The organism is Streptomyces sp. NRRL F-5122 (assembly GCF_001507435.1).
GTDB lineage: Bacteria > Actinomycetota > Actinomycetes > Streptomycetales > Streptomycetaceae > Streptomyces > Streptomyces lannensis.
Map to the genome: position 1 here is coordinate 1 of NZ_LMWH01000004.1, position 111,448 is coordinate 111,448.

Below are 111,448 nucleotides of genomic sequence, written 5' to 3' on the forward strand. Positions count from 1 at the left end.
CAACGCATCAACGTGCTGTTCGCCATGCTCCGCGACGGCACCTTCTACGAACCCAGAACCCCACGCCACGCTTGACGAAAGACATAGAGGCACCCCCCCGGCGGCCTGGCAGATTCCTCACCGCGGACACGCCGATGAGCGCTACGCGGCCGGCGGCGCCGTTGTTCCGCCGAGATCCTGGAGGAACGAGTTCCAGCCGCCGGTGGGTGCCTGTCCGACCCCGAGCGTACGGAGCTTGTCGAGGATCCTGGGGTCCTGGACGTCGAGCCAGTCGCAGAACTGACGGAACGACACCAGCCGAACGTCCTTCCCGCCCGCCATGACCTTCAGCGCCTCTTCCACGGCGTCCATGTAGATGCCGCCGTTCCACTGCTCGAAGTGGTTGCCGACGAAGAAGGGCGCGCGATTGGACTCGTACGCGCGCTGGAATCCACTGAGATAGGCCTCGGTGGCCTGATCGCGCCAGCCCGGGTAGCGGGACGACATTCCCTTCGTCGAATTTCCCGATTGGTTGGCCAGTATGTTGTAGTCCATCGAGAGCACCTCGAAGGAATGCCCGGGAAAGGGGACGGCCTGCAGCGGAAGGTCCCACACCCCTCCCCGCTTGACGGGCCAGATCTGACGGCCGCCGGGCGAACTCGCGTCATAGCGCCAGCCGAGCTTCCTCGCGGTCGGCAGCAGATTGTCCTGGCCGAGCAGGCACGGGGTGCGTGCACCGACGAGTTCCCTGCGGTAGTCGAAAGGCAGCGGGTCCATGTCGGTCCAGCCGCTGTTCGTTTTCCATTCGGTGACGAAGGACACCGCCTGGTCGATCTCGTTCTCCCACTGCGCGGGCGTCCAGTTCTTGACGGAGCCCGACCGTGTGCAGAAATGCCCGTTGAAATGGGTTCCTATCTCGTGGCCTTCGAGCCATGCCCGGCGCAGGTACGTCAACGTGTCTTTGATGTGGTCATCGCTGAGATACTCGATGTCGGACGCACCGACGGGGTTGTTCGGCGGCCGGTACTGCATCTTCTTCGACTCGGGGAGCACATAGATACCGGAGAGGAAGAAGGTCATCGCCGCGCCGTGGTTCTCGGCGAGTTCCAGAAAACGTGGGAAGAGTCCGTTGCCGACCTCGCCCGCGCCGTCCCACGAGAAGACCACGAACTGCGGCGGAGTGTCCCCCGGCTCCAGCGGCTCGGGATGCTCCGGCTGGTGCGGCTGCTTCCCGGTGTCGGCGGTCGAGCCGTCGCCTATGAGCCGGACCGGGGGCTCGATGGGGCGGGGTGTCCCACCGCTCTCGCCGCCCCCAGTGCTGCTGGGGCCAGGCTCCTGCCCCGGCGGGTCGGAACCGATGGTGAGACCCTCACCACAACCGGCGACGGCCACCGCAGCCGCGGCCCCGAGCCCCAGCAGGCTCCTTCGGCTGATGTCGCGCATGCCTGCCACCTCTCGTCGTCGTCGCCGCGTCTCTGCGCCGCAAAGAGGGAGACCGCATTCGGGGCGGATATGTGACAGGCATATCCGGCAAGGCCGCGCAGCGGACGGACGGCAGTGGGGCGGTGGACGGCACGGCCCGAGGTCGGGACGTGGGACGGCGCGTGTACGGCCGCCCGAGTCCGGCGGTGCGGACAGGAGGGTTCCTGCTTCACCACGGTCTGCCGTGCCGTTATTTCCCTGGGGGTCCGGCCCGGTGGCGTGGTACGTTGCAAAACTTTGTTCCATTCGGAAGGAATGCCATGGACATCCCCTCCCTGCACAGCCGGTTCCTCAGCAATGTGCTTCCTCGGATTCAGCAGGATCCGCGAGTGACTGGTGTTGCCATCGCGGGGTCGATCGCGGGAGGCAACCCCGACATCTACTCCGATGTCGACCTGATCGTGGTCATCGACGACGAGGCATTCGACTCGGTCATGAAGGAGCGGCTTGCGCTGATCAGCTCATGGGCCACCCTGGTGGCCGGATTCACCGGGGAGCACGTCGGTGAACGCCGCCTGATCATCACGCTCGTCGGGCCGCCCATCCTCCATGTCGACTTCAAGTTCGTGAAAGCCTCCGACTTCGCCGAGCGTGTCGAGGACCCGGACATCCTGTGGGACCGGGACGGAGGCCTGGCCGACTCACTTGCGGAACATCCGCCGCAGACCTCGTCGTTCGACCTTCAGTGGATCGAGGACCGCTTCTGGATCTGGGTGCATTACGGTGCGACGAAACTCGGCCGCGGTGAACTGTTCGAGGTCATCGGCTTTCTCAACTATCTGCGAGAAGCGGTGCTGGGCCCGCTGGCGGCCCTCCGAGCGGGTGCAACGCCCCGCGGCCTGCGCCACCTTGAAACCATCGCACCGGATGAGGCGCGCGACCTTCGGACAACTCTGTGCGGCTACGACCGACATGGCGCCGGTCAGGCACTCCTCGCCGCCGTCGAGCTCTACCGGCGGTGGCTCGATGACACAGGAGCCACGATCGAACGCCATCACCACGCCGAAAGGCTCGCCGTGCAGTACCTCCACGAGGTCATCGATGGAACGCCGCAACAGGCGTGAGAAATGCGGACCACAGGTCAGGCGTCCAGTAAGGCTCGTTCGGGACGAAGAGCAGTCGTGCTGGAGGTGTATCGGCGTGCACCGTCCCGGCGGATAGTGTTTGCCTTCGGCGCCAGCGGCAACGCGGAATCCATGAGTCAATCAAACAGCAGCACGAATCAAGATTCGGTATCCAAGCGGAGTGCATCCGCCAAGGCCCGGCGGGCCACGGCGAAGGCGACTGCTCCCGCTTCGCAGGCGGCGGACAAGGCGGCCGAGAAGTCCGGTGACGTGGCGTCAACAGCCGTGGACGCGGCCGAGCGCACGGCCGGGACGGGCGCCGCGGTCGTGCACAGCGCGGCCGAGCGTGTCCAAGCCGGCCGCCAGGCAGTCATAGCTGCCTCGGGCCAGGCCGTATCCCTTGCCAAGACGGGATGGACGTTGATCGCCCATCGAAAGATCCTCGCCGCCGGTGTGGGTGCGGGGTTGTCGGCGTTGGGTGCCACGTCCTACCTGGCGGGTCGCCGTGCGGGGCGCCGCACGCACGGTCCGATCACCCGTCTGACCGGCGGGCGGATCTGAGGCGGGAGGCCATCCCCGTCACCCGTAGCGGGGGCGCCGAGCGCTGTCACCTCGACGTGGCAGCCGCCGGTACGGCTGTGCCGGGGTAGGTGCAGCCGGCATTCGTACAGTGGTGCGCTCCACCTGGACACCAGGGACCATGCCCGCTCCACGGTGTGTGGGCCGACGGCGGACGGGAGGGGAGCCGGGGAACGCGGGGGCCGAGCAGTTGCGCGGAACGTGCCGCGACCTAGTACTGCAATCACAGTCGTCGTAACGGCGGACACCCTGAACCCCAACGGAGGCTCCCAATGAACCTCCACCCGCCCGCGGGCACCATCACCATTGTGGGAAAGAAGGTCTCACGACTCGGCTTTGGCACCATGCACCTCACCGGCCCAGGCACGTGGGGCGACCCCCACGACCGAGACAGAGCTATCTCCGTGCTACGTCAGGCCGTCCACACAGATCGGGCCTCGACCACGCTGTCCGCACCGTACGGACACGCCACGCCCGCCTGTTCGGCTTCTGCCCCATCTGCCACCGCGGAGCGCATCAGGCGATTCGGTCTACTCACTGTTCAAAGTTTTCGTTGACGGCATGTGCAATGAGGATGAGACCGGTCTACGCATTCGAGCGGTACGGGACCCGCTCCAGGAAGGAGGCGCATCCCTCCGGGCACGACGACAGCTTTAGAAGCTCTTCCTGGGTCATCCCTTCCGGGAACACGACGTTTTCGCAGCTAGGGCAGACGCCGTACGCGCCGACGGGGCACCCAAGTCCTCGAGGGTCCGGCGGTCGAAGAGGTTGCCGAGGCTGCGCCGCTGGCACGTATGGGTGGGGGCGTCGAGCCGCGAGAGGGCGTGGCTCATCTCCTGGGTGGCGGGGGCGTGCCGGCGTTCGAGATCCGGTTGGCGTTCCTGCCAGTTGATGTCGGGCACCAGCCAGGTCCTGCCGCGCAGGACCTGGCTGCAGGCCTCGTAGGAGGTGACGAAGTACCCGCCCCAGGGGGCGGGGACGACGTCCCCCATGGCGCGGAGTTCTTCCCAGAGGGGCAGGGGGTTGGTTTGTCCTTCGGGAGGACGTAGGCGACGGAGAACTGAGATGACGGCGCGACGGTCGGTGGTTATGCCGCCTATGTCACCACTGCGGTCACGCGGAGCTCCTTCGAGTGGGCAGAGCGTCACCGTTACCGGCGGAATCTACCCTTCCTCCCCCTCTGGTCATGCGGAGCGGAGGGTTGCTTCTGTCGCATGCCGTCCTCTGCACGCAGAAGATGCCGACGAAGGCGCTCCAGAATGCCCTTGCTGACCTGTCGGTTCCCCCCGGCACGGAGCAGTTGCCACGGGTGCGTGGAACTCGTCAGGCGTGGTCTGCCGGGACTGTGCGGGAGCACGGACTGCGCCAACCCAGGTTCCCGGTCCCGACGCGAAGCGGACGGAGAGCCAGAGCTCGGTGGGAGGGACCGGGCCGCCACTGCAGCTCCTCGACTGGGACATCGAGCGCCAGGTCGGGCAGCGCGTTGAGGACGGCCTCGAGCGCAGTCCGGGATATCGCCGTGGCCGGGGCGGACCCGCGGTGCCGGGGGGACCCAAAGCCACCGCGGTTGCTCACGGCCCGGCACATCCGCCCCAGTACGCCCACCGGGAGGGCAGCCCGCCCAGGCTAGGCGGGCGCCAACGCGACCACAGGCGACGGGGCGCGCAGCATTGGATGCTCGCCCATGAATCCTTCCAGGGCAGCGAATGCTTCGGTCAACTGCAGGCTGTACGGCACGAGTGCCTCGACCGCCGCTTCTTCCACGTCCGGTAGCTGCTGCACGTGGTCGGCTGTGAGGCGGCCGGCGGCAAGCAGGTCCCCGCTGTGTGCCTTCACCTGGCGCAGCGCGAACAGGGCGTGCAAGCACCGGAGAACCGCGCGGGCCTGCGGATCGGACGGCCGTCCAGCGGCGGTGAGGAGGGCCTGTGCCGCACGGCGGTGCACGTGCGCTTCGACCAGGTTCAACGCGGGTGTGACGGCTCCGTTCCAGCGGGCGAGGGGATCGCCGCGGCGACCGCCGCGCAGTCGGCTCCGGGCCCGGCTGTGCCAGATCCGTTCGACATCCGTCAGCAGGTCCTGGAGATAGGCGGGGTCGTCCAGAGTGCGACCGGCCGGCGGTGTCTCGGAGGGCGGTGCCGGGGTGAACCCGCCCAGGAGCATCTCGCCCGCGGCCTTGACCCAGATGACGCGGTTGTCGCCCTCTGCCGTGATCGTCCCTTCGTTCGCGGCCAGTTGGAAGGCGATGCCGTTCGAGAGCAGCAGGCCCTGTGCGCCGCACCGCTCCCGGCACTCCGTCATCACCGAACGGGCCTGCCAGGTGATCCACGCCTTGGCCACGGCGGCCAGGCGCTCGGTCTCCTCCTGCTCGGCCCCCGCCCCGCCTGTCCACTGCCGCACGACGTCGCGGTGCAGCAGCGTTGCGGCGTAAGTGGTGGCGACGGCCGCCATGAGGGGGGCGTGGTGACTGCGGTGCTCGATCAGCGAGACCTTGCGACCCGTCGTCATGCCCGAGGTGAGCCGGCGGTGGGAGTGCTGCATCGTGACGGCCAGGGCGTGCCGGGTCACACCGAGGCTGTACGCGGTCATGCACAGCTTGCCTGTATGGACGCGGCGTACCGACTGAAGGAACCGTTTGCGCGGGTTGCCCAGAGAGCTAGTGAACGTGCCGTCGCGCGACAGGCGGCCGTGCTCGCCCTGCAACAGCGCTTCGAACGGCAACCGCACCTGATGGAAGGACGTGGCGCAGTGGTCGACGGGCGCACTCGCCGTCTGCGGGAGGGGTCGTACCTCCACGCCGGGATAGTGGTGGCCCGCGCTGTCGGTTAGAGGAGTCAGGAAGAGGAACACGCCGTGATCGATATGGTCGACCACCAAGCGGGCCGCCACGACGGCGTTCTTGGCGCCACCCGTTGACGAGGTGTTGGGCATCCACTTGCAGGCGCCGGGCGTCGGTGTGTCAAGGATGAATCCGCTCGTCTCGCGATCGAACGTCGCCGTTGTCTCCAGCGATGCGGCGTCGTTGCCATGGTCCAATTCGGTGCAGAGGAACGTGCCGATGCGGTCCATGCGGGCGTACGCGGACAGGTCCCATCCATCCGTGTCATGGTCCACCAGACTGCCGATGTGGAGGTTCCAGTGGATGCTCGCGATGGTGGCCATGCCGGCGTCCACGACGCCGGCCCACTCGTGCATCGCGGTGAGGGATTCGATGTCGGAGGCGAGACCGATCGGGTCAGCCACAAATTCGTTGACCAGGCGCAGTCGCTCGTAGGACAGCGCCGTCCGTTCACGCGGGTTCAGGCCCTCCTGGAAGCTGAACCGCGGATCGCTGAACAGGGACTTCCAGGGCTCGTGGATCTGCTCTGCATGAGGCCCGAAGAGGATACGGGCAAGGTCCGCCGATATACCCCGAGGCCGGGGGAGTGGAGTGGCAGTCACGGCTTGAAAGTACTTGAAAGCAGCGGAGTTGATTGCTCCGCTCAGCGTGATGATCAACACGATTGGCTGTTCGAAGAACGTGGAAGATACCCAAAGTCTCCGCGTGGTGACCGTCGAGGGACCCTTGAACGTGGCCTGGCGCGGGCCGTCTTCATCGCCGAGTTGATGTCGGGCACGAGCCAGGTCCTGCGGGGCAGGACCTGGCTGCAGGCCTCGTAGTTCGGGGGCGAAGTACCCGCCCCAGAGGGCGCCGGCGACGTCGCCCATGGCGCGTAGAGCTTCGGGGCGACACCGCTACCGCCAGGACCTACCGTCCCGATCCACTGGGTCTGCGCTGCAGGGAGCGGTTCCCGTTGCTGGCCGACCTCTACACGCGGAAGATGTCGAGGAAGGTGCTCCAGAATCCCTTCCTCACCCTTTTGGCCTCAGAGTGGAGTGAGGGCGTCACGGGAGTGTGGGACGGGGCAGTCGTGGTCTGCGGGGTGGTTTGTGCGGGGGTGTGGAGTGCGGCCACCCGGGTTCCGGGGGTCGGTGTGAAGCGCACCGGCAGCGTCGCCAGGGCGCGGTGGAAGGGGCCGGGCCGCCACTGCAGCTCCTCGACCGAGACATCGAGCGCCAGGTCGGGCAGCGCGTTGAGTACGGCCTCGATCGCGGTCAGGGAAATCACCGTCGCCGGGGACTTTGCCGGGCAGGCGTGCGGCCCGGCGCCCCAGGCGAGGTGAGCCCCCTTGCTGAGGGACTCACGGGCTGCGCCAAGTGCGGGGTCGGAGTTGGCGCCCCCGAAACTGATCATGAGAGGCGTGCCGGCCTCCACTCGGACGCCGCCGAGGTCGACGTCACGCAGGGGGTAGTGCGTGGCGTAGTTTGCGATGGGCGAGTTGTTCCACAGGACGTGGTCGATGGCCTCTTCGGGCAGCATGCCCGCGCCTCGGCTCGAGGAGCCGGACAGCAGCAGGAGCAGGGCGTTGCCGATCAGGTTCCGCTCGGGCTCCACGCCGGCGCCCATCATCATGACGAGCTGGTCTTTGAGTTCCTCGTCGTTCAGGCCGGCGGGGTGCTGGATGAGCCAGGAGGTGACATCGTCGCCGGGCTCGCGCCGCTTGAGAGCGATCAGCTCCATGAGGCAGGCAGTGATGTTCTCGCTGGCCTTCAGGGCGTCCCTGCCGTCGAACATCGCCGACATGGAGGTGGTAAGGCGATCGCCGATCCCGGCCGGGCAGCCGAAAAGCCGATTGAAGAGCAGCAGCGGCAACAACTTCGCGTAGTCGTTCAGGAGATCGGCGCGGCCGCGTTCGCTGAACTGGTCGATCAGGAAGGCGGCAATGGGCTCGGCGTCCCGGCGGATCCGGCCGATGTTGAGTCGGTCGAGGCTGTCCGTGACGGCCTTGCGCAGTCGGAGATGGACAGCCCCGTCGGTGAACATGGCGTTGGGACGGAACGCCATCATGGGCACCACCGGACTGTCCGGAGCTATACGGCCCTCCATGAGGGCCTTCCAGTGCCGGGCGTCCTTGCTGAAATCGGTCGTGTTCTGCAGCACGCTCCGCGCCGTCTGGTAATCGACGACGAGAGTGGCATCCACCCCGGGGGCGAGCTCGACCGGCGCCGCCGGCCCCTCGGCGCGCATCTTGTCGTAGGCTGCATGCGGATCGGCGGCGAACTCCACCGTGTGCATCGGGCACCGTGCGGGGGCGCCCGGCACGGCTGGTTGCTGACTGTCCATGGGATCGGATCCTTTGTGGGCCCGGCGTCTTTGCGGTCCGGGCGAGTGGAGGAGCAGGGGGCGAGCGGCGGATCAGGCCGTGCGCACAAGGAGATGCTTCACGAGCGTGATCAGCGACCTTGCTGACGACGCACGGTCGCGGGCATCGCAGTACGAGACAGGGGTGTCGGGCAGCAAGTCGAGGGCCTCACGGATCTCGGCCTCGCCGTACAGGACATCGGTGAAGGAGTTGACCGCAATGGAGTACTCCAGGCCGTATTTCTCGACCAACTCGATCACCGGGAAGGAGTCGGCCAGCCGCACGGGGTCGACCAGGATCAGCGCTCCCAGCGCCCCGCGGGCCATGTCCTCCCACAGCTGGACGAACCGCTGCTGACCGGGCGTACCGAAGAGGTACAACACCACTTCGTCACCCAGGGTGAGCCGCCCGAAGTCCAGGGCGACCGTGGTCGTCACCTTGTCCGGTGCACCCGCCAGGTCGTCCACGTGAGCGGAAGCCTGAGTCATCCGCTCCTCGGTGCGCAGCGGGGGAATCTCGGACAGCGAGCCGATGAAGGTGGTCTTGCCCACGGCGAAGTGCCCCACCACGAGGATCTTTGCAGCTGTCGTCACCGAGCCCGAGACGTAACTCGGCTCAGGCATAGAGGCTTTGGAGTCCATGCAGCACCTTCTCGATGACGAGTCTCGATTCGGACTTGGCGGGCGGCGGCGCAGAGCGGCGCAGCAGATGGCCTTGGTCCGCTAAGTCCGTCAACAGCAGACGGGCAACCCCGACCGGCAGGCCCAAGTGCGCGGCCACTTCCGCCACGGCCAGGTAGCCCCCCGCACAGAGCTCCCAGATGGCGCGTACTTCCGGGCTGGCACCCAGCGGCAGTTCCCGGTCGGGCGCCAAGGTGACGAGCATGTGCAGGGAGAGGTCGTCGGCGGAAGGCAGGCGCCGGCCGCCTGTGATGACGTAGGAGCGGACGAGTTCGCTGGAGACCGGAGCTTCCTCGCCGGGCGCGCTCATGCCTCAGCACCAGCGCTCTGACGAGGTTGGGTGCTCAGTGCCCGACCCAGAGCAGCCACCTGCTGCTGCATACGCATCGACATGACCTCCATGTCGACGTCCAAGGCCGCGGAAACAGCCATGTAGGCTCCGCTGCCTGCCGCGATCAGGAAGATCCAGCCGCCGTCGTACTCCAGCAGGGTCTGCTTCCAGATGCCCTTACCGCCTGCCACGAACCCGGCGACGGCGCGGCTGAGGGACTGCATCGAGCTCATCGCCGCGGCGTTGGTCTCGGCCTCGTCTCGGGGGATTTCGCTGGAGCGCTCCAGGAGCAGGCCGTCAGCGGAGACGAGGATCGCATGCCGGGCACCACGGACGCTGATTACGTCGTCCAGCACCCAGGACAGGTCGGGCTTCACTGGTTCTCAGATCCTTCCGTGGTGGTCGTGTCCCGCCCGCGGACGGTTCCGCGTGCGAAGGCAGTGAGGCGTGTCGCGGTGGCGGTCACCTCACTGTGCTCCGGCACCGGCACCGGGTCCGGCTCGGCTGCCGGCGATGGTGCAGGCGGTACCACTGCGACCGCACGGCGACGCCTGGGCAGACCGCCTGCCGTCGTCCCAACGATTGCCACCGGCGCCGTGACGGGGCTGCTCGGCGACCCTTCACTCGCAGTGGTGGGGCTGTTCTCGGCTTCAGGCGCGGGGAGATCGTGGGTCAAGAGGCTCTCCGGAAGGAGGATGACCGCGCGGACGCCGCCGTACGGCGAGACGGAATCGACGGAGACTTTGAAGCCATACCTTGCAGCGAGCACACCTGCGACAGCGAAGCCGACGCGCGGCGGGCTGCCCAGGCTGGTGATCGACACAGGGCCCTGCGTGTTCAGCAGGGCGGAGGCGCGGTCCTTCTCCTCTGCGTTGATACCCAGACCGGCGTCGTCGACGATCAGGCACACACCGGTCGGAACGGCCTGGATGTTGATCTCGACGGGCGTGCCGGGCGCCGAGTAGTTCGTGGCATTGTCCAGGAGCTCGGCCAAGACGACCGCCACCGGTTCCACGGCGGTGCTGGCGACTGCGACGTTGACCTGGCTGTGGATCCTCACCCGGTCAAAGAGCTTGATGCGGCCCTGAGCGCTGCGCGCCACGTCAAGGACAGGGGCTGCGCGGTCACGTCGACCGAGCCAGCCGCCGCACAGAGCCGCGATGCCCTGAGCCCGCCGGCCGAACTGGCTGTTGGTGTGGTCGATCGTCATGAAGTCGGCAAGGATCTCGCTGTCGTTGCCGTACTTCACTCGGGCCAGATCGCTGATGACGCCCTGCTGCTCATCAGCGAGGACCTGCAGGCTGCGCATCCATGTACGGAGAGCGGCCTTAGTTTCCTCTTCGGCGTCGCTGCGGACCTGCGCCAGATCGCGATCGTGCTCGGAACGCAGGGTGGCGCTCTCGTTGGCAAGCCGTTGGCGCTCTGCTTCGAGACGGCCCTGGCTTGCCTGCAGATCGGCGTTCTGCTTCCGGAGCGCCAGATTGGTTCTCCGGGCGAGCATCACTGCGAGGACCGCAGCGATCAGTACTCCTAGCAAGATCCACAACAGTGGATCCTTCATCAATGAGGTCATCAGGCTCTCTTCACGTCGCATCGCGGGGGGGTAGTGCAGGACCGCGCGGCAGTGGCCGAAGTCGCGGACCTCACGCCGCGCTGCGGGCTCACTCGCGGACCAACGGCTACTCCTTCGCAGTAGGCAAAAGCTATCCCCCGTGACACGTGCATGACGCGACGTCAGCCTACTGAAAGCCAGATGATCTTAACAGCGGGGCTCGTATCAATCCCCGTACCACGGTGACGACTTGGGGAGGCAGCGTGAACCTTCGCCAGGAAGGGATGCTGACGAAAGGCTCACCGAGGGCCGAACAGCCCCCTGGCACTACTGATGCCCTACCGTGAACAGTCGTTGAGCTTGCACTCTAGAGCGGCCTACATCATCAAACGGTCAATCCCCACGTACCCGAGTTGGACACTTCCCGACCTGCGGATCAAGAGCCGTTTCGCCGTTTCGTGCCCGCTCGTGGAGGGTGGAGAGCGCCGGCGGATCGCTCCGCTGAGGTGGCACCGAGCCTGATGGGCCGGTGCCTTCCCGTTTCATTGCCTCATGCCGCTCGGCTCGTGGGCTCGGCGATCTTACGGAGGCTCCGCGGGCGTTTTGTGTATCCCCTCTACCAGGGGCGACGGGCTGGTCGACAGGGGCGGCGTGAGCTGCGATGTTGTGCGCGGCGTTGAGGCCTCGGTCGATCGTGAGGGTGCAGCTGGTGCAGTGGAACGTCCTGTCCGCGAGTGGGAGGCGTGGGTTTTGCCACCCGCAGGCGGAGCAGGTTTTGCCGGACGGCCACTGGCGGTCGAGGACCGCAACAGCGGAGCCATACCAGCGAGTCTTGTACGTAAGTTGGCGTCGCAGCTCGCCGGGCGACGTGTCGACGATGGCTCGGTTCAAGCCGGCCCTCTGCTTCACGTGTCGGCCGGGATCTTCATCTGTTCCATGCGTAGCGCGGTGCGCCCCCGCAACGCCTTGACGGCGACTACAGCGAAGCGGGTAGCGAGCTGCTTGGTCAGGGCGTGCAGCGCGGTGCTGCGGCGCACCGCCACCTCGTGGTGCAGCCGGCTCACTCGTTGCCGCGCCCTCTGACGCCGAGCCGAACCTTTCTGGGTACGGGCCAGAGCCCGCTGCGCCTTGGATAGCCGCAGACGTGGGTCGTTCGACATGTGGTCGGTCTTCCGCGCGCCCGACCGGACTCCTTCCCGATTCGCTGAGGTGCGTGGCTGCCGCACCGCTTCCAGGCCGTGCCGCGGGATGATCAAGGCTGCACATCGTCGGCCCCGACAGCAGACTGTCGATGGGCGGAGACGGCGCAAGCTGCGCAGCACTTCGTGCCGTGGCGACCGGTGACGTGCCGGTCAGGGGTGCCTCAGCCCGCCGTCGTGACGCGCTCGGGTGCGGTCACATGGACGGTGTGATCCCCGCCCGAGTGCACGAACCGCGTGGCGAGACCGGTCAGGAGCGCCAGGGCGAGGGCACCGCCGCCGATCAGGAACAGCACGCGGTGGTTCTGGCCCGTCAGGTCGAAGACGTACGAGTACAGGTACGCGGACACCGCCAGCGAGAGGGCACCGGCGACGGTGGCCTTCCCCCAGGCCGCCGACTGCTCCTCCGCGCGTGCGGGCACCAGTTCGTGGACGCGTCCCAGGACGACGGGCACGACGCCGGGCGGGAAGGACCCGATGACGGCGCTCAGCACCGCGACCTCGGGCAGGTCGTGCACGAAGGCGAGCGTGGTGAGCGCTCCCGTCTGCACCAGGATGATCAGCAGCAGCGCCCGGGCGAAACCGAGGCGGTCGCCGAGGAGTCCGTAGAGGGTGGGCCCGACGAGGGCGCCGAGGCCGTAGACGATCCACACCATGGCGCCGCTGCCGGAGCCCCTGTCCAGGCCGCGGCTGACGAAGTCGGCGAGGAAGGACATGGCGGGGACCAGGCCCATCGAGATCAGGGCGTACTGCACGAGGAGCAGCGCCAGTCGCGGCGACCCGGCCGACCCGCCTCCCCGGGGCGCGGCACCGGACGGCGTGGCCGCCGCGGACGCCCGGGGCGTGAACCAGCCGTTCCAGCTCAGGACCGTGAGCAGTGCGCACAGTGCCGCCAGGCCGATCCACGTGCTGCTCAGGCCCGCGGTCAGCAGGAGTGGCACCAGCGTTCCCGAAGCGGCGATGCCGAGTCCCAGGCCCGCGAAGATCGCGCCGCCCGCCAGTCCCCGGCGCTCACCGCGCAGGTGGGGCAGTACGGCCCCGGCGACCCGCACCATGATCACGCCGCCGGCCACGCCCGAGACCAGGCGCCAGGCGAAGAACCAGACCACCGAGACGGGGACGCTGCACGCCAGGAGGCCCACCGTGGCGAGCACCATCATCCAGCGCAGTGCCCGGCGGTCGCCGAGTCGCCGTGCGACACGACGGGCGGCGAGCGCGCCCAGAAGGTAGCCGGCGAGGTTCGCCGCGCCCAGGTAGGCGACGGCCGAGGGCGAGAACCAGTGGGCGTTGATGAGCTCCGGCAGCAGTGGCGTGTAGGCGAAGCGGGCCAGGCCGATGCCGACGAAACTCGCGCTCGCGCCCGCCGCGATGGCGCGCCAGGGAGCGGGTCCGGAAGGTGTGGCGTTCATATGCGTGTGTCCGCTTTCCGCCCGGGTGTGACGGGCCGGGGCACGGCCCGACCTGTCTGCCCGGGCCATCTTTGACAGTCCCGTCATGTTTGACAGAGTTGCAAACTTTGACGATGGCGTCAAAAATGAATTACCGTGGGGTCATGGCAGGACGGCGGCAGTTCGATGAGCAGCACACCTTGGGCCGGATCCTGGACGTCTTCTGGCACCAGGGCTACGGGGCGACCTCCATGCAGGACCTGGCGACGGCCACCGGCGTGCAGCGCGGCTCGCTCTACAACGCCTACCAGGACAAGGAATCGCTGTTCCTGCGCGTCTTCGCGGACTACGCGGACGCCTTCGTCGCCGACGCCGGCACCGCGCTGGACCAGCCGGACGTCCGGCGGGCGCTGGAGGACTTCTTCGACTTCACCATCAACTCAATGACCCGCGGCACCCCGGCCCGTGGCTGCCTGTCCACCAAGACCGCCACCGACACCCAGGCCGACGCGGAGCCCATCCGTGCCGCGATCCGCGGCATGCTCGACCGCCTCGAGGGCGCCATGATCGAGCGGCTGTCCCGGCCGGACGCTGCCGGCCGCCTCACCGTCCCGCCCGCCGAGGCGGCCCGGGTCCTGGTCACCATGACCCGCGGCACCGTCGTCATGGAACGCGTCTACCAGGACCCCGAACGGCTCCGGGCCACCGCCCGATCCATGATCACCATGCTCCTCGCCGGACACCGGGAACCCGCCGTCACATGATCACCCCGACCGGGTACCGGGGTAGGTTCTGATGAACGTCGCAGCACCTGACGTCCGGGCGGGCGATGAAGAGCCGTATGAGCACTGCTGGGGGGACGCCCGAACTGAGGGCGTCCCCCGAACTGAACCGGCGAACCTGGCCGGTGGAGGCGGGGGAGAGGTACCGCTCTCGCCCCCCTGAACCGTGTGCCGTGCGCTCACTGCACCCGAGTCGACGCCGCCTCGTTGGAAGACCGGTCATGGGAAGACCGGTCGTGCATGGTGAAGTCGGCCCGGACGGCGACGCCGGACTGCAGCAGCTTCTGATGGACCATCGGATTCCGGCCGGGGAACGAGGCCACGACGCTGATGTATCCCTCGGGCAGACCGGTCACGGCGTACTCGCCCTGGGCGTTCGTGGTGGTCCGCACCAACTGCCGCCCGCTGGTGTCCATGACGGTCACGGCGGCATGGTGGACGGGCTGCTGCTCGCCGTTGCGCACGGCGCCCTCCAGCATCGGCAAGGGCTCGCCGAAGTGGTGGCGGTGGACCGGTAGCGCGGTAGGCGTGGGTGCGTTCACGGACGGGTCCTCCACCGGCGGCTCCTCGATGTCCTCCTGCTCGTCCGCCGCGCCCCGTCGTGCGGCCTCCCGGTGGTGCCTCCATGCGTCGAGGCCCAGCAGGGCCGCACCCGCCGCGATCCACGCGCAGAGCACGAGAACCGGCTTGAGCACCCCCGCATCGTCGAAGTAGAGGATTCCCTTCATGGCGTCCACCGCGGTTCCCAGTGGCATGACGGCGTGCAGGCACTGGAAGAACGTCGGTAGCAACGGGACGGGCGACACACCGCTGCTGGGAACGCTCAGCACGATGTACAGACCCATGCCCACCAGAGGGAAGAAGTGCTTGGTGAAAGGCGCCACACCGGAGGCGAACGTGGCAACCGCCGTGGTGAGCAGGAACGCGATCGCCAGCACCCAGGGGTCGTTGGGCAGGTAGTCCAGCCCGACGCCGGCGTAGAAGCCCACGACGCTGAAGAGGGCGGCGACGGCCACGATCGTCATCAGTTTCCTGCGACGGTTGAAGGTCACCGCCCGCAGCAGCGTCGTCGCGAGTATGTAGCCGGGGATGCTCCAGGCGACGCCGAAGTAGACCAGGGTCGTGCCGTTCTGGTCCTTGGTGACGGTGGGAGCCACCTCCGTCACCGTGAGCTTCTGGTGGTTGTGCGCCGCGAGCTCGGTGAAGCCTTTGGTCAGCGCCTGCTCGAGGGACATCCCGTTGGCTCTGGCCACGTACAGCACACTCTGCCGGCGCCCGGCGACGTAGCCCGCCACGGCGTCCCGGTCGAGCACCGCTCGGCGGGCTTCCCGGGCGTCCGCCACGGCGGTGACGTCGAACCCGTCGGGATGTTGCTGCTGCAAGGCGGCGTCGACCTTGCGTTCCACCGCGGGGTCGGCTACCGCGACCTTCGCGTGGTGCGGCTGAGGCGCGTGCAGGGCCGGAGCCAAGCAGAACAGAAGCCCGAGGAACAGCAGCGTCGGAAACATCAGGGTCTCGGCCAGGGTTCTGGCCAGGGGTATGCCCTGAGGACGGTCGATCCGGTGTGTCACAGACCCACTCCTCGGGCGCCGTGGTGAGCCGGGCCGTGGTGCTCGCAGGAGGCGCAGCCGACCGGATGTGCGGCGATGCCATGGCCACCGCGACGTTGTCGATGGGGCAGTTCGTCCGCACCCGGGCCGCGCCCCGCCGCCGGGCCCGGTTCGCGGGCGGGCAGCACCAACACGGCGTCGGTCCTCGGTGCGTCCGCGGCTTGGGCGGAGGTCTCGGAGTGGTTGCCGGGCCTCGGCGGGCAGACCGCGGGACCTGGTCCTTCGACCCTGTGGATCGCGAACGTCAATCGCGGTGCGGCGAGCTCCATGGTGCCCCTCTCCGATACTCGCAAGTGGCCGTGGCCCTTGCGGCGTTCCGTTAATGTACCGATCGGCACATCTACGTCGGGTGGACCATACGCGTACCGATCGGTACAGTCAAAGTCGTGCCTCGCCCCGTCAACGCCGAAAAACGCGCCGAACTGCTGGAACAGGTTGTGTGCCACCTCCAGCACCACGGTCTTGCACAGATGTCGCTGAGCCCGCTCGCCGAGGCCATCGGCACCACCAAGCGCATGCTTCTGTACTACTTCGGCAGCCGCGAGAACCTGCTGGCCCAGGTGCTGGCCGCCAGTCGTCCCGACATCCACGCGATGTTCGACGACGTCCACGACCCCGCCGGTCTGGGCAAGGCGGTCCACGACCTGTGGGAGGCGATCACCGTCGGGGAGCAGTCCGGGGTGATCCGCATGCTGCTCCAGCTGCTCAGCCTGGCCGCCACCGATCCGGAGCAGTACGGGAGCTTCGGTGCCGACAGCATCGAGGCCATGTTGCGACCGATCGCCGCCGCTTACGTCCGGCTGGGGCATCCGCCGCAGCAGGCGCGGGCAGCCGCCACGCTGCTCGCCTCCGGTCTGCGCGGATTGTGCCAGGACCGTTTGGTGACCCATGACGTCGCGCGTACCGACGCGGCCGCTCGCCACCTCGCCGAGAGCGCAGTCGCGGTCGCCGCGACGGGCTGACGCCCGCCGCGTGTGCCCGGTCCGGAGACGGACGATGCCGAGACGCGGCCGAACGCGTCGTGACCGGGGCGGCCGGCTCCGGGGTTTCGTCCTTGTCGCGGGGGCCTTCTGAAGCCTCGGCACGCGCCACAAGAGGCGGTCTGTGTAGCAGACGCTCGATGCGACGGCATCACGCGTACGGAGCCCGTCGAATGACGGGAGCGTAAGTGCCGTCAGAGGCGTTGGATCAACGGCTGCGGTACACAACGGCCGGGCGGCCATGGGATCGGAGCACGGCAGGTTATGTCCGCCGGACTCGGCCCAAGTCGACAACCAGTAGCCGGCAGGTCAGTGCTATTCAGCCAGATGGTCAAGTCGGTGGTCTGTCGGCCGGGTTGTCACGGATCCAGAGTTGCTGCTCGTCGCACTACAGCCAGCCCCGGATGGAGACGAGAACGCCCATCTCCCTGCCCTCTCGTCGGACCGATGTCACCGGCAACCCTTGAGCGGCACCCGGTCACCGGATCAGGGCGACGACCGCCGCCTCGATGGGTTCGATGTCCGGTTCACGGTCATCCGAGGTGTCGACTTCGACGACGGCATCGGCTCCGCTCGGCGGGTCGAAGATCGACCGCTTCATTTCGCCCCGCTGGAACTGGGACAAAAGCTGTCGGTCGACTGCCCCGCCTGCGGCCGCCCGGATGCGGAGGCGCTCCGCGACGACCGATTCGCGGGCTACGACGTGAACGGCGAGCACTCGGGCGTCACATGCGAGTAGCGCATCCAGCAGCGTGTGCGACAACACGGAGGACTCCACGACGAAGCTCACCCCCGAGGAGGCGAGCAGTCGGGATGCGTCGACCATCACGGTCTCGGCGCGGAGGCTCAACGGACCGCCGGCGATGTGGAAATCCGGGTCGGGCCGAACCCCGCCGTCCTTGTCGACAGAAGCGGAGGACAACCCAAGGCCGGCCTTGATGTCGTCCCGCGTCAGGAACGGCACACAGAGGCGGCGCGCCGTCGCGCGGGCGACGGTGGTCTTTCCGGCTCCCGGCGATCCGCATACGGCGACGACCACCGGCCGTTCCCACCTCGACATCCGCCGATCCTGCCCGATCTTGACCGGGCTGTCCATGAGCCGATCGCGGTCAGCCGAGCAGCCGTCTGTGGTCACATCACCCTGCAGCTCGCACCGAGGGAGCCCGTCGGACGCGGTCCTGTGGCTGTGTCCTGTGGCTGTGCCCCGATTGCGCCAGGACGAACGGGGACTGACGAGGAGCGGGGTGCCGGAGGACCAGTTCACCCCCGCGCACCGCTTCCCGGTGCGTCACCGGTCCGTCGTGCGCCGTGGCACGTGACACGGAGGGCAGAACGCGGGCGCGGGATGCGATCACGCGCTCGGGCGGGTGCCGGACGATCGCAAGTGAAGCGCGCCCCTCCTGGGATACGGCCATGACTACGCCGGTGGGGCGTAGGGGTTCCCGTCGGGCGCCGGGGGGCCACCCCAGTGCACGGTCGGCGGCGGGACCGGTACCCAGTCCGGGCCGCGGTGATCCAGCCACCAACGGCCGATCGTGTGGAACTTCTCCTCGAATCTGCGATCCACGCTGGGGAATCCGGTGATCGGCGCCCGCAGGCGGGTGCGGCGGCCGCCCGCTTCGTAGAGCACGACGGTCCGGCTCCCGAAGAGCGAATCGACCTGGATGGCTTGGACGTTCGACCATGGGATGGTCCGGCGGCGGAGGTTGTGCACAACGGCCGCCGACGGAGTGAGAGTGATCCCGAAGGGCCGCGAGGTGATCAGAAGCAGGGGCACCAGGACACCCCAGGCGATCAGCATCGAGACGAGTACCGGATCGAGCGGTCCTCCGTCCAACCACATCAGGACCGGGGCGCCCATGATGACGAGGACGCCCGGCAGTACGGGCAGCAGACGCTGGAGCGGCGTCAGCCGGTAACGGATCCGCTCCGGCGGCACGGCTGCGACCTGCGATTGCCCCATCGATCCCCACCCCTGGCATCATGCGCTCGGCGGTGGCCCCCACCGCCGAGGCAGCATGACGGATCAAGGGCACGCTGTCCATGGAGTCGGGCCGCGGAGAAGAGCGGTCGCCGGATCCACGGCCGCCGCCGGCCGGTCGGAGCCCTGCCGCGCCGATCGCGGGCCATCAATTCGGGGCCCGCGCTGCGGATCCGATGAGGGGTCGTGGCGGCGATCACCGTCGCGCGGACGGCGGCGCGATCGGACGGGGAACGTGTGCGCTGCCGAGCAGCGTGTCAACGCCGTGATCCGGCCGGTGCGGCGGACGGCGATGGCCGAACTCGGTGCACCGGGCTCCGGCCACCGCCGTGGGTGGAGTTCAGTCCGTGTTCAGGGCCCGCCGCAGGACCGTGACGGCCTGGGTGATGGCGGCCTCGGCGGCGTGCGTCCCCCGCAGGGCGTTGAGCATGACGAAGTCGTGGATGATGCCCTGGTAGCGGACCGCGGTGACCGGGACACCGGCCTCGCGGAGCTTGTTCGCGTACGCCTCGCCCTCGTCGCGCAGGACGTCGGCCTCGCCGGTGATCACCAGGGCCGGCGGCAGTCCCCCGAGCTGCTCGACGGTCGCGCGCAGCGGCGAGGCGGTGATCTCGGCGCGCTGGGCCTCGTCCGTCGTGTACTGGTCCCAGAACCACTGCATGGCGTCGCGGCGCAGGAAGTAGCCCTCGGCGAACTGGTGGTAGGAAGCGGTGTCGAAGCTCGCGTCGGTCACCGGGTAGAACAGCACCTGCTGGAGCAGCGGGAGGCCGCCGCGCTCCTTCGCCATCAGGGTGAGGGCCGCGGTCATGTTGCCGCCGACGGAGTCACCGGCCACCGCGATCCGGGTGGCGTCCAGGTCCTTGGTCGCGCCCTGCTCCACGACCCACTTCGCGACGGTCCAGTTCTGCTCGATGGCGACCGGGTAGCGTGCCTCGGGCGAGAGGTCGTACTCGGGGAAGACCACGGCGGCCTTCGCGCCGACGGCGAGTTCACGGACCAGGCGGTCGTGGGTGTGGGCATTGCCGAAGACCCAGCCGGCACCGTGGATGTAGACGATGACCGGCAGCGTGCCCGTGGTGCCGGCCGGCTTGACGATGCGCGCCCGGACGGTGCCCGTGGGGCCGCCGGACACCGTGATCCACTCCTCGTCGACCACCGGCTTCTCGATCTCGCCGGACTGCACCTCGTCAACGGTCTTGCGGCCTTCGACGGGCCCAAGGTCGAACAGATAGGGCGGGTTGGCCGTGGCGGCGGCGAAGTCCGCGGCGGCCGGTTCCAGGACGGGAGCGGTCGGCGTGTTCTGCTCGGACATGCGTCTTCCCTGTTCTTCTCGGGTGACGATCCGTGCGATCGGGATCGCCTGAGGCCTCTGGCTGTATGCCGGGCCGCCGACCCCGGACGCCCCGGTGTCACCTGTGTGCTGACGACAACGACTCTCGCACCGGCGGCACGAAGATGGATGTCCTGTGTGCGCAGGCATGTGGTCCGGGCGTGCACGATGCAGGTCAGGGGTGCGCGCAGGAGCGTTGACGCCACTGGACGGGTGTGCATCCGAAGGCCTCGCGAAAGCGCCGTGCGAAGTGTGAGGGGCTGGTGAAACCGCAGGCGTGCGCGATCGCGGCGACGGGCAGGTGGGGTTGTGCCGTCAGGCGTCGCTGCCCGGCATCCAGCCGCAACTGCATGATCGTCTCGGCGAGCGGCACCGGTTGGGACTGCCACAACTGGAAGAGCTTCCGTACGGAAATAGCATGCTCTGTGGCGATCCGGGCGGCGCCGAGCCCGGGGTCGCACGCGTGCAGGCGCACGTACAGGCGGATCCTGTCCAGCAAGTGGTCCTGCATGGTCTCCCGGACCTGGCGCCCCTGTTCGGTGACGGCCGTCGTCAGCAACCCGCGGACGAGGTGCGCGGTGGCCTCGGCGAGGGCGGCGAGGGCGGCCCGGTCGGTGATGTCCGAGGCGCGGGAGGACAGGGACACCAGATGGTCGCGCATGATCCCGTACAGAGGGCTGCCGGCCAGCCGGTTGTCCGCACGGCGAACGGTTTCCACGGACACCCCGAGCCGTGCCCGGTCGATCTGGAGAAGGCGGGCCCCGCCGTATCGGGACCGATGCGTGCGGTACTGCCCGTTCGTGTCGATCAGGAACAGCTCGTTGCTGTGCAACGGCCGTACCGCGGCGGGGTGCTCGTACCAGCCGGAGCCGCCTTCGTGCAGACCCAGCAGGACGTAGTCGCGCCCCTCGGAGTGCAACTGCCGGCCCTCGCGCTTGTGCACGACGCCCGATGTCTCGTCCCGGAGCAGAGTGACGTCCGCATCCAGAACGACGGCGCTGATGCGTGCGCGAATCTGCTCGGCGGGTGTCAGGAACCGCACGGTGTGCGGAGCCGTCGCCGCGGAACAAGCCGCCTTGTATGCGACCGCGCGCTCGTTCGGAGCGAACGTCTCCGCGTCGAACAGCACATCCATCCCGCCGCCCTCCCTGGCCCGGTACGTCGTCATATGCCCCCGGAGTCAAGGTAAGCGTTTGCGTCCCGAGTGCCGTCGGATGGTGTCCGGAATGCCCGGACGGGGCCCCGCATCTTCGCCCGCAGCAGTGACCTCCCCCCCCAGAACGGCCGCGAGCAGGCCGAGAGCGACCACACCCCCGATGACCGCGACCACCAGGCCCACGGCCATCAGGAACACCAGAGAGATCACGGAAGCCTCCTCGCGGCGAACCCGGCCCATCAGCCGCAATGGACGCGAGCCGTCCGGGGCCGGTTGCGCTGTGAGCGGCGGAGCGCCAGACGGTGCGTCATCGCGGCGGACGGCGTTCGTCCGCCATGGCGGCCGGTGGGAGCGGGAAGGGCCTCTGGCAGACAGCGGCCCATGGGACTGTTCAAGCGGGCAAACAGGCCGGGGGGTGTCGGCCGGGACCTGGCTCAGGCCGAACTGGGCACACTGCTTCTGCAGGGCGAGGACATGATCGACCAACTGGCCGGGGCGCACAGGTCCTGGGGGCTCGGCTCGGCAGACCGCTGGGGACTCGACCAGACGACCGGCGTCATCACCTGGACGTTCCCGGACAGGACCGCGACGGCTCCGGCACAGATCCTCGGCAGCTTCAGCCCTTCCGCCGGGTCGTGGCTGTGGGCATGGGCCAACAAGAGCATCCTGCCCCACATGAGCAAGGACGCCCGTGGTGTCCGTGACTGGGCCGAGGCCCACGGCCACGCCGCTCTCACACAACCGGAGGTCGAGGCCGACGAGAAGGCGGCCGCGACCCTGGTGGCTCTGGCGGTCAGGATCTCGAAGGCGAAGGGCTTCTATCGAGGGCCGGGCGCCAACTCGATGGCGATCATCACCTTCGGGCCGGTCACCCTGACCGAGGAGGACGGAACCACCTCCACCTTCGAGGTCGACCTCGACTGACGGCCGTCACCGGTAGGCGCGCGGTCCGGGCCTTGTTGGTCAAGTCCATGTGACCGGCGTCGAGTTCTTCGGCACTTCCACCGTGAACCGGTTTCGTCGACGTGGCCCGGTCCCGGAAGCCTCCGTGTACAGGTGCGCGGCGGCGGCGAAGTGAGTGGCTGACGGGCGGTCGTGCGGATGCGCACGCTCGACGCGGAACGCGTGGCGCCCCGTTGGTGACGTTGGGGCCCGCGTGCCGATGCCGGGGTGGCCGCGGCTACGTCCCCGTCCCGTGGCTGCGCTGCCGGCGGGGACCCTCTCTCCGTCGAACGGCGGCCTTGCCAGGGCCGATCGACCGCTGGCGCCCGGTCCATGAGGCCGCCCGGGTGTCGTACGGGACCGGCATGGGTGCGGGTCCGCCGGGTGCGACGGGCCACCCTCGTGTCGGGTCGCCAGCACGGCGGCGTCGGTCGGTTCGCTCCATGCGAGGACCCCGGCCGCGCGCGGCCGGGGTCTCGGTGTCGGCGCGGTCAGGTCTCCCGTGACGGTTCAGCGTGCGCGTGCTTCAGCCGCATCCGCGCCTCCACCGTCTCCTCGGCGGTCACGTCCGCCCAGAAGCGGTGGCAGGAGACGAAGACCGCGAGTTCCCGCTCGCGCTGCCGGAGCTTCTCCACCTCGGCCTGCTCGTCCTCGGTCCAGCCCGGGGAAGCGGGGCGCTCCACCTTGCGCCAGCCGGTGTCGTCGCTGAATCCGTCCAGTGGCTCCACCGACCAGGGAAGTCGCTTGAGGAGGGCCAGGAGCTCCGCCCGGACCTGATGCAGCTCCTCCTGACCGGCGAGGAGGTCACTCGGAAAGTCATAGGTCGCAGCCACGCCGCAATGCTACGCCTGTTCGATTTTGGGATGCGAGTCGCTTCCTGCGGTTCACTCGAACGGTTGAGCCAGCGCGCTGACCTGCGATTACCCCCTCTTTGAGCGCCCCTCAGGCGCCTCGCGCCCCCTGTTCGGGTTCTCGTCCGGTACTCCTCAGGTCAGGCTGTTCAGGCGGAACTGGACAGTTCTGGCTGAGGGAATTAGCGTGAGGGCCCATGGAGCAGAACATCGAGGGCGTCTCCGCGTCCGCCGCTCGTGCGGCGCGTGACCTGCGGGTCGTGTTCAGCCGACTGCGCCGGCGCATGCGGGAGGTCGCAGGGGAGGAGGGCCTCACGCCCTCCCAGGTGTCCGCGCTCACCCTGATCAGCAAGGGCGGTGCCGCCACGGCCAGTGCCCTGGCGTCCGCCGAGGGCGTCCGTCCCCAGTCGATGGCCGCCACCCTCGCCGTCCTCGAACAGCTCGGCCTGATCCGCCGCAGCGCCGACCCCGACGACGGCCGCCGTCAGCTCGTCACCCTCAGCGATGCGGGCCGTGAGCGCGTCGAGGGCGACCGGCAGGCCCGTCAGGAATGGCTCGCCCGCACTCTTCAGGACCGTTACACGGAGGAGGAGCGCCAGACGGTCCTCGAGGCGCTCGCCTTGATGGAACGGCTCACCCGGCCGTGATACCGAAGCTCGTCCCCGTGGCCGCCGACTCCCGGCGTGCGGCCCGGGCAGGTCGCTGCGCCCGTCGCCCGGCCGCCCCGATGTTCGTGGATTCCGTACGGAACCCGATGTCCGCCGCCGAGTCGCCGCGGACCCTCATGTACCTCGGAGCCCCGGGCGCCGCCGCGGCGCTCCCCGTCCGGGGCGCCGAAACGGCAGGGCAGCCCGAACCGGCCCCGTCGACGGCGGCGAGACCCGTACCGCCTGTACGGCTCGCTCCGCCGGATCGTTCCCCCTCCTCTTCCACCCCCGGCTTCCGAAAGGCCTGAGCCATGGCTCTCACCACCCTCGACCCGCGTACCGCCCTGGTCGTGATCGACCTCCAGAACGGCATCGCGGCCATGCCCGTCCAGCCCCACAGCGGCCCCGAGGTGGTGGCCCGCACCGCCGAACTCGCCGACGCCTTCCGGGCTCGGGACCTTCCGGTCGTCCTCGTCCGGGTCTCCTTCGCCGCCGACGGCTCCGACGCCGTCCCCGGCCGCACCGAGCAGCAGCGCGGCGCGCGTTCCTTCCCCGAGGGCTGGGACCTGGTCGTCGACGAACTGTCCGGTCACCCGGGCGACATCCAGGTCACCAAGCGCAACTGGGGTGCCTTCCACGGCACCGGTCTCGACGTCCAGCTGCGCCGCCGCGGTGTCACCCAGATCGTGCTGACCGGCATCGCCACCAGCATCGGCGTCGAGTCCACCGCACGGGCCGCGTACGAGCACGGCTACCACGTCACGCTCGCCACCGACGCGATGGCCGACGCCGACCCCGAGGCCCACCGCGGCAGCGTCGAGCGGATCTTCCCGCGTCTCGGCGAGACGGGCACGACGGCCGAGATCCTGGAGCTGCTGGCCAAGACCCACGCGGTCTGACCTGGCGGCAGCCGCCCGGCGGTTGAGTCCGCCGGGCGGCTACCTTGATGCCCGTGACCCTCGATGATCTGCGTGTCTTCGTCGCCGTCTGCCGGGCCGGAAGCCTCAGCGCCGCGGCCCGGGAGCTGGGGTGCACCCAGTCCGCCGTCAGTCAGCACGTACGGCGGCTGGAGCGCGAGGTGGGGGTCGGCCTCGTGGAGCGGCAGTCGCGCGGAGTCGTGCCGACGCGCGCCGGACGTGTGCTCCGGCAGGCGGCCGAGGAGGGGATGTCCGGCCTCGATCTCGCGCTGCGCAGACTGGCGGAGATCGCCGGGGGCGACGGCGGCGTCGTACGGATAGCCACCGGCAGTGTCACCGTGCGGCACTTCATGGCGGCCGCCGTGGCCGAGTTCCGCGGGCTGCACCCCCGGGTCAGCCTGGAGTTCCGGACCGAGAGTTCGAGCCGCGGCTGCTTCGACGCGCTCCGCGAGCCCGGTCTCGACCTCGCCTGGGTGACCCTCGGATCGCCCGTGCGCGGCGTCGAGCAGCGGCCCGTGGTCCGGCTTCCCTGGGTGCTCGCGGTGCCGGTGGACGACGAACTCGCCGGTCGGGAGCGGGTGGAGGCGGTCGATCTGGCCGGGCTGCGGCTGATCGGGCTGCCCGAGGGGTCCACCTCCCGCGCACAGCTCGAGGCCTCCTGCGCCGAGTTGGGGATACCGGCGGCCTCCTCCGACACGAGCGTCGCCGACTGGGACACCGCCATCCTGCTCGCCGAACTCGGCGTCGGCCACGCGGTCGTGCCCGATCTGCCCGGCTGGCGCGCCGACGAGCGGCCGGGACTCAGGTTCGTCCCGGTGCCCGAACTGCCGCCCCTCACCGTCGGCTGGGCGGTCCGCCGGTGGGACACCCTGTCCCCGTCGGCCCATGCCTTCGCCGACACCGTCACCCGGCACAACACCGCGCTCTGACGGCACTTGGGACTGCGGGACGCCGACCCAGGCTCCCGGACGGGGACTTCGGTCGTGCCGCCCCGGCCCTCACGCGTCGAGGAAGGACCAGCGCAGCTCCCGCACCAGCCGGTTCGCCACCGGCGCCGCCACCCCGTGCCGTTCGGCCGCACGCAGCAATGCGCCGCCGATCGCGTCCAGTTCGAGTGCTCGTCCGGCCTCGGCGTCACGCTGCATCGACGACTTCATCTCCGCCGGGAGCAGGTCGTAGCGGGCCAGGGCGACCGCAGGGTCCGTGGCGGCGCCGGCGGCCAGGGCGACCGCGGTCGTCTCCTCCACCAGCGCTGCCAGCTCCTCGCGGTACCGGGTGCGGACCTCGCCCAGGGGCACCCCGTAACGCGTCGTCAGCAGCGCGAACGGCGCGAGGAAGACCATCTTCGCCCACAGGGCGGCCGCCTCACCGTCCAGGACGCGCACCCGCACCCCCGCCCATTCCAAAGCCCCGGTCAGCCGGTCGAGTCGTCCCCGGGCCACGCTCTCGCCGGTCAGATCGATCTCCACGAACGGGCTGTCGTGCTCGATCACCCCGGGCGCGATCCGCGTCGACTCGACGCGGATCACCGCGGGGGCCAGGCGCCCGGCCCCATAGCGCTCGCGCAGTACCGCCGGGTGTTCCACACCGTTCAACAGCGGTACGACCAGGGCGTCCTCGGCGAGCTCGTTCGCCGGCACACGCTCCAGCGCGGCGTCGAGCGCGGTGTGCTTCACCGTGACGAACACGACGTCGGCGGGCTCCCGCAGCCGGGTGTCCGCCTCCACCCGCGCGGTGAACGGGCCGTAGCGGCCACTGCTGACGCGGATGCCGTTCTCGCGCAGTGCCTGTACGGTCTTGTCGCCCGCAAGGCAGACCACCCGGTGGCCGGTGCGAGCCAGCAGTGCGGCCAGCAGCCCCCCGACACCGCCCGGGCCCAGGACCGCCACTGTGAGGTCGTCGTTCGCCATGTTCCGTCCCCGCTCCTCGCCCTGTGCCCCCGCGGCCGGGGCCCCTCGGCGAGGATCACAAGGGCCTGGAATCCAGTCAATCCTCGGGGAAACTTGCCCATCTCCAAGGAAATGCTTGGGGATCGCTCACAGCCGCACCGAGGAGCCCGGTACCAGCAGGTGCAGCCGGTCCGACAGGCCCGCGTCCGCGAACGCCTTGGTGAGTGTGGCGCCGCCCTCGGTGAAGTGGGCCCAGTGCTCGAAGTGCAGCGGAACCACCTGCCGGGCCCCGAGGATCCGGGTCGCCTCCACGGCCGCCTCGCTGGTCAGTGTGAGCGGCGCGTCCGGGACGAGCGGGGTGCGGGCGGCACCAGCGAACAGCACGGCCACGTCGAAAGGGCCGAAGCGGTCGGCGATGCCGCGGACGACGTCGAGGGAGGCGTTGTCCCCGCTGACGTACACCGTGGGCAGGCCCTCGCCGGACAGTACGAAGCCGGTGACCTCACCGACGACAGGCTCGCTGCCCTCGGGCCCGTGCAGCGCGGGCACGGCGGTCACACGCAGCACCCCGCCACCGGGGCGGGGGAGTTCCAGGCGCTCCCAGGAGGACAGGGCCCGCACCGGCGCGCCGACACGCTCGTACGCCGACGGCGTGGACAGCGTCAGCGGCGCCTCGGCCAGGTAACGCCGACCCGCGGCGTCCAGATTGTCCGGGTGCTGGTCGTGCGAGAGGAGGACGGCGTCGACCGGGCCGATCTCCGCGGCCCGGACTGCGGGACCGACCGTCTTCACCAGGCTGCGCGAGCCGATGGGGTACTCGCCCGGTGCGTCGAAGGTGGGATCGGTGAGCAGGCGTACACCGCCCAGTTCGACGACGGCGGTGGGACCGCCCACATAGAGGATGTCCACAGTGGTCACACGGTGCACAATCGGGCGGCCGACGAGGATATTCCCCCCTTGTGTCCGGGAGGGCGGGCCCGTGCCGCCCGATGGGGCCACACTGGACCCATGTGCCGCAGCATCAAGACGCTCCGCCCGCCCGCCATCCCCGAGGACGCCACGGAGGAGGAGATCCGCGCCGCAGCGCTCCAGTTCGTGCGCAAGATCTCCGGGTTCCGCGCCCCGGCCGCCCACAACCGCGAGGTCTTCGACCACGCGGTGGACGTGATCGCCGCCGCCACCGCGGAACTGCTCGCCGGACTGGAGGTGCGGGGCCGGTCCCGGGAGGCTACTTCCGAGGTGCCGGGCGGCGCATGAGACAGGCAGCGCCCGCGCCCGCGGCGAACAGGGCTCCCACGGAGACGGCCGTCGCAAGCCAGGTCGCGCCCAGCCACTGGCCGCCGAAGTAGCCGAGAGCCACGCTGTAGGCGGCCCAGGCGACACCGGCGAGCGCCGACCAGGGAACGAAGTCGCGGGCGCGGCGATGGGCCGCGCCCGCGCCGAGGGAGACGACCGAGCGGCCGGCGGGTGCGAACCGGGCGAGGATCACCAGCGCGCCGCCGCCGCGGGCGAGCGCCGTTCCGAGACGTTCCTGCGCGCGGGTCAGCCGGCGCGAGCGGGCGATGGCACGGTCCAGGCGTTCGCCGCCGCGCCAGGCCAGACGGTAGGCCACCAGGTCGCCGAGGACGGAGGCCGTCGCCGCGCACAGGACGAGACCGAGGATGTCGGGTGCGTGTCCCACGGCCGATCCGGCCGCGGCGGCGGTCGCCGCGGCGATGACCAGGACGCCGCTCGGCAGGAGGGGCACGAACACGTCCAGCAGGACCGACGCGGCCACCGCTGGATAGATCCAGGGGCTGTCGGCCAACGACCCCATACTCTCCAACACCCGAACTCCCCGTATGACTCCCCAGAGGCAACTGCGTGCCGCAGTCTCGCTGGGGAGCGGCAGGAAGCGGCCTTCGACAGCCGTACAGCGTACGCCTGGCTGTGACGGCCGATGCACCAGGGGCTGGTGAGGGCGGCCCACGGTCCGCCCGAGGCGACGGGGGGAGGAACTCGCGTCGCGGGAGAACCGTCCCGCCCGCGCCGAGCCGAACCTGCCGACCGGCCTATGCTCCCCGAAGCCGCAGGCGTCCGGTCATCGCCCGGCTCCCGGGGACACTGCACGGCGAGCGCCGAGAGGCACCGGTCGCCGCCACGAACCCGACGTCCGGGGAGACCCGGGCCGAAGCGGATCGGCATGCCGCCGCCCCGGCGCAATCGGCGCCGTCGGGCGGGGCGAGCGGGAGACTAGTCGACACGTGCGAGTCCGCCGTGCGGCCGGGCGGCTCGTGGACCCGTCCTCGGTGCCGTCGCGCGCAGGACCGCGCGCGCCACCGCGTCGGCGTCGGACAGGGTGACCGAATCCACCCCCGGGCGGGCGCCCGCCGCGGTCACCCAGTGCACGCCCTCGGTCGGCACCCCGAAGGCGAACCGCCTTGGGTGTGCGACGCCTTGACGGTCGATCAGGTGATAGGGGCGCGGTGTCACATCCACCCCCCCGGTCTCGTACCCGTCCACCGTGTGCGGACGGCATCCCCCCGCGCGGAAGAGCCCACCGAGGAGTTCGTCGGCGGTGTGCCGCAGGTCGGGCTCGGGCAGCCGCGCCTCGACGAGCGTACGGACGCATACGGTCGAACCGGGGACCGAGGCCGAGCGGGCGACCCAGGCACCGGGCTCGGCCCGCACCTCCAGACCCGGGCCCAGCACGTCCAGCACGCCCGCTTCCATCAGCGCCGCCATCTCCTCGATGCGCCGCCGGGGCGGACCGATGGACAGGAACGCGTTGAGGGGGGTGTACCAGCCGTCCAGATCGTCCCGGCGGGAGTCGCCGGACAGGCCGGCGTGGTCGACGATCAGCCGCAGTTCGTTGCGCAGGTCGCGCAGTACGTCCAGGGCGGCCTTGAGCGGGCCCTCGACATTGCCGAGCGCGGCTTGAGCCGCGTCCTCGCGGAGGTGGCCGAGCAGCCAGCCGCGCCAGGCGGCGGGGGAGCGGAAGGTCCGTCCCGTGTAGGGGCGGGAGACACGGTCCCAGCACCAGCGGTCGGCACGCGGTATGCCGAACTCGTCCAGGACACGGCTCTCCTCGGGCCCGTCGGGATCGGTGGCGAGGAAACGGTCCCGGAAACCGGCGCGTTCGGCCTGCCTGCGGCCCAACAGCGCCTCGTAGTAGACCGTTTCCACCTCCTTCGCCACCAACGGCCATATCTCCGCCCGGAAATCCGGTGCCTCCCCGGAGTCCGCCCGCTTACGGAACCTGGCTATCACCTCGTCGGTCAGCAGCAGCGGGGCATGGCGGCCGTGGGGCCCCTTCGCGTTGTCGCCGCGCGCCTGGTACGGGACACCCCGGCGGGAGCCGGCGTACAGGCGCGGCTCACGGCCCGAGGGCCGGTAGCGCAGCCCTCGGGGAGTAGGGACGAAGCGGCCGCCGCGGCCGGTCGTCAGCAGGGCGGCGTGGTCGAAGAAGTTGAGACCCAGACCGCGCAGCAGAACCGGTTCGCCGGGTGCGAGCGGGGAGAGGTCGACGTCCGCCGGGTTGGCGGGAGGGATGTGGCGCAGACCGTAGCGGGCCGCGTGCGCGGCGAGCCGGCGGCGGTCGGGACCGTCGATCGAGGGGAGGTGGCCCTGGGCGAGAACCACTGCGGACAGACCGGCGAGGGTGCGGCCGTCGGACAGGGCGAGGACCTGGTGGCCGTCGGGCGACTCGGTGAGACGTGACGCTCGGGCCGTGTGCACCTCGACCCGGAGCGAGTCCGGCGCCCCCTGAACCACCCGGGCGAACACCCACTCCAGGTAACGCCCGTACTGGGCGCGGGCCGGGTAGTCGTCCGGCCCCAACCCGCCCTCGGCCCACCCCGTTTCGCCGTCGCCCGGACGTCCGCGCCCGTCCGCGCCGTCCCGCGCCCACTCGTACAGGCTCGGCCCGGGCCGGATCGGTCCCGCGCACTCCACGCTCTCGTCGGTGAACAACGTCACCTGGCAGGCCACCGTGTTCATCAGCAGCTCCGGGGACTGCGCGGTGCGCCAGACCCGGCCCGGCCCCGGCGGCGCGGGGTCGACGACGTGCACGGTCAGCCGCGTGCCGGGCGGAAGGAGTTCCGGGGCGGAGGCGCAGAGGCGTTCCAGAATGCTCGTGCCCCGTGGTCCCGCGCCGACGACGGCGACGGAGACGGGCACGGATTCCACGGTCGCGGCAGACAAAACGGGTGACTCCCGGGCGTGTGGGGGGCGCAGGGCGACAGATCCGCCCGCGTGCGGCGGACGGTCCGCCTCATCATGCCTGCGTGGGCCGCGGAAGCCAACGCGCGTCCCACACGCCCCGGATGTCCTTCATGAGACGGTCAAGGACGACTCCTCCACGGTCGTGAGCCGCGCCTTTCCGGTCCTGTCCGGGCGTGCCCGGTCCACCCGCAGGGAGGCGGAACGGCCGCGCAGCGTCAGCGTCATGAGCTGGTTGCCGAACCACGGGCCGCCCGCGCGGCGCCAGTCGAGAGTGGGGCGCGCTCCCCGCCCGTGCCGGGCGACACGGCGGCCGAGGGCGCGTCCGAGCCCGCTCCAGCCGAAGCGGAAGCCGAGCTTCATGGACAGCGGGACGGAGTTGTGGACGGGGGAGCAGGTCAGTTGCAGGACCCGGGCGTCGGGTGCCGCACCCGGCCACTCCGGTTCGGCCACATACGCGTGATGCACGTCGCCGGACAGCACGTACACACTCGCCGGCGCGCCCTGCCCGCTGCCCGCCTCGGCGACGAGGGCGGCCAGTGCTTCGAACGACTCCGGGAACGCCGCCCAGTGCTCCAGGTCGGCGGTCCGGCGCAGCCGTTCACCGAAGCGGGCCCAGCGGGAACCGCGCTCGCCGCGACACAGAGCGGCGCTCCAGGCCTCGGCGTCGTGCACGAGGTGTGGGAGCAGCCAGGGCAGCGAGGTGCCGATCAGGAGGTGGTCGCAGGTGTCCCGGGTGCCGAGCACCTGCTCGCGCAGCCAGTCGGCCTCCGCGGGGTCCAGCATCGCCCGGCCGCCCTCGTCGAGGACGCGGGCCGCCCGGGTGTCCACCATCACCACGCGTATTCGGCCGAAGTCGCGGTGGTAGCTCCAGCGGACCGTGTCGGGACGGATGTCGGCCCGGGCGGCGTACGCGCGCAGGACGTCCGTGCCGTCGGGGGTCTCGCGGACGGCCGCGTAGACCGGGTCGGCGGCCAGTTCCGCCGGGGACAGATTGCCCAGGTGCTGGTGTACCCAGTACGCCATCAGGCCGCTCAGCAGCCGTTCGCGCCACCAGGCCGTGGCGCGCATGTCGGCCACCCAGGACGCGCTGGTGTTCCAGTCGTCGATGATGTCGTGGTCGTCGAAGATCATGCAGCTGGGCACGGTCGACAGCAGCCAGCGGATCTCCGGGTCCAGCCAGGACTCGTGGTAGAGCCAGGTGTACTCCTCGTAGTCCGCCACCTGGACGCCTGGGGGGTCGGTGAGGCCGCGACGCGAGTCGATCCGGCCACGGACCGCGCGGGACGTCTCGTCCGCGTACACCTGGTCGCCCAACAGCAGCAGCACATCGGGCCGTTCGGCGTCCGGATCGGCGGCGAGCCGCGCCGCCATCGTGTCGAGGGCGTCGGGGCCCACCGGGTCCCGACGGCCTTGGGGAGGTGCGGCCAGGCGGCAGGAGCCGAAGGTGACACGGACGACCTCGGGGTCGGACGTGCGGATGGTGGAGGGCGGGTAGGGCGACTCGGGCTGCGGCCACACGGGTGTGTCGTCCAGCAGCACCTCGTAGGTCTCCGTCGTGCCCGGCGTCAGCCCGGTGACCGGCACGATCGCGTAGTGGTGCCCGGCGACCTGGAAGGTGCGGGCCCTCCCGCCGGCACCCGACGGGCAGCGCACCTGCGCGGTGCACGGACGGCTGGCCTCGACCCAGACGGTCGCCGACGAGCCGTCCACGTACCTCAGCAGCGGTCCCAGACACAGTCTCACCACGGTGATCCCCTCCTCCGTCGCCCCGTACGGTACGGAACGACGGAGGGGGGCCGGGAGTGGCCCTGCGTCAGCAGCCCGAGAGGTAGCTCTGGAGCGCACTCTTCTCGGCGGAGTCGACGGAGAGGTTGTAGTAGTACTTCACCTGCACCCAGGCACGGACGTACGTGCAGCGGTACGCCGTGCGGGACGGCATCCAGGTGGCCGGGTCCTGGTCGCCCTTGGCCTGGTTGACGTTGTCGGTGACGGCGAGCAGCTGCGGACGGGTGACGTCGTTGGCGAAGGCCTGACGCTGGGCGGTCGTCCACTTGCTCGCGCCGGAGTCCCACGCCTCGGCGAGCGGGACCAGGTGGTCGATGTCGACGTCGGAGGCGGCGCTCCAGGTGGCGCCGTCGTACGGGGAGTACCAGCTGCCGCTGGTGGCGACGCAGGAGGAGTCGGTGACGACGTTGGAGCCGTCCCGCTTGAGGATGTACTCGCGGGTGTTGCAGGCACCGCTGATCGTGATCCACGTCGGGAACAGATCGCGGTTGTAGCCCGTGCGGTTCTCGGTCGCCACGGTGAGCGAGGAGAGGTAGCTGCGGGCGGTGGCGGCGCTGACGGGCGTGGGGAGGGCTGCGGAGGCGGTCGGACCGTTGAAGAGTCCGACGGAAGCTATGAGTCCGGTGAGGGCCGCGACTATGCCGAGGTGTCGACGCGCGTAGACCTTATGCATGCGAACTCCCTTGTGGGGTAGGGGCATTGAGGTGCGGGCGAAGGAATGCTCGTGGGGGGTCGTTGCGGGCAGGCGTGCGTTCGGTGAGAAGTTAGTGACGCGTGCATGACATATCAAGGCGTGTGACATGACTTACGGCCCCGGGGAGGATCCCCCGAGGTCGCGTACGATGGACGGCGCAGAAGGGGAGTAGCTCTTCGCCGGACCGTCGACATACTGCTCAGCCCGCCTGAGCCGGCGCCCGGAGGCGGATCCTTTCGTGGGATCGGCCAGCGAGACCTTCGGCATGCAGTGCACGTCCGTGCCCTACGGCACGGGTGATCCGTGTGCTGCCGTGCCGAGGTGTCCAGCAGTCACAGCACTCTCGGTGGGGCAGCCCCGACCGATTGAGGAATCTTGATCAGCATCACCGTCCTGGCGCTCGTCTTCGGCGTCGTCTTCCTGGCCGAACTGCCGGACAAGACGGCCCTTGCCGGGCTCGTCCTCGGCACCCGCTACCGCGCCTCGTACGTGTTCGCCGGTGTCGCCGCCGCCTTCCTGCTGCACGTCGTGCTGGCCGTGGCGGCGGGCAGCCTGCTGACCCTGCTGCCGCAGCAGATCGTGCACGGGATCACCGGTCTGCTCTTCCTCGGTGGCGCCGCCGTGCTGCTGCTGAAGAAGGACGACGGCGACGAGGAGATCCGCCGACCCGAGAACCAGAGCTTCTGGAAGGTGTCGACGGCGGGCTTCATGCTCATCCTGATCGCCGAGTTCGGTGATCTCACCCAGATCATGACGGCCAACCTCGCGGCCCGCTACGACGACCCGCTCTCGGTGGGCCTCGGTGCGGTCCTCGCCCTGTGGGCGGTCGCGGGCCTCGGCATCGTCGGCGGCAAGGCGCTGATGAAGAGGGTGCCGCTGAAGCTGATCACGAAGATCGCGGCGCTGTTGATGCTGGTCCTCGGGGCCTGGAGCCTGTACGAGGTCGTGGCGGCCTGACGGTCGCGGTGCGGGGACGTGTGTGTGGACGCGCGTCCGGGGCGTGCGGCCGTCCGGGTGCCCTTGCGGTGTCCGCCGGATGTCCTGTTGGTGTCCGTGCGGGTCGTGGAGCCTTCGGTGCAGGTCGGGCACGGTGGCGGGGCAGGGAGCTGTTTTGTATCGTGAAGGAACAAAGTGGCTCCCGTCCGCTTCCCCTGACCGGCGGGCGGGGCCGCCTTGTCCCCGGAGGTCGCCAGCCGGCCCCTTCCCCCCCGCGCACTGGAGACATGCCGATGACGGCCACGACCGTTCTCACCGCCCGCGCCCTGCTGCTCGACATGGACGGCACCCTCGTCAACTCCGACGCCGTCGTGGAGCGGTGCTGGCGGCGCTGGGCCGATCGGCACGGGCTCGACGGCGACGAGGTGCTGAAGGTCGTGCACGGGCGCCAGGGCCACGCCTCGATGGCCGTTCTGCTGCCGGACCGCCCCATGGAGCAGAACCTCGCCGACAACGCCCGCATGCTCGCGGAGGAGACCGCCGACCTGGACGGCGTGGTCGAGGTTCCGGGCGCGGCCGCGTTCCTCGCCTCCCTCGACGGACTGCCGCACGCCCTGGTGACGTCCGCGGACGTGGCGCTGTCCACCGGGCGCATGGGCGCCGCGGGCCTGAAGCTGCCCGATGTGCGGATCACCGCCGAGTGCGTGGGTGCCAGCAAGCCCGACCCCGAGGGTTTTCTGAAGGGCGCGGCCGAACTGGGGGTAGCCCCCGAGGACTGCCTCGTCTTCGAGGACTCCGGCGCGGGCATCGCCGCGGGGCGCGCCGCCGGGATGCGGGTCGTCGGCGTCGGCCCCCGGGCCGGGGCCCACGGCCCCGATGTGCTGGTCCGGGACCTCACGCAGGTGCGCGTCGAGGCGACGGCGGACGGCCGGATCCGGCTGCACATCGGCTGACCGGGGGTTCCCGGCCGCAGGCGTCAGGGCCGGGACGTCTCCGACTCCAGCTTCGCCCTCGTGGCCGGCCCGTACACACCGTGCTCGTCCTGCGTGATGCCGCGCATGAACTGGTACGTGCGCACCGCGTTCTCCACCTGGTTGCCGTACCGGCCGTTCGCCGGGCCGAAGTAGAGGTTGACCTGGCGCAGCCGGAGCTGGAGCTCGGTGACGTCCGAGCCCTTGTCGCCGTGCCGCAGGGACTCCTGCGAAGGGTTGTCGTCCCCGTCGTCGCCGGGCGTCGGCGGCGGGGAGTCGAAGGCCTGCCCGGTCGTCGCCGACGGGCTCGCAGTGGTGGAGACGGTCGCGCTCGGCGTCGTGCTGGGCGAGGCCGGAGGCGAGGTGCTGGTGCTGGTGCTCGGCGAGGGGGACGGGCTCGCCGGGGCGACGGGGGCGGACGCCGTGGACGTCGACGCGGACGCGGAGTCCGGCGAGGCCTCCTCCGGCACGCTCGCCCGTACGTCCTCGGGCAGCGCGCCGTTCCGCTCCGGTGAGTCGTAGGAGAAGAGCCCACTGGCCAGCCCGGCGGCCGCCACGACCGTTGCGACGGCCGCGCCGGCCGCCAGCACCACCGTGCGCCGCCGGCGCCCGCGGCGGGCCGGGGCGGCGTCCGGCGGGGCGGCGGGACGGTCCTCGGCCCGGCCTGCCCCGGCGGGCAGAGCGCCGAGCTGCACGGTCTCGTCCGGCCGGCCGGTCCCGTCGGCCCGGGAACCGTCCTGCGCCACGGCCGCGAGCTGCATGGTCTCGTCCGGGGCGCCGGACGCGGCGGGCGTCGCGGAGGCGTCGGGCAGTGCGGTGTCCGGCCGCTCCGCGCCCTCCGGTGCCGCGCCGGCCGCCTCCGGCACGACCGCGAGCTGCATGGTCTCGTCGGCGGCCGCCTGCGCCCCGCTCGTGGTGACCCCCAGGTCCACATACGGCCGGATCCGCAGCGGATCGAAGTCCTCCGCCGCTGCCGCCTCCGCGGTACGGGCGTCCCGGATCGCCTCGGACGCCCGTCGGGTGCACCCGCACGACGGCGTGCCGTCCGGCCGCCTCGGTGCCTCGCACTCCGGGCAGGCCTGTCCGTTCGTTCCGTTCACGCGTGGGTCCCCTCCCGACGAATTCCAGAAATTATGCAGATCTCCCTCACACAATCTCCCAGGAGCCCCCGGAATCCCGGCTTCCCCTGGGCACTCAACAGGCCATAACGGGGCACACCAACCAGGATGGGATTGCACGATCGACGAGAACCCCGGGCCTGCGCGGACCGCGCGCCCGGGCCCAGGGTCCACGGAGGTCGTACGACGTCCCCGGGAGGCCTCAATGACCGACGACACGCAGGGCAGGGCGGGAGAGGCAGCACAGACGGAGTCGGACTTCGCCGTCGGCGGCGGACCGCTCTCCGGGCGGAGCCGGGCCGTCGACGAGGGCATGGGTGGGAGCGTCCTCGTCTCCATCGGAGCGCTGATGCTGGGGATGCTGCTCGCGGCGCTCGACCAGACGATCGTGTCGACCGCGCTGCCCACCATCGTCAGCGACCTCGGCGGTCTGGAGCACCTGTCCTGGGTGGTCACGGCGTATCTGCTGGCCTCGACCGCGGCGACGCCGCTGTGGGGCAAACTCGGTGACCAGTACGGGCGCAAGAAGCTGTTCCAGGCCGCGATCGTGATCTTCCTCATCGGGTCGGCGCTGTGCGGCATGTCCCAGAACATGCTCGAGCTCATCGCCTTCCGCGCGGTCCAGGGCCTGGGCGGCGGCGGGCTCATCGTGCTGTCGATGGCGATCGTCGGCGACATAGTCCCGCCCCGCGAGCGGGGCCGCTACCAGGGACTCTTCGGCGCCGTCTTCGGTGCCACCAGCGTGCTCGGGCCGCTGCTCGGCGGCCTGTTCACCCAGCATCTGAGCTGGCGCTGGGTGTTCTACGTCAACCTGCCCGTGGGCATCGTCGCCCTCGCCGTGATCGCGACCGTCCTGCGCATCCCGAGGAAGGCCGAGCGGCACGTCATCGACTACCTCGGCACCGTCCTCGTCGCCGCCGTCGCGACCTGTCTGGTCCTGGTGGCCTCGCTCGGCGGTACCACCTGGGGCTGGGGCTCGGCGCAGACCGTCGGCCTGGCGGTCCTCGGTGTCGTCCTGCTGGCGGCCTTCGTCCTCGTCGAACGCCGGGCGGCCGAACCCGTCCTGCCGCTCAAACTCTTCCGCGTCCGCACCTTCACGCTCTCGGCTGTCATCAGCTTCATCGTCGGCTTCGCGATGTTCGGCGGGATGACGTACCTGCCGACGTTCCTGCAGATCGTCCACGGCATCACACCGACCCTGTCCGGTGTGCACATGCTGCCGATGGTGGCGGGCATGCTGCTGTCGTCCACCGGCTCCGGCCAGATCGTCAGCCGCACCGGCCGCTGGAAGGTGTTCCCGCTGGCGGGCACCGGCATCACCACGATCGGGCTGCTCCTGCTCCACCAGCTCGACGAGCACAGCAGTACCGCGGAGATGAGCGTCTACTTCTTCGTCTTCGGTCTGGGTCTCGGCCTGGTCATGCAGGTCCTGGTGCTCATCGTGCAGAACGCCGTCCCCTACAAGGACCTCGGCGTCGCCACCTCGGGCGCCACCTTCTTCCGCTCCATCGGCGCCTCGTTCGGTGTGGCCATCTTCGGCACGATCTTCGCGAGCCGGCTCGGCAGCGGTCTTCGCGAGGCGCTCGCGGGGCGTCCGCTGCCGAGCGGTGTCAGCGCGGACGCACTGAAGTCCGATCCGCGTGGTGTCGCGGGGCTGCCCCCCGCGGTACGGCCCGCGGTCCTGCACGCGTTCGCCGGCTCGATCACCGACGTCTTCCTGTACGCCGCGCCGGTCGCCCTCCTCGGGTTCGTCCTCGCGTGGTTCCTGCGCGAGGACAGGCTGCGCGGGTCGGTGACGGCGCCGGACGGTACGGAGACGCTGGCGAGCAACCCGGTCGAGCGCTCCTCGTACGACGAGGTGTGCCGGGCGCTGTCCCTGCTCGGCTCCCGTGAGGGGCGGCGGAGCGTCTACGACAAGATCACTCGGCGGGCCGGGTACGACCTGCTGCCCGGGGCGAGCTGGCTGCTGCTGCGGATCAAGAAGTACGGCTGGGCCGAGCCGGGGGTGCTCGCCGAACGCAGCACCGTCCCGCTCACTGTCATCCTCGCCTCCGCACGGCAGCTGGAGGAGCGGCGCCTGGCCCGGCGCGAGGGGCTCGACCTCATGCTGACCGAGGAGGGCCGTGAGGTCGCCGAGGGGCTGGCCCGCGCACGCGAGGAGTCGCTGGCCGAACTGCTCGGCGACTGGTGGGGCCCGGACCGCCCGACGGACCTGGTCAGGCTGGTCCGGGAACTGAACGCGGAGCTGTGCGGCTGCGACGCGGAACGCCCTGACGAGCGGTCGCCTACGCGGCAGCCCGGCACCCTCTAGGACAGCTGCTTGGCGAACCAGCGCTCCGCGTAGGCACGGTCGTTGTGCGGCGGGGTCTCCAGGTATCCGAGCCGGGCGTACAGGGCGCGGGCCTCGACCAGGTCGTGGCGGGTGTCGAGGACGATGCGCCGCGCCCCGAGTGTGCGGGCTGCCTCCTCGGCGGCGGCCACGAGGAGCGGGGCGCCGCCCCGGCCGCGCATCCCCCGGTGGACGAAGACCCGCTTGAGCTCGGCGGTGGCGCCGTCCATCAGCCGTACGCCCGCCGTCCCCGCCGGTTCGCCCTCGTACCTGGCGACCAGGAGCCTCCCGCTCGGCGGAACCAGATCGCCGCCGGAGTCGGCGGCGATCTCCCGCTCCAGCTCGTCCGGATCGGTCGAGCGCCCCTCGTACAGCTGGTACCAGCGATCGCTGACCTCGGTGTAGTACGCCCGCCACAACGCGGCGGCTGCGGGCGAGTCGGGGCGCTCGGGGGTGATGGTCCACGTCATGCCCGCCATTGTGGGGAGCGGACGGGCGGGGGGCACAACCGAATATGCGCCCTGCGGTCCCCGCGGTGACCGGGCGGACACGACAGCCCGGCGGGCAGGGGATCTGCGGCCGTTCACCGGTCGTTTGGGGGCGGCCGTCCGGGCAACCCGGGCGAAAGACGGCCCGCTGGGCCGAGAGACCGGAAGGCATCCATGTCCACAGGCGTGATCATCGTTCTGATCGTGATCGTGATAGCGGCGGCCGTCCTCGCGGGCGCCGCCGCCCTGTCCCCGCGTGCCCGCAGCGCGCTCGGCGGGGGAGGTCTGCAACATCGTTTCGGGCCCGAGTACGAACGAACCGTGGCGCGGCACGACGGCGACACGAAGGCGGCCGAGCGCGAACTCACCGAGCGGCTGAAGCGGTACGGCTCGCTGCGCGACCAGCCTCTGGAGCCGTCCGAGCGCGAGCGCTACACCGCGCTCTGGACGGCCGCTCAGGAGCGGTTCGTCGACTCGCCCGGGGAGGCGGTGGCCGAGGCGGACCGGCTGCTCGCCGAGGTGGCGGGCGCCCGGGGCTACCCCGGCGGCGACCGTCGCGACGAACAGCTCGACGCGTTGTCCGTGCACCACGCCCCGCACGTCCAGGGCTACCGCCGGCTGCACCGCGCCGCTCTGGCCTCCGGTACCGGCTCCCAGGGCGGTGCCGGCACGGAGGAGCTGCGCGAGACGCTGCTGGAGGCGCGTGCCCTCTTCGAGGAGCTCACGGCGCCCGCGCGCCGGCAGCCGGCCCGCGCTCCGGCGAAGAAGGCGCCCGAGCGCGCCTCGGCCCGTACCGAGGGGCGGTCCCAACACCCGTGGAGGTTCCACCGGCAGCACGCGAAGGGGAGTTGAGTGCGATGACCGAGGTGACACCGAGTGAGGGCGCCGACCGCCGCGAGGCGGCCGGGGCGCGGCAGGAGCGGGTCGTCCGTCGGGAGGGGTCCGAGACGGGGCGGGAGCAGGTCGTCCGTCGGGAGGGGTCCGAGACGGGGCGGGAGCAGGTCGTCCGTCGGGAAGGGCTCGAGACGCGACGGGAGGCCGGGCGTACGGAGAGGCCCGGCCGGCGGTCCGGCCCGGGCGGGCGCGGGGAGGCGGCCGTGGCGCCGCGGCCCGGGGTGCGCACGGCGGGGGAACCGGGAACGCGCGGTGACCGGCGTGAGGCCCCGCTGCTGTCCCCGGACGCGAGCGACGAGCTGGGGATGCGCCTGCAGCACGCGGTCGGCGGGTTCGTCGACAACCCCAGGGAGGCCGTCGAGGAGGCCGACCATGTGGTGGAGGAGGCCGCCGCACGGCTCGCGGAGGCCCTGGCCTCGCGGCGGCGGACCCTGAAGGCCTCCTGGCAGGACACCGGCGACGGCCCCCACGCCACCGCCGACACGGAACAGCTGCGACTGGCCCTGCGTGACTACCGGGCCACGGCCGAGCGGTTGCTGCGCATGTGAGTCGTGCGGCACCCGGCGGGGCCGCGTCCCGGACCATGTCCCCGGGACGCGGCCCCGCCCGTGGTCGCGCTCAGTCCGCCCGCGGATGCCCGGCCCGGCGCTCGCGCCAGTCCCGGACGATCTCCTCGACGTCGTACGGCTTGAGGCCCAGCGGCGGCCCCGGCGGCGGCTTGAACATCATGTCGCGGATCTTCACGTTCAGGTCCTCGACCAGTCGGCGCACCATGCGCTCGGACGGCGCCTTGGCGGCCGCCGCCAGCGTGTCCTCCGCCTCCTTGCGCAGGGCCAGCGTCGGCGGCAGGACCGCCAGCCCTTCGCGGGCCATCTTGCGCTTGATCCACCACAGTTCGTCGTACACGGTCTCGGTGACGGCGGGTGCCGGTTCGCCCGCCCCGGGGAGGTGCGCGAACTCTCCCCGCGCCTCGGCGTCGCGAATCTGCTTGTCGACGAAGGACTCGAAGCCGACACCAGGTGGCTTGCGCTCGGTCATGGGTTCATTGTGCCGGACGTCACGCGGAGGGTCGATCGGGCGAATTATCATTCCGCAGCGGTAGGCCAACCGGGCTCGCCCGCAGAACACTTGACCGCCGCACTCAGGAGGAGCGCACGTGCTCGAACTCACCATGGCCTCGGTCTCCGGGGCGGACGCCGGGGCGACGGCCGGAATGCTGATGGCCGACGCGCCCAGCGACCCGGGCACCGTGCTGCGAGTGGGCCGCGACAAGTCCGTGTGCCGGCTGGCGACCCCGGACGACTGGCTGTTCGTCTCGCGGGTGCACCTGGAGTTCCTGTGCGGGCCGGACGGCGTGTGGCAGGTCACCTGGCTGCGCGGCTCGAACACCGAGCCCTCCTCCGAGGTGGCGCTGACCCTGCCCGGGCTCCCGGTGCAGCCCCTGCCCTACGGCGGCACGGCCAGGCTCCCGCACGGCGGCTCGGGAGAACTGGTCATCCAGGACCGCACCGCCCCCCGCAGCGTCAACGTCGGCTTCTACCACGAGGTCTGAGCGGCGGGCACGGCGTCAGCCCGTCACCCGTGCCAGCGCGAATCCGTCGTGTCCCTTGCTGCCCACCGTCTGTACCGCGGTACCGCTCAGCCTGGGGTGCGAGGCCATCAGCTCCAGCGCGGCCCTGGTGCCCAGCACGCTGGGGTCCTCGCTGTCCGCCTCGGTGACGCGCCCGCCGCGCACCACGTTGTCCAGGACGATCAGGCTGCCGGGGCGGGTCAGCTCGAGGGCCCACTTCACGTAGTGCGCGTTGTTGACCTTGTCCGCGTCGATGAACACCAGGTCGAAGGGGAGCGGGTGCTCCTCAGCCAGCTTCGGCAGCGACTCCAGCGCCGGGCCGACGCGCACCTCGGCGATCGAGTCCAGACCGGCCCGGGCGAGATTGCGGCGGGCGACCTCCGCGTGGGTGGCGTCGTACTCCAGGGTGACGAGACGGCCGTCCGCGGGCAGGGCGCGGCCCAGCCAGATGGTGCTGTAGCCGCCGAGCGTCCCGATCTCCAGGACGCGGCGGGCTCCCTGGACCAGGGCCAGCAGCTGGAGCAGCTTGCCTTGGTTCGGCGCGACGTTGATGGGTGGGAGTCCGGCCGCCTCGCTGTCCCGGAGGGCCGCTGCGAGCACCTCGTCGGCGGGGGAGAGGAGGGTGGTGAAGTACCTGTCGACGTCGTCCCAGAGCTCTTGCGCTGTGGTCATGCACCAAGCCTTTCCTGCATCTAGTTAGATGAGCTAACTAGTCTCGCTAAGGAATATAGCCGGAGCAGAGGGCCGTGTCAGCGAACGTGCGGTGGTGAGGCGCGATATCAGCCGTTCGAGGGAGCCGGTCCCGGATCGAGTGCCGTCCCCCGTCCGTGCGTCAGTTGCGTGCGGGCTCGACCGACGGCGCGGAACCCGGCAGCGGGCGTCCCGCCGACTCCGCCATGAACCACACGGCGGCGCCGCCGATCACGGCCGCCGCCATCATGTAGTAGGCGGGCATCATCATGTTCCCGGTCGCACCGATCAGCGCCGTGACCACCAGCGGTGTGGTGCCGCCGAAAAGCGACACGGAGACGTTGAAACCGATCGACAGCGAGCCAAAGCGGACCCGGGTCGGGAAGAGGGCGGGCAGCGCGGCCGGCATCGCCGCGGTGAAGCAGACCAGCAGCAGCCCCAGCGCGCCCACGCCGAGGGCCACCGCGAGCAGTCCGCCCTGGCGGATCAGCAGCACCGCCGGAACCGACAGGAACAGGAAGCCGGCACAGCCCGCCGCGATCAGCGGGCGGCGGCCGATCCGGTCGGTGAGGGCGCCCGCGAACGGCTGCACGACCATCATCAGCGCCATCACGCCGAGCACCACCAGCAGCCCGTGGGTCTCGTCGTACTTCAGCTCGCTGGTCAGATAGCTCGGCATGTACGACAGCAGCATGTAGTCGGTGACGTTGAAGACGAGCACCAGGCCCATGCACAGCAGCAGCGCCTTCCACTGGCCGGTGATCATCTCGCGCAGCGGCACCCTGGGGCGGGCGGCCTCCGCCTTCTCCACCTCCGCGGCGAACGCCGGGGTCTCCTCCAGGCGCATCCGCAGATACAGGCCGATGATGCCCATCGGACCCGCGATCAGGAACGGGATCCGCCAGCCCCACGCCACCAGGTCGTCGGAGGACAGCAGTGCGGTCAGCAGGGTGACCAGGCCCGCACCGCCGATGTAGCCGGCGAGGGTGCCGAACTCCAGCCAGCTGCCGAAGAACCCTCGCCTCTTGTCCGGGGCGTACTCCGCGATGAACGTCGACGCACCCGCGTACTCGCCGCCGGTCGAGAAGCCCTGCACCAGGCGGGCGGCGAGCAGCAGTACCGGTGCGCCGACGCCGATCGTCGCGTACGACGGAATCAGGCCGATCGCGAACGTGCCCGCGGCCATCATGATCATGGTCAGCGCGAGCACCTTCTGTCGCCCGACGCGGTCGCCGAGCGGTCCGAAGACGGTGCCGCCGAGCGGGCGGACCAGGAAGGCCGCGGCGAAGGCGCCGAAGGTGGACAGCAGCTGCGCGGTGGGGCTGCCGGACGGGAAGAAGACCTTGCCCAGTGTTACGGCGATGTAGCTGTAGACGCCGAAGTCGAACCACTCCATCGCGTTGCCGAGGGCTGCGGCCTTCACGGCACGCCTGACCAGCGCCGGGTCGGTGACGGTGGCGTCCGCGCGGGCGGATGCCCCGGATACGACGTGGGTCTGGGGTGGAGCGACGATCGACAAGATTCCGCTCGCCTGCCTTTCGACGGGGACAAGGACGCGGCCCGCCGTCGGGCGGCGGGCCGATGGGCCGCCCCGGAGGGTGGCCGAAAGGCGACCATAGGTGCAGTCACCGCTCTCACGGACCGTGAGCGAATCGATGCATGCTGCACCTAAATGTGGCCCGAGCAGGGGGGATGGGTCGGCCGGAGTGCGTCGCACGTCGTCCGGTTTGTGATCCTTCTCGCGCAGCGGGGGTGGAACCGGAACGGCCCGCGGCTATCGTCGTCCGGACAAAAGGCGGGCGGACCTCAGGTAAAGAGGGGGTTGCCTGCGTCTCACCGTAGGGGGCCGAGAAACTCATAGGGTTCGGACACGGGGCAACACACGGGACGCACGGGACGAACGGGGCGGGAGGGCCGACGGGGCGTGGCGAACGTGGAGCACGGCGGGCGGATGAGCGGTGCCTTCGGGGCGGGGACAGCACAGGAGGCGAAGGCACGACTGAAGGTGGCCCGCGTCGGGCTCTGGACGGTCGCCGCCGTCCTCGCGGTGCGCCAGGTCGCCGTCGTCCTCGGCACACCCCGGGGGGAGCGGCTGACGGACCTCGAGACCTGGGTCGGGACCAACGGCGTCCTGCACGTGAACGGGTCGCTGTACGACTCGACGCGGTTCACCGGCACCCCGTTCGCCGGACTCGTCCTCAAACCGCTCACCCGGGCGGCACAACAGGCCCTCGGCTGGAGCTGGACCTTCGGCACACTGCTGCTGGTCGTCGCCCTCGGCCTGATCGCCGCCCGCGCCCTGCCCAAGCCGGTGACCCGGCGCAGTTCGCTGCTGGCGGCGCCCGTCGCGATCAGCCTGCTGATGCTGTCGCTGCCGGTGCGCAACACCCTGTATCTCGGCCAGACCAGCATCATCCCGGTGCTGCTGGTCCTGCTCGGCTGCTTCGCCGTGCGCGGGGAGCGCACCAGCGGAGCACTGATCGGCCTCGGCGCCGCGCTTCAGCCGACCCTGCTGCTGTTCGCGCCCCTGCTGTGGTTCACCGGCCGCCGCCGTGCCGCGGTCTCCACGGCCGGCACCTTCGCCGTGTGTACCGCCCTCGCCTGGGCCGCGATGCCGCACGACTCGTACACCTACTGGGTGCACCACCTGGCCGGCACCGGGCTCGGGGGCAAGGCCGACGACCACGCGAACCAGTCCCTGCACGGCGCCCTGCTCAGGCTGGGACTGTCCGGACCGCTGGAGATCGGACTGTTCTTCGTGCTGGGCACCGCCGTCGCGGTCCTCGGGCTGCGCCGGGCGATCCGTTACGCGCACGACGGCCAGCTCCTGCTCGCCGTTGCGGTCACCGGGTGCGTCGCCGTCGCCGTCTCGCCGACGAGCTGGCAGCACCAGCTGCTGTGGGTGCTGCTCGCGGTGGTCGGCAGGGTCGGCAGAAGGGCCTCGGACCGGTATGTGTGGCCGGTCGCCGTCGTCCTGCTGATGACGCTGCCCGCGAGGATGATGCTGCCCAACATGGGGGCGCTCGAGCCGCTCCGCGACAACCTGGTGCTCCTGGCCGCCCTCGGCGCCGCCATCTGCGTGCCGTTCCTGTCCCGCACCTCCCCCCACTACCGGGCCCCGATTCCCACCGAGTACGCGCGGCCCGTGTCCACCCGGTTGAAGCACGTCCCGCTCCTGCCGTTCCTGCGCAGGGTCCTCACCCGCCCGAACCTGCTGCTCGAACTGCTGCTGATCCGGGTCACCTACGCCGCCTACGCCCAGGTCCGGCTCGCGGCGACCGGCGACAGCAGCACGGCGGGCCGGGTCACCGCCGAGCACCACGGCGACCAGATCCTCGCGGTCGAGCGCCTTCTCCACATCGACGTCGAGCGCTGGGTCAACCACGCCGTCGCCGGGGTCGGCTGGCTGCGTGGCTTCTTCGACTTCTACTACGAGTCCTTCCACTTCGTGTTCCCGCTGACCGTCCTGGGCGTGCTCTACTGGCGCCGCCCGGTCGACTACCGCTGGGCGCGCTCGGTGCTCGGCTTCACCACCTTCGCGGCGCTGATCGGCTTCTGGCTCTACCCGCTGGCCCCGCCGCGCCTGATGCCGCATCTCGGGATCATCGACACCGTGCACGGCGTGCAGGACTTCTCCAAGCCGGACTACGGCACCCTCACCGCGCTCACCAACCAGTACGCGGCGATGCCGTCCCTGCACTTCGGCTGGTCCCTGTGGTGCGGTCTCACCATCGCGATCCTCGCGCCCAAGTGGTGGATGAAGGTGCTCGGCCTGCTCCATCCTCTCTTCACGGTCTCGGCGATCGTGGCGACGGGCAACCACTGGGTGCTCGACGCGGCCGGCGGCGCCGCCGTCGTCGGCGTCGGCTTCGGGCTGGCCCATCTGTTCCAGGGGCCGCGGCCCCTGGTGACCGCGGCGGCGGTCAGCAGTGCCCCGGCGCCGGAGACGGTCCGTACTCCGAGCTGATCCGGTACGTGCCCGGCGCGCTGACCGTCAGCCGGGTGAACTCGCCCTGCGGGCCCAGGCAGCCGCCGTCGGTGTGCAGCCACGGCGAGTGGGCGACCCGCACCGTCACCGAGCCGGGGCGCGGGACGTGTACGTCCACCTCGGCGCTCGTCGTGCGCACCACGGTGGCGGGTGCCGAGACGAGCGGGGCGGCGTCGCGCACCCGGTACACCCGCCAGTGCGCGTCCTGCCACACCGGTTCGAGCCAGTCCGGACGGTGGTCGCGCACCAGCCGTGCCTCCTGCTCGGCGTACCCGTCGGGCTTGCCCAGCGGCAGGACGACCAGGCCGACCGCCCAGCGGTCGAGCCAGCGGCGGTAGGCCGCCGCCGAGAACGTGCCGTCGTAGAAGAGACGGCCCCGCTCCACGTCGAGCTGGCGGTTCCAGCCGCGGGCCAGGTTCATGTGCGGGGCGAGCGCGGTCGCCTCCCGGTGGTTGCGCGCGGGGACGACCTCCACGCGGGTACGGTCGGCGCCGAGCCCCCGCAACGCCCGGAGCACCCCGCCGGTGTCGGCGGCCCAGGCCGGCACCGCGGTGGAGACCCGGAGGTCGTCGACGGTCTTGCGACCCACCCAGACGACGGAGAAGACGAGCGCGGCGATCAGCAGATTGCGCCGCAGCACGCGCAGCCGGGGCTGTCCGAGCACCGCCGCGAGCAGCACCGCGGGCGCGAACAGCTCGGCGAAACGCTCGACGTTCGTGCCGACGGGCGAGGGGATCAGATACGCGAGGACGGTCCCGGCCGCGTACACCACCCCGCTCCACCGTGCGACCCGCCAGTGCGGTGGGGCCAGGAACGTGACGGCCAGTCCCAGCACCACGGGTTGCCAGATGCGGTCGGCCGGCATCAACTGCTCGCCGGTGAAAGGGAACAGCACCGTGGTGGTGGCGACCACCGCGAACGGCGGCAGCAGCAGGACGAGGGCCCGTCGCCGGTCCCGTACGAGCAGGAAGCCGGCCCCCACCACGGCCAGGAACAGCCCGGCCACCGGGCTTGCCATGGTCGCGAGGGTCGCGTACGCGGCCGCCGGCAGCGGCCGCCGCTCCCTCCCCACCAGCAGCACACAGCCCGCGAGAGCGAACGCCACGCCCAGCGCGAAGGTCGTGCGCCCGGACGCCACGTTGCACCACAGTGCCAGTGACGCCAGCAGCGCGGGGCCGAGCGGACGCGGCACCCCGGCACGCGCGATCAGCACGGCGGCCAGCCAGGCGGCGGTGACACCGGAGACCACGGTGACCGTGCGCACGCCGAGCGCGGCCATCAGATACGGGGAGAGCAGGCTGTAGTTGGCGGTGTGCATGCCGCCGTACCAGAAGAGACCGTACGCCGATCCGCCGTTGCGGGCGGCGAACCGGGCCCACGCCTCCTGGGCGGCGAGATCACCTCCGCCCGTGGCGAGGAAGAACCACCACACGGCGTACAGCGGCAGTGTGGGGAGCGTGGCGAGAAGCGGGACCCGATGACGGTCCCGGAACGCCCGGAGAGGACGGTGCCGTACAGCGGCCGGGTGCTCGGGCCGGGTGAGGGCGAGGTCGGCAGGGACCACAGGTACGCGCTTCCGTTCGACGTCTTCGGCGGTGTGGGACGACTGTGCCCCCTGGTAGACGTGAAACGGAAGAAGGACGTTCACCCGGCTCCGGCACGTGTCGTCGGAATTCTCGGGGGAGGCAGGGGCGGGGCGCGGGGGGATGCCCCTGCCTCCCTCGGGACGGGCCGGCGGCGCCGGGAGGCCGACGGCCCGCGTCGGTCACTCCGCGCTGACCCGGAGTTCCTTCACGCCGTTGATCCAGGCCGAGCGAAGCCGGCGCGGGTCGTCGACCAGCCGGAGGTTCGGCATGGCATCGGCGATCGCATGGAAGATGAGATCGATCTCCAGCACCGCCAGGGACTTGCCGAGGCAGTAGTGCGGGCCGCCGCCACCGAAGCCGAGGTGTGGATTGGGGTCGCGGGTGACGTCGAAGACCTTCGGGCGTTCGAAGGCCTCGGGGTCGTTGTTCGCGGACGAGTAGAAGAGGCCGACCCGCTGGCCCTTGGTGATCTGCTTGCCGCCGAGTTCGGTGTCCTGGGTCGCCGTGCGCTGGAAGGCGACCACCGGCGTCGCCCAGCGGACGATCTCCTCCGCGGCCGTGGACGGTCGCTGCTGCTTGTAGAGGTCCCACTGGTCGGGGTGGGTGAGGAAGGCGTGCATGCCGTGCGTGATGGCGTTGCGCGTCGTCTCGTTGCCCGCGACGGACAGCATCAGCACGAAGAACCCGAACTCGTCGTAGGACAGGTTGCCTTCGCCTTCGGCGGCCACCAGCGTGGTGACGATGTCCTTGGCCGGGCACTGCTTGCGGTCGGCGGCCATGTTCATCGCGTAGGCGATGATCTCGGTGGCCGCCTCGGCGCCGACCTCCTCGGTGATGGCGTACTCCGGGTCGTCGTACGCGATCATCTTGTTGGACCAGTCGAAGATCTTGGCTCGGTCGTCCTGCGGGACGCCGATCAGCTCGGCGATGGCCTGGAGGGGCAGCTCGCAGGCGATCTCGGTGACGAAGTCGAACGGGCCCCGCCGCTCGAAAGCGCCCTGGACGATGGCGTGCGCACGGGCACGCAGCCGCTCCTCCAGGGCACGGATGGCACGCGGGGTGAAGCCGCGCTGGACGATCTGACGGACCCGGGTGTGCTCCGGCGGGTCCATGTTGAGCATGATCAGCCGCTGGGCGTCGATCGCGTCGCGCTCGATGTACTGGTTGAACCGGATGATCGCGGTGTCCAGCGACGAGGAGAAGATCTCCGGATGCGTGGACACGTACTTGACGTCCGCGTGCCGGGTGACGGCCCAGTACCCCTCGTCCTGGAAGCCGGCCACATTGCCCGCCTGGGGTATCCAGCGCACCGGCTCGGCCAGGCGCAGTGCGGCGAACTCCGGTAGTGGGACGTGGTGGTGCAGTACGTCGGGGTCGGTGAAGTCGAACCCGTCGGGCAGCGCGGGACAGGGCATGGCGACCCCCAGCATTCTGACGGTCCATCAGGAATGGCCGTGAAGGTAGTAACGGGTTCTACAAGTCGCAAGAGGTGCGGCCACTCCAATTGCGTGCGGGATTCGTGCAGATCGGGACTTCGGAGGCTGCAAGACCCTTGCCGCTGCGGCTCCGCTGTCAGCAGACTGCATGCAGAACTAGAACGCGTACTAGTTCTGCGTGGCGGGTGGGCCGGGACGCCCGCGCCGCGCGGGTGACCGAGGAGAGGACGAGCCCCCCATGGCCGCGGAACCCGTGATGGTCGAAGCCGTACGCACCCCCATCGGCAGGCGCGGCGGCGCGCTCGCCCATCTGCACCCCGCCTACCTTCTGGGCGAGACCTATCGCGAACTCCTCGGCCGCACCGGCATCCACGCCGACTGCGTCGAGCAGATCGTGGGCGGTACGGTGACGCACGCGGGCGAGCAGTCGATGAACCCCGCGCGTACGGCATGGCTGACGATGGGCCTGCCGTACGAGACCGCCGCCACGACCGTGGACTGCCAGTGCGGCTCTTCGCAGCAGGCCTCGCACATGGTGGCCAACATGGTGGCGGCGGGCGTCATCGACGTCGGGATCAGCTGCGGTGTGGAGGCCATGTCGCGGGTACCGCTCGGCTCGGGTTCCAAACACGGTCCCGGCAAGCCCTTCCCTGACGAGTGGAACGTGGACCTGCCGAACCAGTTCGAGGCGGCGGAGCGCATCGCCAGGCACCGGGGGCTGACCCGCGAGAACGTCGACTCGCTCGGACTCATCTCGCAGGAGCGGGCCGCGATCGCCTGGTCCGAGGAGCGGTTCAAGCGCGAGGCGTTCGCCGTGCAGGTCCCGACCACGGAGGAGGAGCAGCGGGCCGGTCAGGGCATGTGGCGGCTGGTCGACCGGGACGAGGGGCTGCGGGACACGTCCATGGAGGCGCTGGCCGGGCTCAAGCCGATCATGCCGACGGCGGTGCACACGGCCGGCAACTCGTCGCAGATCTCCGACGGTGCGGCGGCGATCATGTGGGTGTCCAAACGGATGGCGCGGGCGCTGAAGCTGCGGCCGAGGGCACGCATCGTGGCCCAGGCGCTGGTGGGTTCCGACCCGCACTTCCATCTCGACGGCCCGATCGACGCCACGAAGGCCGTACTGGGCAAGGCCGGGATGTCCTTGAAGGACATCGACCTGGTCGAGATCAACGAGGCGTTCGCATCGGTGGTGCTGAGCTGGGCCCAGGTCTTCGGGCAGGACCTGGAGAAGGTGAACGTGAACGGCGGCGCGATCGCGCTGGGGCACCCGGTTGGTGCGACCGGGGCACGGCTGATCACCACGGCACTGCACGAACTGAAGTGCACCGACAAGGAGTTCGCGCTCATCACCATGTGCGCGGGTGGCGGACTGGCCACCGGCACGATCATTCAGCGGTTGTAGACGCCCAGGAGACGAACGCCGCGTAGGCGGCGGGCCCGAGGGTGAGCACCGGCCCGGCGGGGGCCTTGGAGTCGCGTACGGCCACGGCGGCGTCCGGGAGTTCGGCGAATTCGAGGCATTCGCCACCCTGGTCGCCACTGTGGCTGGACTTACGCCACTGGATCGCGTTGGTCTCCATAGCGTTCCTCCATCACGCGTCGGATCAGCGCCGCCGAGTCCCTGAGCGAGAGTGCGGCGGCTTGCAGATGATCGTAACGGAGAGAGCAGTCCTTGGCGGTGGCCGGATTCGCGGATGGATGCCCGCTGCCGTAGCCCTCCGTGTACACGACGGTCGGATCGCTCGTAAACCGGAAGATGGTGAACGAGCCTTGCAGGCCCGCGTGTGCACCGGCTGAGAAGGGCAGGACCTGGATGTTGATTCGTGGGTCGCCTTCGAAGGACAACAAGTGGACCAGTTGTTCACGCATCGTCGTCGGGCCGCCGACTTCTTGGTGGAGTGCGGCCTCACTGAGCACCGTCCAGAGGACCGGCGGCTCGGTCTTCTCGAGGATGCGCTGGCGCGCGAGCCGCACTTCGGTGCGATCGTCGAGGTCGGTCCTGTCGAGTGCCCCGAGCACCGTACGGGAGTACGCCTTCGTCTGAAGAAGGCCGTGGATGGTGAACGCCTGGAAGGCGGAGATCTCCGTGGCCCGCGCCTCCAACTCCGCCACGTGTTGGAACCACGCCGGAAGCTGGCTGCGCATGACCAGTGCGACGAGCCGCGACAGCAACCCACCCGTCCCCAGCGCCGCGTCCACCCGCTCGCTGAACTCGGGCGTGGGCAGCTTCCGTGCCGTCTCGATCTGCCCGACCAGCGAACCGGTGTAGTTGACGATGTCCCCGAGCTGCTTCTGCGTCAGCCCCGCCGCCTCCCGATGACGGCGCAGCTCGAACCCGTAGTAGTCGAGTGGTGAGGCGCCCGGGTCGAGGACGTTGACGTGGGTCATGCACGGCCCCCTCTTGCGCAACCGGGCCCACCGCTGGGCCGGTTGTATCCGATCCGTAGCCGAGCGTAGTCGTGCCAGGTCAGCCTTGTACGGTGAACGACTACATTCCCCCGCCCCTCCGGGGTGCCTGTGCGAACCAGTACCGCATGCGCCTGACCGTGGGCGAGCACTCGGCCCGGCATGTCCGCCGGATCGTCCGCTCCCTCCTGCGCGAGTGGGAGATGGCGGATTTGGCGGACGCCGTGGAACTGGCCGTGACCGAGCTGGTCGCCAACGTCGTGCGCCATGTGCCCGACCGGCACTGCACGCTGCTCGTCGTGCGGCAGGCCGCGGGAGTCCGGGTGGAGGTGACCGACGGGTGCTCCCGGCTTCCCTCGGCGACGCACGCCCCGCCCCCGGACGCGGAAGGCGGACGCGGGCTGCTGCTGGTCGACGCCGTCGTCGACAAGTGGGGTGTGGAGCCGGGGTCTTCGGACGGCAAGACCGTGTGGTTCGAGTGCCTGGTGCCCTGACGCCGCACACCGCGCGCAAGCGGCGGGCGTGTGCGGACACGCCGAAGGCGGCGGTCCCGGAGGGGGGACCGCCGCCTTCGCGGCAGGGTGAGCTCGGGCGGCTCAGTACCAGTGGTGGGTGGACCAGAAGTTCCATGCGGCGACGGGGCTGCCGTAGCGGGAGTTCATGTAGTCCAGGCCCCACTTGATCTGGGTGGCAGGGTTCGTCTTCCAGTCGGCACCGGCGGAGGCCATCTTGGATGCGGGCAGCGCCTGGACCAGGCCGTAGGCACCGGACGAGGCGTTGGTGGCGTGCATGTTCCAGCCGCTCTCGTGGGTGACGATCTTGTTGAACGCTTCGTACTGCGCGGCGTCAGGAATCATCTGGTGCGCGATCGTCCGGGCGTTGGAGGCCGAGTCGGTGGCCGCGTGGGCGGGCACCGAGGTGAGCAGCATGCCGGACGCGGCGGCGGCGACGGCGGCAGTGGCGAAGGCCTTCTTCGGGGAAGCGACGCGGCGGATGAAGGAGACGGACACAGAGAACCTTTTCGTTCGGGGACAAGGAGTCGCAGGCATGCCGTTACCGCGTGGGGTGCGGTGGGGGCGTACGTCGGCGCCGCGGCCCGTGTGGGCTCGTCGGCGCCCGGCGACGTCATCCAGAGAAGCAGGCTCGAGGAATGTCCGCAATGACCCTTTTTACTAGTTGTGGTCGCATCGGGGGTATGGGGTGCTTGTGTGACCTGGCTCTCAATCCCCAGGTCGGAGGCCGAATTGCCGCGAACATGCCCACTCACTCGATCTACGGCCGCGGGCCGTAGGTGACCCCGCTCACGTGGGGCTCGTCACGGTTTGGGTCACCGACCGTCGAGGAGGTGACACGGAGCGGAGGCGAAGGGTGTGACCCGCGCCGCAGCCGGGTGCCCCGCGGTGTGACCCAGGTCGCGGCCCGGGGACGGTCGCGATGCCTCCGAAGCCCCGCCGAATGTGACCGGCGTCGCATCCGCGGGAGTTGGGATGTGACCGGCGTCTCGTCTCAGCGCGGCTCGAAGGCGACCGGGCTCTCGAAGGCGGCACGACGGGTCGCCCGGCGCAGTGCCCTGAGCACGGCCGGACCGAGGAAGAAGGTCAGGACGACCGTGACGGCGGCCCGCCCGAGGTCCCAGCCCAGTGAGGTGGCCACGCAGTAGGCGAGGAAGCGGGCCAGGTTGGCGGCGAGCCCGGCATGCGGGTCGAAGGCGATGCCGGAGGCGAGTGCGTTCATGTAGGGCCAGCCGGCGAGGTTCATCACCGTGCCGTACGCGAACGCGGCAAGGAAGCCGTATCCGGCGAGCAGCGCCGCCTCGCCCCGCCCCCGCAGCCGGTCGCCGGGCAGCAGCCCCGCGCCCAGGGTGAACCAGCCCATGGCCAGCATCTGGAACGGCAGCCACGGTCCCACCCCGCCCGTCAGCAGGGCGGAGGCGAACATCGTCACGTTCCCGAGGACGAACCCGAAGCCGGGCCCGAGCACCCGCCCGCTCAGCACCATCAGGAAGAACATCGGCTCGATGCCGGCCGTACCCGCACCGATCGGCCGCAGGGCGGCACCGGTCGCGGCGAGCACGCCGAGCATCGCCACGGCCTTGGGACCGAGCCCCGACTCGGAGATCGTCGCCGCGACGACGGCGACCAGCAGCACCAGCAGACCGGCGAAGAGCCAGGGCGCGTCCTGGGCGTGCGCGCCGACCTGGGAGGCGGGGTCGGCGAACAGGGGCCAGGTGAACCCCGCGGCACCGACCGCGCTCACCAGCGCGAGAGCGGCGACGGACCGGGGGCCGAGGCGGACGGGACGGGCCCGGGGGGCGGCGGCCGGATTCGGCGTGCGGGGTGTCATGACGACAGTGCCTCCCGGACCTGGGCGACGGTGAGCCACTGCTGCGGGGCGAGGACCTTCGTCACCTGGGGCGCGAACGAGGGGGACGCGACCACCACCTCGGCGGCCGGCCCGTCGGCGACGACCTCGCCCTCGGCCAGGATCACCACCCGGTGGGCGAGTTCCGCGGCCAGCTCCACATCATGGGTGGCCAGCACGATGGCGTGTCCCTCGGCGGCGAGCCCGCGCAGCACGGCGACCAGACGCGCCTTCGCCGCGTAGTCGAGTCCGCGTGTCGGCTCGTCCAGGAGCAGCAGCCGGGGGCGTGCCGTGAGGACCACGGCCAGGGCGAGCGCCAGCCGCTGCCCCTCCGACAGATCCCTCGGGTGCGCGTCGTCCGTGACGCCGGGCAGCAGTTCCGTCACCAGGGCCCGGCAGCTGCCGGGGGCGGCGTCCGCGTCCCGGTCCGCGGCGGCGCACTCGGCGCCCACCGTGTCCGCGTACAGCAGGTCCCGCGGCTCCTGCGGTACGAGGCCCACGCGCCGTACCAGGTCACGTGGTGCGGTGCGGTGCGGAACCACGCCGCCGGTCCGAACCGCACCACGGGCCGGTTCGACGAGTCCGACGAGCGCGGACAGGAGCGTGGACTTCCCGGCTCCGTTGCGCCCCATGAGGGCCACGGTCTCACCGGCGGTGACGGTCAGGTCGACCTGGCGCAGCGCCTCGACGGCGCCGCGGCGGACGGCCAGGGACGTCACGGCGGTCGCGGGGTGGGCCTGCGGGGCGTCCGGGACGCTGCGCCGGCGCAGGAGGCGGCGCGGGACGGGGACTTCGGTACCGGGGTTCGACGCCGCGCGGGGAGACGGATCCCGGCCGTGCACGGGTGACGCGTCCGCGAGTCGTTCGCGCAGGGCGTCCGCGCGGCGGCGGGCGTCGCGCACCGTGAGGGGCAGGGGCGACCAGCCCGCCAGCCGGCCCAGGTCCACCACCGGCGGATACACCGGGGAGCGGGCCATGACCTCGGCCGGGGCGCCGATGACGGGACGGACACCGGGGCCGGGCAGCAGGACGACCCGGTCGGCGTACTGGACGACCCGTTCCAGCCGGTGCTCGGCGAGCAGGACCGTCGTACCGAGATCGTGGACGAGCCGCTGCAGGACGGCGAGGACCTCTTCGGCCGCCGCGGGGTCCAGAGCGGACGTCGGCTCGTCGAGGACGAGGACCTTCGGGTGGGGGGTGAGTACCGAGCCGATCGCGACGCGCTGCTGCTGACCGCCCGACAGGGTGGTGATCGGCCGGTTCCTCAGATCGGCGAGGCCCAGCAGGTCCAGAGTCTCCTCGACCCGCCGCCGCATGACCGCCGGGGCCAGCCCCAACGACTCCATGCCGTAGGCGAGTTCGTCCTCCACGGTGTCCGTCACGAAGTGGGACAGCGGATCCTGCCCCACCGTTCCCACCACGTCGGCGAGTTCACGCGGCTTGTGGGTACGGGTATCGCGTCCGGCCACGGTGACACGGCCGCGCAGGGTGCCGCCCGTGAAGTGCGGGACCAGCCCGCTCACCGCGCCGAGCACCGTGGACTTGCCGACCCCGGACGGGCCGACCAGCAGCGTCAGTTCGCCCTCAGGGACCTCGAAGTCGACACCATCGACGGCGAGTTCGGCCGCTCCGTCGTACCTCACGGAGACATCCTCGAAGCGGATCACGCGGACTCCTCGGGTGCGGGGGTGACGAACGCGGGCAGCAGACCGACCAGGACGGCCGCGGCGGGCAGCAGGGGCAGCGCCGGAGCGGCCAGGGGGACGACACCGGGGTGCAGGGCGGCGGGGTCCAGGGCGGCGGCGACGGCCAGCACCGCAGCCGCCACGATCCCGGAACCGGCGACCAGCCACGCCCGTGCGCCCCAGACGTCCGGCCGGTAGCGCGTGCGCGGCGAGCGCCGGCCGCCGAGCCGGAGGCCGACGAGGGCGGCGGCGAGGCCCACGAGCAGGACGGGCAGACCGTAGACGCCCCCTTCGGCCGTCAGCAGTCCGTACGTCCCCGCGCAGACGCCGAGGAGGCCGCCCAGGGTGAGGGCGGCGGTGGTGCGCCGGACGGCGGGGGGTACGTCGGCGGTGCGGCCGAAGCCGCGCGCGTCCATCGCGGCGGCGAGGGCTACGGAGCGTTCCAGCGCGCCTTCCAGGACAGGCAGTCCTACCTGGAGCAGCCCGTGCAGGCCCCGGTCGGGCCGGCCGCGCAGCCGGCGCGCCGCGCGCAGGCGCCGGACGTCGGCGACGAGGTGCGGGGCGAAGGTGAGCGCTACGACGACCGCCACACCCGTCTCGTACAGGGCGCCCGGGAGTGCCTTGAGCAGCCTTGCCGGATTCGCCAGCGCGTTGGCGGCACCGACGCAGATGAGCAGGGTGGCCAGTTTGAGGCCGTCGTACAGGGCGAAGACGAGGCCCTCGGCGGTGACCCGGCCACCGATGCGGATGCCCTGGGCCCAGTGCGGCAGGGGGACTTCGGGCAGGGTCAGGACGGTGTGGGTGCCGGGGACGGGCGAGCCGAGGACCACGGCGAAGACCAGGCGGATGGCGAGGACCGCGAGGGCGAGTCTGGCGAAGGCCGCGTAGGAGCGGGACCACGGGTCCTGTGTGCGGCGGGCCGCGACGACGTACGAGGACACGGCGACAAGGAGGGCCAGCACGAGCGGGTTGGTGGTACGGGTGGCCGCGACGGCGAGCCCCAGTGACCACAGCCACCAGGCGCCCGGGTGGACGGCCGGTCGGCCGCGGCGGGTCGGGGGCGCCATCGTCAGCTCCTGCGGCGGCGCGCCTGCCACAGCGCCGCCGCGCCCAGGACCACCACGGCGGCGATGCCCGCGAACACGCCCACCGACGGGCCGTGGTGGGGCTCGTCATCGGCCCGCGCGGGGTGCTTCTGCGCGGTCACCTGCTCCCCGCACCCCTGCCGCGGATAGCCCGCTATCGCGCACAGCAGGGCGTTCGTGTCGTAGCGGAGGGGCCCCGCGACCGCGGCGAGCGCGTCCGCCGTCGTCGCGTCCCCGGGTATGCGGGCGCAGGCGGTGCGCGCGGCGGGCGGGGTCTCGCCCGAGGCGGCGTCCGAGGGCGTACCGAAGTCGATGACCAGCGCCACCCGCTTCTGGCCCGGCCGTGCGGGCGTCCCGTCGCAGACGGCGTCGAAGTCCGCGGCGCCGCGCGGTGTGGTGGCGTCCGCGGAGTCCTCGCTGACGGCGAAGCGGAAGCCCTGGACGTCACCGTCGGCCGGGCGGGTGGTCGAGGGGCCCTGGGTGGCGTAGGTCCAGTGGCCGCCGTCGCGCTCCCAGAAGGACCAGTAGCGGTACCCGGCGGCCTGCGCCTGCCCGGCGGCCCCCAGCAGCAGGATCAGAGGGGCCAGGAGCAGGGCGCAGACACGGCGGCTCACGGCTGACGCCTCCCGCCCCGGGAGGTGTACAGGATGCCGCCGGCGGTCAGGGCGAGGAGACAGGCACCGACGATCCAAGCGACACGGAGGGGACCCTCGTCCTTGTCGGACTTCGCCGCGTGCTCGGAGCCGTGCGGCTCGGAGCCCTTGGCGTCGGGCACCGAGGCGGGGGCCGGTCCGGTCGCGTCCATGAGCCGGACCAGGTCCTGGCCGCCGAAGTGGCGCGGGTCGGAGCCCTCCGCGTTCGCGGCGAGGATCAGCTGGGCGTACGCGGCCGGTCCGCTCTGCTTCGCCCACTGCTCGTAGTGGGTCTCCAGCCAGCGCAGTGAATCGGCGGCCTGGTCGCCCTGGCCGACGGTGGCGAGCGCGACGACCGCGTCCGCCGTGTTGCCGTAGTCGGGTTGCGGCTTGGCGCCGGGCAGCTCCTGGGTGAGGTGCTTGTCCTTGGCCAGGGCCGTGCGGAGGTAGGCGGCGCCGTTGTGTGCGGCCTGTCCAGGATCGTCGGCGTTCCCGCAGGCCGGCGGGGCGGCGTCCGGCTTGGCGTCGTCCCCGGCCAGCCCCTTGCCGAGCGCGCCGAGCACCGCTGCCGCCGTCGCGTCCGCGTTGGCCGTCAACATGCCCTTCTTGTCCGGCTGGTAGGCGAAGGCACCCGCCCCGTCGCCGTCACAGGGCAGTGCGAGCTTCAACAGCGCGTCGTAAGGAGACCTGCCCCCCTTGCGGACGTCCTGCGGGTCCCCGCCCGCGGCGGCGAGGGCGCCGATGACCACGGACGTGGAGTTCGCGTCGCTGGCACCGCCCGGCGTGTACCCCCAGCCGCCGTCCGCGTTCTGCACGGACTTCAGCCAGGTGACCGCCTTGCCGGTGGCGGCGTCGTGGCCGCCGAGTGCGGCGAGCACCTGGACGGCGGCGGCCGTGCTGTTGGTGTCGACCATGAGTTCGGCGTCGCAGGGCTCGGCTGTGTCGGCGCGGAAGGCCGCGAACGAGCCGTTCGCGCACTGCTGTCCGGTCAGCCAGTCCACCGCCGCGAGCGCGGGCTTGACGCCCACGGTGTCCTGGGCGAGGAGGGTCAGCGACTGGCGCCAGACGCCGTCGTACGTCGGGTCCGTGCGGCCGTACAGACCGTCGGGTATCACCGGGGACGGCGACGCGGACGGGGACGGTCCGGCGGCGACGGCGGGCGTGGCCGTGCCGATCACGGCGACCGCTGCCAGAGCGGCGGCGCTGCGGCGGAGGTTCATGTGCCTCTCCCTGCGGGGAGCCGGGCAGCACGGAACACTCCGGGCGGCTCGGCTCCGTAGACCTCGACGGTGCCGCACATCGGCGGGCCGCCGGTGTGCGTGAGCCGGTCACGAACCGTGCGGGGCGATCCGGCTCGCCACGTGTGTGGCTCACGGTTGCGGGTCAGCGCCGGAATTCCACCGGCTTCCCCCCGTACGGGTGCGAGAACGACCCGGCTACTGTACCCGCCGGTAGGAGGGGAGCCGAGGGCCCCCTGCGAGGGCAGCGGGCGTCGGGACCGTGCGTGCCGGCCTCGGACAGGGCCCGTTCATGCAGACGGGGAGACTGCTCGGCTCCGGGCGCACGGCGGACGTGTACGAGATCGACGGCGCATGGGTGCTGCGGCGCTACCGGGACGGCTGGTGCGACGCGGCGGCCGAGGCCGCGGTGATGGACCACGCCCGTGGCCACGGTTGCCCCGCGCCCGGCGTACGGACGGCGACCCGCGGCGACCTCGAGATGGAGAGACTGTCCGGGCCCACGATGCCGGAGGCGATGCTCCAGGGGCGCCTCGGCCCGCAGGAGGCCGGGGAGTTGCCGGCCAGGCTGCTGCGCGAGCTGCACGCGCTGCCCGCCCGTGACTCGTCGGACCCGGCCGTCCGCGTCCTCCACCTCGACCTGCACCCACTGGACGTGATCATGACTGCCGAAGGCCCGAAGGTCATCGACTGGGCGACCGCCGAGGAGGGCGCCCCGGGGCTCGACCGGGGCATGTCCGCGGTGATCCTCGCGCAGGTGGCCGTGGTCGGCGAACCCCGGGTGGACGGCGTGCGCGCGTTGCCGGCCGCGATGCCGGCGGGGCAGCGGGGCACCTCGGCCCTGACCGAGGAGTGCCTGACGCAGGCCCTGCGCCGCCGGGAGGAGAACCCGACCATGAGCGAGCGCGAGGACGAACTTCTCGGTGAGGCCGAGGCGTTGATCCGACGCACGACCTCGCGGACCGCCTAGCGGGGGAGCCGGCGCGTCGGGCCGCCGAAGGGCAGGAACAGGGTGCGGGAGGTGAGCAGCCAGATGCCCTCCGCCCTGGCGAAGGTGTCCTGGTAGTGGCCCACTTGGGTCGGGTGACCCGCCGGGACCATGCCGCCCTCGTACCCGTCGACGCGGTACGTCGTGAAGTACGACGTGGCGGCGGCCGCGTCCGGGGACGTCACCGTGACGAGGACGTTGGACATCAGGCGGCGTGAGAGCCGGTCGGCGGGACGCCCGCCGAAGTAGCGGCGCAGCGCGTCCCGGCCCCGCACGGTCCTGTCGCCCGCCGGCCACCGCCAGATGCCGTCCTCCGTGAACAGCTCGGCCACGGAGGCGGGTTCGCCGAGGTCGAGCCGGTGGACGAAGTCGAGGACGAGGCGCTCGCAAGCGCGTTCGGCGAGGAGTAGCTCCCAGGGATCCATACGGCTTGGTATCAGCGGCGGGACATGGGGTGCGAGTGCTTTCACACCGCCACGTACGTCACCGGATCGCTCGCCGTCACCGCCTCCGCACGGCCCGTCTTCACCAGCCGGCGCAAGTGCGCCTCGGCCTCGGAGACCGCGATGTGCCGTGAACCGTAGGGGATCTCCTCCCAGGGGCGGTTCCACTCCATGCGCTCGGCGAGCTGCCAGGGGGTCAGCGGGGTGCCGAGGAGCGCGAGGAGGTCGCCCAGCCGCTCCTCGTGGTGGGCCAGCAACTCCCCGACGCGGGCGGGCGCGTCCGGGAAGGTGTGCTGGTGGGCCGGGAGCACCTCGGCGGGTGCGAGGCGGCCGATGCGTTCGAGGGAGTCGAAGTAGTCGCCGAGGGGGTCGGTCAATGTGGCGTCGTCCGGGTCCTCGTAGAGGCCGATGTGCGGGGTGATCTCCGGAAGCAGATGGTCTCCGGAGAACAGGCGGCCGTGGCCGGGCAGCCCTGCGGGATGCTCCTCCTCCAGGTGCAGGCACACATGACCGGGTGTGTGTCCCGGGGTCCAGATCGCGCGCAGCCGGCGGCCGGGGAGGTCGAGGAGGTCGCCGGGGACGATCTCGCGGTCGGGGAGCGCGGGGGAGAAGCCGGGCAGGCTGCCGCGGGCTCGCGCGGCGCGCAGAGGTGCCAGATGCTCCTCGGGGGCGCCGGCCGCCGCCAGCTTGGCCTCCATATAGACGAACCAGCGCTCGGGGCGGGTGTCGCGGGTCCTGTGGACGATCGCGGAGTCCGCCGCGTGCATCGCGATCCACGCCCCCGACGCCTCGCGGACCCGCCCGCACAGACCGTGGTGGTCGGGGTGGTGATGGGTGACCACCACTCCCGTGACCTCCGTGATCGGAGTGCCGCAGGCCGTCAGCCCTTCGACGAGGGCGTCCCAGGAGTCCGGATCGTCCCAGCCCGTGTCGACCAGGACCGGACCGCGGTCGGTGTCGACGACGTACACCAGCGTGTGGCCGAGGGGGTTGTCAGGGATCGGGACCCTGATCGACCGTACGCCCCCGCCGTGATCGGCCGTCCGAGCCATGGATTCCCCAATCGCCGCCTTCCGGCCACTATAACTAGAACACGTTTCGAAGGTAGCCCCGGTCACCTTCCGGGCCCGGTGTCCCGCCCGTGGACTACGCCGACCGGAACCGGTATCAGTTCGATATCTGATGCGTCGTCAGAAGATGTTCCCAGGGAGGCAGTCGGCCATGACCGAGCTCGTGGAACACGGACAGCTGTTCATCGGCGGGGAGTTGACCGATCCCCTGGGCGAGGACGTCATCGAGGTGGTCTCGCCGCACACCGAGGAGGTCATCGGGCGCGTACCGCACGCCTCGCGGGAGGACGTGGACCGGGCCGTCGCAGCCGCCCGCCGGGCCTTCGACGAGGGGCCCTGGCCGCGGATGACGCTCGACGAGCGATCGCGGCCGTGTCCAGGATCAAGGACGCGATTGCCGTACGGCACGAGGAGATCGCCCGGGTCATCTCCTGCGAGAACGGCTCCCCGTACTCGTGGAGCGTCCTCGCCCAGGCGCTCGGCGCGATGATGGTGTGGGACGCGGCGATCACGGTCGCACGGGACTTCACCCACGAGGAGCGGCGCGACGGTGTCCTCGGGAAGATCCTTGTGCGCCGCGAGCCGGCCGGGGTCGTGGCGGCCGTGGTGCCCTGGAACGTTCCGCAGTTCGTGGCCGCCGCCAAGCTCGCGCCCGCCCTGCTGGCCGGGTGCACCGCCGTCCTCAAGCCGTCGCCCGAGTCGCCGCTGGACGCGTACATCCTCGGTGGGATCGCGCGCGAGGCCGGGCTGCCCGAGGGTGTGCTGTCGATCCTGCCCGCGGACCGCGAGGTCAGCGAATACCTCGTCGGGCACCCCGGCATCGACAAGGTGTCCTTCACCGGGTCGGTCGCGGCCGGCAAGCGGGTGATGGAGGTCGCCTCGCGCCATCTCACCCGGGTGACCTTGGAGCTCGGCGGGAAGTCGGCGGCCGTGGTGCTGCCGGACGCGGACCTCTCCACGACGGTGGCCGGGATCGTCCCGGCCGCCTGGATGAACAACGGGCAGGCCTGTGTGGCGCAGACCCGCATCCTGGTGCCGCGCTCACGCTACGACGAGTTCGCCGAGGCCCTCGCGGCCGCGGCGGGGGCGCTCGTGGTGGGCGATCCGCTGGACCCGGCGACCCAGGTCGGTCCGCTGGTGGCCGCCCGCCAGCAGCGGCGCAACCTCGACTACATCGGGATCGGCCAGGAGGAGGGTGCCAAGGTGCTCACCGGCGGCGGGCGCCCCGCGGGCCTCACCCGCGGCTGGTACGTGGAGCCGACCCTGTTCGGCGACGTCGACAACTCCATGCGGATCGCCCGCGAGGAGATCTTCGGGCCGGTCGTCTGCCTGCTCCCGTACGGCGACGAGGGCGAGGCCGTGAAGATCGCGAACGACTCCGACTACGGCCTGAGCGGCAGCGTCTGGACGGCGGACGTCGAGCGCGGTATCGACGTCGCCCGGCAGGTGCGTACCGGCACGTACTCGGTGAACACCTTCAGTCTCGACATGCTGGGTCCCTTCGGCGGCTACAAGAACTCGGGTCTTGGGCGGGAGTTCGGGCCCGAGGGGTACGGCGAGTTCCTGGAGCACAAGATGATCCATCTGCCGGCCGGGTACGGGGAGGCGTAGCGCATGGGAGACCTCTGGCACATCGAGGTGGACCGCTCGGTCTGCATCGGGTCCGCACAGTGCGTCCACCGCGCGGCCGACGCCTTCCGCCTCGACGGTGCACGGCAGTCCCACCCCGTGGATCCGGACGCCGACGCGGGCGAGCAGATCCTGGACGCGGCGGAGAACTGCCCGGTGGAGGCGATCGTGATCACCCTGGTGGAGAGCGGGGAGCCGGTGTTCCCGCCGGAGGACTGAGTGATCACCGGACGGTAGTCCGGATTACCCGAAAAATATTGATTAGGGGGTTCCGTCAGGAGATGCCGGTGTTAAGCTTAAAAGTGCCTACGAGGCGAGCGAGGAAACTCGACCGGAAGCTGCCGACTTTGGCGTGAGGTTTCGATTTCCGCTGAGGCCGACATCGGTCGGCCGAGGGGCCGGAAGGTCGAAAGACCGGAAGGTCATCCAGACCCGTCTCGTAGGTTTTTCCGTGCCCGCGGACCGGATGGGTGGGGCCCTCCCGCCTCGGGGCCTAGTGCGGCTCACGAGGGCCGGTGAGGTCGATGAGCCGGCACACCGTCTCGATGTCGATCTTGACCTGGGCGATGGAGGCGCGGCCCGAGAGCCAGGTGATCAGAGCCGAGTGCCAGGTGTGTTCGATCACCCGGACCGCGGAGAGCTGTTCCGGAGTCGGGTCGTCCAGCCCCATCGCGTCCAGGATGATCGCCGTCGTCTGACGGGAGACCTGGTCCACCTCCGGGGAGACGCTGCGGTCCGCGAAGGTCAGTGCGCGCACCATGGCGTCGGCCAGATGGGGCTCGCGCTGCAGGGCGCGGAAGGCGCGCATCAGGGTCTCCGCCACCCGCTCGGAGGCCGTCTCCCCGGAAGGCGGCTTCTTGCGCAGGGTGCCGTGCATGTGCTCCAACTGGTCCTGCATGGTGGCGACGAGCAGATGCACCTTCGAGGGGAAGTAGCGGTAGAGCGTGCCCAGAGCGACCTGCGAGGACTCCGCGACCTCGCGCATCTGCACCGCGTCGAAACCGCCCCGGCTGGCCAGCTGTGCGCTCGCGTGCAGGATCCTGCGGCGGCGCGCCTCCTGCCGCTCGGTGAGCGGCGGTGAGGCCGGCTGGACCGCCGGTCGCGCGGTACTGGCTGGCACCTTGGCTTCCGCAGGCATGGGTCCCGTTCCGTGACAGTCGGTGAGGGCGGGCGATCAGACAGCATGGCAGGGTGCCGGTCGTGGCGCGAATCACCCGGGCCACCACTCACAGCGGCGCTACCTGCCGGTAGATTCAGAGCCCCTACGATCAAGTCTGAAACTTGTTCTAGATTACCGTCCCGGCGTAATCTCGCGGGAAAATGGCAGGGAGAAGGGGCCGAGAGTGACCGCTGAGGCCAGGGAGGCGGGTCCCCAGGAGGGCATGGCCGCGGACGGGGAGAGTCCGTTGCGCATCGCGCTCCTCACCTACAAGGGAAACCCGTTCTGCGGCGGTCAGGGTGTCTATGTGCGGCACCTCTCGCGCGAACTGGTCCGGCTCGGCCATCGTGTCGAGGTGATCGGTGCCCAGCCGTACCCCGTGCTCGACGAGGGCGAGGACCTTCAGGGCCTGACCCTCACCGAACTGCCCAGCCTCGACCTGTACCGGCAGCCCGACCCCTTCCGAACCCCGGGGCGCGAGGAGTACCGGGACTGGATCGACGCCCTCGAAGTGGCGACGATGTGGACCGGCGGCTTCCCGGAGCCGCTGACCTTCTCGCTGCGCGCCCGCCGCCATCTGCGTGCCCGGCGCGGCGACTTCGACGTCGTGCACGACAACCAGACACTCGGTTACGGCCTGTTGGGTGAGGTGGGGGCGCCGCTGGTGACCACCATCCATCACCCCATCACCGTGGACCGCCAGTTGGAGCTGGACGCGGCCGAGGGCTGGCAGCGCAGACTCTCCGTCCGGCGCTGGTACGCGTTCGCGCGGATGCAGAGGCGGGTGGCCCGCCGGCTGCCCTCGGTGCTCACCGTCTCCGGCACCTCCCGCCAGGAGATCGTCGACCACCTCGGTGTCTCCCGGGACCGCATCCGCGTCGTGCACATCGGTGCCGACACGGACCTGTTCTCGCCGGACGCCTCGGTGCCGCAGGTGCCCGGCCGGATCGTCACCACCTCCAGTGCGGACGTGCCGCTCAAGGGCCTGGTCTTCCTGATCGAGGCGCTCGCGAAGCTGCGGACCGAGCATCCGCGGGCGCATCTGATCGTGGTCGGCAAGCGGGCGCAGGACGGACCGGTCGCCCAGGCCATCGAGCGGTACGGGCTCGAGGGCGCCGTCGACTTCGTCAAGGGCATCTCGGACGCGGAACTGGTCGATCTGGTGCGATCGGCCGAGGTGGCCTGCGTGCCCTCGCTGTACGAGGGCTTCTCGCTGCCGGCCGCCGAGGCGATGGCGACGGGTACGCCGCTGGTGGCCACCACCGGTGGTGCCGTGCCCGAGGTCGCGGGAGCGGACGGCGAGACCTGTCTGGCGGTGCCCCCGGCCGACGCCGGCGCGCTGGCCACCGCGATCGGAAGGCTGCTCGGGGACTCGGAGCTGCGGGCACGGCTGGGAGCGGCCGGACGCCGTCGCGTGCTGCGCCACTTCACCTGGGCCAAGGCCGCCGAGGGCACGGTGGCGCGGTACCGCGAGGCCGTCGCCGCCTCCGTCCGGCAGGACACCCGGCGCTCCGCGGCCCCGACACGGGCCGCCCGCGCGGCCGAAGAAGCGGTCGCGGCCGAGAAACCGGCCGCCGCCGAAGAGATCGTCGTACCCAATCGCGAAAGCAGGGCCACGTGCTGACCGTCGACTTCTCCCGGTTCCCGCTCGCCCCGGGAGACCGCGTCCTGGACCTCGGCTGCGGTGCCGGACGGCACGCGTTCGAGTGCTACCGGCGCGGAGCCCAGGTCGTGGCCCTCGACCGCAACGGCGAGGAGATCCGCGAGGTCGCCAAGTGGTTCGCGGCGATGAAGGAGGCCGGCGAGGCCCCCGAGGGCGCCACCGCGACCGCGATGGAGGGGGACGCCCTTGCGCTCCCCTTCCCCGACGAGTCCTTCGACGTCGTGATCATTTCCGAGGTCATGGAGCACATCCCGGACGACAAGGGCGTGCTCGCCGAGATGGTCCGGGTGCTCAAGCCGGGCGGACGCATCGCGATCACCGTGCCGCGCTACGGCCCCGAGAAGGTCTGCTGGACCCTGTCCGACGCCTATCACGAGGTCGAGGGCGGTCATATCCGCATCTACCGCGCGGACGAGCTCCTCGCGAAGATCCGGCAGGCCGGGCTCAAGCCGTACGGCACGCACCACGCGCACGCGCTGCACTCGCCGTACTGGTGGCTCAAGTGCGCCTTCGGCGTCGACAACGACAAGGCGCTGCCGGTGCGCGCGTACCACAAGCTCCTGGTCTGGGACATCATGAAGAAACCCGTCGCCACCCGGGTCGCCGAACAGGCGCTGAACCCGCTGATCGGCAAGAGCTTCGTCGCCTACGCGACAAAGCCGCATCTGCCCCGGCTCTCCGGGGCCTCCGAGGCGGCCGGCCAGTGACGACCCCCCGGACAGAACACCTCGTCCTGCCCGGGGTCCTCACCGCCGAGGAGGCCGCCGCGACCGTCGGCGGGCTCCTCGCCGTGCAGCGGGAGGACGGAGCCATCCCGTGGTTCCGGGGGCACCATCTCGACCCGTGGGACCACGTCGAGGCGGCCATGGCACTGGACGCGGCCGACGAGAACGAAGCGGCCGAACGCGCCTACGAGTGGCTGGCCCGGCACCAGAACGAGGACGGCTCCTGGTATGCGGCGTACGCCGACGGGGACCCGCAGGACGTGACGGACCGCGGCCGGGAGACGAACTTCGTCGCCTACGTGGCCGTGGGGGTGTGGCACCACTACCTCGCGACCGGTGACGACACGTTCCTGGACCGGATGTGGCCGACCGTGTACGCGGCCGTGGAGTTCGTGCTGCGCCTCCAACTGCCCGGCGGGCAGATCGGATGGAAGCGCGAGGACGACGGAACGGCCGTGACGGACGCGCTGCTCACCGGCTGCTCCTCGATCCACCATGCGCTGCGGTGCGCTCTCGCGATCGCGGAACAGCGTGAAGAGCCCCAGCCCGACTGGGAGTTGGCGGTGGGCGCGCTGCGGCACGCGATACGCAGGCATCCCGAGCGCTTTCTCGACAAGGACCGCTACTCGATGGACTGGTACTACCCGGTCCTGGGGGGCGCACTGACGGGCGTCGAGGCGAAGGAGCGCATCGAGGCGGACTGGCACCGCTTCGTCGTGCCCGGCCTCGGTGTGCGCTGCGTCGTCCCCAACCCGTGGGTGACCGGCGGCGAGTCGGCCGAACTCGCCCTGGCCCTGTGGGCCGTGGGCGAATCCGACCGCGCGCTGGAGATCCTTCAGTCGATCCAGCACCTGCGGGACCCGGAGACGGGCCTTTACTGGACGGGCTACGTCTTCGAGGACCGCACGATCTGGCCGAGGGAGCTCACCACCTGGACGGCTGGTTCACTGCTTCTGGCCGTGGCCGCGCTCGGCGGGGACGAGCCGACGTGCGCGGTCTTCGGGGGCGAGCGCCTGCCGCGGGGCCTGGAGGCCGACTGCTGCGCGTAGGGCCCGTCGTTCGGATCATGCCGGCGTCGGCCGAAAGGCGCGGTCGCTCCCAGCCGACCTGATCCAAACGACGGACCCTGGGCGCAGCTCAGTGCCGGTGGATGCGGTGGGCGATGGCGTGGCCCACGAAGAGGTAGACCACGGCGGCCAGTCCGTAGCCGGCGACCACGCGCGCCCAGGCCTCGTCGAAGGTGAACAGGTCGTGCGACCAGCCCGCGAGCCAGTTCGCCGCGTCGTGGACGAACTGCACCAGGTCGTTGGCGCGGTTGGCGTCCAGCAGGTACATCAGGATCCACAGGCCCAGGATGAAGGCCATGACGTCGGCGACGATGGCGATGACCGTGCCGGCCTGGTTCGTACCGTTGCGATATCGAGGAGACATGTTCTTCGGATTGCCCGTCGACCTCGGTTGAAACGCGCGCGACCGCCGCACATCCCTTGTGGGACAAGGGAGCCACCCGATCGGCCCGGCCCGGTCGGCACCCCGGGCCGCGGCGTGTGACGCTGCCTTGAGAGCCGTGTCTCCCGGCCGGGAGACGTACCGTTCCTCGCCAAGGCCGGAGGATCCCGTGTCCCGACCGATACGCGCCCTCGCGGTGACCCTCGCGACGTGCTCCACCCTGTTCGCCGGGACCGCCTGCGGTGGTCGTACCGCCGTGCAGCAGGTCGCCGGCAACTACATCGTGGTCGCCTCGCCCTCGCCGAGCACCCCGGCCGAACGGCAGAAGCTGGCCAGGACCCGCTTCCTGGCGAACGCGGGGCTCGCGGCCGGGGCCACGTACCAGTGGATCGTGAAGCCGTGGAAGGCCGGCGGGTTCAAGAACGGCGCACGGGGGCGGCAGGAGGCCCTGGTGAAGGCCGGCCTCGCGGGTACCTTCGCGTACAACCGGCTCAGGGCGGCCCAGCGCAGCGCCCAGGGTGATCCGACGCTCGCCAGGGCCCTCGCTCCGCTCGCCGCGGGCATCGACGGGCTGAGGACCCTGCCGACGCGGCTGAGCAACGGCGACGAGTCGGCGGTGAGTTCCTTCGCCGACGTGGTCAGCAAGGTGAAGAGCGCGAGCCGCGGCGCGGGCACCCCGGTCAGGAACCAGTACCCGACGGCCAGACAGCTCACGGTGGACTGAGACGGAACGTCGCGGGGCGGTGCGCGCTATGTGCTGAGTTCGGCCAGCACCCGCAGCGTGTGCGGGTCCGGGGCCAGGGCCAGCAGATCGGTCACCGGGCTCTTGCGCCACAACTCCAGCCGCTCCGCGATCCGTTCGCGCGGACCGACGAGCGAGATCTCGTCGGCGAAGACGTCGGGCACGGCCCGCACCGCCTCCTCCCGGCGTCCCTCCAGGAACAGCCGCTGGATGCGCCGCGCCTCCTCCTCGTACCCCATACGCGCCATGAGGTCGGCGTGGAAGTTCCGTGCCGCGTGCCCCATGCCGCCGATGTAGAAGCCGAGCATGGCCTTGACCGGCAGCAGCCCCTGCGGGACGTCGTCGCAGACGCGCACCTGTGCCATGGGGGCGACGAGGAAGCCGTCGGGCACCTCGGCCAGGGCGGCTCCGTAGACCTCGGGACGGGTCGGCGCCCAGTACAGCGGAAGCCAGCCGTCGGCGATCCGGGTCGTCTGCGCCACGTTCTTCGGCCCCTCGGCGCCGCACAGGATCGGCAGGTCGGCGCGCAGGGGGTGGGTGATCGGTTTCAGCGCCTTGCCGAGCCCGGTGCCGTCCGTCCCGGGGTAGGGCAGGGGGTGGAAGCGTCCATCCAGTGCGACCGGGGCCTCACGCCGCAGGACCTGGCGTACGACGTCGACGTACTCCCGGGTGGCGGTCAGCGGGGAGGCGGGGAACGGCCGCCCGTACCAGCCCTCGACGACCTGCGGACCCGACAGCCCGAGGCCGAGCATCATGCGTCCGCCGGAGAGATGGTCGAGGGTGAGTGCGTGCATCGCGGTCGTGGTCGGGGAGCGGGCCGCCATCTGGGCGACGGCCGTGCCCAGGCCGATCCTCGAGGTCTGCGCGGCGATCCAGGTCAGCGGGGTGAAGGCGTCCGATCCCCAGGACTCGGCGGTCCACACCGAGTGGTAACCGAGCCGCTGGGCCTCCAGCGCCCGCGAGACGTGGTCCGCCGCCGGGCCTCGGCCCCAGTAGCCGAGCGCGAGTCCGAGCCGCATGTCGCCTCCATACGTACTGAACTGACGAGCCATCAGAAATGGGACGCAGGGCCGCGACTGTACGACAACGGCCCCCCGCCCGGAAGGGCGAGGGGCCGTATGCCGATGAGGGGGTCAGCCGCGCTGGATACCGCTGGTGTCCTGCAGCACACCACGGCGGCCGTCCTGCGTCTGGGCGACCAGGCCGGGGCCGCGCTGCTCGACCGCCAAGTACCAGGTGCCGGGCGCGAGTTCGGCGATCGGCGTGGGTGAGCCGTCCTCCGCGTACAGCGGACGGGGCACCGGCACGGCGAACCAGAACGGCGAGAAGTCCCCGGCCGGGGACTGCTGCTGCGGCTGCCCGCCGAACGGCTGGCCCTGCTGGGGCTGCCCGCCGAACGACGGCTGCTGGGCGCCCGGGTAGCCGTAACCGCCCTGCGGCTGCCCGCCGTAGGGCTGGGGCGCGACCGGCTTGGGAGCGGGGACGAGGGCGGCCTGCAGCGCCGGTACCACGGGAGTGGCGACGGCGGCGGCCGCCAGCAGCAGGGCGGCGATGAAGCCGAGGACCAGGCCGGTGCCGGCGTCGATCCCGCTCGGGACGTCCACCAGGAACCAGAACAGGATCCACGCGGTGAGGATCGTGAACGCCTGACCGACCGCGGTGAGTTCCAGGCCGACGATCTTGCGGGGCTGGGGCAGGCAGCGGTTGATGACGATCAGAGCGGCGCCGACGACCCCGCCCATGTAGAGGCCGAGGCCTTCACCGAGGGAGTCCCAGGCGTTCGGGGCGCCGCTGAAGCCCGCGGCCGAGTAGAAGTCGAGAAACGACGCGATGAACAGCAATACCGCTGCTCCGATCACCACGCCGTCGCCTCTAGTGAGGGAGCGGATATTCACTTCGGGTCCTTCGTCTGTCGTCTCGTCGTCGGTGGAGGCGTCGCCGTCACCTTGTCGCCCTCGGGCCGCGGTGAAAAGCGCAGGGGTGGCCCCTCATCGTAGGGATGACACTATCGTCCGCCCGATCTGTGTGTCCGCCGGGATCGGATCGGTGATCACTACCCGCGCAGAAAACTCATGATTCCCTCAGAGATCCCCTGCGCCGCCTTCTGCCTCCACGCGCCGCTGGTCAACGATGCCGCGTCCTTGCTGTCGCGCATGTTGCCGCACTCGATGAACACCTTGGGAACCGTTGACAGATTGAGACCACCGAGATCGCTCCGTACGACGAGGCCCGTGCCGTCGCCGACGTAGTTGGACGGAGCGCTTCCGGTGACGCGGACGAAACTGCCCGCGACGCGCTCGCCGAGGTCCCGCGAGGGGGCGGCGATCTTGCGGGTGTCGGCCGAGCCCGCGTGCACCGCGGCCGGAACGATGACGTGGAAGCCGCGGTCGCCGACCGGTGCGCCGTCCGCGTGGATGGAGATCGCCGCGTCGGCGTGCGCCTGGTTGCCGATGCGCGCCCGCTCGTCCACACACGGGCCCCAGGGGCGGTCGCCGTCCTGGGTGAACTTCACCGTGGCGCCCTGCTTCTCGAGGAGCGTACGCATCCTCCGCGCCACGTCCAGGGTGAACCGCGCCTCCGCGTAACCGGAATTGGTGGATGTGCCCGTGGTGTCGCACTCCTTCCGGTTCGTCCCGATGTTCACCTGGCGGTTGATCTCGGAGGTGTGCCGGAAGTTGCTGGGGTTGTGTCCCGGGTCGATGACGACGACCTTGCCCGCGAGGGGACCGGAGCCCGCCCGTGCGGTGGCCGGAGTCCGGCCGGGTGGTAGGGCGCTCCGCTTGCCGTCCCCCGGTGCGGACGCCGAGGCGGACCCGGTGGCCGAGGACGCCGTCACGGGCACCGCACCGGACGGGCCGCCGCCTGTGTCGGCGACCGCCTCGTAGACCAGCCAGCCCACGAGCGCGGTCGGTACCAGGGCGGCGACCGCCACCGTCAGCGGGCCGCGCCGGAAGCGGCGCGGCCGGGGAGGATCGAAGTCGGGACCCACGTACGACATGCCTGCGACCCTAACGGCTACGCCGTGCCCGCCGCTCCAACGCCGCGATTCGCCTGCTGCCCCGTCCGTTTCAGGACACGCAGCGAGCCGGTCGCCGAGACCTCCGTGAAGCCGCCGGACTCCAGTGCCCTGAGGTAGACCCGGTAGGGCGCCTGGCCGGTGAACTCGTCCTCCGGTTCCGGGAAGACGTCATGGATGACCAGCAGTCCGCCCTGCGCCACATGCGGGGCCCAGCCGTCGTAGTCGGCGTTCGCGTGCTCGTCGGTGTGGCCGCCGTCGACGAAGACCAGGCCGAGGGGGGAGTTCCAGAAGGCGGCGATCTGCGGGGAGCGGCCGACGAGGGCCACGACGTGCTCCTCCAGGCCCGCCCGGTGCAGGGTCCTGCGGAACGTGGGCAGCGTGTCCATGAGGCCGACCTCGGGGTCCACCGTCTCGGGGTCGTGGTACTCCCAGCCCGGCTGCTGCTCCTCGCTGCCGCGGTGGTGGTCGACGGTGAGCGCGGTGACGCCCGCCGCGCGGGCCGCGGCGGCGAGCAGGATCGTGGAGCGCCCGCAGTAGGTGCCGACCTCCAGCAGCGGCAGCCCGAGCCGGCCGGCGGTCACGGCGGCCTCGTACAGCGCGAGTCCCTCGTGGAGCGGCATGAACCCCTTGGCGGCCTCGAACGCGGCCAGGATCCCGGACGGGGGAGGCGCCGGGAGCTCGATGGAGGGTGCCGCCGGCATGGGGGTCCTTTCGGTCGTACGTGCGGGCAGGCGCCGTACGGACGGGTCGGGTGTCGGCACAGGCCTGTAGGCGCCCCATGCTGCCGCACCCCCCGTCGCGCGGGCGACGGGGGGTGCGGGTGTCCGGTACGGGTCAGGCGGAGACCGTCTCGCCCGGGAGGGAGAGATCCAGATCGATCGGGCGGTGGTCGCCGGGGTGGGTCGCCGAGGAGGCGAGCGGGCCGTGCCCCGCGGCCCTGGCGGCGAGGACGTACGGGCCCTCGGCCGGTACGGCCAGGGCGTAGCTTCCGTCGTCCGCGGAGAGTGTGGCGCCCGCCTGGCGCCCGCGGCGGTCGATCAGCGTCACCTTGGCGCGGGCGACCGGGGTGCCGCCCGCGTCCAGGACGCGGCCGCGGAAGATGCGCAGAACCTCTTCGGCGCGCTCCAGGTTGGCGTCCTCCTGGCTGCTCGCGCGCAGCTGCGGGGCGCGGTCGGCCTTGGGCAGGAAGAGGGCCAGGACCAGGCCGATCGCGACCGCGCCGGTCGCGATCAGGAACGACACATGGAAACCGCGCAGCGTGGGGATCGCGAGACCGCCGACGTGGTTCGCGGTGTTGGCGAGCACCATGCCGATGACGGCGCTGGAGACCGATGTACCGATCGACCGCATCAGGGTGTTGAGGCCGTTGGCGGCGCCCGTCTCCGAGGCCGGGACCGCACCGACGATCAGGGCGGGCAGCGAGGAGTAGGCGAGGCCGATGCCCGCGCCCAGGACCACCGAGGTGATCACGGTCTGCCAGGCGGCGTCCATCAGGCCGAGCCCGCCGCCGTAGCCGATGCCGATGATCAGCAGGCCCATGATGAGGGTGACCTTGGGGCCGTACTTCGCGGACAGCCGGGCGTAGACCGGCGCGGTGAACATCATGGTCAGGCCGAGCGGTGCCACGCACAGGCCCGCGACCACCATCGACTGGCCGAGACCGTAACCCGTGGCGGCGGGCAGCTGGAGCAGCTGCGGCAGGACGAGCGAGACGACGTAGAACGAGACGCCGACCATGATCGAGGCGAGGTTGGTGAGCAACACCTCGCGTCGGGCCGTGGTGCGCAGGTCGACCAGCGGGGCGCTCAGCCGCAGCTCCAGCAGACCCCACAGGAGCAGGACCACGACCGCGGCCGCGAACAGGGCGAGCGTGGTGCCGGACGCCCAACCCCAGTCGCTGCCCTTGGTGATCGGGAGCAGCAGCAGGACCAGGCCCGCGGACAGGCCGAGCGCGCCGAGCACATCGAAGGAGCCCTTCGCCCGGGCCTCGGACTCGGGCACCACGAGGAGGGTGAGGACGATCGAGAGGACACCGAGTCCGGCGGCGCCGAAGAAGAGGGCGTGCCAGTCGGCGTTCTGGGCCACCAGGGCGGCGGCGGGCAGCGCGAGTCCGCCGCCGACGCCGATCGAGGAGCTCATCAGGGCCATCGCGGAGCCGAGCCGCTCGCGGGGCAGCATGTCGCGCATCAGGCCGATGCCGAGCGGAATCGCACCCATCGCGAAGCCCTGGAGCGTGCGTCCGACGATCATCGGCAGTACGGCGCTGGTGAAGCCGCTGATCAGTGCGCCGACCACCATCACGCCCAGGCTTGCGAGGAGCATCCGCCGCTTGCCGTAGAGGTCGCCGAGCCGGCCCATGATCGGGGTGGCCACGGCGCCCGAGAGCAGGGTGGAGGTCAGGACCCAGGTGGCGTTGCTGGGCGAGGTGCTCAGCAACTGCGGCAGATCCTTGATGACAGGGACAAGCAGGGTCTGCATCACCGCGACAACGATTCCCGCGAAGGCGAGTACCGGCACGATTGCGCCGGACGGCCTCCGAGCGGGCTGGTCGGTCGTCGTGTGCGTCATTGCGTGAGGCCTCCAGGCCGAAAGTGAAAGAGGCGCGGAAGGAGTCGTTGGTCGGGTCCGCGCGGATAAGTGCTGGGTAAACCTCGTATGCACGGGCAACTATTCCGATGCTTTGGCATACTAACGAATCCTTGACCATCCCATGAAGATCTGATCTTCCGTCAGACCGGTTGCGGCCGTGGCGCGGCAGGTACCAGGTCGCAGGACCGAGCCGGAGACGGGACGAAATCCCGATGCCGCGCGCCCGCGGGCTCGGCAGTATGGCGCCCATGCTGCCGACCGTCGAAGACCCGCCCGTGACCCGTCGTTCCCTGCCGCCCGCCTGGGTGGTGATCACGCTGGCGTGCGCCGGACAGTTCCTCGTCGTGCTGGACGTGTCCGTGGTCAATGTGGCGCTGCCCTCGATGCGCGCCGACCTCGGACTGACCGCCCCGGGGCTGCAGTGGGTGGTGAACGCCTACGCGATCGCCTTCGCCGGGTTCATGCTGCTCGGGGGGCGGGCCGGGGACCTGTACGGGCGCAGGCGGATGTTCCTCCTCGGGCTCGCCCTGTTCACCGTCGCCTCCCTCGGTGGCGGACTGGCCCGGGAGGGCTGGGAACTGCTGGTTGCACGAGCCGTACAGGGACTGGGGGCCGCCGTGCTCGCGCCCTCGACACTGACCCTGCTCACCGCTGCCGTACCCGAGGGGGCGGCACGGGCGCGGGCGATCGCGACCTGGACCGCGGTGGGCGCCGGCGGCGGCGCGGCGGGCGGGCTCGTGGGCGGACTGCTCGTGGACGGCCTGTCGTGGCGCTGGGTGCTGCTGATCAACGTGCCGGTGGGCGTGCTCGTCCTCGTCGGATCCGTGCTGGGGATCCCCTCCGCCCGGACGCGGTCGGCGGCCGGGGGAGCGCTCCTGGAGAGCCGTGCCGCAGACGGGCGTCGCCTGGACCTGCCGGGCGCGGTGCTGGTGACCTCCGGTCTCGCCGCGCTCGCGTACGGGATCGGGCAGACGGAGGCGGAGGGCTGGACGGCGGCCGCGACGCTGGTGCCGCTGTGCGCGGGGCTCGCCCTGATCGGGCTGTTCCTGGCCGTCGAGGCACGGACGAAGGCGCCCCTGATGCCACTGGGTCTGCTGCGGCTGCGGTCGGTGTCCTCCGCGAACGCGGCCATGTTCGTCGCCGGTTCCGCGATGTTCTGCATGTGGTTCTTCATGACGCTGTACGCGCAGAACGTCCTCGGCTACTCGCCCCTGGACGCCGGGCTCGCGCTGGTACCCAGTTCACTCGCCGTGGTGTTCGGCTCCAAGCTCGCGCCGTCGGTCATGCGGGCCGCCGGGGCACGGAACACGGCGGTGCTCGGGACGCTGGTCGCGGCGGCCGGGTTCGGCTGGCAGTCGACGATGGCAGCGCACGGGGCCTACCTCACGACGATCATGATCCCGGGGATTCTGATGATGCTGGGCGCGGGACTGGCGGCCACTCCGCTGGCGGCGTTCGCCACCTCGGAAGCGGCACCGGCGGACGCCGGGCTCGCGTCCGGGCTGATCAACACCTCCCGCACGATGGGTGGTTCGCTCGGCCTCGCGGTCATGTCGACGGTCGCGGCGACGCGCACGGGCGCAAGCACGTCGGGGCAGGCTTTGACGGAGGGCTATGCGCAGGCGTTCCGGTTGAGCGGATGCCTGCTGCTGGCGGGCGCCGTGCTGATGCTGGCGTGGCTGCCGCGCAAGGCCGCCGCGCGCTGAGCGGGCGCACGGGCTGCGGTCGCACGGGGTTCCCGCGGAGACGGCACGTCAGGGCCTGTCGTTTGGATCATGCCGGCGTCGAAAGGCGCGGTCGCACCCAGCCGACCCCGATCCAAACGACAGACCCTACAGCCATCCCTGCTGCCGGGCCTCGCGCATCGCCTCCATGCGGTTGCGGGTGCCGGTCTTGCCGATGGCCGACGAGAGGTAGTTGCGCACCGTCGACTCGGACAGATGGAGCTTCGCGGCGATGTCGGAGACCGTCGCCCCGTCCACGGACGCCTTCAGGACCTCGCACTCGCGTGCGGTCAGCGGGTTGGGCCCGGCGCTGAGGGCCGCCGCGGCCAGCGCCGGATCCACCACCGTCTCGCCGGTGAGCACCCGCCGGATCGCCGTGGCCAGGTCCTCCACCGGGCCGTCCTTGACGAGGAAGCCGGCGGCGCCCGCCTCCATGGCGCGGCGCAGATAACCGGGCCGGCCGAAGGTGGTCAGGATCAGCACCCGGCAGTCCGGTGCCTGCACGCGCAGTTCGGCCGCCGCGTCCAGACCGCTCATACCGGGAAGCTCGATGTCCAGCAGGGCCACGTCCGGACGGTGGGTCAGGGCCGTGTCCACGATCGCGTCGCCCGCGGAGACCTGTGCGACGACCTCGATGTCCTCCTCCATGCCGAGCAGCAGGGCGAGGGCGCCGCGCATCATGCCCTGGTCCTCGGCGAGCAGGACCCTGACGCATTTCGCCGGCCTGTGACTTCGGGGCATCTCGTCCACGGGCCAAGCGTACGGTGCGGGCACGTCCGCGGTTCGCGCCTCGACGAGAGCGGACCGAGGCGGTCCGGCCCGGCGTTCCGCGGGTTCGCCGACGGCCGGCAGCGTGTGCCGTGCCGGCGGTGTGATGCCGTCCGGGTCGTCAGCCGGTCCCCCGAGCCCTCGTCGTCGGCGAGCACGGAGTCGGCCCGTGTCGGTGGTTCGGCGGTTGAGTGATCGCCGGGACCGGACTCCGTGTTGTCGGTGTGATCGGGCGCCGGGTGGTCAGTCGGTCCCGGGGGCCGTGGTCGCCGGTGAGAGCCGGGCGGGCGGGAGCCCGGCGGCCGACGGGAGTTCCGTGTCCACGGGCAGTTCCGCCGTGACCGTGAATCCGCCGCGCGGTGACGGGCCGGCGTGCAGCGAGCCGCCGGCCGCGGCGAGCCGCTCCGTCAGCCCCTTCAGACCGGTCCCGCCCACGCCCGCCGGGGGTGGGGCGGCGGCCGCGCCGATCCCGTTGTCGGCGATCGTCAGCCGGACTCGACCGGACGTGCCGTCGACGGTGAGCTCGCAGCGGTCCGCGCCGCTGTGCCGTACGGCATTGGTGACCGCCTCGCGGACCACCCAGCCGAGCAGGACCTCGGTCTGCGGTACCAGGGGAGGGCCCGACCTGCGCACCACCGGCTCGATGCCCGCGGCGGTCAGGGCCGACCGGGCGCGGTCCAGTTCCGTCGCCAGACTGCCCTCCCGGTAGCCCGTCACCGCCTCGCGGATCTCGGTGAGCGCCTGGCGGCCGACGGACTCGATGTCGGTGACCTGCGTCAGCGCCGCGTCCAGGTCGCGGTGGGCCAGGCGGCGGGCCGCCTCGGACTTCACGACGATCACCGAGAGGGTGTGCCCGAGCAGGTCGTGCAGGTCGCGGGAGAAGCGCAGTCGCTCCTTCTCCACCGCTCGGCGGGCCAGTTCCTCACGGGCGGCACGCAGTTCGCGGACGGCCTCGGACAGGGACAGGATGGCGGCGGTCACCATCGTCGACAGGAAGGTGCCGTAGGCGATGTTGATCCCGTTCCAGCCGTCGCGCAGGCACGCCACGGTGCCTGCCAGCACGGTGAGCCCCAGACCGGTCTTCCCCAGCCAGGGGCCGCGGACGATGGCGCCGGTCGCCAGACCGAGCAGAGGGAAGAACAGCAGCCAGTTGCCGCCGTAGCCGATGGCAAGACCGCAGGTCACCGCCCCCATCAGGAGCAGCGCCACACGCGTGGAAGGCGCCTCGCGCCGCTCCCTGTCGAAGGCCCGGAAGACGACGTAGATGTAGAGGGAGTTGAAGGCGAGCAGGCCGAAGCTGCCTATCCAGGCGTTCGAGGCCTTGCCCTGGAAGAGGTTGGAGAAGGCACCCATCCCCAGCAGCAGCCACGGCAGCAGGGTGAAGCCGGTGGGCGGCGGACCCGGGCTCTCCGCCGCCTTGCCGGTCCTACGGGCGGCCTTCTGCTCGGCCTTGAAGCGCACCATGTCCTCCTTCCACGTCTGTCGTGCGAGCTGCCATGTGTCCATGTGGCAGCCGGCCTTGCGCAACCAGTGCATGTCCGTCACCCCGTTCACACGTTCCTGGCACTGCGGCGGTACGACAAGACAGCGTACGAACCGAACGCCAGCGCCCAGGCCGTCAGGACCACGACCGCACCGAGTGCGGGGGCGTGGCCGTCGGCGATCGACGTGCCGAGCTGGGCGAAGCGGTGGGTCGGGGTGTACCCGGAGACCGTGCGCAGCCAGCCGGGGAACAGGGTGACCGGGAACCACAGGCCGCCGAGCACCGCGAGGCCCAGATTGCACAGCATGTTCGTCACACCCGTGGTCTGCGCGGTCAGCCGGTAGCCGTTGCCGAGGCCGAGCAGGGTGAAGGGGATCGAGCCGAGCCACAGCAGGAGCGCGATCGAGGCCCACTGCCACGCCGCCAGCCGGACGCCGTTGAGGAGCCCGCCCGCGGCGAGCACCGCGACGATCGCGGGCAGTACCGTCACGGAACCGGTCAGCGCCCGCCCGGCGACGACCTGGCGCGGAGTCATCGGGGTCACCCTGAGCTGCCGCAGCCAGCCGATCGCCCGGTCCTCGGCGACCCCGCCCCCGGTGTTCAGGGCCGAGCCGACGGCGCCGTACGCGGCCATGCCGACCATGGAGGCGGTCTTCCAGGCACCGTCGTTCTCGCCGAGGTTGGTGAACAGCAGGTACATCATCACCGGCATCGCGACCCCACCGATCACGAAGCCCACGTCGCGCAGCGTCCGGCGCACTTCGAGCCGCAGGTAGTCCAGGATCACACGATCTCCATCTCGGGTGCGGTCAGGGCAAGGAACGCGTCGTCGAGCGACGCCGGGACGACCTCCAGGCCGCGTATCGCACCCAGCTCCGCCAGGGCGATCACCGTCGCGTCGGAGTCGTCCGTGCGCAGCAGCGCCCGGTCCCCGCGCACTTCCATCGACCGCACGCCGGGCAGCAGGGTGAGTCCCTCGGTGCCGCGCCCGGCCAGGTCGATCGAGACGAGGTTGCCGCCGGCCGCCCGCCTCAGCTGTTCGCCCGTGCCGTCGGCCACCACACGGCCGCGGTCGATGACGATGATCCGGTCGGCGTGCGCGTCCGCCTCCTCCAGATAGTGGGTCGAGAACAGGACGGTGCGACCGAGCCCGGCGTACTCCCGCATCGACCGCCAGAAGGCGTGCCGCGCCTCCACGTCCAGGGCCGCGGTCGGCTCGTCGAGCACGAGCAGCGACGGATTTCCGGCGAGCGCCACCGCGTACCGCACGCGCTGGGTCTGACCGCCGGAGAGCCGGTCCACCCGCCGCCCGGCCAGGTCGGTGATCCCGGCCAGCTCCAGGGCCTGTGCGACGGGCATCGGGGCCGGATAGCGGCCGGCCACGAAGGACACCAGCTCGCGGACGGTCACCCGGGGGACCGCCCGCGAATCCTGGAGCATGGCGCCCACGCGTCCGGCCAGCACGGAGCGCTCGGGCGCCGCACCGAAGAGCTCCACCGTGCCCTCGTCGGCTTGGAGGAGGCCGAGCAGCAGGGAGATCGTGGTGGACTTGCCGGCGCCGTTGCGGCCGAGCAGTGCCACCGTCTCGCCCTGCGCGATCCGCATGTCCACACCGTCGACGGCGCGCACGGCGCCGTAGGTCTTGACCGCCCCCGTGAAGGACACGGCAGTCGGTGTCCCGGTCGTTTTCGTCATGACCACGACGTTACGGAGCCGGGGCGGCCCGCAGCAGATGCGGTTGTACGGACTCCGGCAGGACAAATGTCATGGGTCCGGAGGCGGGGCACCGGATCTGACAAGCCGTCAGCGGTCTTCACAACTTCTGCGAGCTGGGTTATACAGGGGGTCGCCGTACTGGAACGCGTTCTAGAACGGGCGGGTTCCGCGGCCCCGTGACGACCCCGGTGCGGCCGACGGTGCGGACGGCCGCACCGGGGTCTTTCCCGCCAGTGTCAGGAGCCCCATGCCCATCGACGCAGCCAAGGCCCTCGCAGCCGAACCCCGGTCCCGCGAGATCACCTGGAACAGCAAGGACGTCCAGCTCTATCACCTCGGCATCGGCGCGGGCGCGAACCCCGACAAGCACAGCCCGGCGACCGACGCCGACGAGCTGCGCTACACCCTTGAGTCCCGGCTGCACGTCCTGCCGAGCTTCGCCACCGTCGCGGGCGCCGGGGCCCCCGGCGTGATCAGCGGCCTGTCCATGCCCGGCATCGAGGTCGATCTCGCCCGGGTCCTGCACGGCGGTCAGACGCTGACGGTCCACCGTCCGATCCCGGTGGAGGGCAGGGCGACCGCAACCTCCCGCATCGCCGCCGTGTACGACAAGGGGAAGGCCGCCGTCCTCGTGCTGCGCACCGAGGCCACCGACGACCACGGCCCACTGTGGACCAACGACGCACAGATCTTCGTCCGCGGAGAAGGCGGCTTCGGCGGCGACCGCGGCCCCGCCGCCCCCACCGACCGGCCGACCGGCGAACCCGACAAGGTGATCGAGCGGCCCACCCGCGAGGACCAGGCGCTGCTGTACCGCCTTTCCGGCGACTGGAACCCGCTGCACGCCGATCCCGAGTTCGCCAAGCTCGCCGGCTTCGAGCGGCCCATCCTGCACGGGCTGTGCACCTACGGGATCACCCTGAAGGCGGTCGTCGACGCGCTGCTCGACGGGGACGTGGCCCGGGTGCGCGCCTGCTCCACGCGCTTCGCCGGAGTCGTGTTCCCCGGTGAGACCCTGCGCATCCGCGTGTGGCGGCGGGAGGGCTCCCTGCGGGTCACGGTGGGCGCGGTCGAGCGGGACGACGCTCCGGTCCTCACCGACACCATCGTCGAACACTCCTGAGCCACCCAGCCCTCGAGGGGAGCCGCACCATGCGCGCAGCCGTACTGCACGAGATCGGCCAGGACAAGCTGGAGGTCCTCGACGACGTCGAGGCGACGGGCTTCGGCCCCGGCAAGGTCAGGATCCGGATGCGCGCCACCGGGCTGTGCCACTCGGACCTGTCCGCGATGAACGGGGTGCTGCCGCAGCCCGCCCCGTTCGTGCCCGGCCACGAGGGCGCGGGCGAGATCCTCGAAGTGGGCGAGGACGTCCGCACCCTGCGGCCCGGCGACCGGGTGGTCGTGTGCTGGCTGCCCGCCTGCGGCGCCTGTCCCGCCTGCAGGCGCGGGCAGACCGAACTGTGCATGTCCGGGTTCATGAACGCGGGCACCCCCAACTTCAAACGTCCCGGCGGCGACGTCTTCGGCTTCGCGGGCACCGGCACCTTCACCGAAGAGGTCGTCGTGGACGCCGGCTGCGCGGTGCCCGTCCCGGACGACGTGCCGTTCGACATCGCCGCGCTCATCGGCTGCGGGGTGACCACCGGCCTGGGCGCGGCCCTCAACACCGCGGACGTGGAGGCGGGCTCGTCCGTCGCCGTCATCGGCTGCGGGGGCGTCGGGATCTCCGCGATCCAGGGGGCCCGGCTCCGGGGCGCCGCCGAGATCGTCGCCGTCGACCCGGTCGCCTCCCGCCGGGAGTCCGCGCTGAAGTTCGGAGCCACGAGGGCCGTGTCGCCCGGGGAACTGCCGGACGCCAAGCAGCAGGCCACCGCGGGGGAGGGCTTCGACTACGTCTTCGAGGTCGTCGGGAAGTCGGCCACCGCCCGCACGGCCTACGAGCACACCCGGCGCGGCGGCACCCTCGTCGTGGTCGGCGCCGGCGCCATGGACGACTTCCTCCAGCTCAGCATGTTCGAGCTGTTCTTCGACGAGAAGCGCATCCTGCCGTCCATGTACGGCGGAGGGGACGTCCTGCGTTCGTACGAACGGACCATCGCGCTGTGGCGCGCCGGTCGTGTCGACCTGGCGGGCCTGATCACGCATCGGGTGCCCCTCGCCGAGATCAACGAGGCGCTGGACGGGATGAGGACGGGTACGGCACTGCGCACGTGCATCGAGATCTGAGCCCGCTGCCCCCGTACGCCTGTCGAAAGGGACCGCGATGTCGCTGCCACTGGAAGGGCTGTCCGCCGTCGTGACCGGGGCGGCCCGGGGGCTGGGCCGGGCCGAGGCGCTGGAGCTCGCCCGGCTCGGTGCGGCCGTCGTCGTCAACGACTACGGGCAGCCGGGCCGGGACGGTTCGGGGGAGGCGTGCGAGGGTCCGGCGGAGGAGGTCGCCGCCGAGATCCGCGCGGCGGGCGGCCGGGCCGTCGCACACACCGGGGACGTCGCCGACTTCGCACAGGCCCCCGATCTGATCGAGCTGGCGGTCGCCGAGTTCGGGAGGCTCGACGTACTGGTCAACAACGCGGGCATCCTGCGCGACCGCATGGTCTTCTCGATGTCCGAGAACGAATGGGACGCGGTGATCCGGGTCCATCTCAAGGGCCACTTCAACACGACCCGCTTCGCCGCCGCGCACTGGCGGGCGCGTTCCAAGGCGGCGGACGGCCCGGTGTACGGGCGGATCGTGAACACGTCGTCGGAGGCGTTCCTGGCGGGCTCGGCCGGGCAGCCCAACTACGCGGCGGCGAAGGGCGGCATCGTGGGTCTCACCACCTCCACCGCCCTCGCCCTGGCGAAGTACGGGGTCACGGCTAACGCCATCTGCCCGCGTGCCCGCACCCGGATGACCGAGGACGTGTTCGCCGGACTCGAACGTCCGGAGCAGGGTCTCGACCCACTCGCCCCCGAGCATGTGGCTCCGCTCGTGGGTTATCTGGTCTCGCCCGCCGCCGCACCGGTCAACGGGCAGCTCCTGGTGGTGCACGGCGGCCTGGTCGCGATCGTCGAGCGGCCCCGGGTGCACGCAAGGTTCGACACGAAGCAGGACGCTTTCACCTACGAGGAACTCGACGCCCTCCTCACCCCGCACTTCGCGCAGCGCCCACGGGGCGAGACGTTCGCCGCGGTGGAGGTGCTCGGGCTGAAGCACGCGTGAGCGGGGACCGGCCCGCGGTCGCGCCTCCCGGCGCCATCGCGGGCCCGGTGCCCCCCAACCGGCCGTAGCCCGCCGCGTGCCACCGTTACCGGGGCACCGCTCCATGGCACCTTCGGACCATGACCACGTCGCAGACGCAGAGAGCCGCTCCCCGAGTCCGGGCACCGTGGAGTGCGCTCGCCGCCCTCATGGTCGGCTTCTTCCTGCTCATGCTCGACACCACCGTCGTGGTCGTGGCGATGCCGAAGCTCTCCGCCGATCTCCATACGGACATCAGTACGACGGTCTGGGTGACCAGTTCCTATCTGCTGGCGTACTCGGTGCCGCTGCTGCTCGCGGGCCGCCTCGGGGACCGGTTCGGCGCCAAGCGGATCTACCTGATCGGAATGGCGGTGTTCACCGCTGCCTCGCTGCTGTGCGGGCTCGCGACCGGCATCGGTCAGCTGATCGCCTTCCGGGCCCTTCAGGGCCTGGGCGCCGCGGGCATGTCCCCCCAGTCCATGGCGATCATCAGCAAGACCTTCCCCAAGGAGGTCCGCGGCCGCGCCATGTCGTACTGGGGTCTGGTCTCCGGCGGTGCCGTTCTGGTCGGACCGGTCTGCGGCGGTCTGCTCGTCGACTCGCTGGGCTGGCGGTCGATCTTCCTGATCAATGTGCCGATCGGGATCGTCGGACTCCTGGTGGCGCGGCGCTTCGTGCCCGCCCTGTCCGGCGATCCGCACCGCTTCGACGTCGTCGGTGTGCTGATCAGCGGCCTGTCCCTGTTCTGTCTCGTCTACGGCCTGGAGAACGGCAGCGGCTACGACTGGTCGGAGATCACCGACGACCTCGTCGTAATCGGCCACCACACCGGGATCTCCGTCGGCGTTCCCGAGATCCTCGTCCTCGGAGTCGTGTTCGGGGCCGGCTTCGTCGCCTGGGAACGCGTGAACAAGAGCGAGCCGCTGGTGCCGATGGGCATCTTCCGGGTCAGGACGTTCGCGGCCGCCAACCTGGCGATCGTGGCCGCGGGCTTCGCCACGGTCGCCGCGAGTTTCCCAGGGACCCTCTACTTCCAGGCGGGCCGGGGCATGACGCCGGCCGAGGCGGCGCTGATGATGCTGCCGTCGGCGCTGGTCTCGGTGCCGCTCGCGCCCTGGATCGGCAGGCTCGTCGACAAGGTCGGGCCCAAGTGGCCGGCGTTCACCGGGCTCGCCCTGTTCGGCTCCGCGCTCTTCGTCCGGCACTTCCTGATGACACCCGACATGTCCCTGGCCGTGCTGCTCGTGCACGCCGCCTGGATGGGCGCGTCGAGCTCGCTGATGATGAGCCCGCTGGCCGTCGCCGCGATGCAGGGGCTGCCGCCCACCTACATCGGCGCCGGTTCGGGTGTGTTCAACGCATCGAGGCAGATCGGGGCCACACTCGGCTCCGCGGTCATCGCGACCGTCATGACCGCCCAGTTCAAGACCCAGATCGCGGCGCATGCGGCGGGTCTCGGCGCGAGCCGGAGAAAGGCCATCGAGAACATCGACTTCCAGCGGCTGGAATCCGGCCGCGGTGTGCAGGACTCCGTCCGCACCGTGGTCTCGGCCGTCATGGCCAACGCGCTGCTGTGGCCGGCGGCGGCGATGGCGATCGGGGCGGCCATGGTGCTGCTCGTGCGCAGTCCCGCACCCAAGGAGTGACGGGTCGTGGGACGACCGGTACGGGGAGCGGCGCGGGTCAGGCGCCGACGTCATGGCGAGGCCCCCGCCCAGGACGGAACGGACGGGGGACCTCAGCGGAATCGATGCGCCCTCAGTGGGAGACCGACCCCTGATCGGCCGTCATGCCGCGGTCCGAGGCACGGTGACGCCCGCTGGGGTTCGCGTCGGTGTCCTCGGCGGAGACCGGTCCGCGGTGCCGGCCGTGCCCCGGGATCTCCTGGGCCGCGTCAGGCATGGGTGTGCTGCTGCTGGTGTCGCTCATCTGAACTCTTCACCCCGTCAATATGTCTTTCGTACAGCCGGGCGAGTCTAACGGGCGGCGACGACGGCCGTACCGGGGACCGGTGGCGTGGCGCCGCGGCGCTCCGCGTTCCCCGCCGCTCCGTTTCCACTCCCCACCGGCGTCTGCTTCTTGCGGACCCATACGAGGGGCGTCCGCTCGGTCCGGCCGCCGCGTGGCGCGAGCGCCTGCTGCAAGGGCACCGGTCGCGACGTGCGTCCCACTGCGGGCTTCGGCACCGGCCATCGGCCCGGGTCCTCGGGCGGCGGCGCGGGTGCCGCGGCGGGAGGTACGACCCGGGCCACCGCGCAGGGCACCGTCCGGGTCGCATACGGCAGCCGCAGCACCCCGTCCCGGGTCCACAGACCCGTGCCCTTCAACCAGCCCTCGGGGGCCGCGAGATGGTGGACACGGCGGTCCGCCGGGCGCCACACCCCGATCCAGCTGCCCGCCGCCCCGTCGATCCTGAGCGCCACCGCACAGCTCTCCGGCATCAACGCCTGTCCCGGCTGGATGGCGAACGGGGTCGCCGGGGTGTCCAGCCGCAGACACTCGGGGAAACGCACCGGCAGTGTGCTCCCCAACACCCCCCAGCCGAGCCGGTCCTGACCCGGCGACGGGGCGTCCGAGCGGATCAGCAGCAGCCCGCTGTCCGGATCCGCGAGCAGCAGCCGGTCATGGCTTGCGTCCGCGATCTGCAGCAGCGGCGAGACCTCCCCGCCCCGCGCCAGATCCACCACCACCGTCTTCGTGGGCCCCCCGTCGGGCGGCGTCCGGTCCAGGGCCAGCATCCGCCCCGCACGGTCCAGCCACACCCCGCCCGAGCAGCGGCCCGGCAGCTGAGCCAGCCGCTCGGGCACACCCGGTCCCCCCACCACCCGCCACACCGCCGTGGATCCCCCGTCCACGGCCAGCGCGAACGCGCGGTCCCCCGTCGGCGCGGGGGGCAGCAGCCGCAGCCGGGCGTCCTCCTCGGGGCATTCCACCGAGCCCAGCGGCAACTCCCCGGTCCCCGGCCCGGTCGGATAGAGCAGCGAGAACGTGTGCCGCCCCGCCGCGACGCGGTGGATCAGCACCCGGCCGTCGGCCAGGGGCTGCACTTCGGTGCCGGGCTCCTCCGGCTGGTTGCCGGGCAGTGGTACGGCGTACGGTTCGGGGCCGTCCAGGGTCCAGCGTTCCGGGTACAAGGACCCGTCGTCATGGGCGAGACGCGCCGCGTAGGACCCGTCTGCGGTCGTCACGCATCCGGGCCGGGGCGCCCACTCGTTCCCCTCCGCCGCGGCGGTCGTGAAGGCACGGTCCGTCATGGTTCGGTCACCTCCGGCGACGAAGCTAGTTTTCGTACGCACGGGCGTGACTTCGTGGGACGGCTGCTTCACACATAAGGGTGTTCGTCGCGCCGTTCGCCTGAGGAAATGGGGGCGGGTGTGCTGCACGAGGGGGCGCACGGCCCCTCCGCACGCGACCTCCGCATCCTCGGGGGTGGTCCGCGCGGCGCCCGCGCCGAGCCCATCGGCCCGAACGACCCGCGACCGGTCGGGGAAGGAGCCGGGGCAGGTAGCCTTTCCCCGTGCCCCGTCTGTCTGAAGTCATCGCCGCCCTGGAGACCCTGTGGCCCGCCGAGCGGGCCGAGTCCTGGGACGCGGTCGGCACGGTCGTCGGCGACCCCGACCAGGAGGTCACCCGGGTCCTCCTCGCCGTCGATCCCGTCCAGGAGATCGTCGACGAGGCGGTGAAGCTCGGCGCTGACCTGCTGGTCACCCACCACCCGCTCTATCTGCGGGGGACGACGACGGTGGCGGCCTCCACCTTCAAGGGCCGCGTCGTGCACACCCTCATCAAGAACGACATCGCGCTGCATGTCGCCCACACCAACGCCGACCGCGCCGACCCCGGCGTCAGCGACGCCCTCGCCGGCGCGCTCGACCTGCGGGTCGTGCGCCCCCTGGTACCGGACACGACCGACCCGGAGGGCCGCCGGGGTCTCGGCCGCGTCTGCGAGCTGGACCACCCGACGACCGTCCGCGCGCTGGCCGCCCGGGCCGCCGAGCGGCTGCCCGCCACCGTGCAGGGCATCCGCGTCGCCGGCGACCCCGAGGCGCTGGTCCGCACGATCGCCGTCAGCGGCGGCTCCGGCGACAGCCTCTTCGACGAGGTCCGCGCGGCCGGGGTGGACGCCTTCCTCACCGCGGACCTGCGTCACCACCCGGCGTCCGAGTTCGCGGCGGCCCGCAGCCACAGTCCCCTCGCGCTGCTCGACGCGGCGCACTGGGCGACGGAGTGGCCCTGGTGCCAGCTGGCCGCCACCCAGCTCGACGAGATCTCCGACCGGCACGGGTGGGGCCTGCGCGTCCACGTCTCGCCGACGGTCACCGACCCCTGGACCGCCCACGCGGCGTCCGCCGCCGTCCAGCCAGAGAGCGCCTCGCGCGCCCCCTCCGACTCGCACACCCCTGGAGCCCCCAACTGAACGCCGCGCCCGCCGACCAGATCCGACTCCTCGACGTCCAGGCCCTGGACGTACGACTGCAGCAGCTCGGGCACAAGCGCAGGTCGCTGCCCGAGCACGCGGAGATCGAGTCCCTGACCAAGGACCTCACCCAGCTGCGCGACCTGCTGGTGGCGGCGCAGACCGAGGAGAGCGACTGCGCCCGCGAGCAGAAGAAGGCCGAGCAGGACGTGGACCAGGTGCGGCAGCGCGCCGTCCGCGACCAGCAGCGCCTCGACTCCGGTGCGGTCACCTCCCCGAAGGACCTGGAGAACCTCCAGCACGAGATCGCCTCGCTCGCCAAGCGCCAGGGAGACCTGGAGGACGTCGTGCTGGAGGTGATGGAGCGCCGCGAGTCCGCGCAGGAGCGGGTCGCCGAGCTGACCGAGCGGGTCGGATCGGTGCAGTCGAAGATCGACGACGCCTCGGCGCGCCGGGACGCGGCGTACGAGGAGATCGACGGCGAGTCCGCGTCGGTGACCAAGGAGCGCGAGGTCGTCGCGGGCTCGGTGCCCGCGGACCTGCTGAAGCTGTACAACAAGCTGCGCGAGCAGCAGGGCGGCATCGGCGCGGCCAAGCTGTACCAGCGCACCTGCCAGGGCTGCCGCCAGGAACTGGCGATCACCGAGCTGAGCGAGATCCGTGCGGCGGCGCCCGACACGGTCGTGCGCTGCGAGAACTGCCGCCGCATCCTGGTGCGCACCTCCGAGTCCGGCCTGTAAAAGGCGTCCGGAGTGCGGGAGTTCATCGTCGAGGCCGACGGCGGGTCGCGGGGCAACCCGGGGCCCGCCGGCTACGGCAGCGTCGTGCGTGACGCGGCGACGGGCGAGACGCTGGTGGAGCGGGCCGAGTTCATCGGGACCGCCACCAACAACGTCGCCGAGTACCGTGGACTGCTCGCCGGGCTGAGCGCGGCCCGCGAGCTCGACCCGGCGGCGAGGGTGCACGTCCGGATGGACTCCAAGCTGGTCGTGGAGCAGATGTCCGGCCGGTGGAAGATCCGGCACCCGGACATGCGGCCACTGGCGATGCGGGCCGCCGCCGTCCTCCCGGCCGGGCAGGTCACGTACGAGTGGATCCCGCGTGAGCGGAACAAGCACGCGGACCGGCTCGCCAACGAGGCGATGGACGCGGGCGGCCGGGGCGAGCGATGGGACGCGTCCCGGTCCGCCGCCGAGCGGGACGCCCATGGTGCGACGGTGCCCGGACCGCCCGGCCCCGCGGGCGACGAGCCGGCGGCCGCGGCCGCTTCGCCGTCCGACGGCGCGCGTGCGGGCGCCGATGCGCGTGCCGCCCGCAATGTCGCCGCCGCCCCGCCCGACCTGGGTGCCCCCACCACCTTCGTGCTGCTGCGCCACGGCGAGACCCCGCTCACCCCGCTCAAGCGCTTCTCCGGCAGCGGCGGCGACGACCCGGTCCTGTCCGACGTCGGCCGGCGCCAGGCCGAGCTCGTCGCCGCCGCGCTCGCCGCGCGGGGGACCGTCCAGGCCGTGGTCTCCTCGCCCCTCGCGCGTTGCCGCGAGACCGCCGGGACCGTCGCCGCCCGCCTCGGCCTCGAGGTGAGCGTGGACGAAGGGCTGCGCGAGACCGACTTCGGTGCCTGGGAGGGACTGACGTTCGGCGAAGTGCGCGAGAAGTACCCCGACGACATGAACGCCTGGCTCACCGACCCGGAGGCCACACCCAGCGGCGGCGGCGAGAGCTTCGCGGCAGTCGCCCGGCGGGTCGCCGCCACCCGGGACGCGTTGCTGGCCACCCACCCAGGCCGTACGGTCCTGCTGGTCTCGCACGTCACGCCCGTCAAGACCCTCGTCCGGCTCGCGCTCGGGGCGCCCCCCGAGGCGCTGTTCCGGATGGAGCTGTCCGCGGCGTCCCTGTCCGCGGTGGCCTACTTCGCGGACGGCAACGCGAGCCTCCGCCTCCTCAACGAGACGTCCCACCTGCGCTGAGCGGGCGGCGCAGGCCCGCCGCCTCGCGTGCCAGCCGCTCGACCCGGGCCCAGTCCTTCGCCTCGATCGCGTCCTGGGGCAGCATCCAGGTCCCTCCTACGCAGCCGACGTTGGGCAGCGCCAGGTACTCAGGGGCGTTCGCCGGGCCGATACCGCCGGTCGGGCAGAAGCGGGCCTGCGGGAGCGGTCCGGCCAGCGACTTGAGGTAAGCCGTGCCGCCGGCCGCCTGCGCCGGGAAGAACTTCATCTCCCGCACGCCCCGTTCGAGGAGCGCCACGACCTCCGACGTCGTCGACACCCCGGGCAGGAACGGCACCCCGCACGCCTGCATCGCCGCCAGCAGTGAGTCCGTCCACCCGGGACTGACCAGGAAACGGGCCCCCGCCGCCACCGAGTCCGACACCTGCGCCGGTGTGATGACCGTGCCCGCCCCGACCACCGCGTCAGCGACCTCGGCGGCGATCGCCCGGATCGCGTCGAGCCCGGCCGGGGTGCGCAGCGTCACCTCGATCGCGGGCAGCCCGCCGGCCACCAGCGCCCGTGCCAGGGGCACGGCGTCGGCGGCGTCCGCGACGACGACCACGGGGACGACGGGCGCGAGGTCCAGGACCGGGACGGCGGACGGCGACGGCGGCAGCGGTGAGGTCATGGGTTCATCCTGCCGAGGGAAAGCACTCTGCGCAAAGGTCGTTGCGCGTGCTGCAATGCGCTGGCGCGCCCAGGTCAGTGGATCTCCGTCACCACCACGTCCAGCGACCACGGCCTGCCGGAGGCGGGGGCTTCGGCCTCCACCACATGGCCCAGGTCCCGCAGCGCCTCCACCAGCTGCGCGGGGTTCCTGGGGGCGGCCCCGGCCGTGAGCAGAGCCCGGACGATGCGCCCCTTCGTCGCCTTGTTGAAGTGGCTGACGACCGAGCGCTTCTCCACCCCGTCCACGATCCGGGAGTGCAGCACCCTGACGGTCGCCGTCCGCCCGGCCACCTCGCCCTTCGGCTTCCACGCCGCGGCGTAGGCGGAGGACCGCAGGTCCAGCACCAGTCCACCGCCGGCCGCCTCGGGCAGCACCGAGGCCAGGGGCGCGCGCCAGTGCGCTCCGAGCGCTCCGAGTCCGGGCAGTCTCACGCCCATCGAGCAGCGGTAGGAAGGGATGCGGTCGGTCACCCGGACCGCGCCCCAGAGCCCGGAGAAGACGAGCAGGGACCGGGCGGCGCGCCGCTTGGCGGCCGGGTCCAGCGAGGCGAGATCCAGGGCGTCGTACAGGACTCCGGTGTAGATCTCCCCGGCGGGCCGCGCCCCCGCGGACCGCAGCCCGGCGTTCTTGGCCGCCTCGCCGCGCAGGCCCTCGCTCAGCCCCAGTACCTCGCGCGCCTTCTCCTCGTCGCCCGCGCACAGCTCCACGAGCTCACCGAGGACGGCCTCCCGCGCGGCCGTCAGACCGGGCAGCGACAGCGACTCGAGGTTCAGCGGGGCACCGCGACCGGAGGACGCCTTGCCTTCCGAGGGCGGCAGCAGCACCAGCACACATACTCCTTCTGTAGCGCTCCGCGACAGCGTACGGCGTGGGCGTGTCCACGGACGGCCCCCACCCCCCGGGCCTACCGCGCCCGAGCGAGCGCCCGGACGACACGGCCGGCGTCGTCGGCGTGGAAGCGGACGACGCGGACCGCCCGCCGACGGCCGAAGAAGGTGACGTGGGCGACGGGCTCGGCGAGTTCCAGTGTGACGGTGGTCTGCGAGCCCACCGGGAGGTTCAGTTCCCCGTCGGCTCTCTCGTGCACGGTGCGCAGCTCGCGGCGCACGGACGCGATCCGGTCCAGCGGTATGCGCAGATCGACGTGGGCGGCGTGGCGGATACGAAGCCCGCCGGGGTCAAGGACGTGCGGACGGACCACGTAGGCCGCGTACAGGCCGACGACGAGCACCACGGTGTAGACGTCCAGCAGCAGCACCACCCGGTGCACCAGCGGCCAGTCGCGCAGCAGCACGGACATGGTGAGCGTCTCCACCACGCACACGAACGCGAACCCGGCCATGACCGGCCCCTGTCCCCGCGCGTACCCGAAGGCCTGGCCGCCCCGCGTACCGTGGGTGCGGCGCGCGGCCCAGAGCGCGAGGCTCGCGAGGAGCCGCAGCTCGTGCCGCACCAGGACGTACGCCGTTCTCATCGCCGTCCCCGGGCGTGCATCCGCAGGGCGCGGCGGACCGCCTCCGCCTGGGCCGGTGCGAGGTCCGCGTAGAGCGCCCTGATGAAGCCGTGGCCCTCGTCGACACCTTCGTCGGGTACGAGGCCGTCCGGCAGGCAGGCGAGGAGCGCCCGGGCGGCGTCGTCGACCCGCGGATCGTCCGGGCCGGCGTCGACGAGCGAGTCGAGCAGCGCGTACACCTCCCGCGCCCGCTCCACGGCACCCGGCTTCCCGAACGCGCCTGCCAGCACGGCCGCCAGCCGTTCCCGTTCCTCCGGCGCGGTCGCGGTCTCGATCAGCGCCAGCACCTCGCGGTCCTTGGTGGCCATCGGGGAGTCGAGGAAGGCCTCCATACCGGCGAACAGCCGGGCGAGCTCGGGGGAGACGGGGCCCTCGGCGGGACGGCCCTGCTCGAGCAGCGCGCGCAGCCTGCCCCGGCGCTCACGGATCGCCGCCTCCTGACGGGCCAGATCCTCGTCCAGCTCCGCGAGCACCTCGGCGAGGTCGCGGCCCTCGTCGTCCGCGAGCACGTCCCGTACCTCCGCGAGACCGAGCCCCAGCTCGGTCAGCCTGCGGATCCGGGCCAGCACGACGGCGTGCCGCAGGCCGTAGTCGCGGTACCCGTTGGGCAGCCGCTCGGGCTCGGGCAGCAGTCCGAGGTGGTGATAGTGCCGCACGGTCCGCGTGGTGACGCCCACGGTCGCGGCGAGTTCTCCGATCCGCATACGACCAGTACAAACGCTGACGTCGCGGCAAGGTCAAGCGAGCGGATCGCCACGCCCGCACGTCCCTGACGACGGCCGCGACGGTGTGCCACGATCGAGGGAACGGTTTCCGATCCCACGGACAGGTGATCTTCCGATGCCCCAGTCTGGCGAGCGACCGAAGGAGGGGCGTGACATGACTGCCATGGCCCATGAGCCGCTCACCGAGTCAGAGGTCCTGCTGGAGGGCTTTCTCGCCCTCGACATCCCGGAGGGTTTCAGGGCCGAGCTGATCGAGGGGGAGATCGTTGCGACGCCGCCGCCGGACGGGGATCACGAGGACTGCATCGGCCTGATCGTGAGTCAGGTCATCAGGCGGTCCCGGACCGACATGCAGTTCTCCGGGAACAAGGGTCTGACGTTGCAGAGCGCAGGCGGCCGCCCCAAGAACCACGTCATCCCCGACGGCACGTTCGCCCCGACGGAACGGCGGCTCTACCGAGGCGCCGAACCCTGGATGCCCTGCGAGGGGGTCGCCATGGTGCTGGAGGTGACGTCCACCAGGCCGAAGGCGGACCGCGAGACCAAGCGCCGCTGCTACGCCCGCGGCGGCATCCCCCTCTACCTGCTGCTGGACCGCGAAGCCTCCTCGATCACACTGTTCAGCGACCCCGAGAAGGACGACTACCGCCAGCACTGCACATTCCCCTTCGGCAAGCCGCTCGCCCTCCCCGAGCCGTTCGGCTTCGAACTGGACACGACCGACTTCCTCTGAGTTCCCCGGCGGTATGAAAACGGGGCCCGGACGCGTTGCACCCCGCACAAGGGGGTGCAAGGTGAGCGGACGTGAACAGGCGCTGTGGACCCGGGCGCGTCTCGGCCGGGGCGGGCCGCCACTCGACCTGCTCACCGCCCGCTTCGACCAGCACCGCTACGCCCCACACGCGCACGACGAGTTCACCATCGGCGTCTGTGTCGGCGGATTCGAGGTCATCGACTACCGCGGCGGCCACATTCGGACCGGGCCGGGCACCATCGTCGTCCTCGACCCCGGCGAGATGCACACCGGCGCACCCGCCACCGCCACCGACGGCTACGCCTACCGCGCCCTGTACGCGGAACCCTCGCTGCTCTCCGACGGCATCCTGGGAGGTCTCCCGCACTTTCGCGAACCGCTCCTCGACGACCCCGAACTGGTGGCCGCCGTACGCGCCGCGCACACCGAACTGAGCGCATGCCCGGACCCGCTGGAGGCCGAGTCCCGGCTCCCGTGGCTGCTCACCGCGCTCGCCCGGCGCCACTCCACGGCCCGCCCCGTCTCCGACTCGATCCCCGGTGCCGCGGACCTCGCCCACGCCGTACGCGACCGCCTCGCCGACGAACTGCTCGCCCCGCCCTCCCTCGCCGACCTCGCCACCGAACTCGGACTGTCGCGCTACCAGTTGCTGCGTGCCTTCCGTACGGCGATGGGGATACCGCCCTACGCCTGGCTCGCCCAGTACCGGGTGACGCGGGCCCGCGGACTGCTGGAGGCAGGACTGCGCCCCGCCGAGGTCGCCCCGCTCGTGGGCTTCGCCGACCAGGCGCATCTGACCCGCTGGTTCCGGCGTGTGCTGGGGGTGACCCCGGCGGCGTACCGTGCGGGCGTGGCCGCGAGCGCGCACCGCAACAGCGTTCAAGACGGCGGTCGCTGACCCGGCCGACACTCGCCGTATGACTGCACGCGGCTGGTTCCTGTTCTCCCTCATGGGAGTGATCTGGGGCATCCCCTATCTGATGATCAAGGTGGCGGTGGACGCCGTGTCCCCGTCCATGGTGGTGTTCACGCGCTGTGCGCTGGGTGCCGCGCTTCTGCTCCCCTTCGCCCTGCGCCAGGGGGGCCTGACCCGGACCGTGCGGACGCACTGGCGCCCCATGCTGGCCTTCGCGTGCATCGAGATCATGGGCCCCTGGTTCACGCTCACCGACGCCGAGCGTCATCTGTCCAGCTCCACGGCGGGTCTGCTGATAGCGGGCGTGCCGATCGCCGGAGTGGTGCTGGCCCGCTTCTTCGGCGGCGCCGAGCACCTGGGGGCGCGGCGGGTGGCCGGACTGGCCCTCGGACTGGGCGGCGTCGCGGTCCTCACCGTCCCGCACCTGACCGGCGGCGACGCACGGTCGCTCGGTGAAGTGCTGCTGACCGTCCTCGGCTATGCGACCGCGCCGCTGATCGCCGCCCGGCATCTCAGGGACGTCCCCTCGCTCCAGCTCACCGCGCCCTGTCTGGCCCTGTCGGCAGTGGTCTACGCCCCGGCGGCCGCCGCGACGTGGCCCACCGCCGTACCCTCCGGGCAGGTCGTCGCCGCCCTGGCCGGTCTCGGTGTGATCTGCACGGCCGTGGCCTTCGTGGCGTTCCTCGAGCTGATCAAGGAGGCGGGCCCGACCCGGGCGACGGTCATCACCTATGTGAACCCGGCGATCGCGGTGGCGGCGGGCGCGCTCTTCCTGGACGAGCGCCTCACGGCCGGGACGCTGGCGGCCTTCGCCCTGATCCTGGCCGGTTCGGTGCTCGCGACGGCGTCCCCGGTCGGCGGGCGGAGGCGCGGCGGACGCCCGGTACCATGGTCCCTACGGCAGACGAGCCGGGCGGGCGGCCGCGTGGAGGTCCTGGTGGATCTCCCCGAGGAACGTCCGGGCTCCACAGGGCAGGGTGGTGGCTAACGGCCACCCGGGGTGACCCGCGGGACAGTGCCACAGAAAGCAAACCGCCGGGGACCGTATGCGTACGGCCCCCGGTAAGGGTGAAACGGTGGTGTAAGAGACCACCAGTGCTCAGGGTGACCTGGGCAGCTCGGTAAACCCCACCCGGAGCAAGGTCAAAAGGGGCCGCTGTGAAAGGCGCGCCCTGCGCGGACGTTCGAGGGCTGCCCGCCCGAGTCCGCGGGTGGACCGCACGAGGCCGGCGGCAACGCCGGCCCTAGATGGATGGCCGTCGCCCCGAGGCCCGCGAGGACCCCGGGGAACAGAACCCGGCGTACAGCCCGACTCGTCTGCCGCTTCCTGAGCTGCGGGATCGCTGTACGCATCCCGACCGGGGCAGCCGCCTCATGTGCGTCCGGACGTCGCCACGAACACGATGGCGGCAGGAACCGTTCCTCCCCGTACCGCCGCCGGCCCCACCCGAACGTGCCCTTGTGAAGGGCCGTCGCTTCTCCGGAGGTTCCTCAGGCGACCTTCCGGAGCGGCGGCGGATGTTTGATCAGCAGCGGGAGAGCACACCATCCTCGAGCCGGTTTTCGAGGTTTGTCCGGGTTCATCGGCAGTGCGCTGTGGGGGCAGAAAGGGTGCACTCTCAGACGCGAGAGGGGGTTGCCCGGTGCTTAGCGTGGTCGCAAACGCATCCCGCATGAGGAGAAGAAGATGCAGGAGTCGATTGCCCCCGTCGAGCCCGTCCTGGAGCCTGCCGCAGCCGCGTTCGCGCAGGCGACGGCGAAGCCCCCGTTCTTGTTCGACCTGAGTCCCGCCGAGGGCCGCAAGGCTGTCGACGAGGTGCAGTCCGGTGAGATCGCCAAGCCGGAGATCGACGAGGAGTGGGTCACCGTCAGCGGCGGCCCGACCGGCAGCGTCCGGGCGCGGATCGTCAGGCCGGCCGGGGCCACCGGTACCTTGCCGGTGATCATCTACATACACGGCGCGGGGTGGGTGTTCGGCAACGCGCACACGCACGACCGTCTGGTGCGCGAACTGGCCGTGGGGGCGAACGCCGCGGTGGTCTTCCCCGAGTACGAGCTGTCGCCCGAGGCCCGCTACCCTGTCGCGATCGAGCAGAACTACACGGTCGCCCGCTGGGTCGTCGCCGATGGCGCGAGCAAGGGCCTGGACACTGCCCGGATCGCGGTGGCCGGTGACTCGGTCGGCGGCAACATGGCTGCGGTGCTGACGCTGATGGCCAAGGAGCGGGGCGACGTCCGGCTCGTGCAGCAGGTGCTGTTCTACCCGGTCACCGACGCGAGCTTCGACACGGGCTCCTACCACCAGTTCTCGGAGGGCTACTTCCTGCGCCGTGACGGCATGCAGTGGTTCTGGGACCAGTACACCACCGACGAGGGCCAGCGCGCCGAGATCACGGCGTCCCCGCTGCGTGCCACCACCGAGCAGTTGAGCGGTCTTCCGGCCGCCCTGGTCATCACCGGTGAGGCCGACGTGCTGCGCGACGAAGGGGAGGCATACGCCAACAAGCTGCGCGCCGCCGGCGTCCCGGTGACCGCGGTGCGCTACCAGGGCATCATCCACGACTTCGTCATGCTGAACGCCCTGCGCGAGACCTACGCCGCCCAGGCGGCCATCACCCTGGCCATCGGCACTCTGCGGACCGCCCTCCACCCCGCCTGATCCTCTTCGGGGCGCGGACCTGCCGGCGGCAGGTCCGCGCCCCGTCCTCGTCTCCACGGCCGGCCCCGTGTCGCGGTGCAGCGGCACTGAGGGGCCCAGAACGCCGGACGCCCGCCCTGCCCGCCACTCCTGACGGCGCGGCGGCCGCGGTGCAGCCCCTGGAACTCTCCGTACACCAAGCAAGGATGATCTCTGATGACCGCATCCACGTCTCCGACCGTGGTCCTCGTCCATGGGGCCTTCGCCGATGCTTCCAGCTTTTCGCGCGTGATCCCCGAACTCCTCGCCGACGGCCTGAAGGTGGTGGCCCCGGCGGTTCCCAACCGCAGCCTGATCGGTGACGCCGCCTATGTCGCTTCCGTGGTCCGGCAGATCCCCGGCCCGGTCGTGCTGGTCGGCCACTCCTACGGCGGGGCGGTCATCACGGTGGCCGGTGCCGAGGAGAACGTAGCGGCCCTGGTGTACCTGGCCGGCTACGCACTGGAGGAGGGCGAGAGCCTGGGCGAGCTGCAGGGTGGCTTCCCCGACTCCGACCTTGCTGCCGCGCTGGTCTACACACCTTTCCCGATCGAGGGCGCCGCCGAACCCGGCACGGACGTGTCGGTCGACGTCGAGAAGTTCCCCGCGATCTTCGCCGCCGATGTCGACAAGGACGTCGCCGCGGTCCTGGCGGTGTCCCAGCGTCCACTGGCCGCGCAGGCTTTCGCCGAGGCGGCTCCCGCGGCGGCTTGGAAGACCAAGCCGTCCTGGGGCCTGGTGTCCTCCTCCGACCGCACCATCAACCCCGACGTCGAGCGCTTCGGCTACCGGCGCGCCGGGATGACCACCGTCGAGGTGGACTCCTCCCATCTGGTCATGCTCGCCCACCCCGAGCGGGTCGCCGACCTGATCCGCGAGGCCGTCCAGGCTGTCCGAGGCTGATCCGGCAGGCACGGCCCACGCCGCCGCCCGGCCGGGCGGCGGCGTGGGCCGGCAGCATGTGGCACACGTCTCAGCAGGCAGGAGCGCTGCTGGACGGCAGTACCTTGGTGGCGTGAGTACGACGGGCGGTGGCACGGATGGAGGCGGGACGCAGTTCGGACGCCTGCTGCGGGAGCTACGGCACAGCAGACGTCTGACGATCGAGGAACTCGCGGAATCGTCCGGCATCTCCGGCCGAGCCATCGGCGACATGGAGCGCGGGCGGAGCCTTCGTCCACATCGCGGCACGGTCACCGCTCTTGGCCAGGGGCTGCAGTTGGACGACGCCGGTCATGCCGAACTGCTGGCGGCTGCCCGCGCCGCCCGCCCGGGTCCGAGTCCCGCCGTCCCCGCCGCCGCGTCGCCCTACGCGCTGCCGCGAGGGGCCCGGGACTTCGTCGGCCGGCATCGGGAACTGGCACACCTGCGTACCGTGGTGGAGCTGGCCGCCGCGAACAGGGGAGCGGCGGAGCGGGTGACGCATCCCCTCGCACCGCCGGTGGTGGTGGTCTGCGGTGCGCCCGGCAGCGGCAAGACCACCCTGGCGATCCGGCTGGCCGAGGAGTCCGCGAGCGCGTTCCCCGACGGCGCGTTCCTGCTGGACATGCAGGGGCTGGACGACCAACCGCTGTCCGCCGAACAGGCCGTGGTGCGGCTGCTGGACGCCTGGGGGGTCGACGACGCCGACCTGGCGCCCCACAGCGCCGAGGAGTGCCTCGCGCGCTACCGGACGATCACATCCCGGCTGCGCGCGGTCCTGGTCCTGGACAATGCCGGCAGCGAGGCGCAGATCCGACCCCTTCTGCCCCGCGAGGGACGTCTCCTCGTCGTGGTGACCAGCCGCCGCACTCTCGCCGGCCTGGAGGGAGTGCAGCGCGCGGAGCTCGGGGCACTGGACGACAAGGAGTCCGTCTCGCTGCTTCGCGCCGTGGTGGGCGCCGCCCGTGTGGACGCGGAACCGGAAGCGGCACGCTCGGTGACCGAGCTGTGCGGGCATCTTCCCCTGGCCCTCCGGGTGGCCGCCAACTGGGTCGCGACCCGCACCAACTGGAGCCTGCAGCGTCTGGCCGACCGGCTGGCCGACGAGGACCGCAGGCTGGATGCGCTCAGCGCCGGCGACCTGCGTGTCAATGCCGCCTTCTCGCTGTCCTATTCGCGACTCGATCCTCTCGCCGCCCGGATGTTCCGGCTGCTGTCCCTGGTACCCGGCCGGGATTTCGGTGTGCCGCTGGCGGCCGTTGTCGCGGGCGTGCCCCTGCCCGACGCCGAAGACCAGCTGGAGGGGTTGCTGGAGGCGGGTCTTCTGATGACCTCCCCCGGTGACCGCTACCGCTTCCACGACCTGCTGCGCCTGTATGCCGCGGCGCGCCACCGGGCCGAGGACGGCGCGACATCCGCGGCCACCCGGTCCCGCCTGCGCTCGTGGCTGCTGGACACCGCCGTCGTCGCGGGACGCTGGTACGAGCCGGGCTTCGGCACACCTCCCCCGGACCCCGGCCGACTGGTCGCACTGGACGACCGTGATCAGGCGCTGCGGTGGATCAAGGCGGAGGGAGACAACTGGCTGTCCGCCTTCCGGGAAGCCGCCGAGAACGGCGAGCACGCCAGGGTCACCGAGGTCGCGGAAGCGATGCACTGGTTCTCCGACAACTGGGTGTCCTGGGGCAACTGGACGGAGATCTACCGGCGTTCCGCCGAGGCCGCGGCGGTCCTGGGCGACCTCGCGCTCGAAGCGACCCACCGCAACTACCTGGCATGGGCCCACTGGGCGTGCGACCACAATCACGACGCGGCCGTCGACGCGGCCACCCGCGCGCTCGGCCTGGCCACGGCCGCTGCGGATGTGGTCCAGGAGGCATGGGCCCATGTCTATCTCAGCTGGCTGCGGAGCGCCGTCGACGATCTCGCGTCCGCCGCCGACCATGTGTCCCTGGCCATGGAACTGTTCGACCGGGCCGATGACATCAACGGATACCTCACTGCGGCCAACGTGACCATCAGAGTGCTGGAGAAGGCGGGCCGGACGAGGGAAGCCCTGAAGACCTACCAGGAGGTCATGGACGCTCTCGCATCCCCCGGCAACGGCGACCGGATCTCGCCGAGCGTGCGGGACGTGACCACGTTGGTCGCCACCCACAACGTGGCATTCATCCATTTCAACCGGGGACGCTGGGATGCGGCGGTGGAGGCTCTGCGTTCCATCCGCGGGCAGTTCGACGCCCGAGGTCTGTACGAGCAGGCCGGCAGGGTCCACCTGATGCTGGCGCATGCGCTCGCCCACCTCGGCAAGGACTCCGAGGCGGCTGCCGAGTACCGAGCGGTGCTGGCCCTCCAGGACCGCATCCCTCCGGCCGTGCTGGAGGAGGCCCGCACGAGTCTCACCGCCGTTGTCGCAGGGCGGCCGAATCCCCCGACCCGGTTCGGCTGAAGGGCGTCCCGCACTTCACCGACCGACGGGGAATGAAGCGCCACTTCCCTTCCGTTCAACCCTTCGTCCCGGTGGCCCCTTCGGTGCCCAGACCATGAGCCTGCCATTCGCGGGGCGTCATGCCGTATGCCGCCCGGAAGACCCGGCCGAAATGGCTGGGACTGACAAAACCCCATCGCCGCGCCACGGCCGCGACCCCGAGATCCCTGGCTTTCGACCGCAGAAGATCCCGCCGGCACCGCTCCAGGCGTCGTGCCTGGATCCACCTGCCCACCGTTTCGCCCTCGAGCTGGAAGAGCTTGTGCACGTAACGGACCGACATGAAATTCGCCGCGGCGATCGTGGCCGGTGACAGACCCGGGTCCGGCAGGTTCCGGATGATGTAGTCCTTCACTCGCACCGCGGCTGCCGCAGCCGTTTCGGCGCCCTGCGGTGTGAAGCGGCCGCGCCGCTCGTCGATCAGCAGGGCCAGCAGATCAAGACCGGTCGTGGCGAACTGCCGGCCCACGGCGTCGCCGAAGCCCCTGGCCTCCTGCGCCATGCGCGCGAAATACGCCGCCACCACGGCAGCGCTGCCGGTCCGGCCGGTGAAGGTCGTCGCGGTCAGTGCCCGCAGGTCCTCCTCCCGCACATGGAGCTCTTCACGAGGGAAGTGGAAGGAGGTGAAACTGAATTCTCCCCCGAGCTTCTTCCGGAACGGACGAGAGGAATCGGAAATGGAGAACTCGCCGGGATTGATGATGGATTCCCGGCCGTCTTGCTCTTTTATCGCAGTGCCGCTGTGCTGAAGCGAGAGGATGAGGAATTCCTGGTCATCACGGGCGATCAAACGCCTGCTGCGCGTCACTGTCTGCGGTCCGGCACGGACAAGGGAGACCTGGACAAGACCGAGCTGTTCGCTGGAAATCACTCCGGGCGACGGTTCCGTCTCGAGAAGCCGGACATCGAGAGGTACGAAGGTACGCGACACCACTTCATGCCATCGCTCCGACCGATCGGAAGCGGACAGCGGAGCGGTGGACAGAGCAATGGGCAACAGACGTCCTTCAGGAACAGCATGGTCGACCGGCCGAGGGCCTACGTGCCGGCCACAACCCATGAGACCGGTCCCGCGCCGGGGAGTCCAGGAAGAATCGGAGGAAGAATTGCCCGAAGGCCCCGTCCGGCGGCACCGCCGGCGGCCCGCACGCCCCCCTTACATCACCTCCAGCGCCCGCCGCCCCCGGTCGACGAAGTTCCGCAGTGCCTGCCAGAACGGTGCGTAGGCCGAGTCGAAGCGGTCTGCGGCCGTGGGGTCGCCGTCGAGTATCGCCTCGACGGCACGATAGGCGGGGGTGGTGGTGCGGCGCAGTGCGTCGGCCGCTTCGGCGACCTCGGGCGGGCCCTCCAGCGACACGATCCAGGTGCAGTGGCGCAGCCCGCTGTACTCGTCCCGCAGCCGGTCCCTCAACCGGTCGAGTTCCGGGAGGCGTCGGGTGACGTCGTCCGCGCACAGGTCGGACACCTTCCAGTACAGGTCGCCCATCCGCTGCGCCCGCTCCATGAGGTCCGCGTAGGCGGTGCGCCGGGAGTCGCGCAGCCGCTCCGCCCGTTGCGCCCGTGTCGTCGTGTCCGCCTGGATGCGTGCCGCCCGCGCCGTCCCGCGGCTGGTCACCCAGCTCGCCAGGACGGCCGTACCCGCCGTCAGCGAGGCGATCCAGAACGCGCTGTCGGCCATGTCCTCCCCCTGTCCGGACCGTGGCCCGGGATCCACCGTCCCCCGTAGATCATGCCGTTCACCGCCCGCGGCGCGGGAGTTCGGGTACGCGGTGCCGTGCCCGGCTCACGATGTGCCGGAGCCGAGCGAGCGCCGGGCGACCCGCTCCAGATGGGCCGTCAACACCTCGCGCGCGTCCGGGGTCAGGGTGCGCAGGGCCACCAGGGCCGTGATCACCACGTCGCACAGCTCGGCCTGGACGTCGTCCCAGCTGTGCGTCGTGCCCTTGCGGGGGTTCTGGCCGGTCGCGCCGATCACCGCCTGGGCGACCTCGCCGACCTCCTCCGACAGTTTCAGCACGCGCAGCAGCAGACCGTCGGCACCGTCGTGCGTCCGGTTCGCCTCCAGCCATGCGTACAGCCGGTCGACCGGCTCCCAGAAATCCGCCGGGGTGTCGCGTTCGCTCATGCCCGCAGACTGCCATGCGGCGGCTACTCCTCGAACAACGCCTCCTGCTCGCCGTCCCCGTCCGACCTCCGCCGCAGTCGCCGTTGCCGTGCCCCGATCACCACCGCCGCGGCGGCTCCCGCCACCGCGAACGCCGCCGGGACCATCCAGTCGCGGTTCACGGCGTTGCCGCACAGCGCGTCCAGGGAGAGCCGGCCGGGGCCCGCGACCGACAGGCCCGTCGCCGCGAGGCCGAGGGACAGCGGGTGTTCGTAGCCCCCGTTCTGACTGAAGAACCCGTTCGGGACGTGGACGGCCACCGCCCCGGCCATCCCGGCGGCCACCGCGGCGCCCGCCGCCGGAGTCGCGAGACCGAGCGCCAGCAGTGTGCCGCCGCCCGCCTCCGCCAGCCCGGAGGCCACCGCGCTCGCCTTGCCCGGGCGGTAGTCCAGGGAGTCCATGAACTGCGCGGCCCCGTCCAGTCCGGGTCCGCCGAACCACCCGAACAGCTTCTGGGTGCCGTGCGCCGCCAGTACCCCGCCGGTCCCCAGCCGGAGCAACAGCAGTCCCACGTCACGTCGGTCGATACAGGTCACGATCACTCCCCGGGGCAGCCGGCAGGAACGGGTCCCCTCCGCCCCTCAACCGTCCCACCCGTCCCGCGCGACCGGCCTGTCCACGGAGCCGTTCGGGTGGCGCGCACCGGGCACGGAAGGCGGGGTCCGGAACTCGGGTGGCGGGCGCCCGGTACCGATGTGACCCTGGCAGCCATGACGATTCAGACAGCCAGACTCAGCGACCCCGCGGTCCGGGCCTTCGTGGCGGCCCTCAACTCCCATGACCGCGAGGCCTTCATGTCTCTCCTCGCGCCGGACGCCACCATGTCCGACGACGGCTCCGACCGGGACCTCGCCGACTGGATCGACCAGGAGATCTTCTCCACCCACGGGCACATGGACGTCGACAACGAGTCCAACGGCGGCCGCTCGCTCCTCGCCCGCTACAGCAACGACACCTGGGGCGAGATGCGCACCCGGTGGAGCTTCACCGTGGACGGCGACGGCAGGATCTCCCGTTTCGAGACCGGGCAGGCCTGAGCACCGGCAGGGCTCTTGCCTTGGAGCGCGCTCCAACTCCTAGCGTCTTGGCCCATGGAGACCATCGAGCACACCAGGACGCTGGGACGCAGCGCGATCGAGGTCAGTGCCCTCGGCTTCGGCTGCTGGGCCATCGGCGGTGAGTGGAGCACCACGGACGGACAGCCGCTCGGCTGGGGCAAGGTCGACGACGAGGAGTCCGTACGGGCCGTCCGCCGGGCCCTCGACCTCGGCGTCACCTTCTTCGACACGGCCGACGCCTACGGGACCGGGCACAGCGAGCGCGTGCTGGCGCGCGCCCTGGGCAAGCGGCGGGCGGACGTCGTGCTCGCCACCAAGTGGGGCAACGTCATCGACGAGGAACGCAGGCTGCTCCTCGGCAGCGACGACTCCCCGGCGTATGCCCGGCGTGCGCTGACGGCCTCACTGCGCCGCCTCGACACCGACCACATCGACCTCTACCAACTGCACCTGTCCGACGCCGAGCCCGAGCGTGCCGCCGAACTCCGCGAGACCTGCGAGGAGTTCGTGCGCGAGGGGCTCATTCGCGCCTACGCCTGGAGCACCGACGACCCCGCACGGGCCGCCGTGTTCGCCGAGGGCCGGCACTGCGCGGCCGTCCAGCACCGGCTCAACGTCGTTCAGGACGCCCCCGAACTCCTGGCGCTGTGCGAGGAGTCGAACCTCGCGAGTATCAACCGGAGCCCTCTCGCCATGGGGCTGCTGACGGGCCGGCACACCGGCGGGCAGTCGCTCGCATCCGGTGACATCCGCACCTCCCCGCCCGCGTGGCTGTCCGGCTTCTCCCGGGGCGGAGGCGCCGACACCGACTGGCTGCGCCAGGTGGAGGCGCTCAGGGACGTCCTCACCAGCGACGGCCGTACACCTGCCCAGGGGGCCCTCGCCTGGATCTGGGCCCGCAGTTCGCGCACCGTGCCGATCCCGGGCTTCCGCTCGGTCGCCCAGGCGGAGGAGAACGCCGGCGCGATCGCGAAGGGGGCGCTCACCCCCCGGCAACTGGCCGAGGTCGACCGGATTCTCGGGCGGTGAGCGGCCCCCCGGAGGCCGCGGGCGCGGATCAGGAGCGCAGGCCGCGTCCCTGACCGCGGAACGCGCCGGCCGTACGGCACCGGGTCCTGTGGTCCGTACTGCGAGGCGCCCCGCTGCGCGACAGGGGGCGCCCCGCTCTGCTCGGTGAACCCGGACCGGACCGGCGAGAGGAGTGCGCGGATCGGGAGACGGTGTCCGGGGCGCGTTTCCGTACGGCGGAGCGGTCCGGGCCGGCAGCGCCACGTGCCGGGAAATCCCTGCTGAGTGGGCTGCCGGCTGGAGCAGCCCGCTCGCGCGCGCCCCCTTCGCCCCCCTTTCACCACGGCGGTGACCAGGCCATGACCGGGCCTTTGCCGCGCTTTTGTGACCCCGCTGCCCGTTGCCGGGGGATGCCTTTGTACGGTCCCCGAATGCGTGATTTCTCTCCGCCTTCGCCGCATGCCGCACGGATGTCCCGTCGCGCCGTTCTCGGGCTGACCGCCGCCGCGCCGTTGGCCCTGGCGGCGCCGGCGTCCGCGCTCACCACCGTCGGCGGTGAGCGGCTCGGCCGTTCGGGCGTCCAGGTCCGGCAGCCCGCCGGCCTGCCGAAGAAACTCACCGCACGCTCCTGGGTCGTCGCCGACCACCGCACCGGTGAGGTGCTCGCCGCGTACAACGCGCACCGCCGGCTCGCGCCCGCCTCCACGCTGAAGATGCTCTTCGCGGACACCGTGCTGACGAAGTTCGAGCCGACGCGGCGGTACAAGGTGACGGACGCCGATATCGCGGACGTTCCGGCGGGCTCCAGCCTGGTCGGCGTCAAGCCGGGGATCACGTACACCGTCGAGCAGTTGTGGCTCGGCGTCTTCCTCCGCTCGGGCAACGACGCGGTCCATGTCCTCAGCCACATGAACGGCGGGATCGCGAAGACCGTGGCGGAGATGCAGGCGAGGGCCGAGGATCTCCAGGCCCTGGACACCCATGTGGTCAGCCCCGACGGCTTCGACCACAAGGGGCAGCTCTCCTCCGCCTACGACCTCACGCTGTTCGCCCACCACGGTCTGCAGAACGCCGCGTTCCGCGGCTACTGCGCGACGAGGACCGCCGACTTCCCCGCGGGCGGCAGGAAGACCTTCCAGATCCAGAACACCGACCGGCTGCTTACCGGCGCATGGGGACTCGGCACCTACAAGGGCATCATCGGGGTGAAGAACGGCTACACCAGCAACGCGGGCAACACCTTCACCGGCGCCGCCACCCGCGGCGGCCGCACGCTCCTCGCGACCGTGATGCACCCGGAGCCCGGCGGCAACGGTGTCTACGAGGAGACCGCCGCCCTGCTCGACTGGGGCTTCGCACACGCCGGTACCGCCGGGTCGGTTGGCGCGCTGGTCACCCCGCTCAGCGCGGGCGGGGCGAAGGCGTCGCCCTCGCCGACGGCCACCGGGGCGGTGTCCGCCCCGAAGGCGGCCGGTGCGGGGAGCGGCTCGTCGTGGGGGCTGGTCGGCGGGGCCGGGGGAGCGATGGCGCTGCTGGCCGGTGGGGCGTACACGCTGCGAAGGCGACGGGCGACGAACGACCAGGGCCGGCACCGCGGCTGATCTGTGGGCAGCCGCTCCGTGATCCGGCGCGCACCTCGCGGTCCCACGCGAGGTCCACCCCCTGCCGAACCACGGAACGGCTGCCGCCTCCCCCTTGGTGTGGCCTGCGGAGCCTCAGTGCTCCAAGTGTGAAGCTCTGGTGGAGGGACACTGAGCATAAGCTCCCCACGTGCGAAACGGCACTGAGGTTCACATTCCGTTTGTGCAGGTTGAACGGGTGACCACACCGGGTCGCGTCAGCCGCGGCCCACGTACGGCATGGTCGTCGCCAGGACCGTCGCGAACTGCACGTTCGCCTCCAGCGGCAGGTCGGCCATGTGCCGCACGGTGCGCGCCACATCGGACACGTCCATCACGGGCTCGACCGCGAGTTCCCCGTTCGCCTGGGGCACCCCGTTCCGCATGTGCGCGGTCATGTCGGTCGCCGCGTTGCCGATGTCGATCTGGCCGACCGCGATGCGGTACGGACGCCCGTCCAGGGACAGCGACTTGGTCAGGCCGGTCAGCGCATGCTTGGTGGCCGTGTACGCCACCGAGCGCGGCCGGGGCGTGTGCGCCGAGATCGAGCCGTTGTTGATGATCCGCCCGCCCTGCGGGTCTTGCTCCTTCATCTGCCGGTACGCCGCCTGCGCGCACAGGAAGGCGCCGTTGAGGTTGGTGTCCACCACATGCCGCCACGCCTCGTACGGCAGATCCTCCACCGGCACCCCGCCCGGGCCGAACGTGCCCGCGTTGTTGAAGAGCAGATCGAGCCGCCCGAACCGGTCGCGCACGGCCGTGAACAGGGCCTCCACATCACCGGGTTCGCGGACGTCGGTGCGGACGGCGAGGCAGCGCCCCTCGGGCAGGAGTGCGGCGGTCTCGTCCAGGGTCCCGGTGCGCCGTCCGGCGAGCACCACCGACCAGCCCGCGCGCACCAACTCCACCGCGACCGCACGCCCGATCCCCGAGCCGGCCCCGGTCACCACCGCGATCCTCGACAGCCGGGCAGATTCCATGGCATCCATGGGGTTGCAGCGTACGAGGAGAATCCGCCATGCGGAATCCGTCATCCGCCATACGGTTGTCGCGTGACCGTCCGCGTCCCCGGAGGCCGCGGACGGTGACTCACACCGAGGCGAGCCGGGGTGCCGCGTCCTCGCCGGGGTAGCGGACGCCGATCCGCTCCCGTATGGCGTCGAGTGTGCGCATCACGGCGAGGCTCCCCTCCAGCGGTACGAGCGGGGACTCGGTCTCGCCGGCCCGCAGCGCCCGCATGACCTCGGCCGCCTCGTGCTTGAGGCTGTTGCGCGGCCCGTCGGCGGGGTCGGCGCGGAACTCCTCGGGGTCCTGTCCGTCGCGATGGAGCACAAAGCGGTCCGGGTAGAAGAAGCCCTGGGGAACCTCGATACGCCCCAGGGAGCCGGTGACCGCCGCGGTGACGGGGGTGCCGCCGTGGAGGGAGCAGTGCACCGAGGCGAGGGCACCGCTCTCCCACGAGAGCAGCGCTCCGGTCTGCAGATCGACGCCCTCCTCGGAGAGCACCGCCCGTGCGGCGATGTCCGACGGCTCCCCGAGCAGCAGGTGTGCGAACGACACCGGGTACACGCCCAGGTCGAGCAGCGCCCCACCACCGAGCGCGGGGTCCCGCAGCCGGTGCGAGGGAGGAAAGGGACCGGCGAGCCCGAAGTCGGCCTGGATGCTGCGCACCTCACCGATCGCCCCGTCGTCGACGAGCGCCTTCAGCCGCCTCACCAGCGGATTGCAGTACATCCACATGGCTTCCATCAGGAAGGCGCCGCGCTCCTGCGCCAGCGCGACCAGCTCTTCGGCCTCCCGCGTGTTCAGCGTGAACGCCTTCTCGCACAGTACGTTGCGCCCGGCCTCCAGGCACATCCCGGCCGCGACCCGGTGCGCCGAGTGCGGGGTGGCGACATACACCACGTCGACGTCCGCGTCCTCGGCGAGAGCGTCCCACCGCCCGTAGGCCCGGGGTATCCCGAACCGCTGCGCGAACGCCCTGGCCGTCTCCTCGGTCCGCGAGGCGACCGCCACGATCTCCGCGTCCGGCAGGTCGACCAGATCGGCCGCGAACGCCGCGGCGATGCCCCCGGTCGCCAGGATCCCCCACCGCACCCGTCCGTCCGCCGTCCCCACCATGTCCGCCCCTCGGTTCACCGCGCCGGCCATCCCGTACGAGCTGAGAGCATATGTGGCGGACCGAACGAGGGGGGAGGGGCACATGCCCGAGCATGGGCGCACCAGGCGCGACCGCAAGGAGCCGGAGGGCCGCACGACCGGGGTGGTGGCGACGGCACCCGTGACCGAGGACGCCGTGCCGGCGACCGAGGCGGCCCCCGCACCGGGAGGCGCCCTCCGCCGTACCGGCCTCCTCGTCACCCTCGTCCTCGGCGGACTCACCGCCACGCCCCCGCTGGCCATGGACATGTACCTCCCGTCCCTGCCGGAGGTCACCCGGTCGCTGCACGCGCCCGCCGCCACCGTGCAGCTGACCCTCACCGGCTGCCTCGCGGGCATGGCGCTCGGCCAGCTGCTGGTCGGCCCGATGAGCGACAGATGGGGACGCCGCCGCCCGCTGCTCGTGGGCCTCGTCGTCTACGTGGTCGCCACCGCGCTGTGCGCGCTCGCGCCCTCGGTGGAGTCGCTCGTGGTGTTCCGGCTGGTGCAGGGGCTGGCGGGTGCGGCCGGGATAGTGATCGCGCGCGCCGTCGTCCGCGATCTGTACGACGGCGTCGCCATGGCCCGGTTCTTCTCCACCCTGATGCTGATCTCCGGGGTCGCGCCCGTCGTCGCGCCGCTCATCGGCGGCCAGATCCTGCGGGTGACGGACTGGCGGGGCGTCTTCGTCGTCCTCACCGTCGTCGGGATCGCGCTCACCGGTCTCGTGTGGGCGAAACTGCCGGAGACGCTGGCGCCCGCCGAACGGCACGACGGGGGAGTCGGCACGGCCCTGCGCTCCATGCGGCTGCTGCTCGCCGACCGCGCCTTCACCGGGTACACCGTCGCGGGCGGCTTCGCCTTCGCGGCGCTGTTCGCATACATCTCGGCGTCCCCGTTCGTGATCCAGGAGATCTACGGCGCCTCCCCGCAGACCTTCAGCCTGCTGTTCGGCCTGAACTCGGTGGGCCTGGTGGCCGTCGGCCAGATCAACGGAAAGCTCCTGGTCGGACGGGTCGGGCTGGACAAGGTGCTGGCGGTCGGCCTTGCCGTGATCACGCTCGCCGCGACCGCCCTGCTCCTGATGTCGACGGGTGCCCTCGGCGAGGTGGGCCTCGTCCCCGTCGCCGCGGCACTCTTCGTCCTGATGTCGGCGATGGGCCTCGCGATGCCCAACACCCAGGCGCTGGCCCTGATGCGCACCCGGCAGCACGCCGGTTCGGCGTCCGCGCTCCTCGGCGCGTCCTCCTTCCTCATCGGTGCCGTGGCCTCACCGCTCGTCGGGATCGCCGGCGAGCACACCGCCGTTCCGATGGCCGTCGTCCAACTGGCGGCGGCACTGGTGGCCGTCGTCTGCTTCGTGGCACTGTGCCGTCCGTGGAACCAGGGAGCGGTCGTGCACGGCGGGCGGGAGGCAGAGAGCCCGGGAGGGGACGGCTGAGCGCGCCGAGACTGCGCATCGACACACCGGAGAAGGCCGGGCTCGACCGGGAGGAACTGCGCCTCATGGTGGGCGGTGTCCGCGACGCCGTCGAGGGGGAGCGCCCCTGGGCGGCCGGCGCCGTGGTGGTCGCCGGGCGCGGCCCGGTGATCGCCGTCGAGGAGGCGATGGGCTGGGCCGTCAGGTACTCCGCCCACGACGCGGAGACGGACCGTGGGGTGGAGCTGCCGCCGGAAGCGCGGGTGCCCATGACCACGGACACACGCTTCGACCTGGCCTCGCTCACCAAGCTCTTCACCACGGTCGCCGTGGTCCAGCAGCTGGAGCGCGGCGCGGTCGACATCGACGCTCCGGTCGAGGCGTATCTGCCGGACTTCCGCGGTGTGGCGACGCAGGGCATCACCGTGCGCCGGCTGCTGACGCACACCTCCGGGCTGCGGCCGGAACTCCCGCTGTACGACCACCCCTCCTACGCGGCGCGGATCGAGTTGCTGCGGGCGGAGGCACCGGTCACCGCGCCCGGCACCCACTGCTACTCGGACCTGAACATGCTGCTCCTGCAGTTCGTGCTCGAGCGTGTCACCGGGCACCCGCTCGACGAACTCGTCGAGGACCGCATCACCCGGCCGCTCGGGATGACGGCGACCGGGTTCGGACCCAGCCGGGACGCGGCGGCGACCGAGGACCAGCGGCGGCCGTGGGCCAAGGCGGACCGCGGGATGCTGCGCGGTGTGGTCCACGACGAGAACGCCTGGGCGCTCGGCGGGGTGGCGGGACATGCAGGTCTGTTCTCCACGGGGCGCGACCTGGCCGTCTTCTGCCGCACCCTGCTCGCGGGCGGTTCGTACGGCCCGGCGCGCATCCTGGGTCCCGACTTCGTCGATCTGATGCTGGCCCCGCCCGGGCTGGGGTTCGCGGTCGACCGGCGCTGGTTCATGGGGGAACTGGCCGGCGGGGGTGCGGCGGGCCACACCGGTTTCACGGGCGCGTCACTGGTGCTCGACCCCTCGACGGACACGTTCCTCGTCCTCCTGGCGAACGCGGTCCACCCGCGCCGCCGGGACCCCGACAACCGGGTGCGGGTCGCGGCGGCGGATCGACTGGCACGGGCGGTCCGCGGCACCTGAGAGAATCTGCGGGTGAACGCCCCCGTCTCCCCAGCCGACACGCTCCGCGCCGCCCTCGCCGGGCTGCTGGACGGGCTGCCGCCCAGGCAGGCCGCACAGGCCGTGGACCGGCTGATCGCCAACTACCGGGGGCGGACCCCGACCGACGCACCGGTGCTGCGGGACCGTGCGGATGTGGTCGCGTACGCCGCGTACCGGATGCCCGCGACGTTCGAGGCGGTGTGTGCGGCGCTGGAGGCGTTCGCGGACGCCGCGCCGGGATGGGTGCCTTCGGGTCATGTCGACGTCGGCGGCGGGACCGGCGCGGCGACCTGGGCCGTGAGCGCGACATGGGACGGCGAACGGCCGGTCACCGTGCTCGACTGGGCCGAGCCCGCACTCGAGCTGGGCCGCGAGATCGCCGCGGCGAACCCGGCGCTGAAGTCCGCCGCATGGCACCGCACCCGTATCGGAGCCGCACTCGGCATCGAGAGCACCGATCTCGTCACGGTCTCCTACGTCCTCGGTGAGCTGACCGGGGCCGACCGCGCCCATGTCGTCGACGCGGCGGCCGCGGCCGCCCAGGCCGTCGTGATCGTGGAGCCCGGCACCCCGGACGGCTACGCCCGCGTCATCGAGGCCCGCGACCGCCTGATCGACGCCGGTCTCAAGGTCGCGGCACCCTGCCCGCACAGTGCGGCCTGCCCCATCGTCCGCGGCCAGGACTGGTGCCACTTCTCCGCCCGGGTCAGCCGTTCCTCGCTGCACCGGCAGGTCAAGGGCGGATCACTGGCGTACGAGGACGAGAAGTTCAGCTATGTCGCCGCGGCC

At 71.3% G+C, this 111,448-nt stretch carries 106 protein-coding genes, 1 other RNA gene, 3 pseudogenes and 1 riboswitch (1 of these 111 cut by a window edge); of the genes and pseudogenes, 46 read left to right on the forward strand and 64 right to left on the reverse strand.

The window, feature by feature from the left end:
- Positions 1-141: 141 nt before the first annotated feature.
- Positions 142-1,422 (reverse strand): hypothetical protein, encoded by a 1,281-nt coding sequence (locus tag ADL25_RS02200; protein ID WP_059125872.1) that lies wholly within the window; start codon positions 1,420-1,422, stop codon positions 142-144.
- Between the two features lie 299 nt (positions 1,423-1,721).
- Here ADL25_RS02200 and ADL25_RS02205 point away from each other — a divergent pair, with 299 nt between their 5' ends.
- Complete coding sequence (locus ADL25_RS02205) at positions 1,722-2,525, forward strand: nucleotidyltransferase domain-containing protein (RefSeq protein WP_059125873.1); 804 nt, start codon at positions 1,722-1,724, stop codon at positions 2,523-2,525.
- A 132-nt stretch (positions 2,526-2,657) separates the two neighbouring features.
- Positions 2,658-3,086 (forward strand): hypothetical protein, encoded by a 429-nt coding sequence (locus ADL25_RS02210; RefSeq protein WP_059126045.1) that lies wholly within the window; start codon positions 2,658-2,660, stop codon positions 3,084-3,086.
- A 755-nt stretch (positions 3,087-3,841) separates the two neighbouring features.
- Here the strand turns inward: ADL25_RS02210 and ADL25_RS50200 are convergent.
- The 10 genes and pseudogenes from ADL25_RS50200 to ADL25_RS02250 all read right to left on the reverse strand — a co-directional run.
- Positions 3,842-4,096, reverse strand: a pseudogene (locus ADL25_RS50200) (cytochrome P450); the annotation flags it as partial.
- Positions 4,097-4,730: 634 nt separating this feature from the next.
- Positions 4,731-6,542, reverse strand: coding sequence for an acyl-CoA dehydrogenase (locus tag ADL25_RS02220; protein WP_234380306.1), 1,812 nt, complete (start codon positions 6,540-6,542; stop codon positions 4,731-4,733).
- A gap of 367 nt (positions 6,543-6,909) precedes the next feature.
- On the reverse strand, positions 6,910-8,265 hold the full coding sequence (locus tag ADL25_RS02225) for a cytochrome P450 (RefSeq protein WP_234380308.1): 1,356 nt from the start codon (positions 8,263-8,265) through the stop codon (positions 6,910-6,912).
- Positions 8,266-8,337: 72 nt separating this feature from the next.
- Positions 8,338-8,925: a GTP-binding protein gene (locus tag ADL25_RS02230; protein ID WP_059125877.1), complete on the reverse strand. Its 588-nt coding sequence runs from the start codon at positions 8,923-8,925 to the stop codon at positions 8,338-8,340.
- A complete protein-coding gene (locus ADL25_RS02235; RefSeq protein WP_059125878.1) occupies positions 8,900-9,274 on the reverse strand; it encodes a DUF742 domain-containing protein in 375 nt (124 codons plus the stop codon). The genes ADL25_RS02230 and ADL25_RS02235 overlap by 26 nt, the downstream gene beginning before the upstream one ends.
- Positions 9,271-9,672, reverse strand: coding sequence for a roadblock/LC7 domain-containing protein (locus tag ADL25_RS02240; protein WP_059125879.1), 402 nt, complete (start codon positions 9,670-9,672; stop codon positions 9,271-9,273). Before ADL25_RS02240 ends, ADL25_RS02235 begins: the two co-directional genes overlap by 4 nt.
- Entirely contained in the window at positions 9,669-10,868 is a 1,200-nt protein-coding gene (locus ADL25_RS02245; RefSeq protein WP_059125880.1) for an ATP-binding protein, read from the reverse strand. The genes ADL25_RS02240 and ADL25_RS02245 overlap by 4 nt, the downstream gene beginning before the upstream one ends.
- Before the next feature lie 372 nt (positions 10,869-11,240).
- Positions 11,241-11,756 (reverse strand): zinc ribbon domain-containing protein, encoded by a 516-nt coding sequence (locus ADL25_RS48805; RefSeq protein ID WP_115975229.1) that lies wholly within the window; start codon positions 11,754-11,756, stop codon positions 11,241-11,243.
- Entirely contained in the window at positions 11,753-12,007 is a 255-nt protein-coding gene (locus ADL25_RS50205; protein ID WP_115975228.1) for a transposase, read from the reverse strand. Before ADL25_RS50205 ends, ADL25_RS48805 begins: the two co-directional genes overlap by 4 nt.
- 203 nt (positions 12,008-12,210) lie before the next feature.
- Complete coding sequence (locus ADL25_RS02250) at positions 12,211-13,455, reverse strand: YbfB/YjiJ family MFS transporter (protein ID WP_059125881.1); 1,245 nt, start codon at positions 13,453-13,455, stop codon at positions 12,211-12,213.
- A gap of 143 nt (positions 13,456-13,598) precedes the next feature.
- Here ADL25_RS02250 and ADL25_RS02255 point away from each other — a divergent pair, with 143 nt between their 5' ends.
- The gene (locus tag ADL25_RS02255; protein ID WP_059125882.1) at positions 13,599-14,198 is read left to right on the forward strand and encodes a TetR/AcrR family transcriptional regulator; all 600 of its coding nucleotides are present in this window, start codon (positions 13,599-13,601) and stop codon (positions 14,196-14,198) included.
- Between the two features lie 197 nt (positions 14,199-14,395).
- Here the strand turns inward: ADL25_RS02255 and ADL25_RS02260 are convergent, their stop codons facing one another.
- Positions 14,396-15,787 carry a carboxypeptidase regulatory-like domain-containing protein gene (locus tag ADL25_RS02260; RefSeq protein ID WP_234380317.1) on the reverse strand — a complete coding sequence of 464 codons (1,392 nt, stop codon included), beginning with the start codon at positions 15,785-15,787 and terminating at the stop codon, positions 14,396-14,398.
- 425 nt (positions 15,788-16,212) lie between these two features.
- Between ADL25_RS02260 and ADL25_RS02265 the strand changes: the two genes are divergently transcribed.
- Positions 16,213-16,788, forward strand: a complete 576-nt coding sequence (locus ADL25_RS02265) for a TetR/AcrR family transcriptional regulator (RefSeq protein ID WP_059125883.1) — start codon at positions 16,213-16,215, stop codon at positions 16,786-16,788.
- 496 nt (positions 16,789-17,284) lie between these two features.
- Here the strand turns inward: ADL25_RS02265 and ADL25_RS02270 are convergent, their stop codons facing one another.
- The 5 genes from ADL25_RS02270 to ADL25_RS02290 all read right to left on the reverse strand — a co-directional run bounded on the left by ADL25_RS02270 (position 17,285) and on the right by ADL25_RS02290 (position 21,483).
- Positions 17,285-17,866: an AAA family ATPase gene (locus ADL25_RS02270; protein ID WP_159044862.1), complete on the reverse strand. Its 582-nt coding sequence runs from the start codon at positions 17,864-17,866 to the stop codon at positions 17,285-17,287.
- 357 nt (positions 17,867-18,223) lie between these two features.
- Positions 18,224-18,769, reverse strand: a complete 546-nt coding sequence (locus tag ADL25_RS02275; protein WP_059125885.1) for a hypothetical protein — start codon at positions 18,767-18,769, stop codon at positions 18,224-18,226.
- A gap of 358 nt (positions 18,770-19,127) precedes the next feature.
- The gene (locus ADL25_RS02280) at positions 19,128-20,099 is read right to left on the reverse strand and encodes an alpha/beta hydrolase (protein ID WP_059125886.1); all 972 of its coding nucleotides are present in this window, start codon (positions 20,097-20,099) and stop codon (positions 19,128-19,130) included.
- Between the two features lie 193 nt (positions 20,100-20,292).
- On the reverse strand, positions 20,293-21,252 hold the full coding sequence (locus ADL25_RS02285; protein ID WP_059125887.1) for a helix-turn-helix transcriptional regulator: 960 nt from the start codon (positions 21,250-21,252) through the stop codon (positions 20,293-20,295).
- 45 nt (positions 21,253-21,297) lie between these two features.
- Positions 21,298-21,483, reverse strand: a complete 186-nt coding sequence (locus ADL25_RS02290) for a hypothetical protein (RefSeq protein ID WP_059125888.1) — start codon at positions 21,481-21,483, stop codon at positions 21,298-21,300.
- 171 nt (positions 21,484-21,654) lie between these two features.
- Between ADL25_RS02290 and ADL25_RS02295 the strand changes: the two genes are divergently transcribed.
- Positions 21,655-22,197 (forward strand): DUF6882 domain-containing protein, encoded by a 543-nt coding sequence (locus ADL25_RS02295; protein WP_079050126.1) that lies wholly within the window; start codon positions 21,655-21,657, stop codon positions 22,195-22,197.
- A gap of 509 nt (positions 22,198-22,706) precedes the next feature.
- Here the strand turns inward: ADL25_RS02295 and ADL25_RS02300 are convergent.
- Positions 22,707-23,048, reverse strand: coding sequence for a hypothetical protein (locus ADL25_RS02300; RefSeq protein WP_059125889.1), 342 nt, complete (start codon positions 23,046-23,048; stop codon positions 22,707-22,709).
- 215 nt (positions 23,049-23,263) lie between these two features.
- On the opposite strand from ADL25_RS02300, the gene ADL25_RS02305 reads away from it, so the two are divergent.
- From ADL25_RS02305 to ADL25_RS02315, 3 genes are all read left to right on the forward strand, one after another.
- On the forward strand, positions 23,264-23,713 hold the full coding sequence (locus ADL25_RS02305) for a MarR family winged helix-turn-helix transcriptional regulator (RefSeq protein ID WP_059125890.1): 450 nt from the start codon (positions 23,264-23,266) through the stop codon (positions 23,711-23,713).
- A 311-nt stretch (positions 23,714-24,024) separates the two neighbouring features.
- Positions 24,025-24,612: a hydrolase gene (locus ADL25_RS02310; RefSeq protein WP_059125891.1), complete on the forward strand. Its 588-nt coding sequence runs from the start codon at positions 24,025-24,027 to the stop codon at positions 24,610-24,612.
- A gap of 53 nt (positions 24,613-24,665) precedes the next feature.
- Positions 24,666-25,559: a LysR family transcriptional regulator gene (locus ADL25_RS02315; RefSeq protein ID WP_059126048.1), complete on the forward strand. Its 894-nt coding sequence runs from the start codon at positions 24,666-24,668 to the stop codon at positions 25,557-25,559.
- A gap of 69 nt (positions 25,560-25,628) precedes the next feature.
- Here ADL25_RS02315 and ADL25_RS02320 read toward each other — a convergent pair whose 3' ends face one another.
- Both ADL25_RS02320 and ADL25_RS02325 read right to left on the reverse strand, forming a co-directional pair.
- Entirely contained in the window at positions 25,629-26,540 is a 912-nt protein-coding gene (locus ADL25_RS02320; protein WP_059125892.1) for a ketopantoate reductase family protein, read from the reverse strand.
- Between the two features lie 126 nt (positions 26,541-26,666).
- Positions 26,667-27,428, reverse strand: coding sequence for an MBL fold metallo-hydrolase (locus ADL25_RS02325; RefSeq protein WP_059126049.1), 762 nt, complete (start codon positions 27,426-27,428; stop codon positions 26,667-26,669).
- 99 nt (positions 27,429-27,527) lie between these two features.
- On the opposite strand from ADL25_RS02325, the gene ADL25_RS02330 reads away from it, so the two are divergent.
- Positions 27,528-27,776 (forward strand): DUF2277 domain-containing protein, encoded by a 249-nt coding sequence (locus tag ADL25_RS02330; RefSeq protein ID WP_059125893.1) that lies wholly within the window; start codon positions 27,528-27,530, stop codon positions 27,774-27,776.
- Here the strand turns inward: ADL25_RS02330 and ADL25_RS02335 are convergent.
- The 4 genes from ADL25_RS02335 to ADL25_RS02350 form a co-directional block, all read right to left on the reverse strand.
- Complete coding sequence (locus ADL25_RS02335) at positions 27,748-28,347, reverse strand: DedA family protein (protein ID WP_059125894.1); 600 nt, start codon at positions 28,345-28,347, stop codon at positions 27,748-27,750. The genes ADL25_RS02330 and ADL25_RS02335 overlap by 29 nt on opposite strands.
- Positions 28,348-28,751: 404 nt before the next feature.
- Positions 28,752-30,701, reverse strand: coding sequence for an FAD/NAD(P)-binding protein (locus ADL25_RS02340; RefSeq protein ID WP_059125895.1), 1,950 nt, complete (start codon positions 30,699-30,701; stop codon positions 28,752-28,754).
- A 129-nt stretch (positions 30,702-30,830) separates the two neighbouring features.
- Complete coding sequence (locus tag ADL25_RS02345) at positions 30,831-32,468, reverse strand: alkaline phosphatase D family protein (RefSeq protein WP_059125896.1); 1,638 nt, start codon at positions 32,466-32,468, stop codon at positions 30,831-30,833.
- 67 nt (positions 32,469-32,535) lie between these two features.
- A complete protein-coding gene (locus tag ADL25_RS02350) occupies positions 32,536-33,180 on the reverse strand; it encodes an HNH endonuclease family protein (protein WP_059125897.1) in 645 nt (214 codons plus the stop codon).
- A 396-nt stretch (positions 33,181-33,576) separates the two neighbouring features.
- On the opposite strand from ADL25_RS02350, the gene ADL25_RS02355 reads away from it, so the two are divergent.
- Positions 33,577-34,158 (forward strand): TMEM165/GDT1 family protein, encoded by a 582-nt coding sequence (locus ADL25_RS02355; RefSeq protein WP_059125898.1) that lies wholly within the window; start codon positions 33,577-33,579, stop codon positions 34,156-34,158.
- A gap of 266 nt (positions 34,159-34,424) precedes the next feature.
- Positions 34,425-35,090 carry an HAD-IA family hydrolase gene (locus ADL25_RS02360; protein ID WP_059125899.1) on the forward strand — a complete coding sequence of 222 codons (666 nt, stop codon included), beginning with the start codon at positions 34,425-34,427 and terminating at the stop codon, positions 35,088-35,090.
- Positions 35,091-35,113: 23 nt separating this feature from the next.
- Here the strand turns inward: ADL25_RS02360 and ADL25_RS02365 are convergent, their stop codons facing one another.
- A complete protein-coding gene (locus ADL25_RS02365) occupies positions 35,114-36,208 on the reverse strand; it encodes a peptidoglycan-binding domain-containing protein (RefSeq protein WP_059125900.1) in 1,095 nt (364 codons plus the stop codon).
- 331 nt (positions 36,209-36,539) lie between these two features.
- Here ADL25_RS02365 and ADL25_RS02370 point away from each other — a divergent pair, with 331 nt between their 5' ends.
- Positions 36,540-38,537, forward strand: a complete 1,998-nt coding sequence (locus ADL25_RS02370; RefSeq protein WP_234380365.1) for an MDR family MFS transporter — start codon at positions 36,540-36,542, stop codon at positions 38,535-38,537.
- Here the strand turns inward: ADL25_RS02370 and ADL25_RS02375 are convergent.
- Positions 38,534-39,025: a GNAT family N-acetyltransferase gene (locus tag ADL25_RS02375; RefSeq protein ID WP_107116494.1), complete on the reverse strand. Its 492-nt coding sequence runs from the start codon at positions 39,023-39,025 to the stop codon at positions 38,534-38,536. The two genes, ADL25_RS02370 and ADL25_RS02375, sit on opposite strands and share 4 nt — an antisense overlap.
- A 192-nt stretch (positions 39,026-39,217) precedes the next feature.
- Here ADL25_RS02375 and ADL25_RS02380 point away from each other — a divergent pair, with 192 nt between their 5' ends.
- Positions 39,218-39,895: a hypothetical protein gene (locus tag ADL25_RS02380; RefSeq protein WP_059125903.1), complete on the forward strand. Its 678-nt coding sequence runs from the start codon at positions 39,218-39,220 to the stop codon at positions 39,893-39,895.
- Between the two features lie 5 nt (positions 39,896-39,900).
- The gene (locus ADL25_RS02385; protein ID WP_059125904.1) at positions 39,901-40,485 is read left to right on the forward strand and encodes a hypothetical protein; all 585 of its coding nucleotides are present in this window, start codon (positions 39,901-39,903) and stop codon (positions 40,483-40,485) included.
- A 70-nt stretch (positions 40,486-40,555) separates the two neighbouring features.
- Here ADL25_RS02385 and ADL25_RS02390 read toward each other — a convergent pair whose 3' ends face one another.
- Complete coding sequence (locus tag ADL25_RS02390) at positions 40,556-40,975, reverse strand: DUF1992 domain-containing protein (protein WP_059125905.1); 420 nt, start codon at positions 40,973-40,975, stop codon at positions 40,556-40,558.
- 118 nt (positions 40,976-41,093) lie between these two features.
- Here ADL25_RS02390 and ADL25_RS02395 point away from each other — a divergent pair, with 118 nt between their 5' ends.
- Positions 41,094-41,489: an FHA domain-containing protein gene (locus ADL25_RS02395; RefSeq protein ID WP_059125906.1), complete on the forward strand. Its 396-nt coding sequence runs from the start codon at positions 41,094-41,096 to the stop codon at positions 41,487-41,489.
- Between the two features lie 15 nt (positions 41,490-41,504).
- On the opposite strand, the gene ADL25_RS02400 is transcribed toward ADL25_RS02395, so the two are convergent.
- Both ADL25_RS02400 and ADL25_RS02405 read right to left on the reverse strand, forming a co-directional pair.
- A complete protein-coding gene (locus ADL25_RS02400; RefSeq protein ID WP_059125907.1) occupies positions 41,505-42,179 on the reverse strand; it encodes an O-methyltransferase in 675 nt (224 codons plus the stop codon).
- Positions 42,180-42,339: 160 nt separating this feature from the next.
- Entirely contained in the window at positions 42,340-43,716 is a 1,377-nt protein-coding gene (locus ADL25_RS02405; protein ID WP_107116487.1) for an MFS transporter, read from the reverse strand.
- Between the two features lie 405 nt (positions 43,717-44,121).
- Here ADL25_RS02405 and ADL25_RS02410 point away from each other — a divergent pair, with 405 nt between their 5' ends.
- On the forward strand, positions 44,122-46,164 hold the full coding sequence (locus tag ADL25_RS02410) for a bifunctional glycosyltransferase 87/phosphatase PAP2 family protein (RefSeq protein ID WP_059125908.1): 2,043 nt from the start codon (positions 44,122-44,124) through the stop codon (positions 46,162-46,164).
- Here the strand turns inward: ADL25_RS02410 and ADL25_RS02415 are convergent.
- Complete coding sequence (locus ADL25_RS02415) at positions 46,121-47,749, reverse strand: hypothetical protein (protein WP_059126051.1); 1,629 nt, start codon at positions 47,747-47,749, stop codon at positions 46,121-46,123. The genes ADL25_RS02410 and ADL25_RS02415 overlap by 44 nt on opposite strands.
- A gap of 201 nt (positions 47,750-47,950) precedes the next feature.
- Entirely contained in the window at positions 47,951-49,186 is a 1,236-nt protein-coding gene (locus ADL25_RS02420) for a cytochrome P450 (RefSeq protein WP_059126052.1), read from the reverse strand.
- Between the two features lie 259 nt (positions 49,187-49,445).
- Here ADL25_RS02420 and ADL25_RS02425 point away from each other — a divergent pair, with 259 nt between their 5' ends.
- The gene (locus ADL25_RS02425) at positions 49,446-50,615 is read left to right on the forward strand and encodes a steroid 3-ketoacyl-CoA thiolase (RefSeq protein WP_059125909.1); all 1,170 of its coding nucleotides are present in this window, start codon (positions 49,446-49,448) and stop codon (positions 50,613-50,615) included.
- Here ADL25_RS02425 and ADL25_RS45580 read toward each other — a convergent pair.
- Together ADL25_RS45580 and ADL25_RS02430 are read right to left on the reverse strand one after the other, a co-directional pair.
- A complete protein-coding gene (locus ADL25_RS45580) occupies positions 50,599-50,793 on the reverse strand; it encodes a DUF397 domain-containing protein (RefSeq protein WP_079050127.1) in 195 nt (64 codons plus the stop codon). The two genes, ADL25_RS02425 and ADL25_RS45580, sit on opposite strands and share 17 nt — an antisense overlap.
- A complete protein-coding gene (locus ADL25_RS02430) occupies positions 50,765-51,601 on the reverse strand; it encodes a helix-turn-helix domain-containing protein (RefSeq protein WP_059125910.1) in 837 nt (278 codons plus the stop codon). The genes ADL25_RS45580 and ADL25_RS02430 overlap by 29 nt, the downstream gene beginning before the upstream one ends.
- 92 nt (positions 51,602-51,693) lie before the next feature.
- Between ADL25_RS02430 and ADL25_RS02435 the strand changes: the two genes are divergently transcribed.
- Complete coding sequence (locus tag ADL25_RS02435; protein WP_059125911.1) at positions 51,694-52,113, forward strand: ATP-binding protein; 420 nt, start codon at positions 51,694-51,696, stop codon at positions 52,111-52,113.
- A gap of 102 nt (positions 52,114-52,215) precedes the next feature.
- On the opposite strand, the gene ADL25_RS02440 is transcribed toward ADL25_RS02435, so the two are convergent.
- From ADL25_RS02440 to ADL25_RS02465, 6 genes are all read right to left on the reverse strand, one after another.
- Positions 52,216-52,629 (reverse strand): transglycosylase SLT domain-containing protein, encoded by a 414-nt coding sequence (locus ADL25_RS02440; protein ID WP_059125912.1) that lies wholly within the window; start codon positions 52,627-52,629, stop codon positions 52,216-52,218.
- 496 nt (positions 52,630-53,125) lie between these two features.
- Complete coding sequence (locus ADL25_RS02445; RefSeq protein WP_059125913.1) at positions 53,126-53,962, reverse strand: ECF transporter S component; 837 nt, start codon at positions 53,960-53,962, stop codon at positions 53,126-53,128.
- Entirely contained in the window at positions 53,959-55,647 is a 1,689-nt protein-coding gene (locus ADL25_RS02450; RefSeq protein ID WP_059125914.1) for an ABC transporter ATP-binding protein, read from the reverse strand. Before ADL25_RS02450 ends, ADL25_RS02445 begins: the two co-directional genes overlap by 4 nt.
- A complete protein-coding gene (locus ADL25_RS02455) occupies positions 55,644-56,732 on the reverse strand; it encodes an energy-coupling factor transporter transmembrane component T (protein ID WP_059125915.1) in 1,089 nt (362 codons plus the stop codon). Before ADL25_RS02455 ends, ADL25_RS02450 begins: the two co-directional genes overlap by 4 nt.
- A gap of 2 nt (positions 56,733-56,734) precedes the next feature.
- On the reverse strand, positions 56,735-57,364 hold the full coding sequence (locus ADL25_RS02460) for an SCO2322 family protein (RefSeq protein ID WP_059125916.1): 630 nt from the start codon (positions 57,362-57,364) through the stop codon (positions 56,735-56,737).
- Positions 57,361-58,602, reverse strand: a complete 1,242-nt coding sequence (locus ADL25_RS02465; RefSeq protein ID WP_059125917.1) for a prenyltransferase/squalene oxidase repeat-containing protein — start codon at positions 58,600-58,602, stop codon at positions 57,361-57,363. The genes ADL25_RS02460 and ADL25_RS02465 overlap by 4 nt, the downstream gene beginning before the upstream one ends.
- Before the next feature lie 104 nt (positions 58,603-58,706).
- A riboswitch (cobalamin riboswitch) is annotated at positions 58,707-58,834 on the reverse strand.
- Positions 58,835-58,912: 78 nt separating this feature from the next.
- On the opposite strand from ADL25_RS02465, the gene ADL25_RS02470 reads away from it, so the two are divergent.
- A complete protein-coding gene (locus ADL25_RS02470) occupies positions 58,913-59,590 on the forward strand; it encodes a phosphotransferase (RefSeq protein WP_059126053.1) in 678 nt (225 codons plus the stop codon).
- On the opposite strand, the gene ADL25_RS02475 is transcribed toward ADL25_RS02470, so the two are convergent.
- Complete coding sequence (locus tag ADL25_RS02475) at positions 59,587-60,033, reverse strand: nuclear transport factor 2 family protein (RefSeq protein WP_059125918.1); 447 nt, start codon at positions 60,031-60,033, stop codon at positions 59,587-59,589. The two genes, ADL25_RS02470 and ADL25_RS02475, sit on opposite strands and share 4 nt — an antisense overlap.
- A 41-nt stretch (positions 60,034-60,074) precedes the next feature.
- Positions 60,075-61,103, reverse strand: a complete 1,029-nt coding sequence (locus tag ADL25_RS02480) for an MBL fold metallo-hydrolase (protein ID WP_059125919.1) — start codon at positions 61,101-61,103, stop codon at positions 60,075-60,077.
- Between the two features lie 169 nt (positions 61,104-61,272).
- Between ADL25_RS02480 and ADL25_RS02485 the strand changes: the two are divergent.
- Together ADL25_RS02485 and ADL25_RS02490 are read left to right on the forward strand one after the other, a co-directional pair.
- Positions 61,273-62,732: pseudogene (locus tag ADL25_RS02485) on the forward strand (aldehyde dehydrogenase).
- A 3-nt stretch (positions 62,733-62,735) separates the two neighbouring features.
- Entirely contained in the window at positions 62,736-62,969 is a 234-nt protein-coding gene (locus tag ADL25_RS02490) for a ferredoxin (RefSeq protein WP_059125920.1), read from the forward strand.
- 274 nt (positions 62,970-63,243) lie between these two features.
- Here the strand turns inward: ADL25_RS02490 and ADL25_RS02495 are convergent, their stop codons facing one another.
- Complete coding sequence (locus ADL25_RS02495) at positions 63,244-63,888, reverse strand: TetR family transcriptional regulator (RefSeq protein ID WP_059125921.1); 645 nt, start codon at positions 63,886-63,888, stop codon at positions 63,244-63,246.
- Positions 63,889-64,093: 205 nt separating this feature from the next.
- On the opposite strand from ADL25_RS02495, the gene ADL25_RS02500 reads away from it, so the two are divergent.
- Genes ADL25_RS02500 through ADL25_RS02510 form a run of 3 tightly spaced genes read left to right on the forward strand, consistent with a single transcriptional unit; the run spans position 64,094 to position 67,346 of the window.
- On the forward strand, positions 64,094-65,533 hold the full coding sequence (locus ADL25_RS02500) for a glycosyltransferase family 4 protein (RefSeq protein ID WP_059125922.1): 1,440 nt from the start codon (positions 64,094-64,096) through the stop codon (positions 65,531-65,533).
- Entirely contained in the window at positions 65,527-66,279 is a 753-nt protein-coding gene (locus ADL25_RS02505; RefSeq protein ID WP_059125923.1) for a class I SAM-dependent methyltransferase, read from the forward strand. Before ADL25_RS02500 ends, ADL25_RS02505 begins: the two co-directional genes overlap by 7 nt.
- On the forward strand, positions 66,276-67,346 hold the full coding sequence (locus ADL25_RS02510) for a prenyltransferase (RefSeq protein WP_059125924.1): 1,071 nt from the start codon (positions 66,276-66,278) through the stop codon (positions 67,344-67,346). Before ADL25_RS02505 ends, ADL25_RS02510 begins: the two co-directional genes overlap by 4 nt.
- A gap of 88 nt (positions 67,347-67,434) precedes the next feature.
- On the opposite strand, the gene ADL25_RS02515 is transcribed toward ADL25_RS02510, so the two are convergent.
- Complete coding sequence (locus tag ADL25_RS02515) at positions 67,435-67,728, reverse strand: hypothetical protein (RefSeq protein WP_059125925.1); 294 nt, start codon at positions 67,726-67,728, stop codon at positions 67,435-67,437.
- A 187-nt stretch (positions 67,729-67,915) separates the two neighbouring features.
- Here ADL25_RS02515 and ADL25_RS02520 point away from each other — a divergent pair, with 187 nt between their 5' ends.
- Positions 67,916-68,470 carry a hypothetical protein gene (locus ADL25_RS02520; protein ID WP_059125926.1) on the forward strand — a complete coding sequence of 185 codons (555 nt, stop codon included), beginning with the start codon at positions 67,916-67,918 and terminating at the stop codon, positions 68,468-68,470.
- Positions 68,471-68,496: 26 nt separating this feature from the next.
- Here ADL25_RS02520 and ADL25_RS02525 read toward each other — a convergent pair whose 3' ends face one another.
- The 5 genes from ADL25_RS02525 to ADL25_RS02545 form a co-directional block, all read right to left on the reverse strand.
- Positions 68,497-69,507 (reverse strand): LLM class F420-dependent oxidoreductase, encoded by a 1,011-nt coding sequence (locus ADL25_RS02525; RefSeq protein WP_059125927.1) that lies wholly within the window; start codon positions 69,505-69,507, stop codon positions 68,497-68,499.
- A gap of 114 nt (positions 69,508-69,621) precedes the next feature.
- A complete protein-coding gene (locus tag ADL25_RS02530; RefSeq protein WP_181923030.1) occupies positions 69,622-70,383 on the reverse strand; it encodes a hypothetical protein in 762 nt (253 codons plus the stop codon).
- Positions 70,384-70,541: 158 nt separating this feature from the next.
- Positions 70,542-71,486: an N-acetylmuramoyl-L-alanine amidase gene (locus tag ADL25_RS02535; RefSeq protein ID WP_059125929.1), complete on the reverse strand. Its 945-nt coding sequence runs from the start codon at positions 71,484-71,486 to the stop codon at positions 70,542-70,544.
- A gap of 17 nt (positions 71,487-71,503) precedes the next feature.
- Positions 71,504-72,208, reverse strand: a complete 705-nt coding sequence (locus tag ADL25_RS02540; protein WP_059125930.1) for a class I SAM-dependent methyltransferase — start codon at positions 72,206-72,208, stop codon at positions 71,504-71,506.
- Positions 72,209-72,341: 133 nt separating this feature from the next.
- Entirely contained in the window at positions 72,342-74,075 is a 1,734-nt protein-coding gene (locus ADL25_RS02545; protein WP_059125931.1) for an MFS transporter, read from the reverse strand.
- Between the two features lie 260 nt (positions 74,076-74,335).
- On the opposite strand from ADL25_RS02545, the gene ADL25_RS02550 reads away from it, so the two are divergent.
- Positions 74,336-75,802 carry an MFS transporter gene (locus tag ADL25_RS02550; RefSeq protein ID WP_107116495.1) on the forward strand — a complete coding sequence of 489 codons (1,467 nt, stop codon included), beginning with the start codon at positions 74,336-74,338 and terminating at the stop codon, positions 75,800-75,802.
- A gap of 126 nt (positions 75,803-75,928) precedes the next feature.
- Here the strand turns inward: ADL25_RS02550 and ADL25_RS02555 are convergent, their stop codons facing one another.
- The 4 genes from ADL25_RS02555 to ADL25_RS02570 all read right to left on the reverse strand — a co-directional run bounded on the left by ADL25_RS02555 (position 75,929) and on the right by ADL25_RS02570 (position 79,766).
- Entirely contained in the window at positions 75,929-76,561 is a 633-nt protein-coding gene (locus tag ADL25_RS02555; protein ID WP_059126055.1) for a response regulator transcription factor, read from the reverse strand.
- Between the two features lie 270 nt (positions 76,562-76,831).
- Positions 76,832-78,124 carry a sensor histidine kinase gene (locus ADL25_RS02560; RefSeq protein WP_059126056.1) on the reverse strand — a complete coding sequence of 431 codons (1,293 nt, stop codon included), beginning with the start codon at positions 78,122-78,124 and terminating at the stop codon, positions 76,832-76,834.
- Between the two features lie 14 nt (positions 78,125-78,138).
- Positions 78,139-78,855 carry an ABC transporter permease gene (locus ADL25_RS02565; RefSeq protein WP_059126057.1) on the reverse strand — a complete coding sequence of 239 codons (717 nt, stop codon included), beginning with the start codon at positions 78,853-78,855 and terminating at the stop codon, positions 78,139-78,141.
- Positions 78,855-79,766, reverse strand: a complete 912-nt coding sequence (locus ADL25_RS02570) for an ABC transporter ATP-binding protein (RefSeq protein ID WP_059125932.1) — start codon at positions 79,764-79,766, stop codon at positions 78,855-78,857. Before ADL25_RS02570 ends, ADL25_RS02565 begins: the two co-directional genes overlap by 1 nt.
- 268 nt (positions 79,767-80,034) lie before the next feature.
- Here ADL25_RS02570 and ADL25_RS02575 point away from each other — a divergent pair, with 268 nt between their 5' ends.
- From ADL25_RS02575 to ADL25_RS02590, 4 genes are all read left to right on the forward strand, one after another.
- A complete protein-coding gene (locus ADL25_RS02575; RefSeq protein WP_059125933.1) occupies positions 80,035-80,910 on the forward strand; it encodes a MaoC/PaaZ C-terminal domain-containing protein in 876 nt (291 codons plus the stop codon).
- 29 nt (positions 80,911-80,939) lie between these two features.
- Entirely contained in the window at positions 80,940-82,016 is a 1,077-nt protein-coding gene (locus ADL25_RS02580; protein ID WP_059125934.1) for a Zn-dependent alcohol dehydrogenase, read from the forward strand.
- Between the two features lie 37 nt (positions 82,017-82,053).
- Positions 82,054-82,992, forward strand: coding sequence for a 3-oxoacyl-ACP reductase (locus tag ADL25_RS02585; RefSeq protein WP_059125935.1), 939 nt, complete (start codon positions 82,054-82,056; stop codon positions 82,990-82,992).
- Positions 82,993-83,111: 119 nt separating this feature from the next.
- On the forward strand, positions 83,112-84,659 hold the full coding sequence (locus ADL25_RS02590) for a DHA2 family efflux MFS transporter permease subunit (RefSeq protein ID WP_079050128.1): 1,548 nt from the start codon (positions 83,112-83,114) through the stop codon (positions 84,657-84,659).
- Between the two features lie 112 nt (positions 84,660-84,771).
- Here ADL25_RS02590 and ADL25_RS49615 read toward each other — a convergent pair whose 3' ends face one another.
- Both ADL25_RS49615 and ADL25_RS02595 read right to left on the reverse strand, forming a co-directional pair.
- Positions 84,772-84,942, reverse strand: a complete 171-nt coding sequence (locus ADL25_RS49615) for a hypothetical protein (protein ID WP_199839090.1) — start codon at positions 84,940-84,942, stop codon at positions 84,772-84,774.
- A gap of 47 nt (positions 84,943-84,989) precedes the next feature.
- Positions 84,990-86,267 (reverse strand): hypothetical protein, encoded by a 1,278-nt coding sequence (locus tag ADL25_RS02595; protein WP_234380330.1) that lies wholly within the window; start codon positions 86,265-86,267, stop codon positions 84,990-84,992.
- Positions 86,268-86,530: 263 nt separating this feature from the next.
- Here ADL25_RS02595 and ADL25_RS02600 point away from each other — a divergent pair, with 263 nt between their 5' ends.
- From ADL25_RS02600 to ADL25_RS02610, 3 genes are read left to right on the forward strand one after another with little or no spacing between them, the layout of a single operon-like run.
- Positions 86,531-87,430 (forward strand): Nif3-like dinuclear metal center hexameric protein, encoded by a 900-nt coding sequence (locus ADL25_RS02600; protein WP_059125937.1) that lies wholly within the window; start codon positions 86,531-86,533, stop codon positions 87,428-87,430.
- Positions 87,427-88,170 (forward strand): zinc ribbon domain-containing protein, encoded by a 744-nt coding sequence (locus tag ADL25_RS02605; RefSeq protein ID WP_059126058.1) that lies wholly within the window; start codon positions 87,427-87,429, stop codon positions 88,168-88,170. The genes ADL25_RS02600 and ADL25_RS02605 overlap by 4 nt, the downstream gene beginning before the upstream one ends.
- Positions 88,171-88,182: 12 nt before the next feature.
- The gene (locus ADL25_RS02610; RefSeq protein WP_059125938.1) at positions 88,183-89,397 is read left to right on the forward strand and encodes a bifunctional RNase H/acid phosphatase; all 1,215 of its coding nucleotides are present in this window, start codon (positions 88,183-88,185) and stop codon (positions 89,395-89,397) included.
- Here the strand turns inward: ADL25_RS02610 and eda are convergent.
- The 4 genes from eda to ADL25_RS02630 form a co-directional block, all read right to left on the reverse strand.
- Complete coding sequence (gene eda / locus ADL25_RS02615; RefSeq protein ID WP_059125939.1) at positions 89,372-90,046, reverse strand: bifunctional 4-hydroxy-2-oxoglutarate aldolase/2-dehydro-3-deoxy-phosphogluconate aldolase; 675 nt, start codon at positions 90,044-90,046, stop codon at positions 89,372-89,374. The genes ADL25_RS02610 and eda overlap by 26 nt on opposite strands.
- A 74-nt stretch (positions 90,047-90,120) precedes the next feature.
- A complete protein-coding gene (gene yaaA / locus ADL25_RS02620) occupies positions 90,121-90,918 on the reverse strand; it encodes a peroxide stress protein YaaA (protein WP_059125940.1) in 798 nt (265 codons plus the stop codon).
- Between the two features lie 74 nt (positions 90,919-90,992).
- The gene (locus ADL25_RS02625) at positions 90,993-91,562 is read right to left on the reverse strand and encodes a hypothetical protein (RefSeq protein ID WP_059125941.1); all 570 of its coding nucleotides are present in this window, start codon (positions 91,560-91,562) and stop codon (positions 90,993-90,995) included.
- Complete coding sequence (locus tag ADL25_RS02630; protein WP_059125942.1) at positions 91,559-92,305, reverse strand: MerR family transcriptional regulator; 747 nt, start codon at positions 92,303-92,305, stop codon at positions 91,559-91,561. Before ADL25_RS02630 ends, ADL25_RS02625 begins: the two co-directional genes overlap by 4 nt.
- A gap of 175 nt (positions 92,306-92,480) precedes the next feature.
- Here ADL25_RS02630 and ADL25_RS02635 point away from each other — a divergent pair, with 175 nt between their 5' ends.
- From ADL25_RS02635 to ADL25_RS02665, 7 genes and pseudogenes are all read left to right on the forward strand, one after another.
- On the forward strand, positions 92,481-93,059 hold the full coding sequence (locus ADL25_RS02635; protein WP_059125943.1) for a Uma2 family endonuclease: 579 nt from the start codon (positions 92,481-92,483) through the stop codon (positions 93,057-93,059).
- 13 nt (positions 93,060-93,072) lie between these two features.
- Positions 93,073-93,978 carry a helix-turn-helix domain-containing protein gene (locus ADL25_RS02640; RefSeq protein ID WP_059125944.1) on the forward strand — a complete coding sequence of 302 codons (906 nt, stop codon included), beginning with the start codon at positions 93,073-93,075 and terminating at the stop codon, positions 93,976-93,978.
- Between the two features lie 19 nt (positions 93,979-93,997).
- Positions 93,998-94,825 (forward strand): annotated as a pseudogene (locus tag ADL25_RS52070) (DMT family transporter); the annotation flags it as partial.
- Positions 94,826-94,901: 76 nt separating this feature from the next.
- An RNA gene (rnpB, locus tag ADL25_RS02650) (RNase P RNA component class A) lies at positions 94,902-95,316 on the forward strand.
- A 367-nt stretch (positions 95,317-95,683) separates the two neighbouring features.
- On the forward strand, positions 95,684-96,655 hold the full coding sequence (locus ADL25_RS02655) for an alpha/beta hydrolase (protein WP_059125946.1): 972 nt from the start codon (positions 95,684-95,686) through the stop codon (positions 96,653-96,655).
- 195 nt (positions 96,656-96,850) lie between these two features.
- The gene (locus ADL25_RS02660) at positions 96,851-97,576 is read left to right on the forward strand and encodes an alpha/beta fold hydrolase (RefSeq protein ID WP_059125947.1); all 726 of its coding nucleotides are present in this window, start codon (positions 96,851-96,853) and stop codon (positions 97,574-97,576) included.
- Positions 97,577-97,688: 112 nt separating this feature from the next.
- Positions 97,689-100,043: an ATP-binding protein gene (locus ADL25_RS02665; protein WP_059125948.1), complete on the forward strand. Its 2,355-nt coding sequence runs from the start codon at positions 97,689-97,691 to the stop codon at positions 100,041-100,043.
- Positions 100,044-100,098: 55 nt separating this feature from the next.
- Here the strand turns inward: ADL25_RS02665 and ADL25_RS02670 are convergent, their stop codons facing one another.
- The 4 genes from ADL25_RS02670 to ADL25_RS02685 form a co-directional block, all read right to left on the reverse strand.
- On the reverse strand, positions 100,099-101,079 hold the full coding sequence (locus tag ADL25_RS02670; protein WP_059125949.1) for a helix-turn-helix domain-containing protein: 981 nt from the start codon (positions 101,077-101,079) through the stop codon (positions 100,099-100,101).
- Between the two features lie 159 nt (positions 101,080-101,238).
- Complete coding sequence (locus ADL25_RS02675; RefSeq protein WP_059125950.1) at positions 101,239-101,760, reverse strand: hypothetical protein; 522 nt, start codon at positions 101,758-101,760, stop codon at positions 101,239-101,241.
- A 105-nt stretch (positions 101,761-101,865) separates the two neighbouring features.
- Positions 101,866-102,207, reverse strand: coding sequence for a MazG-like family protein (locus ADL25_RS02680; protein ID WP_059125951.1), 342 nt, complete (start codon positions 102,205-102,207; stop codon positions 101,866-101,868).
- A 23-nt stretch (positions 102,208-102,230) separates the two neighbouring features.
- Positions 102,231-102,782, reverse strand: coding sequence for a DoxX family protein (locus ADL25_RS02685; RefSeq protein ID WP_059126059.1), 552 nt, complete (start codon positions 102,780-102,782; stop codon positions 102,231-102,233).
- Positions 102,783-102,956: 174 nt separating this feature from the next.
- Between ADL25_RS02685 and ADL25_RS02690 the strand changes: the two genes are divergently transcribed.
- The 3 genes from ADL25_RS02690 (at position 102,957) to ADL25_RS02700 (ending at position 105,913) form a co-directional block, all read left to right on the forward strand.
- The gene (locus tag ADL25_RS02690; protein WP_059126060.1) at positions 102,957-103,283 is read left to right on the forward strand and encodes a nuclear transport factor 2 family protein; all 327 of its coding nucleotides are present in this window, start codon (positions 102,957-102,959) and stop codon (positions 103,281-103,283) included.
- 54 nt (positions 103,284-103,337) lie between these two features.
- Positions 103,338-104,333, forward strand: coding sequence for an aldo/keto reductase (locus ADL25_RS02695; RefSeq protein ID WP_059125952.1), 996 nt, complete (start codon positions 103,338-103,340; stop codon positions 104,331-104,333).
- Positions 104,334-104,782: 449 nt separating this feature from the next.
- Complete coding sequence (locus ADL25_RS02700; protein WP_234380338.1) at positions 104,783-105,913, forward strand: D-alanyl-D-alanine carboxypeptidase family protein; 1,131 nt, start codon at positions 104,783-104,785, stop codon at positions 105,911-105,913.
- A gap of 236 nt (positions 105,914-106,149) precedes the next feature.
- Here the strand turns inward: ADL25_RS02700 and ADL25_RS02705 are convergent, their stop codons facing one another.
- Positions 106,150-106,911, reverse strand: a complete 762-nt coding sequence (locus tag ADL25_RS02705; RefSeq protein ID WP_402526903.1) for an SDR family oxidoreductase — start codon at positions 106,909-106,911, stop codon at positions 106,150-106,152.
- Positions 106,912-107,020: 109 nt separating this feature from the next.
- Positions 107,021-108,052 carry a Gfo/Idh/MocA family protein gene (locus ADL25_RS02710; RefSeq protein WP_059125955.1) on the reverse strand — a complete coding sequence of 344 codons (1,032 nt, stop codon included), beginning with the start codon at positions 108,050-108,052 and terminating at the stop codon, positions 107,021-107,023.
- A gap of 82 nt (positions 108,053-108,134) precedes the next feature.
- Here ADL25_RS02710 and ADL25_RS02715 point away from each other — a divergent pair, with 82 nt between their 5' ends.
- The 3 genes in view from ADL25_RS02715 to ADL25_RS02725 are tightly spaced (at most 12 nt apart) and all read left to right on the forward strand, a layout consistent with a single transcriptional unit that may run on beyond the window.
- Entirely contained in the window at positions 108,135-109,511 is a 1,377-nt protein-coding gene (locus tag ADL25_RS02715) for a multidrug effflux MFS transporter (protein WP_059125956.1), read from the forward strand.
- The gene (locus ADL25_RS02720; RefSeq protein ID WP_420711332.1) at positions 109,439-110,638 is read left to right on the forward strand and encodes a serine hydrolase domain-containing protein; all 1,200 of its coding nucleotides are present in this window, start codon (positions 109,439-109,441) and stop codon (positions 110,636-110,638) included. The genes ADL25_RS02715 and ADL25_RS02720 overlap by 73 nt, the downstream gene beginning before the upstream one ends.
- Before the next feature lie 12 nt (positions 110,639-110,650).
- Positions 110,651-111,448, forward strand: the 5' portion of a protein-coding gene (locus ADL25_RS02725) for a small ribosomal subunit Rsm22 family protein (RefSeq protein ID WP_059125958.1). 192 nt of this gene lie beyond the right edge of the window; the window shows 798 of its 990 coding nt (coding positions 1-798); the start codon lies at positions 110,651-110,653; the stop codon falls past the right edge of the window.

Bases quoted from the DNA above. Each gene is read 5' to 3' on its own strand.
- ADL25_RS02200 (WP_059125872.1), bottom strand. From the start codon at position 1,422: ATGCGCGACATCAGCCGAAGGAGCCTGCTGGGGCTCGGGGCCGCGGCT.
- ADL25_RS02205 (WP_059125873.1), top strand. From the start codon at position 1,722: ATGGACATCCCCTCCCTGCACAGCCGGTTCCTCAGCAATGTGCTTCCT.
- ADL25_RS02210 (WP_059126045.1), top strand. From the start codon at position 2,658: ATGAGTCAATCAAACAGCAGCACGAATCAAGATTCGGTATCCAAGCGG.
- ADL25_RS02225 (WP_234380308.1), bottom strand. From the start codon at position 8,265: ATGGACAGTCAGCAACCAGCCGTGCCGGGCGCCCCCGCACGGTGCCCG.
- ADL25_RS02230 (WP_059125877.1), bottom strand. From the start codon at position 8,925: ATGGACTCCAAAGCCTCTATGCCTGAGCCGAGTTACGTCTCGGGCTCG.
- ADL25_RS02235 (WP_059125878.1), bottom strand. From the start codon at position 9,274: ATGAGCGCGCCCGGCGAGGAAGCTCCGGTCTCCAGCGAACTCGTCCGC.
- ADL25_RS02245 (WP_059125880.1), bottom strand. From the start codon at position 10,868: ATGACCTCATTGATGAAGGATCCACTGTTGTGGATCTTGCTAGGAGTA.
- ADL25_RS50205 (WP_115975228.1), bottom strand. From the start codon at position 12,007: ATGTCGAACGACCCACGTCTGCGGCTATCCAAGGCGCAGCGGGCTCTG.
- ADL25_RS02250 (WP_059125881.1), bottom strand. From the start codon at position 13,455: ATGAACGCCACACCTTCCGGACCCGCTCCCTGGCGCGCCATCGCGGCG.
- ADL25_RS02255 (WP_059125882.1), top strand. From the start codon at position 13,599: ATGGCAGGACGGCGGCAGTTCGATGAGCAGCACACCTTGGGCCGGATC.
- ADL25_RS02270 (WP_159044862.1), bottom strand. From the start codon at position 17,866: ATGTCGAGGTGGGAACGGCCGGTGGTCGTCGCCGTATGCGGATCGCCG.
- ADL25_RS02275 (WP_059125885.1), bottom strand. From the start codon at position 18,769: ATGGGGCAATCGCAGGTCGCAGCCGTGCCGCCGGAGCGGATCCGTTAC.
- ADL25_RS02280 (WP_059125886.1), bottom strand. From the start codon at position 20,099: ATGTCCGAGCAGAACACGCCGACCGCTCCCGTCCTGGAACCGGCCGCC.
- ADL25_RS02285 (WP_059125887.1), bottom strand. From the start codon at position 21,252: ATGGATGTGCTGTTCGACGCGGAGACGTTCGCTCCGAACGAGCGCGCG.
- ADL25_RS02295 (WP_079050126.1), top strand. From the start codon at position 21,655: ATGGGACTGTTCAAGCGGGCAAACAGGCCGGGGGGTGTCGGCCGGGAC.
- ADL25_RS02305 (WP_059125890.1), top strand. From the start codon at position 23,264: ATGGAGCAGAACATCGAGGGCGTCTCCGCGTCCGCCGCTCGTGCGGCG.
- ADL25_RS02310 (WP_059125891.1), top strand. From the start codon at position 24,025: ATGGCTCTCACCACCCTCGACCCGCGTACCGCCCTGGTCGTGATCGAC.
- ADL25_RS02320 (WP_059125892.1), bottom strand. From the start codon at position 26,540: ATGGCGAACGACGACCTCACAGTGGCGGTCCTGGGCCCGGGCGGTGTC.
- ADL25_RS02330 (WP_059125893.1), top strand. From the start codon at position 27,528: ATGTGCCGCAGCATCAAGACGCTCCGCCCGCCCGCCATCCCCGAGGAC.
- ADL25_RS02350 (WP_059125897.1), bottom strand. From the start codon at position 33,180: ATGCATAAGGTCTACGCGCGTCGACACCTCGGCATAGTCGCGGCCCTC.
- ADL25_RS02360 (WP_059125899.1), top strand. From the start codon at position 34,425: ATGCCGATGACGGCCACGACCGTTCTCACCGCCCGCGCCCTGCTGCTC.
- ADL25_RS02370 (WP_234380365.1), top strand. From the start codon at position 36,540: ATGGGTGGGAGCGTCCTCGTCTCCATCGGAGCGCTGATGCTGGGGATG.
- ADL25_RS02375 (WP_107116494.1), bottom strand. From the start codon at position 39,025: ATGACGTGGACCATCACCCCCGAGCGCCCCGACTCGCCCGCAGCCGCC.
- ADL25_RS02380 (WP_059125903.1), top strand. From the start codon at position 39,218: ATGTCCACAGGCGTGATCATCGTTCTGATCGTGATCGTGATAGCGGCG.
- ADL25_RS02385 (WP_059125904.1), top strand. From the start codon at position 39,901: ATGACCGAGGTGACACCGAGTGAGGGCGCCGACCGCCGCGAGGCGGCC.
- ADL25_RS02390 (WP_059125905.1), bottom strand. From the start codon at position 40,975: ATGACCGAGCGCAAGCCACCTGGTGTCGGCTTCGAGTCCTTCGTCGAC.
- ADL25_RS02400 (WP_059125907.1), bottom strand. From the start codon at position 42,179: ATGACCACAGCGCAAGAGCTCTGGGACGACGTCGACAGGTACTTCACC.
- ADL25_RS02420 (WP_059126052.1), bottom strand. From the start codon at position 49,186: ATGCCCTGTCCCGCGCTGCCCGACGGGTTCGACTTCACCGACCCCGAC.
- ADL25_RS02425 (WP_059125909.1), top strand. From the start codon at position 49,446: ATGGCCGCGGAACCCGTGATGGTCGAAGCCGTACGCACCCCCATCGGC.
- ADL25_RS45580 (WP_079050127.1), bottom strand. From the start codon at position 50,793: ATGGAGACCAACGCGATCCAGTGGCGTAAGTCCAGCCACAGTGGCGAC.
- ADL25_RS02430 (WP_059125910.1), bottom strand. From the start codon at position 51,601: ATGACCCACGTCAACGTCCTCGACCCGGGCGCCTCACCACTCGACTAC.
- ADL25_RS02445 (WP_059125913.1), bottom strand. From the start codon at position 53,962: ATGACACCCCGCACGCCGAATCCGGCCGCCGCCCCCCGGGCCCGTCCC.
- ADL25_RS02455 (WP_059125915.1), bottom strand. From the start codon at position 56,732: ATGGCGCCCCCGACCCGCCGCGGCCGACCGGCCGTCCACCCGGGCGCC.
- ADL25_RS02465 (WP_059125917.1), bottom strand. From the start codon at position 58,602: ATGAACCTCCGCCGCAGCGCCGCCGCTCTGGCAGCGGTCGCCGTGATC.
- ADL25_RS02470 (WP_059126053.1), top strand. From the start codon at position 58,913: ATGCAGACGGGGAGACTGCTCGGCTCCGGGCGCACGGCGGACGTGTAC.
- ADL25_RS02475 (WP_059125918.1), bottom strand. From the start codon at position 60,033: ATGGATCCCTGGGAGCTACTCCTCGCCGAACGCGCTTGCGAGCGCCTC.
- ADL25_RS02480 (WP_059125919.1), bottom strand. From the start codon at position 61,103: ATGGCTCGGACGGCCGATCACGGCGGGGGCGTACGGTCGATCAGGGTC.
- ADL25_RS02490 (WP_059125920.1), top strand. From the start codon at position 62,736: ATGGGAGACCTCTGGCACATCGAGGTGGACCGCTCGGTCTGCATCGGG.
- ADL25_RS02495 (WP_059125921.1), bottom strand. From the start codon at position 63,888: ATGCCTGCGGAAGCCAAGGTGCCAGCCAGTACCGCGCGACCGGCGGTC.
- ADL25_RS02515 (WP_059125925.1), bottom strand. From the start codon at position 67,728: ATGTCTCCTCGATATCGCAACGGTACGAACCAGGCCGGCACGGTCATC.
- ADL25_RS02525 (WP_059125927.1), bottom strand. From the start codon at position 69,507: ATGCGGCTCGGACTCGCGCTCGGCTACTGGGGCCGAGGCCCGGCGGCG.
- ADL25_RS02535 (WP_059125929.1), bottom strand. From the start codon at position 71,486: ATGTCGTACGTGGGTCCCGACTTCGATCCTCCCCGGCCGCGCCGCTTC.
- ADL25_RS02540 (WP_059125930.1), bottom strand. From the start codon at position 72,208: ATGCCGGCGGCACCCTCCATCGAGCTCCCGGCGCCTCCCCCGTCCGGG.
- ADL25_RS02545 (WP_059125931.1), bottom strand. From the start codon at position 74,075: ATGACGCACACGACGACCGACCAGCCCGCTCGGAGGCCGTCCGGCGCA.
- ADL25_RS02550 (WP_107116495.1), top strand. From the start codon at position 74,336: ATGGCGCCCATGCTGCCGACCGTCGAAGACCCGCCCGTGACCCGTCGT.
- ADL25_RS02555 (WP_059126055.1), bottom strand. From the start codon at position 76,561: ATGCCCCGAAGTCACAGGCCGGCGAAATGCGTCAGGGTCCTGCTCGCC.
- ADL25_RS02560 (WP_059126056.1), bottom strand. From the start codon at position 78,124: ATGCACTGGTTGCGCAAGGCCGGCTGCCACATGGACACATGGCAGCTC.
- ADL25_RS02570 (WP_059125932.1), bottom strand. From the start codon at position 79,766: ATGACGAAAACGACCGGGACACCGACTGCCGTGTCCTTCACGGGGGCG.
- ADL25_RS02575 (WP_059125933.1), top strand. From the start codon at position 80,035: ATGCCCATCGACGCAGCCAAGGCCCTCGCAGCCGAACCCCGGTCCCGC.
- ADL25_RS02580 (WP_059125934.1), top strand. From the start codon at position 80,940: ATGCGCGCAGCCGTACTGCACGAGATCGGCCAGGACAAGCTGGAGGTC.
- ADL25_RS02585 (WP_059125935.1), top strand. From the start codon at position 82,054: ATGTCGCTGCCACTGGAAGGGCTGTCCGCCGTCGTGACCGGGGCGGCC.
- ADL25_RS02590 (WP_079050128.1), top strand. From the start codon at position 83,112: ATGACCACGTCGCAGACGCAGAGAGCCGCTCCCCGAGTCCGGGCACCG.
- ADL25_RS49615 (WP_199839090.1), bottom strand. From the start codon at position 84,942: ATGAGCGACACCAGCAGCAGCACACCCATGCCTGACGCGGCCCAGGAG.
- ADL25_RS02595 (WP_234380330.1), bottom strand. From the start codon at position 86,267: ATGACGGACCGTGCCTTCACGACCGCCGCGGCGGAGGGGAACGAGTGG.
- eda (WP_059125939.1), bottom strand. From the start codon at position 90,046: ATGACCTCACCGCTGCCGCCGTCGCCGTCCGCCGTCCCGGTCCTGGAC.
- ADL25_RS02625 (WP_059125941.1), bottom strand. From the start codon at position 91,562: ATGAGAACGGCGTACGTCCTGGTGCGGCACGAGCTGCGGCTCCTCGCG.
- ADL25_RS02630 (WP_059125942.1), bottom strand. From the start codon at position 92,305: ATGCGGATCGGAGAACTCGCCGCGACCGTGGGCGTCACCACGCGGACC.
- ADL25_RS02635 (WP_059125943.1), top strand. From the start codon at position 92,481: ATGACTGCCATGGCCCATGAGCCGCTCACCGAGTCAGAGGTCCTGCTG.
- ADL25_RS02640 (WP_059125944.1), top strand. From the start codon at position 93,073: ATGAAAACGGGGCCCGGACGCGTTGCACCCCGCACAAGGGGGTGCAAG.
- ADL25_RS02655 (WP_059125946.1), top strand. From the start codon at position 95,684: ATGCAGGAGTCGATTGCCCCCGTCGAGCCCGTCCTGGAGCCTGCCGCA.
- ADL25_RS02660 (WP_059125947.1), top strand. From the start codon at position 96,851: ATGACCGCATCCACGTCTCCGACCGTGGTCCTCGTCCATGGGGCCTTC.
- ADL25_RS02675 (WP_059125950.1), bottom strand. From the start codon at position 101,760: ATGGCCGACAGCGCGTTCTGGATCGCCTCGCTGACGGCGGGTACGGCC.
- ADL25_RS02680 (WP_059125951.1), bottom strand. From the start codon at position 102,207: ATGAGCGAACGCGACACCCCGGCGGATTTCTGGGAGCCGGTCGACCGG.
- ADL25_RS02690 (WP_059126060.1), top strand. From the start codon at position 102,957: ATGACGATTCAGACAGCCAGACTCAGCGACCCCGCGGTCCGGGCCTTC.
- ADL25_RS02695 (WP_059125952.1), top strand. From the start codon at position 103,338: ATGGAGACCATCGAGCACACCAGGACGCTGGGACGCAGCGCGATCGAG.
- ADL25_RS02700 (WP_234380338.1), top strand. From the start codon at position 104,783: ATGTCCCGTCGCGCCGTTCTCGGGCTGACCGCCGCCGCGCCGTTGGCC.
- ADL25_RS02705 (WP_402526903.1), bottom strand. From the start codon at position 106,911: ATGGAATCTGCCCGGCTGTCGAGGATCGCGGTGGTGACCGGGGCCGGC.
- ADL25_RS02710 (WP_059125955.1), bottom strand. From the start codon at position 108,052: ATGGTGGGGACGGCGGACGGACGGGTGCGGTGGGGGATCCTGGCGACC.
- ADL25_RS02715 (WP_059125956.1), top strand. From the start codon at position 108,135: ATGCCCGAGCATGGGCGCACCAGGCGCGACCGCAAGGAGCCGGAGGGC.